Annotated in this window: 88 protein-coding genes (2 of these 88 running past the window's edge); 37 read left to right on the top strand and 51 right to left on the bottom strand. The window is 67.6% G+C overall.

From position 1 onward, the window contains the following. From GGR43_RS09195 to GGR43_RS09180, 5 genes are all read left to right on the top strand, one after another. Nucleotides 1-245: the 3' end of an arabinan endo-1,5-alpha-L-arabinosidase gene (locus GGR43_RS09195; RefSeq protein ID WP_425502177.1), read on the top strand. The gene continues 805 nt to the left of window position 1, outside the view; 245 of the gene's 1,050 nt are visible here — the last part of the coding sequence; its start codon lies off the left edge, out of view; the stop codon is at nucleotides 243-245. 69 nt (nucleotides 246-314) lie between these two features. Further along, nucleotides 315-1,745, top strand: coding sequence for a glycoside hydrolase family 43 protein (locus GGR43_RS09190; protein ID WP_188071670.1), 1,431 nt, complete (start codon nucleotides 315-317; stop codon nucleotides 1,743-1,745). 266 nt (nucleotides 1,746-2,011) lie between these two features. Then, the gene (locus GGR43_RS23870; RefSeq protein WP_343054469.1) at nucleotides 2,012-2,617 is read left to right on the top strand and encodes a TonB-dependent receptor plug domain-containing protein; all 606 of its coding nucleotides are present in this window, start codon (nucleotides 2,012-2,014) and stop codon (nucleotides 2,615-2,617) included. Next, nucleotides 2,560-4,824, top strand: coding sequence for a TonB-dependent receptor (locus GGR43_RS09185; protein ID WP_343054468.1), 2,265 nt, complete (start codon nucleotides 2,560-2,562; stop codon nucleotides 4,822-4,824). The genes GGR43_RS23870 and GGR43_RS09185 overlap by 58 nt, the downstream gene beginning before the upstream one ends. 113 nt (nucleotides 4,825-4,937) lie before the next feature. Beyond that, a complete protein-coding gene (locus GGR43_RS09180; RefSeq protein ID WP_188071669.1) occupies nucleotides 4,938-6,995 on the top strand; it encodes a discoidin domain-containing protein in 2,058 nt (685 codons plus the stop codon). A gap of 13 nt (nucleotides 6,996-7,008) precedes the next feature. On the opposite strand, the gene GGR43_RS09175 is transcribed toward GGR43_RS09180, so the two are convergent. The 14 genes from GGR43_RS09175 to GGR43_RS09110 form a co-directional block, all read right to left on the bottom strand. Continuing rightward, nucleotides 7,009-7,647 (bottom strand): 2-dehydro-3-deoxy-6-phosphogalactonate aldolase, encoded by a 639-nt coding sequence (locus tag GGR43_RS09175; RefSeq protein WP_188071668.1) that lies wholly within the window; start codon nucleotides 7,645-7,647, stop codon nucleotides 7,009-7,011. Further along, nucleotides 7,640-8,521, bottom strand: a complete 882-nt coding sequence (locus GGR43_RS09170; protein ID WP_188071667.1) for a 2-dehydro-3-deoxygalactonokinase — start codon at nucleotides 8,519-8,521, stop codon at nucleotides 7,640-7,642. Before GGR43_RS09170 ends, GGR43_RS09175 begins: the two co-directional genes overlap by 8 nt. 19 nt (nucleotides 8,522-8,540) lie before the next feature. Next, nucleotides 8,541-8,777 (bottom strand): hypothetical protein, encoded by a 237-nt coding sequence (locus GGR43_RS09165; protein ID WP_223177372.1) that lies wholly within the window; start codon nucleotides 8,775-8,777, stop codon nucleotides 8,541-8,543. Between the two features lie 111 nt (nucleotides 8,778-8,888). After that, nucleotides 8,889-12,242 (bottom strand): glycosyl hydrolase, encoded by a 3,354-nt coding sequence (locus GGR43_RS09160; protein ID WP_188071666.1) that lies wholly within the window; start codon nucleotides 12,240-12,242, stop codon nucleotides 8,889-8,891. 205 nt (nucleotides 12,243-12,447) lie between these two features. Further along, complete coding sequence (locus tag GGR43_RS09155; protein ID WP_188071665.1) at nucleotides 12,448-13,752, bottom strand: L,D-transpeptidase scaffold domain-containing protein; 1,305 nt, start codon at nucleotides 13,750-13,752, stop codon at nucleotides 12,448-12,450. Nucleotides 13,753-13,807: 55 nt separating this feature from the next. Then, nucleotides 13,808-14,059 carry a hypothetical protein gene (locus GGR43_RS09150; RefSeq protein WP_188071664.1) on the bottom strand — a complete coding sequence of 84 codons (252 nt, stop codon included), beginning with the start codon at nucleotides 14,057-14,059 and terminating at the stop codon, nucleotides 13,808-13,810. Between the two features lie 165 nt (nucleotides 14,060-14,224). Continuing rightward, complete coding sequence (locus GGR43_RS09145; protein ID WP_223177371.1) at nucleotides 14,225-16,675, bottom strand: 2-hydroxyacyl-CoA dehydratase family protein; 2,451 nt, start codon at nucleotides 16,673-16,675, stop codon at nucleotides 14,225-14,227. Beyond that, entirely contained in the window at nucleotides 16,675-17,943 is a 1,269-nt protein-coding gene (locus GGR43_RS09140; RefSeq protein ID WP_188071663.1) for a CaiB/BaiF CoA transferase family protein, read from the bottom strand. The genes GGR43_RS09145 and GGR43_RS09140 overlap by 1 nt, the downstream gene beginning before the upstream one ends. Then, nucleotides 17,940-19,112: a CaiB/BaiF CoA transferase family protein gene (locus tag GGR43_RS09135; RefSeq protein ID WP_188071662.1), complete on the bottom strand. Its 1,173-nt coding sequence runs from the start codon at nucleotides 19,110-19,112 to the stop codon at nucleotides 17,940-17,942. Before GGR43_RS09135 ends, GGR43_RS09140 begins: the two co-directional genes overlap by 4 nt. Further along, a complete protein-coding gene (locus GGR43_RS09130) occupies nucleotides 19,109-20,146 on the bottom strand; it encodes a CoA transferase (protein WP_188071661.1) in 1,038 nt (345 codons plus the stop codon). Before GGR43_RS09130 ends, GGR43_RS09135 begins: the two co-directional genes overlap by 4 nt. Continuing rightward, the gene (locus GGR43_RS09125) at nucleotides 20,143-21,336 is read right to left on the bottom strand and encodes a CaiB/BaiF CoA transferase family protein (RefSeq protein ID WP_223177370.1); all 1,194 of its coding nucleotides are present in this window, start codon (nucleotides 21,334-21,336) and stop codon (nucleotides 20,143-20,145) included. The genes GGR43_RS09130 and GGR43_RS09125 overlap by 4 nt, the downstream gene beginning before the upstream one ends. After that, a complete protein-coding gene (gene dctP, locus GGR43_RS09120) occupies nucleotides 21,333-22,376 on the bottom strand; it encodes a TRAP transporter substrate-binding protein DctP (RefSeq protein ID WP_188071660.1) in 1,044 nt (347 codons plus the stop codon). Before dctP ends, GGR43_RS09125 begins: the two co-directional genes overlap by 4 nt. Before the next feature lie 4 nt (nucleotides 22,377-22,380). After that, nucleotides 22,381-23,685, bottom strand: coding sequence for a TRAP transporter large permease (locus GGR43_RS09115; protein ID WP_246343452.1), 1,305 nt, complete (start codon nucleotides 23,683-23,685; stop codon nucleotides 22,381-22,383). After that, entirely contained in the window at nucleotides 23,682-24,185 is a 504-nt protein-coding gene (locus GGR43_RS09110) for a TRAP transporter small permease subunit (protein ID WP_188071659.1), read from the bottom strand. The genes GGR43_RS09115 and GGR43_RS09110 overlap by 4 nt, the downstream gene beginning before the upstream one ends. 142 nt (nucleotides 24,186-24,327) lie before the next feature. Here GGR43_RS09110 and GGR43_RS23525 point away from each other — a divergent pair, with 142 nt between their 5' ends. From GGR43_RS23525 to GGR43_RS09080, 6 genes are all read left to right on the top strand, one after another. Then, complete coding sequence (locus GGR43_RS23525) at nucleotides 24,328-24,825, top strand: MarR family winged helix-turn-helix transcriptional regulator (protein WP_188071658.1); 498 nt, start codon at nucleotides 24,328-24,330, stop codon at nucleotides 24,823-24,825. A gap of 239 nt (nucleotides 24,826-25,064) precedes the next feature. After that, nucleotides 25,065-27,737, top strand: a complete 2,673-nt coding sequence (locus tag GGR43_RS09100; RefSeq protein ID WP_188071657.1) for a TonB-dependent receptor domain-containing protein — start codon at nucleotides 25,065-25,067, stop codon at nucleotides 27,735-27,737. Beyond that, nucleotides 27,737-29,284, top strand: coding sequence for an alpha/beta hydrolase domain-containing protein (locus GGR43_RS09095; protein WP_246343451.1), 1,548 nt, complete (start codon nucleotides 27,737-27,739; stop codon nucleotides 29,282-29,284). The genes GGR43_RS09100 and GGR43_RS09095 overlap by 1 nt, the downstream gene beginning before the upstream one ends. Nucleotides 29,285-29,293: 9 nt before the next feature. After that, nucleotides 29,294-31,048 carry a CocE/NonD family hydrolase gene (locus tag GGR43_RS09090; RefSeq protein ID WP_246343450.1) on the top strand — a complete coding sequence of 585 codons (1,755 nt, stop codon included), beginning with the start codon at nucleotides 29,294-29,296 and terminating at the stop codon, nucleotides 31,046-31,048. Beyond that, a complete protein-coding gene (locus tag GGR43_RS09085; RefSeq protein ID WP_188071656.1) occupies nucleotides 31,048-32,562 on the top strand; it encodes a tannase/feruloyl esterase family alpha/beta hydrolase in 1,515 nt (504 codons plus the stop codon). The genes GGR43_RS09090 and GGR43_RS09085 overlap by 1 nt, the downstream gene beginning before the upstream one ends. 81 nt (nucleotides 32,563-32,643) lie before the next feature. Continuing rightward, the gene (locus GGR43_RS09080; RefSeq protein ID WP_188071655.1) at nucleotides 32,644-33,393 is read left to right on the top strand and encodes an HpcH/HpaI aldolase family protein; all 750 of its coding nucleotides are present in this window, start codon (nucleotides 32,644-32,646) and stop codon (nucleotides 33,391-33,393) included. A 4-nt stretch (nucleotides 33,394-33,397) separates the two neighbouring features. Here the strand turns inward: GGR43_RS09080 and GGR43_RS09075 are convergent, their stop codons facing one another. From GGR43_RS09075 to GGR43_RS09065, 3 genes are all read right to left on the bottom strand, one after another. Then, a complete protein-coding gene (locus GGR43_RS09075) occupies nucleotides 33,398-34,678 on the bottom strand; it encodes an MFS transporter (protein ID WP_188071654.1) in 1,281 nt (426 codons plus the stop codon). A gap of 84 nt (nucleotides 34,679-34,762) precedes the next feature. Then, nucleotides 34,763-37,081 (bottom strand): TonB-dependent receptor, encoded by a 2,319-nt coding sequence (locus GGR43_RS09070; RefSeq protein WP_188071653.1) that lies wholly within the window; start codon nucleotides 37,079-37,081, stop codon nucleotides 34,763-34,765. A 276-nt stretch (nucleotides 37,082-37,357) separates the two neighbouring features. Next, nucleotides 37,358-38,452 (bottom strand): LacI family DNA-binding transcriptional regulator, encoded by a 1,095-nt coding sequence (locus GGR43_RS09065; RefSeq protein WP_188071652.1) that lies wholly within the window; start codon nucleotides 38,450-38,452, stop codon nucleotides 37,358-37,360. Nucleotides 38,453-38,705: 253 nt separating this feature from the next. Between GGR43_RS09065 and GGR43_RS09060 the strand changes: the two genes are divergently transcribed. After that, the gene (locus GGR43_RS09060) at nucleotides 38,706-39,266 is read left to right on the top strand and encodes a 2,4'-dihydroxyacetophenone dioxygenase family protein (RefSeq protein WP_188071651.1); all 561 of its coding nucleotides are present in this window, start codon (nucleotides 38,706-38,708) and stop codon (nucleotides 39,264-39,266) included. Nucleotides 39,267-39,420: 154 nt separating this feature from the next. On the opposite strand, the gene GGR43_RS09055 is transcribed toward GGR43_RS09060, so the two are convergent. Together GGR43_RS09055 and GGR43_RS09050 are read right to left on the bottom strand one after the other, a co-directional pair. After that, a complete protein-coding gene (locus tag GGR43_RS09055; RefSeq protein ID WP_188071650.1) occupies nucleotides 39,421-40,671 on the bottom strand; it encodes an aminotransferase class III-fold pyridoxal phosphate-dependent enzyme in 1,251 nt (416 codons plus the stop codon). 35 nt (nucleotides 40,672-40,706) lie between these two features. Next, entirely contained in the window at nucleotides 40,707-41,738 is a 1,032-nt protein-coding gene (locus GGR43_RS09050; protein WP_188071649.1) for a cupin domain-containing protein, read from the bottom strand. 94 nt (nucleotides 41,739-41,832) lie between these two features. On the opposite strand from GGR43_RS09050, the gene GGR43_RS23380 reads away from it, so the two are divergent. Beyond that, nucleotides 41,833-43,764, top strand: a complete 1,932-nt coding sequence (locus GGR43_RS23380; protein ID WP_223177368.1) for an alpha/beta fold hydrolase — start codon at nucleotides 41,833-41,835, stop codon at nucleotides 43,762-43,764. Between the two features lie 80 nt (nucleotides 43,765-43,844). Here GGR43_RS23380 and GGR43_RS09035 read toward each other — a convergent pair whose 3' ends face one another. From GGR43_RS09035 to kdgD, 6 genes are all read right to left on the bottom strand, one after another. Then, nucleotides 43,845-44,498, bottom strand: a complete 654-nt coding sequence (locus tag GGR43_RS09035; RefSeq protein ID WP_188071648.1) for an alpha/beta hydrolase — start codon at nucleotides 44,496-44,498, stop codon at nucleotides 43,845-43,847. Then, complete coding sequence (locus GGR43_RS09030) at nucleotides 44,456-44,743, bottom strand: hypothetical protein (RefSeq protein WP_188071647.1); 288 nt, start codon at nucleotides 44,741-44,743, stop codon at nucleotides 44,456-44,458. Before GGR43_RS09030 ends, GGR43_RS09035 begins: the two co-directional genes overlap by 43 nt. A 79-nt stretch (nucleotides 44,744-44,822) precedes the next feature. Beyond that, nucleotides 44,823-46,166 (bottom strand): glucarate dehydratase, encoded by a 1,344-nt coding sequence (gene gudD, locus GGR43_RS09025; RefSeq protein WP_284276904.1) that lies wholly within the window; start codon nucleotides 46,164-46,166, stop codon nucleotides 44,823-44,825. After that, a complete protein-coding gene (locus GGR43_RS09020) occupies nucleotides 46,163-47,524 on the bottom strand; it encodes an MFS transporter (RefSeq protein WP_188071646.1) in 1,362 nt (453 codons plus the stop codon). Before GGR43_RS09020 ends, gudD begins: the two co-directional genes overlap by 4 nt. Nucleotides 47,525-47,548: 24 nt before the next feature. Beyond that, entirely contained in the window at nucleotides 47,549-49,096 is a 1,548-nt protein-coding gene (locus tag GGR43_RS09015) for an aldehyde dehydrogenase (NADP(+)) (protein WP_188071645.1), read from the bottom strand. Further along, complete coding sequence (gene kdgD, locus GGR43_RS09010) at nucleotides 49,093-50,025, bottom strand: 5-dehydro-4-deoxyglucarate dehydratase (RefSeq protein ID WP_188071644.1); 933 nt, start codon at nucleotides 50,023-50,025, stop codon at nucleotides 49,093-49,095. Before kdgD ends, GGR43_RS09015 begins: the two co-directional genes overlap by 4 nt. Before the next feature lie 441 nt (nucleotides 50,026-50,466). Between kdgD and GGR43_RS09005 the strand changes: the two genes are divergently transcribed. From GGR43_RS09005 to GGR43_RS08980, 6 genes are all read left to right on the top strand, one after another. Beyond that, the gene (locus tag GGR43_RS09005) at nucleotides 50,467-51,669 is read left to right on the top strand and encodes a cytochrome P450 (RefSeq protein WP_188071643.1); all 1,203 of its coding nucleotides are present in this window, start codon (nucleotides 50,467-50,469) and stop codon (nucleotides 51,667-51,669) included. An 86-nt stretch (nucleotides 51,670-51,755) separates the two neighbouring features. Beyond that, on the top strand, nucleotides 51,756-52,754 hold the full coding sequence (locus GGR43_RS09000) for a LacI family DNA-binding transcriptional regulator (RefSeq protein ID WP_188071642.1): 999 nt from the start codon (nucleotides 51,756-51,758) through the stop codon (nucleotides 52,752-52,754). Nucleotides 52,755-52,858: 104 nt separating this feature from the next. After that, nucleotides 52,859-54,088, top strand: coding sequence for a Bcr/CflA family efflux MFS transporter (locus GGR43_RS08995; protein ID WP_246343449.1), 1,230 nt, complete (start codon nucleotides 52,859-52,861; stop codon nucleotides 54,086-54,088). A gap of 90 nt (nucleotides 54,089-54,178) precedes the next feature. Then, nucleotides 54,179-56,338, top strand: coding sequence for a TonB-dependent receptor (locus GGR43_RS08990; RefSeq protein WP_188071641.1), 2,160 nt, complete (start codon nucleotides 54,179-54,181; stop codon nucleotides 56,336-56,338). A 108-nt stretch (nucleotides 56,339-56,446) separates the two neighbouring features. Then, nucleotides 56,447-57,970, top strand: a complete 1,524-nt coding sequence (locus GGR43_RS08985) for a hypothetical protein (protein ID WP_246343448.1) — start codon at nucleotides 56,447-56,449, stop codon at nucleotides 57,968-57,970. Next, on the top strand, nucleotides 57,967-58,743 hold the full coding sequence (locus GGR43_RS08980; protein WP_188071640.1) for a hypothetical protein: 777 nt from the start codon (nucleotides 57,967-57,969) through the stop codon (nucleotides 58,741-58,743). The genes GGR43_RS08985 and GGR43_RS08980 overlap by 4 nt, the downstream gene beginning before the upstream one ends. Here GGR43_RS08980 and GGR43_RS08975 read toward each other — a convergent pair. Then, complete coding sequence (locus GGR43_RS08975) at nucleotides 58,735-59,865, bottom strand: CapA family protein (protein ID WP_188071639.1); 1,131 nt, start codon at nucleotides 59,863-59,865, stop codon at nucleotides 58,735-58,737. The genes GGR43_RS08980 and GGR43_RS08975 overlap by 9 nt on opposite strands. 286 nt (nucleotides 59,866-60,151) lie before the next feature. Between GGR43_RS08975 and GGR43_RS08970 the strand changes: the two genes are divergently transcribed. After that, nucleotides 60,152-61,270, top strand: a complete 1,119-nt coding sequence (locus GGR43_RS08970; protein ID WP_188071638.1) for a CapA family protein — start codon at nucleotides 60,152-60,154, stop codon at nucleotides 61,268-61,270. After that, nucleotides 61,267-62,295: a hypothetical protein gene (locus GGR43_RS08965; protein WP_188071637.1), complete on the top strand. Its 1,029-nt coding sequence runs from the start codon at nucleotides 61,267-61,269 to the stop codon at nucleotides 62,293-62,295. The genes GGR43_RS08970 and GGR43_RS08965 overlap by 4 nt, the downstream gene beginning before the upstream one ends. Nucleotides 62,296-62,302: 7 nt before the next feature. On the opposite strand, the gene GGR43_RS08960 is transcribed toward GGR43_RS08965, so the two are convergent. Further along, nucleotides 62,303-63,592 carry an MFS transporter gene (locus GGR43_RS08960; protein ID WP_246343447.1) on the bottom strand — a complete coding sequence of 430 codons (1,290 nt, stop codon included), beginning with the start codon at nucleotides 63,590-63,592 and terminating at the stop codon, nucleotides 62,303-62,305. A gap of 124 nt (nucleotides 63,593-63,716) precedes the next feature. Between GGR43_RS08960 and GGR43_RS08955 the strand changes: the two genes are divergently transcribed. After that, a complete protein-coding gene (locus GGR43_RS08955; protein WP_246343446.1) occupies nucleotides 63,717-65,117 on the top strand; it encodes an MmgE/PrpD family protein in 1,401 nt (466 codons plus the stop codon). Nucleotides 65,118-65,135: 18 nt separating this feature from the next. On the opposite strand, the gene GGR43_RS08950 is transcribed toward GGR43_RS08955, so the two are convergent. Together GGR43_RS08950 and GGR43_RS08945 are read right to left on the bottom strand one after the other, a co-directional pair. Then, nucleotides 65,136-67,124 carry a CocE/NonD family hydrolase gene (locus tag GGR43_RS08950; RefSeq protein ID WP_188071635.1) on the bottom strand — a complete coding sequence of 663 codons (1,989 nt, stop codon included), beginning with the start codon at nucleotides 67,122-67,124 and terminating at the stop codon, nucleotides 65,136-65,138. An 11-nt stretch (nucleotides 67,125-67,135) separates the two neighbouring features. Next, nucleotides 67,136-68,713: a tannase/feruloyl esterase family alpha/beta hydrolase gene (locus GGR43_RS08945; RefSeq protein WP_246343445.1), complete on the bottom strand. Its 1,578-nt coding sequence runs from the start codon at nucleotides 68,711-68,713 to the stop codon at nucleotides 67,136-67,138. A gap of 196 nt (nucleotides 68,714-68,909) precedes the next feature. Here GGR43_RS08945 and GGR43_RS08940 point away from each other — a divergent pair, with 196 nt between their 5' ends. Next, nucleotides 68,910-69,887 carry an alpha/beta hydrolase gene (locus tag GGR43_RS08940; RefSeq protein WP_246343444.1) on the top strand — a complete coding sequence of 326 codons (978 nt, stop codon included), beginning with the start codon at nucleotides 68,910-68,912 and terminating at the stop codon, nucleotides 69,885-69,887. 169 nt (nucleotides 69,888-70,056) lie between these two features. Next, the gene (locus GGR43_RS08935; RefSeq protein WP_188071634.1) at nucleotides 70,057-70,971 is read left to right on the top strand and encodes a LysR family transcriptional regulator; all 915 of its coding nucleotides are present in this window, start codon (nucleotides 70,057-70,059) and stop codon (nucleotides 70,969-70,971) included. A gap of 54 nt (nucleotides 70,972-71,025) precedes the next feature. Here GGR43_RS08935 and GGR43_RS08930 read toward each other — a convergent pair whose 3' ends face one another. Then, complete coding sequence (locus GGR43_RS08930) at nucleotides 71,026-73,215, bottom strand: TonB-dependent receptor (protein ID WP_188071633.1); 2,190 nt, start codon at nucleotides 73,213-73,215, stop codon at nucleotides 71,026-71,028. A gap of 284 nt (nucleotides 73,216-73,499) precedes the next feature. Between GGR43_RS08930 and GGR43_RS08925 the strand changes: the two genes are divergently transcribed. Both GGR43_RS08925 and GGR43_RS08920 read left to right on the top strand, forming a co-directional pair. Further along, nucleotides 73,500-74,510 (top strand): DNA topoisomerase IB, encoded by a 1,011-nt coding sequence (locus GGR43_RS08925; protein ID WP_188071632.1) that lies wholly within the window; start codon nucleotides 73,500-73,502, stop codon nucleotides 74,508-74,510. Between the two features lie 221 nt (nucleotides 74,511-74,731). After that, the gene (locus tag GGR43_RS08920) at nucleotides 74,732-75,703 is read left to right on the top strand and encodes an MBL fold metallo-hydrolase (RefSeq protein ID WP_188071631.1); all 972 of its coding nucleotides are present in this window, start codon (nucleotides 74,732-74,734) and stop codon (nucleotides 75,701-75,703) included. Between the two features lie 81 nt (nucleotides 75,704-75,784). On the opposite strand, the gene GGR43_RS08915 is transcribed toward GGR43_RS08920, so the two are convergent. Further along, on the bottom strand, nucleotides 75,785-76,933 hold the full coding sequence (locus GGR43_RS08915) for an L-talarate/galactarate dehydratase (RefSeq protein WP_188071630.1): 1,149 nt from the start codon (nucleotides 76,931-76,933) through the stop codon (nucleotides 75,785-75,787). A 185-nt stretch (nucleotides 76,934-77,118) separates the two neighbouring features. Between GGR43_RS08915 and GGR43_RS08910 the strand changes: the two genes are divergently transcribed. Continuing rightward, nucleotides 77,119-78,135, top strand: a complete 1,017-nt coding sequence (locus tag GGR43_RS08910; protein WP_246343443.1) for a S66 peptidase family protein — start codon at nucleotides 77,119-77,121, stop codon at nucleotides 78,133-78,135. On the opposite strand, the gene GGR43_RS08905 is transcribed toward GGR43_RS08910, so the two are convergent. From GGR43_RS08905 to GGR43_RS08865, 9 genes are all read right to left on the bottom strand, one after another. Next, a complete protein-coding gene (locus GGR43_RS08905; RefSeq protein ID WP_188071628.1) occupies nucleotides 78,132-79,106 on the bottom strand; it encodes an NAD(P)-dependent oxidoreductase in 975 nt (324 codons plus the stop codon). The genes GGR43_RS08910 and GGR43_RS08905 overlap by 4 nt on opposite strands. A gap of 171 nt (nucleotides 79,107-79,277) precedes the next feature. Next, nucleotides 79,278-79,745, bottom strand: a complete 468-nt coding sequence (locus GGR43_RS08900; RefSeq protein ID WP_188071627.1) for a hypothetical protein — start codon at nucleotides 79,743-79,745, stop codon at nucleotides 79,278-79,280. Nucleotides 79,746-79,804: 59 nt separating this feature from the next. Further along, nucleotides 79,805-81,409, bottom strand: a complete 1,605-nt coding sequence (locus GGR43_RS08895; protein ID WP_188071626.1) for an alkaline phosphatase D family protein — start codon at nucleotides 81,407-81,409, stop codon at nucleotides 79,805-79,807. Nucleotides 81,410-81,496: 87 nt separating this feature from the next. Continuing rightward, on the bottom strand, nucleotides 81,497-82,420 hold the full coding sequence (locus GGR43_RS08890) for a glycerophosphodiester phosphodiesterase family protein (protein ID WP_188071625.1): 924 nt from the start codon (nucleotides 82,418-82,420) through the stop codon (nucleotides 81,497-81,499). A 14-nt stretch (nucleotides 82,421-82,434) separates the two neighbouring features. After that, the gene (locus tag GGR43_RS08885; RefSeq protein WP_188071624.1) at nucleotides 82,435-85,560 is read right to left on the bottom strand and encodes a TonB-dependent receptor; all 3,126 of its coding nucleotides are present in this window, start codon (nucleotides 85,558-85,560) and stop codon (nucleotides 82,435-82,437) included. A gap of 118 nt (nucleotides 85,561-85,678) precedes the next feature. Beyond that, nucleotides 85,679-86,743, bottom strand: coding sequence for a FecR family protein (locus GGR43_RS08880; RefSeq protein ID WP_188071623.1), 1,065 nt, complete (start codon nucleotides 86,741-86,743; stop codon nucleotides 85,679-85,681). Beyond that, nucleotides 86,721-87,314 (bottom strand): RNA polymerase sigma factor, encoded by a 594-nt coding sequence (locus GGR43_RS08875; protein ID WP_188071622.1) that lies wholly within the window; start codon nucleotides 87,312-87,314, stop codon nucleotides 86,721-86,723. Before GGR43_RS08875 ends, GGR43_RS08880 begins: the two co-directional genes overlap by 23 nt. A 125-nt stretch (nucleotides 87,315-87,439) precedes the next feature. Further along, a complete protein-coding gene (locus tag GGR43_RS08870; RefSeq protein ID WP_188071621.1) occupies nucleotides 87,440-88,135 on the bottom strand; it encodes a GntR family transcriptional regulator in 696 nt (231 codons plus the stop codon). A gap of 84 nt (nucleotides 88,136-88,219) precedes the next feature. After that, the gene (locus tag GGR43_RS08865; RefSeq protein WP_188071620.1) at nucleotides 88,220-88,999 is read right to left on the bottom strand and encodes a FecR family protein; all 780 of its coding nucleotides are present in this window, start codon (nucleotides 88,997-88,999) and stop codon (nucleotides 88,220-88,222) included. Nucleotides 89,000-89,028: 29 nt separating this feature from the next. On the opposite strand from GGR43_RS08865, the gene GGR43_RS08860 reads away from it, so the two are divergent. Together GGR43_RS08860 and GGR43_RS08855 are read left to right on the top strand one after the other, a co-directional pair. Continuing rightward, a complete protein-coding gene (locus tag GGR43_RS08860; protein ID WP_188071619.1) occupies nucleotides 89,029-89,175 on the top strand; it encodes a hypothetical protein in 147 nt (48 codons plus the stop codon). 515 nt (nucleotides 89,176-89,690) lie between these two features. Next, on the top strand, nucleotides 89,691-92,027 hold the full coding sequence (locus tag GGR43_RS08855) for a TonB-dependent receptor (RefSeq protein WP_246343442.1): 2,337 nt from the start codon (nucleotides 89,691-89,693) through the stop codon (nucleotides 92,025-92,027). Between the two features lie 277 nt (nucleotides 92,028-92,304). Here GGR43_RS08855 and GGR43_RS08850 read toward each other — a convergent pair whose 3' ends face one another. The 6 genes from GGR43_RS08850 to GGR43_RS08825 form a co-directional block, all read right to left on the bottom strand. After that, complete coding sequence (locus GGR43_RS08850; protein ID WP_188071617.1) at nucleotides 92,305-93,462, bottom strand: LLM class flavin-dependent oxidoreductase; 1,158 nt, start codon at nucleotides 93,460-93,462, stop codon at nucleotides 92,305-92,307. A 13-nt stretch (nucleotides 93,463-93,475) separates the two neighbouring features. Beyond that, nucleotides 93,476-94,438, bottom strand: coding sequence for an LLM class flavin-dependent oxidoreductase (locus GGR43_RS08845; RefSeq protein ID WP_188071616.1), 963 nt, complete (start codon nucleotides 94,436-94,438; stop codon nucleotides 93,476-93,478). 103 nt (nucleotides 94,439-94,541) lie between these two features. Next, entirely contained in the window at nucleotides 94,542-95,417 is an 876-nt protein-coding gene (locus GGR43_RS08840) for an ABC transporter ATP-binding protein (RefSeq protein WP_188071615.1), read from the bottom strand. A gap of 13 nt (nucleotides 95,418-95,430) precedes the next feature. Further along, nucleotides 95,431-96,207 (bottom strand): ABC transporter permease, encoded by a 777-nt coding sequence (locus GGR43_RS08835; protein ID WP_188071614.1) that lies wholly within the window; start codon nucleotides 96,205-96,207, stop codon nucleotides 95,431-95,433. Further along, nucleotides 96,204-96,989 (bottom strand): ABC transporter permease, encoded by a 786-nt coding sequence (locus GGR43_RS08830; protein ID WP_188071613.1) that lies wholly within the window; start codon nucleotides 96,987-96,989, stop codon nucleotides 96,204-96,206. The genes GGR43_RS08835 and GGR43_RS08830 overlap by 4 nt, the downstream gene beginning before the upstream one ends. Further along, nucleotides 96,989-98,143, bottom strand: coding sequence for an ABC transporter substrate-binding protein (locus tag GGR43_RS08825; protein ID WP_284277636.1), 1,155 nt, complete (start codon nucleotides 98,141-98,143; stop codon nucleotides 96,989-96,991). Before GGR43_RS08825 ends, GGR43_RS08830 begins: the two co-directional genes overlap by 1 nt. A 329-nt stretch (nucleotides 98,144-98,472) precedes the next feature. Here GGR43_RS08825 and GGR43_RS08820 point away from each other — a divergent pair, with 329 nt between their 5' ends. From GGR43_RS08820 to GGR43_RS08785, 8 genes are all read left to right on the top strand, one after another. Next, entirely contained in the window at nucleotides 98,473-99,537 is a 1,065-nt protein-coding gene (locus GGR43_RS08820) for an ABC transporter substrate-binding protein (protein WP_188071612.1), read from the top strand. 117 nt (nucleotides 99,538-99,654) lie between these two features. Next, on the top strand, nucleotides 99,655-100,746 hold the full coding sequence (locus tag GGR43_RS08815) for an ABC transporter substrate-binding protein (RefSeq protein ID WP_188071611.1): 1,092 nt from the start codon (nucleotides 99,655-99,657) through the stop codon (nucleotides 100,744-100,746). A 12-nt stretch (nucleotides 100,747-100,758) separates the two neighbouring features. Next, nucleotides 100,759-101,508: a class II aldolase/adducin family protein gene (locus GGR43_RS08810; RefSeq protein ID WP_188071610.1), complete on the top strand. Its 750-nt coding sequence runs from the start codon at nucleotides 100,759-100,761 to the stop codon at nucleotides 101,506-101,508. Between the two features lie 74 nt (nucleotides 101,509-101,582). Beyond that, a complete protein-coding gene (locus GGR43_RS08805; protein ID WP_188071609.1) occupies nucleotides 101,583-102,941 on the top strand; it encodes an LLM class flavin-dependent oxidoreductase in 1,359 nt (452 codons plus the stop codon). A gap of 41 nt (nucleotides 102,942-102,982) precedes the next feature. Continuing rightward, nucleotides 102,983-104,038 carry an ABC transporter substrate-binding protein gene (locus tag GGR43_RS08800; RefSeq protein WP_188071608.1) on the top strand — a complete coding sequence of 352 codons (1,056 nt, stop codon included), beginning with the start codon at nucleotides 102,983-102,985 and terminating at the stop codon, nucleotides 104,036-104,038. Continuing rightward, nucleotides 104,035-105,828: an ABC transporter ATP-binding protein gene (locus GGR43_RS08795; RefSeq protein WP_188071607.1), complete on the top strand. Its 1,794-nt coding sequence runs from the start codon at nucleotides 104,035-104,037 to the stop codon at nucleotides 105,826-105,828. Before GGR43_RS08800 ends, GGR43_RS08795 begins: the two co-directional genes overlap by 4 nt. 2 nt (nucleotides 105,829-105,830) lie before the next feature. Beyond that, nucleotides 105,831-107,678 (top strand): ABC transporter ATP-binding protein, encoded by a 1,848-nt coding sequence (locus GGR43_RS08790; RefSeq protein ID WP_188071606.1) that lies wholly within the window; start codon nucleotides 105,831-105,833, stop codon nucleotides 107,676-107,678. A 152-nt stretch (nucleotides 107,679-107,830) separates the two neighbouring features. Next, entirely contained in the window at nucleotides 107,831-108,931 is a 1,101-nt protein-coding gene (locus GGR43_RS08785; protein ID WP_246343441.1) for a sigma-54 interaction domain-containing protein, read from the top strand. 315 nt (nucleotides 108,932-109,246) lie between these two features. Here the strand turns inward: GGR43_RS08785 and GGR43_RS08780 are convergent, their stop codons facing one another. The 5 genes from GGR43_RS08780 to GGR43_RS08760 form a co-directional block, all read right to left on the bottom strand. Beyond that, nucleotides 109,247-110,392, bottom strand: a complete 1,146-nt coding sequence (locus tag GGR43_RS08780) for a YncE family protein (protein WP_188071605.1) — start codon at nucleotides 110,390-110,392, stop codon at nucleotides 109,247-109,249. Nucleotides 110,393-110,509: 117 nt separating this feature from the next. Then, nucleotides 110,510-112,654 carry a TonB-dependent siderophore receptor gene (locus tag GGR43_RS08775; protein WP_223177367.1) on the bottom strand — a complete coding sequence of 715 codons (2,145 nt, stop codon included), beginning with the start codon at nucleotides 112,652-112,654 and terminating at the stop codon, nucleotides 110,510-110,512. Between the two features lie 303 nt (nucleotides 112,655-112,957). After that, a complete protein-coding gene (locus tag GGR43_RS08770; protein WP_284277642.1) occupies nucleotides 112,958-114,151 on the bottom strand; it encodes an acetyl-CoA C-acyltransferase in 1,194 nt (397 codons plus the stop codon). Continuing rightward, entirely contained in the window at nucleotides 114,148-114,990 is an 843-nt protein-coding gene (locus GGR43_RS08765) for an amidohydrolase family protein (protein WP_188071603.1), read from the bottom strand. The genes GGR43_RS08770 and GGR43_RS08765 overlap by 4 nt, the downstream gene beginning before the upstream one ends. A 68-nt stretch (nucleotides 114,991-115,058) precedes the next feature. Beyond that, a protein-coding gene (locus GGR43_RS08760) for an enoyl-CoA hydratase-related protein (RefSeq protein ID WP_188071602.1) crosses the window boundary here: on the bottom strand, nucleotides 115,059-115,343 show its 3' end. It continues 504 nt past the right edge of the window; the window shows 285 of its 789 coding nt (coding positions 505-789); its start codon lies beyond the right edge, outside the window; its stop codon occupies nucleotides 115,059-115,061.

The following is a 115,343-nucleotide window of genomic DNA, read 5'->3' as shown; positions in this document are numbered from 1 at the left end:
CCGGACCCTATCTGGGCAAGGACGGCAGCGCGCTGATGGAAGGCGGCGGCACGATCTTCCTGCGCGCCGACCTGCGGGAGCAGCAGCGCTTTCGCGGGCCGGGCCATGCGGGCTGGCTGCGCGACAGGGACGGCAAGGACTATGTCGTCTACCACGCCTATGACCGGCAGGCCGACGGCGCGCCGACGCTGCGCATCGCGCCGGTCCGCTGGGGCGCGGACGGCTGGCCGGTCGCCGATTATTGACGGAGCGAACCAAAGCGCCCCTTCCCTTCGCCCGCCGCCTTTCATGAGGAACCAATCGGAGTATCGAGCATGACCCTTTCCCTGTCCCGACGCGGTTTCATCGCCACCACCGCCGCCCTTTCCGCCGCGCCCCGCCTCGCCCGCGCGGCCTCCCCCGCGCAGGCGAATGCGGGCGCGGGCGCGGTCAACCCGCTGGTGAAGCAGCGCGCCGACGCGCAGATCTTCCGCCATGACGACGGCTATTATTACATGACCGGCTCCGTGCCCGAATATGACCGGCTGGTGCTGCGCCGGTCGCGCACGCTGGCGGGCCTCGCCACGGCGGAGGAAGTGGTGCTGTGGCGCCATCAGGCGAGCGGGCCGATGTCCGGCTTTCTCTGGGCGCCGGAACTGCACAATATCGACGGGCGCTGGATCATGTATTTCGCCGCCGGTCCCAGCGGCGGCGGCGAGGATGTGTTCCGCATCCGCACCTATGCCGTCGCCTGCGACGGGGCGGATCCGATGACCGGCACATGGTCGGTGCTCGGCCAGTTCCAGACGCCGTGGGACAGCTTCAACCTCGATTCGACCGTCTTTGTCCATCGCGGCGTCCGCTATGTCGCATGGGCGCAGCGCGAGCCGGGGATCGAGACCAATTCCAACCTCTATCTCGCGCCGCTGGCCACGCCGCTGACGCTGGGCGCCAGGCCGACGCGGCTGACGGTGCCGACGCTCGACTGGGAAATCCGGGGGTTCAAGGTGGCCGAGGCCCCGGCGGTGCTGGAGCGCAACGGACGGCTGTTCATGACCTATTCGGCCAGCGCCACCGACGCGCGCTATTGCCTCGGCCTGCTGACCGCGCCCGCCGACGCCGACATCATGGATCCGGACGTCTGGGTGAAGTCGCCGGAGCCGGTGTTCGTCACCAATCGCGAAACCGGCGTCTACGGCCCCGGCCACAACAGCTTCACCGTGGACGAACAGGGCCGCGACATTCTGGTCTATCACGGCCGCGATTATGAGGCGATCAGCGGCGATCCGCTGTTCGACCCCAATCGCCACACCCGCATCCAGCGGCTCTACTACAAGCCCGACGGCACGCCGGATTTCGGCATACCGGTGGGCAATGGCCCGCTGCCCGAACGCCTGTCGCCTTCGGGCGACGCGGGCAGCTTCCTGTTCCATGACGAGCGCGGCCTGCAGTGCGGCGCGGCGCCGTCGCTGCCCGCGACGCAATTCCGCATGCTGCCCGTCGGCGACGGGACGGAGACCGTCCGCCTCGCCCCGATCACCCGGCCGGACCTCCGCATCGTGGCCAATGCCGACGGCGCGGTTGCGCTGGCGGCCGACGACGGCAGCCCGGCCTTTGCACGGCGCAGCCAATTCCTCCGGGTAAAGGATGACGGGACGGAACGCTTCATCGCCGTCGCCGTGCCGGGCAAGGCGCTGGCGGTGAAAGGGAATCGCATCCTCCTCGCGCCGCGCGGCAGCAAGGCGTCGGGCTGGCGGATCGACTGAGTCCCGGCCTTTAAGTTCGGCAAAATATATTCATCCGGCGGGGGAGGGAGTGCATCCTTCCCCCGTTGCTTTTGCGTGGGCGCCTACTGGATATCATAAATAAACATCTGATATTAAACCTATTTCTTTGACGTGCTGCATTGATGCAACAGTTCGACCCTCGTTCTGCCAGGCGCGATATTCTCTCTTGCACCGGATCTTTCTCAAGAATAAATAGTCCGAGTAATTATGGGCCGGCAAAGGGCCGGTTCATGGGGAGGATGGAAATGAATCTCAAGCCGATTACCCTTTGTTCCGCGTCCATCGCCGCGCTGCTGACGGCGGGCGCAGCCCATGCGCAGGCCGGGGCCAGCCAGCCGCAAAGCGCGGTTTCCCAAAGCGATCAGGCGGATGTGGACGCGGGCGAGATCATCGTCACGGGCGTTCGCGCGTCGATCGTCGGCGCGCTCAACGTGCGCAAGGAATCGACCCAGATCGTCGATTCGATCGTGTCCGAGGATGTCGGCAAGCTGCCGGACAATAATGTGGTGGAGGCGCTCCAGCGCGTCACCGGCATCCAGGTGACGAACCGCACCGGCGGCGAGGCGGCGGCCATCTCCATCCGCGGCCTGCCCGACGCGCTCACCACGCTGAACGGCCGCAACATCTTCACCGCGGCCGGCCAGTCCTTCTCGCTTCAGGATATTTCCGCCAACCTCGTGCGCCAGGTCGACGTCTACAAGACCCGCTCGGCCGACCAGATCGAAACCGGCCTTGCCGGGCAGGTCAACGTCGCCACCCGCTCGATTTCGACGGCTTCGCCATTTCGGGCCTGGTGCGCGGCATCTACAACGAACAGGCCGACAGCTATAATCCCAACGCCGCGCTGCTGATCTCCAACCGCTGGGAAACCGGCATCGGCGACATCGGCATCCTCGTCAACGGCAGCTATACCCGGACCAAATATCGCGACATGACCGTGACGGCGGGCGCCATGGTGCCGTTCGCGACGGAAAATCCGACCGCCGGCTCCGGCCTCTCGCCGCTGGAGCGCATCTTCCCCGGCGCGGACAACGAGAACTGGACCCCCGGCCTCAATTACGGCCTGCCCACCGCGCCGGGCTCGACACTGAACATCAACGGCGTCGACGTGCCCTATTATCTCTCGCGCGATGCGATCTTCAGCTCCGACCTCTACGGCAAGCGCGAGCGGCCCTCGTTCAACGTCGCGCTGCAATGGGCGCCCAACAGCAGCTCGGTCTACACCGCCGAGGTGTTCTATGCGGGTTTCCGGGGCGAGACGTTCAACAGCCTTCAGTTCAGCTTCGTCGACTGGTGGGGCAACCCCGGCACCGTCGAGCTGTATGACGGCACCAACATCGTGAAATCCCGCACCGGCGTGGCCGACGTATACGGCTTCAACAGCGGCGACTTCACGAAGAACAAGACCGACAGCTTCGTCTATGCGCTGAACGGCAAATGGGATCTGGGCGAACAGGGCAGGATCGTCGCCGACCTCGCCTATCAGACCAGCACCTACAAGACCTCGTTCATCGCGCTGCGGACCGATCGCGTCGCCAACTCGATCTCGGCCGATTTCAACGCGGGCGGCGGCATCCCCTCCTATCATTTCGACGACGATTCGCTGCTGACCGACCCCAGTGTCTGGAATCTGGCGCAGTTCTACGACAATGCGTCGAAGGACAAGGGCAGCGCGATCACCTTCACGCTCGACGGCGACTATGGCTGGGACGAGGGCTTCCTGCGCCGGATCAAGGCGGGCTTCCGCTATGACGACCGCAAGGCGGCGACCTCGGTGCGCACGCAGGACGCCGGCGCGCCCGGCCTCGTCAACTTCTCGACGCTGGACGAAGGCGCCTATTTCACCAATTCGGACTTCTTCGAGGGCCGGGGCGACATTCCGACCAGCTGGGTGCTGCCGAACGGATACTGGCTCCACAAGAACGCCGACACCATCCGCTCGCTCTACGGCGTGAGGACATCGGACCAGCTCGCGCTCCAGAAGGTGTTCGACATCGACGAGAACACCATCTCGCTCTATGCGCAGGCCGACGGGGAGCTGTCGATCTTCGGCCGTCCGCTGAAAGTGCAGGGCGGCGTGCGCTTCGTGACGATCGACACCAACTATAATTTCTTCGACCGCTACAACAACGGCGCGCTGACCCGCGTGTCGAGCCAGTCGAAGAAATTCCTGCCGAGCTTCACCGCCCGCTACGAGATCACCGATACCCTGCGCGTGCGGTTCAACTATGGCGAAACGCTGCGACGGCCCAATTTCACCGACATCAACCCCAACTACACGCTGACCGGCGACCTCACCAATGTGGGCTATGGCAGCGGCACGGCGGGCACGGCGACGCTGAAGCCGACCCATTCGAAGAATTACGACCTCGCCCTCGAATGGTATTTCGACCGCGACAGCGCGATCTACGTCACCGGTTTCCGGCGCGAGATCGAGGGGCTGGTGGTGCCGCTCACCATCATGGAATATATCCCCAACAACGGCATCATCGCCGGGGCGACCGACAATTTCGCGATCACCCGTCCGGTCAACGCGTCCAACGGCGTGCTGAAGGGCGTGGAAGTGGGCGTCACCTATTTCCCGCACTATCTGCCGGGGCCGCTGGACGGGCTGGGCTTCGTCGGCAGCCTGACGATCCTCGATTCCAACCAGAACATCCCGGAAAGCGACGGGGCGGGCAACATCATCGGCCAGTCCTCCTCGTCCTTCTTCGGCGTGTCGGACCTCTCCTACAATGCGACGCTGGCCTATGATAACGGACCGATCGGCGCGCGCCTCTCCTACATCTGGCGCAAGGCCTTCCTCGCCAACAACGAGGCGCGGCTGTTCGCCAACCCGATCGGCGTGTGGCGCACCCCGGAAAAGAGCCTCGATTTCCAGCTGACCTGGAACCTCTCGGACAGGCTGGGCCTGACCTTCGACGCGGTGAACATCACCAAGTCGAAGCAGCAGACCTATTACCGGTTCGACAGCGCGGGCGACGCCGAGAAATATAATCTGGGCACCACGCTGCTGGCGCGCACCTTCGCGCTGGGCGTCCGCTACACCTTCGACTGATCCATGCCCAGGGATGCAGGTTCTCCCCCCGCATCCCGTTCCCCGGCGGCCATGGCGGAAGCTTCTCCACTTCCCTCATGGCCGTCGCTTTTTTCCGAAACGGGAGGACAAGCATGCCCCGCCGCCCCTTCGGCCGTCTCGCCGCCACCCTGCTCGCGGCCGCCGCGCTGCTGACCGCCGGGGCCGCAGGCACGGCCGCCCCTCCTTCCCCTCTTCCCCCGTCCGGTCTGGACCGCCACCGCATCGCGGCCGAGCGCTTCGGCAATGACGCCCGCTGGTATGAGGACCGCATCCCCTTCCTCGAAACCGCCGATCCGAAGATCGACGCGGTCTATTATTATCGCTGGGCGCTCTATCGCGCGCATCAGCGCGATCTGGGCGAGGAAGGCTATATTTCGACCGAGTTCCTCGACGATGTGCCGTGGCAGCGCGAACCCTATGCCAGCCTCAACGACGCGACCGGCTTTCACCTCGGCGAAGGGCGCTGGCTGCGCGACCGGCGCCCTGCCGACGACTATGTGAATTTCATGTACCGGGGCGGCAACGACCGCCATTTCACCGACCATATGGCGGACTCCGTCTGGGGCCGCTTTCTCGTCGACGGCGACCGCGAAGCCGCGCTGCGGCACCTGCCGGTGATGCGGCACATCTATCGCCTGTGGGACGAGAAGTTCGACTTCGCCAAGGGCCTCTATTTCGTCGAGCCGCTGCTCGACGCGACCGAATATACGGTGTCCTCCATCGACGCATCGGGCGGCAAGGACGGGTTTCGCGGCGGCGACAGCTTCCGCCCGTCGATCAACAGCTATATGGCCGCCAATGCCCGCGCGCTTGCCCGCCTGGCGGAAATGGCGGGCGATGCGGCGATGGCCCGCGACCATGCCGCCCGCGCCGAGGCGCTGCGCGCCCGCCTGCTCGCCGATCTGTGGAGCGAGCGCCTCACCCATTTCATCGACCGCTATCAGGTCGACAACGAGCATGTGAAATATTGGGCGCCGATCCGCAATCGGGAGCTGGTCGGCTATCTGCCGTGGATGTTCGATCTGGTGCCCGACGATGCCCGTTACGCGGCGGCCTGGACGCATCTGCTCTCCCCCGCCTCGCTCGCGGGCAAGGCGGGCATGCGCACGGTGGAGGCGGGCTATGAGCATTATATGCGCCAGTACCGCTATCTCGGCGATGCGCCCGAATGCCAGTGGAACGGCCCCGTCTGGCCCTATCAGACGACGCAGGTGCTGCACGCGATGGCCAATCTGCTCGATCATTACCGCGAGCGCGGTCCGGTGACGCGCAGCGACTATATGCGCCTGCTGCGCCAATATACGGCGCTGCATTATCAGGGCGACCGGCTGGATCTGGAGGAGGATTATCACCCCGAAACCGGCCGGCCGATCGTCGGCCTCGACCGCAGCCATCATTATTTCCATTCGGGCTATGTCGACCTGATCCTGACCGGGCCGGTCGGCATCCGCCCCCGCGCCGACGACGTGCTGGAGGTGAACCCGCTGCTGCCCCCGGAGGGCGATCCGCAGGCGCTCGACTGGTTCCGGGTCGAGAACGTCCCCTATCACGGCCACCTTATCGCGATCCGCTGGGACAGCGACGGCACGCGCTATCGCCGGGGCAAGGGGCTGGCGATCGAGGTGGACGGGCGCGAGGTCGCCCGGCGGGAAACGCTGGGCCGCCTGACGGTGGACCTGCCCCGCGCCGCACCGCCGGAGCCCGCGCGGCCGATCAACCGCGCGGTGCAGCTGGTGCGCGGGCGCTTCCCGATCGGTTCGGCCTCCAGCGGCACCGAGGCGGAAAATCTGCACGATGCGATCGACGGGCGGCTGTGGTTCTTCCCCGAACTGCCCAATGGCTGGTCGTCCGCCCCCTCGCCCGCCGAGCAATGGTATGCGATCGATTTCGGCAAGCCGATCGACATGGCCCGCGCGGAGTTGGCCTTCTTCGCCGACGCCAAGCGCTTCGCCGCGCCGCTCGACTATCGGATCGAGGCATGGATCGACGGCCGCTGGCAGGCCCTCGCCCGGCCGCAGGGCAGGCCGCTCGCCAACGGGGTGACGCCGGTGCAGTGGCGGCCGGTCAAGGCGAGCCGGATCCGGCTGGCCTTCCGCCAGCCCAGGGGCCGCGCCGTCCGGCTGGTGGAATTCAAGGTCTTCGGTAAATAGGCGGCGGCCGCGCTCAGCGCGGCGCCCGCGCCGCCGCCACGAAGGCCGCCGCGTCCGCCGCCACCTCGGCCGCCGGCTTGCCCGCGCGATAGAGGTTGGAGCCGAGGCCGAAGCCGTCCGCCCCCACCGCGCGCCATGCGGGCATCACCTCCGGCGTGATCCCGCCCACCGCCAGCACCGGCACCTCGGGCGGCAGCACCGCGCGCTGCGCCTTCAGGAAGGCGGGGCTCGCCCCTTCGGCGGGGAAGAGCTTCAGCCCATGCGCGCCCGCCGCCAGCGCCGCGAAACCCTCGGTCGGGGTGAAGAAGCCGGGCAGCGCGACCATGCCCGCGGCGACGCTCGCCGCGATCACCGCGCCATCGGCATTGGGCGACACCATCAGCCGCCCGCCCGCGCCCGCGACCCGCGCGGCCTGATCGGCCGTCAGCACCGTGCCCGCGCCGATCAGCGCGCCGTCACCATGGCGGCGGGCCAGCCGGGCGATGCTGTCATAGGGATCGGGCGAGTTGAGCGGCACCTCGATGATGCGGATGCCCGCCTCGACCAGCGCGTCGCCGATGGCGTCGATCTCGCCCGGCGTCACGCCGCGCAGCACCGCGACCAGCGGGCAGGCGGCAAAGGCGGAACGGAACAGGGCCAGCGCGTCAGACATGGGACAAACCTCTTATGCAATGGATGCCCGCCGCGAAGGCGGCGCGGCTGTCGATGAACAGGCTGACTCCGCCCAGCGCCTCGATGGCAGCGGCATAGAGGCCGCCCAGCTGCCGGTCCGCGAGCAGATGCACGGTCCGCCCGGCAATCGCCCGGCCGCCCGCGTCGGCGCCGATCAGCAGGCCGCTGAGAAAGGCGGCCGCCTGCGTGCGGGGCAAATCGCCCAGCAGCACGGCGGCGCGCACACCGAACAGTTGCTCCAGCAGATTGCCCTGCCCGGCCGCCGCCACCCCGGCGCGAAAGGCCGGACCGTCCTCGATCGGACCATCGAGCATCTCCGCGAGGATGCTGTGGTCGCGCAGCAGGGCGAACAGCTCGCCGGTCATCGCGGTGGCGAAGCCGGTAATGCGCCCCGCGCGCAGCTCGATCCACTTATTGTGCGTGCCCGGCTGGCAGACCAGCGCATCGGCGGGCGCCAGCCCGGCCGCGACCGCGCCCAGCGCCTGCACTTCCTCCCCGCGCATCACGTCGGCATGGCCGCCCGTGCGGCAGGACACGCCCGGCACGATCCACATATCCTCGACGCCCGCCGCCGGGGCCAGCACGGCGGCCAGCGCGGCGATGTCGGCGGGAGCGGGCACATAGGGCACCTCCTGCATGCCGCGCGTGGAGCCGACCATTCCGGCGGCGATCACCGGCAACGGGCCGAAGCGCTCGCGCAGCGCGGCGATCTCCGCGCCGAAGCCGCCCGGCGCGATCGCCCGGATGCCGCGATCGCTCCGCTCGGTCGAAAGCACCGCGCCGCCCGCGTCCAGCAGATGGACGCGCCGATTGGTCGTGCCCCAGTCGATGGCGAGGCAGGGGCCGCCTTTCATCCGCGCCGCCCCATCCGGCTCAGCGCCCCGACAGGATCGGATGGGACAGGCGCAAATCGTCGGCCAGCCGCTCCACCGCCTCCACTTCGGCCGAGGTTCCGGCGGGGGTGATCGCCCAGTTGCAATGCGGATGCGTCGCAAGGCTGTAGAGGCGGACCGGGCCGACGACCCGGCGCCAGCGGAACTTTCCGCCGCCCCGCTCCTTCACCAGGCGGGCGAGCAGCAGGTCCACCATCTGATCGGACGTCACGGTCATTTCCTCTTTCCACCCCGACGATCGTCCGGGATGGCGATCCCCGCAGGGGTGCCGCCGGTCCTAATACAGCTTCGTGCCGTGCGAAAGGCCGGATCGGCAGCGGAACTGCGTTCATCGGTCCCCGGTTTCCGCGATCAGCGTGACCGGCCCGATCAGGCCGGACGGGCGCAGCGGCGCATCGGGGCGATAGGTCGGCGCGGCGGTGAAGGTGATCTTTTCCGCACCGGATTGCTGGTCGCCGATCAGGCGGTTGACCCAGAGATTGGCGACCTTCACCTCCAGCCTGTTGCTGCCCGGCTTCACCCATTTGCCGATATCGAGGCGATGCGGCGCGAACCAGCTTGCCCCGGCGAGCTGCCCGTTCACCCGCACCTCGGCCAGATCCCCGATAGCGCCGAGATCGATCGACAGCGGCGCGCCCGGCTTCACGCCCCTGGGCAGGGCGAAGCTGGTCGTGTAGGTCGCGATGCCCGAAAAATATCGGACGCCCGGATCGGCGGACTCGTTGAGCGGCGCAAGGGTCTTCATCGTGAGGGACGCGGGCGCGCCCCGCCCCTGCTGGAACGTCACCTTCCACGGCGCGGAGAGGGTGGCGACCGGCCGCATGTCGGGCTGCGCGATCGTCAGCGCAGGCGCATCGGCAGGCTTGCGGAACAGGATGAAGAAGGCGTCCTCCGCCCCGACATCCAGCGAAACCACCGTCTGGCTGCCCTCGGTGCGGTAGGAGAGCGGCTGCGCCGTCCCGTCCGTCGCCCGCCACAATTCCGGCTGCCGCCCGGTGACGCGGAACCGCGCCTCGATCTTTTCGGGGCGGAACAGGCCGTTGCGGATGAAATAAAGGTCGCCATCGGCCAGCTTGCGATGGAGAAAGCGCAGGTCGGCATCCGGCCCGGCGCCCGCGAAGCTGAAATCGGGGCCGATGCCGATGCCCGCCAGCGCCTTTTCCACGTCGGTTTCGGCGATCACCCGTCCCTGCCCGACCGGCGTGACCGGCGCGCCGCTCCACAGCCGCGCCACCAGCGCGCGGAAGGCGGTCGGATCGTCCTGAAGCGCGGGCGAGCGTTCGGGCGCCGCGCCGATGACCGTCGCCCCCTGCTCGGCCAGCTGCGCGATGCGGCGCAGCGTCGGCAGCGTCATCACCCGGCTGGACCCGCCCAGATAAAGCGCGCGATAGCGGGCGCCGCCGGGCGCGACCAGCTCGCCCCCTTCCACCTTCAGCACCTTGGCGAGGATGTCGGCATTGACGAAATCATAGCCATGGCGGCGGGGCAGCCCGGCGGGCTCGCCATGCTCGAACAGCGCGGTGACCGGCATGTCCTCGCCATGGAACCACGCGATATCGGCATGGTCGCGCCCCTGTTGCAGCAGGAAGCCGGTGCGCGCCATATAATCGACCCAGGGCCTGGCCATCTCCGCCCAGCTGTCATGCCGGTTGAAATATTGACCGAAGATCGCGAGGCTGAGCCCCGGCAGCTTGTCGTCCACCGGCTGGTGGACGGAGGTGTGGACGATCGGGCGGTTGACGCCGGACACGAATTCCAGATCGATCACGCGCTTCAGGTCGGCAGGCGCGAACGCCCACGGGGCGAAGGCCGCCGTCATCGATTCGGCCGAGACGATGTTCTGGCCGTAGATATGGGCAACCGACGCCGCGCCCTTCATGTCGCCGATCAGCGTCGGACGCGGCGCGGAACCGCGATTATAGGTCCACAGCGCGGCCATCGGCACATCGGCGTGCGCGCGCATCGCCAGATCGTCGCCCAGCACCGGGCGGCCGTTTTCCAGCGCTTCGCCATAGACGATGAGGCCCTGCTCATGCGCGACCTTGGCGATGGTGCCATAATGGGCATCGGCCAGCAGATCGGCGAGCGTCTGGCGGAAATCGTGCAGGAACGCATCGCTGCGCGCCGCCGAGCCGACGACCGCGCCGGTCAGCGCGGGCAGGAACGGCACCGGATCATAACCACGCCGCGCGCGGAATTCCTCGACCATGCGCGGCGTCCAGTTGGATGCGCCGACCTCTATGCTGTCAGTCAGCAGCGCACGGATGCCCTTCTTGCCGATCCATTCCGCGCCCACCGCGTCGCGATAGAGGCCGAGATAGGTTTCGATATAGCGGCGCACGGCAGCGGGATCATATTTGTCGACCTCCAGCCCGGTCGCCTCTGGCGTCGCGGGATGGTTGGTCTTGCCGGTCAGCGAATAGCCCATCCGGACGATGCGCCAGTCGCTGCCCGCGGGCGCGGTCCAGTCGAGCGTGCCGTCGGGGCGCAGCCGATCGGTCAGGTCCACGACTTTCGCCGGATCGATCGCGGGCAGGTCCGCCGCCGATTTTTCGGCCAGCGCGTTATAATCCGAAACGAGGGCGAAACCGGCCTTCGCCTCGAACCGGTCGATCCGCGCCTCGGCCAGCAAGCGGAAATCGCCGATCGCCAGCGTGTCGCTTTGCGGGCGGGCGAACACGTCCATGGTGATCGCGCCGGGCGCGCCCTCGCCGAGGCCGGGCGCCCTGGGCGCGTCATTGGGCGCCAGCACCAGACGGAAGCGGCGGCCGGTCACCGGCGCGAAGCTGATGGTGGTCGCCACCTCGGTCAGCGGGAAGGCGCCAATGCGCCGCCAGCCGCCATCCTGCTCCACCTCCAGCGCGGGCCGATAATCGGGGTCGCCGAAGGGCGGGCGGGCATGGGGCACGAACAGGCTGGCCGATCGCACGGTAACGGGCTTGCCGTAATCGAGCACCATCGTGCCGGGCCGGGCGGCATCGCCCTTGCCGATGCGCGCGACGGTTTCGAGATCGCCGTCCAGCAACGGCGCGGCGTCGACCGGGCTGCCGTCCCCTTCGCTCACCGCCGGACGCGGCAGCGCCTTGGGAACCAGCGGATAGGCGAGCACCCGCGCATCGCGATAGAAGGCGGGCAGCGTCTGCATCTCCGCGCCGCCGGGCAGCGCCTCGTGGAATTGCGCGCTCTGGAATGGGCCGGTGATCGACGGCGGCGCGGGCAGCGCGCCCTTCAGCCGCTGGCCGCCGCGCAGCTCCGCCTCCGCCCAGACCAGCTTCTTCATCGCATCTTCCGGCTTCACCCACGGCCCGCCCGTCTCGCTCCACCCCGGAGAGGCGGCGATGGCGAATTCCAGCCCCCTGGCGTCGGCCTCGCGCACCGCATGGCGGAACGCGTCCTTCCATGGCTCGGTCATGTAGATCAGCCGCTCGGGCACGATCTGCGGCGTGCTCAGATTGGCGTCGAAATTCTGCACGCCGCCGATGCCGACGCGCTGCATCCAGTCGAGATCCTTCGAAATGCCGTCCTTGGTCACATTGCCGTTCATCCAGTGCCACCAGACGCGGGGCCGGGCCGATTGCGGCGGATTGTGGAAGCCGTCCGCCAGTTCATCCGCCCAGGAAGGAACAGCGAAGGAGGCGGCGCAGGCAAGCAGGGCAGCAAGGCGCAGGGGCTTACGGATCATGGTCGGGCAATCCTCCTCGGCATAGTCTGGCGGCTATAGTCTCATAATCTTGAACTATGTATCATATTATGAGATATAGTCCTACAAGCCGAGGCAGGCATTCGTCAAACCAAAAAGAGGCCCCCTCACGGAAGGGTGCACGCGCCCGGTCCTCCGGCAAGCCTTTTGCCGAAAGATGCCGGAAGATGGGAGGGGTGAGGAGGCGCTACTTGTCCCGGCCGTAGATGTCGGGCCGGAAGGCCACGCCCTTCTCGGTCGCGGCGGCGGTCAGATAGGTGAGGTAGACCGGCACCGCCACGGGCAGCGGCGCATATTGCTCCGGCGTTTTCGACGCGGTGCCGATCGGCTTGCGCAACAGCCATTTCGCCAGCGCGGGCGCGTTTTCCAGCCGGATGCAGCCATTGGACAAATGCCGGTCCGGCTTGGCGAGCAGGTCGCGATTGGGCGTGTCGTGCAGATAGATGCCCTCGTCATTGGGGAAGAGGAACTTGACCTTGCCCATCGAATTGGCGCCGCCGGGAAGCTCCCGCAGGCGAACGTCCCGCTTGCCCGCCGCCACCGCCGCCCAGTCGATGCCGTCCGGGTCGAGCGTGCTGGGGTTCTCGCTCCAGTCCGACAGCGCCTCTATCCGCATCGACGCGAGCGAGCGGCCGGACAATATCTTGGGCGCGATGTTCTTCTGCACCAGATAGTCGGGGATGTTCCAATAGGGGTTGAGGATCGCCCATTGCAGCATGCCCGCCATCATCGGCGTCTGCGTTTCCGCCGCGCCCACTACGACCTTCATCGTGCCGAGCTGCTTGCCGCCCTGATAATACCAGAGCCGCGCGGACGAGGCATCGACCACCACATGCATCGTCCATGGCCCCGGCAGCCCGCGCGCCCGGTCCATGTTGAGGCGGATGCGATCCAGCTCCGTCTCGCCCGCCCCCGTCTTGCGCGCATGGGCGAGCAGGTTGCGCAGCCGCACATAATGCGGGCTCATCCACGCCATATTGGCCACATAATCGGCAAAGGGGCCGGACAGCGCGGCGGAGCGCAGCACCGCCTCCACCTTCGGGCGCTTGGGCTTGAGCTTGCGGTCGGCATAGACCATGCCGACATTCACCGGCCGCCGCTGGTCGCGCACGAAGCGGGCGAAGCTTTCCGTCAGCAGCAGTTCGGCCCGCGCGACCGCATCGGGCGCGCCGCCCTTCGCACCGGCGAGGGCGGCGCGCAGCTCGTCCACATCATAGGAAGAGGGCTTGAGCCCATCGAGCGAGGCGGTTTCCAGATAGCCCAAGAAGCGGTCCGCCGCCGGGCCGATCCGCCCGCTCTTCGCCACCCAGAGGGGCTTGAAATCGCGGGTCGCATAGAAACGGCGGAGCGCGCCGCCGGCTTCCTCCCGCAGCGATTGGGCGATCGTCGCGGGCGCTGCCTTTTCCCCGGACGCGGCGCGGGCCGGGGCGGGAACGGCGATAGCTCCCCCAAGGGCGGCGAGCACAACGAACAGAGGGATGCAGCGCCGCATCGGCCACCGCATCCCTCGATTTTGGCCTTTACTTCGACCTTTCACTACTGGGCGCTCAGCCTCGTTCCCCACGCGGCGACGGGGCGGGCGGCGGGGGCGGTGGAGCGGGCGGGGCATAGGGATGGTAGATGCCGTCGGACGTGTAATAGCCGTCCACGATCCCGTCCCCGTCCCGATCGGCCGCCGTGCTGCCCGCTACCGAGCCGGGCGGGGGTGGCGGCACCGCGGCGACATCCTCCTCCGTCTTGGAGCAGGCTGCGAGGGCCAGCGGCACAAGACCGAGCAGGGCGATGGATCGAAATGTCATGGGTCTCTCCCTTGCGAATAGGACGCCCGCCCGGAACAGGAACCCGCCCTTGCGCGAACGCAGGTGAACCAACCCGTTAACGATGGGAAAATATCCGTGTCGTGCGGCAAACGGTGCGCCAGACGCGCCGACCCGGTGCCGACTCGTCAGCATTCCGGCGCGCGGTCAGCGCCTGCGGGCCGCGTGATCGCTCGCCGGTCCTTCGAGGAAGGCGCGGATCTGCCGGTCGATCGCCTCGGCGTCGCTGGCCTCGCGATTATAATTGTCGAGATCGAGCGCCAGCACCGGAATGCCCGCCCGCTCCAGCGCGCGCAGCACGAACGGATCGGCGTCGGACAGGGCGATGGCGGCGTCGATGCCATGGGTATGCGCCTCGCGCACATGCCATGCGCCCGCCCATGTCGGCATGCGCAGTTCGTCCCCCATGGTGATGAACCGCGCCGCCAGCGCGCGCAGCGGATCACGCCCCCCATCGAACCGGCGGATATAGCCGTCGGCGGCGAGCGAGAGATACATCGACCAGATGAAGACCGCGCCATGGCTTTCCTGCCAGCGCTGGTAGAAGCCCATGTCGCTCCACATACCGCGCCCGATCCACATCAGGCGCAGCCGCTCGTCGGGGCAGGCGGCCTCCCCGGCCTCGACCCGCGCCTTCACCTCCTTGTAGAAGGCCTTGGCGGCGTCGCGCGCCCAGCGCGTGCCGCGATGCCATTGCGGCACCATGGTCGCGGGCATGGTGTCGGCGATGCCGACCGGCACCGGGGTGCTGCGGGCGATCAGGTCGCGGGTCTTGAGATAATATTCCTCCTGCTCGTTCACCATATCCATGATGCGGGCGAAAGCCTCCGCGTCGAAGCGGCGGCCGCTCTTCTCCTCCATCGCGGCGATGGCGGCGCGCAGCTCGGCGGTCATCAGGTCGAGCCGCTCGGCCTCCAGCTCCTCGTCCCAATGGTCGGGCAGGCGGTCCCACCAATCCGCGTTGATGTCGAGCCGGGGGTCGACGGTGCGCTCGAACAGGAACAGGTCGGCGCCCGTTTCCTGCGCCCAATGGTCGTAGATGCGCGGCGTCGCATCGGTGCCGAGCACCGCCTGCACGAAATCGGGCCGGGGAAGGCCGCCCCATGGCGCCTGCTCCGCATCCTCGTCGAAGGCGGCGGCGAGGCCCTGCGCGCTATAGGCTTCCACATCGGCGGGATAGCCATGGGCGCGCAGCAGGTCGAAATAGCGGGGCGACTGCTGCTTGGCGGCGGCGATCGACGCCCACCACTGGTTGACGACGAACGGAATGCCGAGCGCGCGCAGCATTTCCTGCGGGCTGTTGGCGTTGACCACCGCGAAGGGCGCGCCCGCCGCGACATCCTGCCGCACCCCGGCGAACCAGTCGCGCTGATAGCTGCCGAACGCCGCCACCGATTGCAGCGCCTTGCGGCTGCGCTGGCCATCGGCGCGGGCGGCGGGCTTGCGCGCGGCCTGGGGCGCGCCGGATCGGGCCGGGGGCGCCTGCGGCGCGGGATCGGCGGGCGCGAAGAGCCGGTCGAGATCGTCCCTGCCGATGCGATGGCGATCGGCAACGATCCCCGCCTCGCGCAGCACCCGAAGCTGAATTTCGGCATCCCAGGCGGCGGCCTCGTCCTCCTGTCCGGTGACGCAGAGCGCATGGGTCGCGCCCAGCGACCGGGCGCGGGCGAGGATCGCGGCGGCGCGATCGCGCGCGGACGTCAGGAAGGCCGGGCGGCGATAGACCGGGTCGGCGGGATCGGCGGGCGGCGGGGCGAGCAACGGGTCGCCCCAATCCTGCTCGTCGGCGACGATGTGGAAGCCCCGGTCCGCCAGCCTGTCGTGCAGCCCGGCGTCGAGACAGGGCGAACCGAACAGCACGAGCCGCTCCCCCGCCTGCGGCGCGCGGGACCTAGCCTCGGCCAGAAAGGCTTCGGCCATTGCCCGCCATTCCGCGCCGGGCAGCATATGGGCGCTGGCGATCAGGCGCAGCAGCTCGCTCCCGCTCACCTGCGGCGCGGCGGCTTCCCGCAGCGCGCGAGCCTCGGCCAGCAGCGCCTGCGCGCACTCCGCCTGCTCCCCGGTGGGCGCGCCGCCCAGCTGCGCCAGCCATGCCTCCAGCCGCGCGAGGCGTTTCGCGTTATAGTCCCGCGACGAGGTACGCGGCAGATGCAGGAAATCGAGGAAATGCACCGGCCTCGGCGCCATCTCCCCCTCCGCCAGCAGCGCACGCAACGCCGCGAATATCTGCGGCAGCTCGCTGTCGGCATGGGTGATGAGCAGCGGGTCGCCGCTGTCGTCGCGCACGATCTGCTCCAGCAGCGACCGCCCGCGCTTGGGCAAGGTCGCCGTGCCGACCAGCGCGTCGGCGCGGGGCGTTTCCATCTCCGGCCGGGCGACGAGGCGGACGGGCGTGAAGCCCGATGCGCGCAGCAGGTCATAGGGCGCATCCTGCCCCAGCACGCGGATCACCCGATGCCTTTCCGCCCGCAGGCGGGATGCGAGCGCATCGGCCGCCCCGGCGCCGATATCGGGCAGCAGCGAATGTCCCTTCTTTCCCGCGTTTTCCGAACCGTCAGAGGATTCCCTCTGGCTTGAAAACGCTCCGGGCACCGGCATCAGATCACCCCGCCGGCGCGCAGCTCGGCGATCCGCTCCGGCGTGTAGCCGAGATGGCCGGACAGGATCGCCTCGCCATGCTCGCCGACGCGGACGGGCAGCACATCGTCGAAGCCGGTGCGCGCGTCGGAAAAGACGATCGGGATGCCCGCCGTGCGCAGGTCGATATGGGTGTCGTAGTTCGGATGCGCCGCTTCCATCGTTTCCTGCCGCGCCACCACGCGGGGGTCGACCAGCGCGTCCTCCGGGTGGCGGACGGGGGCGACGGGCACGCCCTCGGCCTCCAGCTTCTTCACCACCACCTGCGTCGGCAGCGTGCGCGACCAGCCGTTGATCAGCGCCTCCAGCTCCGCCGCATTGGCGACGCGGGCGTCGCGGTTGCAGAAGCGGCGGTCCTGCGACAGCTCCGGCTGCTCCATCGCGCGGAACAGGCCCTGCGCCAGCTTCTCATGCACGGCGACGACCGCGACATAGCCGTCCGCGCATTCGAACACGCCGAACGGGGACAGCCGCTGCACGGTGAGGCCGGTGCGCGCCTGCATGCCCGCCGCCGCCATCGCCGACCAGTTCTCAATCGCGACGAAGCTGGTGAGCGCGCCCAGCATCGACACGTCGATATGCTGGCCGTGGCCGGTGCGGTGGCGCTGTTCCAGCGCGGCGAGGATGCCGATCACCGCGAACACCGGCGCGAGCATGTCGGCGATCGGGATGCCGATGCGCACCGGCGGCTCGTTGGGGCCGCCGCTGGCGTACATCGCGCCCGACAGCGCCTGGATGATGATGTCCATCGCCTTGCCGCCTTCGGGCGCGGTCGCGCCGAAGCCGCTGAGCGAGCAATAGATGATGCCGGGATTCTCCTCCCGCGCCACATCATAGCCGATGCCGAGGCGATCGGCTGTGCCGCTGGTGAAATTCTCCACCACGATGTCGGCGCCGCGCACCAGATCGCGGAACACCTGTTGCGCGCCGGGCTTCTTGAAATCCAGCGCCACGCCATATTTGCCGCGCGCGCGGGTGAGGTGGGAGACGGAGACGTCATCCTCATGGCACCGCTCCACGACGATGCCGTCACGGCCGACATAGGGGCTGTTCTCGCGGGCGAGGTCGCCGCCGCGCGGATCCTCGATCTTGATGACCTCCGCGCCGAGGCCCGCCAGCAGCAGCGTGGCATAGGGCCCGGCCAGCGCGCGGGTCAGGTCGATGACGCGGAGGCCTTCGAGCGGGCGCTCCTTCGCGCCGAACAGGTTGCCCGTTGGATTAGTGGTCATGCTTGTTCCCCTGTCAGCGCGGCGATCCGCGCGTCGTCATAGCCAAGGCCGGCGAGCACCGCTCTGGTGTCGGCCCCGGCCGGGCGGCCGGCGGCCGGCGGGACGGCCGGCGTGTCGGAAAGATGGATGGGCGAGCCGATATGCGTCACCGGGTCGCCGCCGGGCGCGGGCACCTCGCACACCATGCCGCGCGCCCGGTTGTGCGGATCGGCCAGCGCCTCGGCGACCGAATAGACCGGCGCATATTGGGTGCCCGCCGCCTCCAGAAGGACGCACCATTCGGCCTGTGTCCTCGTCGCCATCACCTGCGCGATCCGCTGCTTCATCGCGGGCCAGCTGGCGCGGTCCATCTGGCGGTCGGCCAGATCGGGCAGGCCGATCGCCTCGCAGAACAGCCGCCAGTAGCGCGGCTCCATATCGGTGGTGACGAGATAGAGGCCGTCGCTGGTGCGCCAGATGCCGGAATCGGCGCGGTGCATGCCGCGCGGCGGCGCCCTGGAAAGATCGGGGTTGCGGGACAGCACCGTGGCGATCAGCGCCATCGACGCATCCGACATCGCGATATCGACGCGCTGCCCCCGCCCGGTCGCCGCGCGGGCGATGACGGCGGACAATATGCCGATGACGGCGTTGGAGCCGCTCAGCAGGTCGGCCACCGGCACGCCGGGAAAGCCGGGCCGCTCCGCATCCTCGCCGATGCGCGACAGCGCGCCCGCGATGGCGAGCGCGACCGGATCATGCCCCGGCTTGCGCGCATAGGGGCCGGTCTGGCCGCAGAGCGTGACCGAGCAATAGATGAGACGCGGGTTGAGCGCGGCCATCGCCTCCCAGCCATAGCCCATGCTCTCCATCACGCCGGGACGGTAATCCTCGACCAGTATGTCGGCCTGCGCGATCAGGTCGTGGATGGCGGCGCGGCACGCCTCCGCGCCGGGGTCCAGCAGCACGCTCTTCTTGCCGCGCGTGAAGATGTCATGCGCGCGCAACCGGGCATTCTCCTCCTCGCTCAGCCTGTCCCAGCCGAACACCTTGCGCTGCTTGGCCAGCTCGCGCGGATTTTCGATGCGGATCACCTCCGCGCCGAGGTCCGCCAGCATCCAGGTGCAATAGGGGCCGGGCAGGAATTTCGAGAAATCCACGACCTTCAGGCCGGAAAGCGGCGCGCTCATGCGTCCTCCTCCCCCAAGCCGGGCACATGGCCGGAGGGCGCGGACGCATCGAGCGACGACACCCAGAGGCGGCCGGGCAGCTTCATTCCGTCCACCTCGCGCCACAGGCCCCGCGCGGCGAGATGCGGGCTGGCAAGCACGTCGGCGGGCGCGTCGATCCACGACAGACCGAGGCCGTGCCGCGCGGAAAGCTCGCCCAGCTCGGCGCGCGTCCTCTCAAGGAAGAAGGCCTCGACCCGCGCTTCCCATGCCTCCAGCACCGGGCGCGGCGTATCGGCGACGAGGATCGCGTTCCAGTCCACCTCGGCCAGCGGCCCGGCGGCGTCGCCCATCACCGTCACCATGCCGCGCATCATCGGCGGATTGTCGACCAGCGCCCAGGTGACGAACCCGTCCTTGCAGCGCCACACCTGCCGCACGCCGGACGCCCCGCGCACCAGCAGATTGCCGGTGCGGGCGCCGACGCGGCCGGTCCATTCCCATGTCAGCGGCTCGCGATAATTGGCGAGCACGGCGGCCTGATAGGCGCTCACCTCGACCAGTTGCCCCTTGCCGGTGGCGCGGCGGTGGCGCAGCGCCGTCAGCGCGGCGATAACGGCCTGAATGCCGCCCAGCGCATGGGCCTGCTCGCCCGGCATGGTCAGCGGCGCGCGATCGGGATCGCCGACGATCGCCATCAGGCCGGAACGCGCCATCAGCGTCAGGTCGGTTTCCGGGCGGTCCCGGTTGGGACCGGGCAGGAACGGGGCGAGCACCACATCGATCAGGCGCGGATTGAGGGCGAGCAGCGCCGCATGATCGAGGCCGGGGTTGCGGATCACCATGTCGGCCTGCGGCACCAGCGCCGCCAGATCGGCACCGCTGGATCGCTTGCCATGGTTCCATGCGGCGAAGGCGGGGGCGTCGGCGCGCTGCGGGTCGCCTGCGCCTGCCTCCACCTTGGTGACGGTCGCGCCCAGCTCGGCGAGCATCCGCCCGGCGATCGCGCCGAGGCCGCTCGTCAGGTCGAGGACGGTGAGGGATTGCAGCATCATGCCAGCGCTCCTTCCTGCACGAGGGCGTCGACCTCGGCCGGGTCCATGCCCAGCAGGTCGACGAAGATCGCGCGGTTGTGCTCGCCGAGGCAGGGGGGGTTTTCGACGCGCATCTCCGCCGCCGAAAAGCGCATCGGCGGGCCGGGCAGGTCGCAGCGGCCGAGCTTCGGATGGTCGATCCGGTGATAATGGCCGTTGGTCGCCAGTTCGGGATCGGTGAACACGTCGCGCCCGTCATTGACCGCCTCGGCCGCGATGCCGAGCGCGCTCAGCCGATCGGCCAGCACATGCTTGTCCTGCCCATCGGTCCAGTCGGCGATCAGGCTTTCGAGCGCATCCTCATTCGCCTTGCGACCGGAGAGCGTCGCGAAACGCGCATCGCCGCCCACGCCGACCAGTTCGGCCAGCATCGTCCATTGAGCGTCATCCGCCACCGCGATCGCGCACCACTGGTCCTTGCCGCGACAGGGAAAGGCACCGTGCGGAGCCATGGACGGCGAGCGGTTGCCGGGCTTGGCGAAGCCACCCGCCTGCTCGCGCGCAAGGCAATCGGAGAGGACGTGCACCAGCGGCTCGACCTGCGAGATATCGATATGCTGCCCCTCGCCGGTGCGGTCGCGATGCTCCAGCGCGGCCAGCATGGCGACGGTCGCGAACATCGGCGCGACCACGTCGCCATAGGCGAAGGGCGGCATGTGCGGGTCGCGATCCGGCCAGCCGGACAGCGCCGCGAGGCCGGACAGGGCGGCGGCGGAATTGCCATAGCCGCGCAGCGTCCCCAGCGGCCCTTCCCGCCCGGCGACGCTGACGCTTACCTGAATGATATCCGGCTTGATGCTCTTCAGCGTCTCGAACGACAGGCCGACCCGGTCCATATAGCCATGGCTGAAATTCTCGACCACGATATCGGCCCAGGCGACCAGCTTCTTCGCCACCTCCACCCCGCGCGGGTCGCCGAGGTTGATCGTCACCCCCATCTTGCTGGTGTTGGTGATGGCGAAGAAGGCCGACGCGTCGGGATCGCGCCCCTTGCCCGCGAAGGGTGGCGACAGGCGGCCGAGGTCGAGCCGCTTGCGCGATTCGATCTTGATGACCGTGGCCCCGAAATCGGCCATGTCCTTGGTGGCGCGCGGGCCCGCGCCCACCCATGAGAAATCGGCGATCTTCACGCCTTCAAGCGGCAGGGTCAAAGCTTCCCTCCTCTGGTGCAGCGTCCGGCCGAGCCGGTGGTGATGAGATGCTGGGCGGCCTCGAACACCGGCACGCCGTCGATGCCGATCGAGCGCAGCCGCTCCGCCTGCCGCGCCGCATCGCGATTATAAAGGCCATCGAAGCGCGCCTGCTCCTCAGGCGGCAGCGACGCAAAATCGATGCCGTTCTCCCTGCCGAAGGCGATGCCGTCCGCCTCCGCCTGCAACAGCTCGCGGTTGAGTGCGGCCTCCCATGTCCGGCGCCCGTCGGACAGCAGGTCGCGCAGGTCCTGCGGCAGGCGGCGCCACGCCTTGTCCGATATCGCCCGCGCGGGGTAGGCGCCCCGGCTGAAGCGGATACTGGTGAAATGCTTCGCCACTTCGGAGAAATGCAGGCTCTTGATCGTGTCGGCCGGGGCGATCACGCCGTCGATCACGCCCTTGGCCAGCGCGGAATAGACCTCGCTCATCGGCATGTTGACCGGGTCCGCGCCCAGTTCCTTCAGCACGTCGACCGCATCGCTCTGCGCGCGCAGGCGCAGGCCCTTGAAATCCTCCAGATGGCGGATCGGGCGGGTGCGGGTCAGCACGCCGGGAAAATTGCCGCCCTGCACCGCCAGCACATGCAGGCCGTGCAGCTCCTTCGCGAAGCCGGAAAAGCGCCCGGCGAGGCAGTCATAGACGGCGATCTGCTCGGCTATGTCGCGCACGCCGCCGTAGAAGCCGGACTGCACGCGCAGCAGATGCGCGCCGCCCTTGGCATAGATCGGCGTGATGAGGCCGATGTCGGCGACGCCGTGGCGGATCTCCTCCATGCTCATGTCGCTGGAAAGCAGCGCGCCCGACCAGTAGGGGCGGAAGGCGATGCGGCCGCCGCTGGCGCGCTCCATCTCCGCCATCCATTCCCGGTCGGCGCGGCTGAACGGGTGACCGGGCGGATAGGGGCTGGCATAGGTCAGCACATGCTCGGCCTGCTTCGGCGCCGGCCCGCAGGCGGCCAGGGCCAGCGCGGCGGCGAGGGGGATGAGGAAGCGGCGCATCGGATCAGCCTCCCGTCACGCTGGGCAGCCACAGAGTCAGCGCCGGCACGGCGATGATGAGGGCGAGGTGGAAGAAATCGGCGACGAGGAATGGGACTATGCCCCGGAAGATCGCGCCCAGCGGTATGTCCTTGGCTATGCCCTGTATCACATAGACGTTGAGGCCCAGCGGCGGGTGGACGAAGCCGATCTCCATCGCGCGGGTCAGGAAGATGCCGAACCAGATCGGACTGTAGCCCAGTTCCACCGCGATCGGCAGGAAGATCGGCGTGGTCAGCAGCATCAGCGCCAGCCCGTCGAGGAAGGAGCCGAGGAGGAGGAGCAGCAATGCCATGAAGACGATCGCGAGCACGGGGCTGGCGTGCATGTCGCGGACCCATTGCGACATCACGTCGGCGATGCCGGTGACGCTGATGAAGCTGGCGAACAGGATCGCGCCGATGATCACGACATAGATCATGCCCGCCGTGCGCAGCGTGGAAGCGACCGCGTCGCCGATCGCCCGGCGGTTGAACGCGCCGCGCAGCACGCACAGGCCGAGGGCGGCGACCACGCCCACCGAGGCGGCCTCGGTCGGGGTGAACCAGCCGATCATCAGGCCGCCGATCACGAACACCACCAGCAGCAATATGTCGATGATGCGTCCCAGGCCGATCAGCCGGTCGCGCCAGCCCACCCGCGCGGACTTGGGGCCGAGCGCCGGGCGGAAATAGCACATGATGCCGATCGCCACCATGTAGAACAAAGCCTGGCTGAGGCCGGGGATGATCGCCGCGGCGAACAGCTTGCCGATCGACTGCTCGGCGATGATGCCGAACACGATCAGCGCGCCCGACGGGGGGATGAGCGACCCCAGCGTGCCGCCCGCCGCCAGCGCTCCGGCCGCGAAGCCGGGCTGGTAGTTGGCGCGGCGCATTTCCGGCAGCGCGGCCGAGCCAACCGTCGCGACGGTGGCGAGGCTGGAGCCGCTGATCGCGCCGAAGCCCGCGCAGCCCGCGATCGAGGCGAGCGCGAGCCCGCCCCGGCGATGCCCGACGAAGCGCGCGGCGACATCGAAGAAGTCGCGGCTCGCCCCGGCGGCGAAGCAGAGATGCGCCATCAGCAGGAACAGCGGCAGCACGCCCAGCTCATATTTCATCACCGTTTCGAAGGCGATCACGCCGCCCTTGATGACCGCCGCCTCCGGCGAGATCAGGACGGCAAGGCCCAGCAGGCCGACACCCGCGAGGCCGACGCCGATCGGCACGCCGATCGCGAGCAGCACGAGCAGCGCCGCTATGCCGAGAAGGCCGATAAGCTCAGGGGTCATCGCGTCCCCCGGCGGAACAGCGTGCGCAGGAACAGCGCCGCGATGAACAGCAGTGCGACGATCTGGAGCAGGCGCAACGGCACGATCGGGATATGGAGCAGTTCGGTGCGCTCCGCGCCGGACCAGAGATCGGCCACCAGCCACAGGCATCCGCCGGCGAGGATGAGGAACATGAGCGCCGAGAGGACAGCCGAAAGCCGGGCGAGCCGCGCGACCATCGCCAGATCGAGTCGCTCGGTCAGGATATGCACGGCGGCATGGGCGCCCTTCAGCGTCGCGAACACCATGGCGGAAGAAGCGATCAGCACGATGCAGGCCTGCACCACCTCGATCGACCCCAGCAGGGCAAAGCCGGTATGGCGGCCCAGCACGGCGATGGCGTCGGTCGCCATGGCTAGAAACAGGCCCGTTCCGCCAATCAGAAAGGCGACGCGCGCGGCGACGCTTTCCCCTTCGGGGGTCGATGGCGCCTCTTCGCCAGCATCCAGATCGTTGTGCACTTTCCTCTCCTGCGACACGGGCCGGGGAACAGCCCCTTATTGACAGCCCTGCGGTTCAACCGTCTAATGACCTAGGAAGTCATATATAGTAGATTAATTCAACAATCTGTCAATAAAACTATTTAGATCGATCGGGTATTTTGTGACGCAGAGCGGACGGAAACAGCCGGGCCATCAGGGGCCGGAAACAGGAATACAGCTTGGCCGACTCGATGAGTTCATCGGCTTCCGGCTGAGGCGCATCCAGAATCAGCTCTCACGCGATTTCGCCGCTGCGACGGCGGACCGGAACCTGCGATCGGGCCTTTTCTCCTCGCTCGCGATCATCGCCGCGAATCCGGGCATCTCGCAGAATGAACTGTCCGGCGCGGTCGGGCTGGACAAGTCGATTACCGTGCAGATCGTGGACGAACTGGAAAAAAGGCAGCTGGCCGTCCGCAAGCGGTCGCAGACCGATCGCCGCCGCCATGCGCTGTTCGCGACGGATGCTGGCCAGACCTATCTGGACGAGCTGTTCGACATCATGGCCCGGACCGAGGACATCGTGCTGCACCAGCTTTCCAGGGCCGAACTCGGCCTTCTGCGCGAGCTTCTGGACCGGATGTACCAGGCGTTCGACCAGAAGGGGATACCGTTGTGATGCCCTTCAATTTCGTATATTAAAACGATAGTTGACATTATCCACGATTTAAGTTCATTATCGTCGCGTCCCTGAAAGAGCGCGAGCAATGCGCTCATGGACGGCGAAAACGCCGCCGCGTGACGGAGAGGCCGATACCACGCCCCTGAAAAAGGGGCTGTTGCTGTTCCTTCCCCTTCGCGGCTGGCCCATCGCCAATGATAAGACCCCGGCCCAGCGCCGGGTTGGGAGGTGCATATATGTCACGCAATATCCTTCGTCGTCCGGTTTCCCGCATCGCCATCGCCGCCTGCGCGCTGTCGGCCGTTCCCGCCATCGCGCAGGAGGCCGCGGAGCAAAGCTCGACCTCCGACATCATCGTCACCGGCACCAGCATCCGCGGCGTCGCGCCGGTGGGCTCGTCGCTGGTCGCGGTCGGGCGCGAGGAAATCGACCAGTCCGCCGCCACCACGACCATCCGCATCCTTCAGGAAACCCCGCAGGTGCTGAACTACGGCGTGTCCGACACGTCGCGCAGCGGCACCGGCGGCGCGAGCAACATCGTCTACGGCAACTCCATCAACCTGCGCGGCGTCAGCCCCTATGCGACGCTGACGCTCATCAACGGCCGCCGCGCCGTGCCGCAGGGCACGGTGGGCGCCACCATCGACCCGTCCACCATCCCGACCCTCGCGCTCGAACGCGTCGAGATCATCCCCGACGGCGCCTCGGCCATCTACGGGTCGGATGCGGTCGCGGGCGTGGCCAACCTGATCCTGCGCCGCAACTATCAGGGCGCGCAGATCGAGGTGCAGCACGGCATGGCCGACCATTACAAGGAAAGCCAGATCGGCTTCATCGCCGGCCACAAATGGGCGACCGGCCAGATCACGGCGGCCTTCCAGCACACCTATCGCAGCAATCTGAGCGGCGCCCATCGCGACTTCTACGGCGCGGACCTGACCTCGCGCGGCGGGGCGGACTATCGCGTGACCCAGTGCGCGCCGGGCAATGTCGTGGTCGGCGGCGTCAGCCATGCGATCCCCGCCGGGGGCGCGACGCCGGGCACCTTGATCCCCGGCACGGTCAACAAGTGCGACAACCTCAAGGATATCGACCTCGTTCCGCAGCAGGAACTCAACAGCGCGACGCTGACCTTCGATCAGGAGATCAGCGACGGCATCCGCTTCTATGCCGATGCCTATGCGTCGCGGCGCGACATGCTGCGCCGGTCGCAGGTGGCGGCGGTCAACCTGACCGTGCCGAGAAGCAACGCCTTCTTCGTCGCCCCCGCCGGAACCAATCCGGCGAGCGAGACGGTGCAATATTCCTTCGTCAACGATTATGGCCCCTATTCCACGTCCGACATCGTGTCGAAGTCGATACAGGGCACGGCCGGGATCAACGCCGACCTGTTCGGCGACTGGCAGATCGATCTCTACGGCACCGTCGGCTATAATCACGACCATGTGTACAGCGTGGGCGGCCAGACGGATTCCGCCGCCTTGACCGCCGCGCTGGCGAGCAGCAATCCCGCGACCGCGTTCAACCCCTTCGGCACGTCGGTCAACAGCCGCAGCGTCATCGACGCGATCTTCAACAACGTCACCGACACCGACGGCCGCAGCAAGATGCGCGCGGCCGAGATGAGCATCAACGGCTCGCTGTTTTCCTTGCCCGGCGGCGATGTGAAGCTGGCGGTCGGCGCCGAATATTACAAGCTGAAGCTGCGCACCGGGCAGGTGCGCGGGCGTCGCGGCGAACAGACCGGCACCGATCAGCGCCTGGGCCGCAACGTGAAATCGGCCTATCTTGAAGTGCTGGTGCCGATCTTCGGCGAGGAAAACGCCATTCCGGGCTTCCGCAAGCTGGAACTCGACCTTGCCGGCCGCATCGACGAATATAGCGATGTCGGCACCACCAAGAACCCGAAGATCGGCATCAACTGGGAACCGGTTCGCAACCTGAAGCTGCACGGCAGCTACGGCGAATCCTTCCGCGCGCCGCTGCTGACCAATCTGGTGAGCGCGGGCGGCAGCCAGCTCTACATCCAGAATTATTTCGACCCGACCGCGGGCACGACGGTGCAGGGCGTGGCGCTTTCGGGCGGCAATCTGGACCTGAAGCCGGAAACCGCGCGCACCTGGTCGGTAGGCGCCGAATATACGCCGGATTTCCTGCCCGGCGCGCAATTCAGCCTCAATTATTTCGACCTGGTCTATGAAGGGCAGATCGCGGGCTTCCTGTCGAACCTCAACATCCTGCGTCAGGAAAGCCTCTTCAGCTCCATCATCACCCGCGGCGCGGCCGCGCAGACCCGCATCGCCGATCTCGTCGCATCCGGCCTGCGCGTCAATGGCGGCACGGAAGCGAACGCGCTCGCCTCCACGCTTTTCGTCGATGGACGGTCGACCAATCAGGGCGTCACCATCACGCGCGGTCTGGACTTCGGCCTCGTCGTGCCGGTGCGGACGGACAATGCGGGCGATTTCCGCTTTTCGCTGCGGGGCACGCACTTCTTCGCCTATAAGGTCGGCCTGACCGCAACGGCGCCGGTCATCGATCAGGCCAACAATATCGACTATCCGATGAAATGGCGCGCGCGCGGCACGGTGAACTGGTCGAATGGCGGGTTTGACGCCGGCATCGCGGTGGCGTGGCAAAATGGCTACAACAACACCTATGTGACGCCGGTGGAGAAGATCAAATCCTACACCACCGTCGATCTGCGGCTGGCCTATGACCTCGGCAACACCGGCATTCCGGGCACGGAAGGGGTGAAGATCGGGCTCGACGTGCAGAATCTGTTCGATCGGGATCCGCCCTTCGTCGATCTCGCGCCGACCAGCAATGGCGGCGGCGGCGGGTTCGACCCGCAGGCGTCCAACGCGATCGGCCGCATCATCGCCGTCTCGCTCAGCAAGAGCTTCTGATGCGCATGGGCGGCAAGGCGCGGCGGCTGGCGACAGCCCTGATCGCGTTGACGGCATCGGTTCCCGCTTTCGCGGGCATCGACCGGGTGGACGGGCCGGTGCCGGAAACGGCGACCAGCCACATCTACAACGCCGCGACGGTGCCGGGCGCCCTGCCCGTCATCGACCTTGCCGCCCATGACTATGTCGAGGAGGAATATTTCCTCCACGGCACGGCGGACGCGTTCCGCCACGATCCTTCCGGCCGGCTCGCGGCGCTGGCGAAGGATGTGCATTATGGCACGCGCATCATCGTCCGGCGGCCGCGATCGGCCGCGAAATTCAGCGGGATCGTGCATTTCGAGCCGATCCACCCGTCGCAGGGCGGCACCAGCCACTGGCTGGCGACGGCAGACTATCTGATGGCGCGGGGCGACATCTATGTCGCGGCCGGTCTGGGCGACGACGCGCCGACGCGGGCGACGTCGAAAAAGGGGCCGGTCCCCAATGCGCAGAGCCAGGTGCTGCACTGGTTCGACCCGGAGCGCTATCGCCCGATCGACTGGCCCGAAGAGGACGGCATCCGCTATCAGGTCATGGCCGATCTCGGCGCGCTGTTGCGCAGCGACCGGGCCGACAATCCGCTCAAGGGCCTGAAGGTCCGGCGCATCTTCGTCGGCGGCTGGTCCTTCACCGGCAGCGTGCAGCGCACCTTCATCAACGAAGGCTTTCACGACCGGGCGCGGCTGGCCGACGGCAGGCCGGTGTTCGACGGCTATCTGATCGGCATTTCCTCGCGCTGGAACGGCGGCGGCTATGTGCCGCTCAATTCCGAAGAGGCGCCGGTGAAGAAGGACGATCCGCGCCGCGACCTGCGCGCGATCGACGTGCCGGTGATCGAGTTCCTGACCGAGTTCGAGGTCGCCACCGGGCCGGGGCCGCAAAAACCGGACAGCGATGCGAATCCCGGCGCGCACCGGCTCTACGAACTGGGCGGCGTGATCCACGGATCGAGCCTGGTGGACGGCAATCCACCGCGCGAGCGCCGCGCCAATATGGTGCAGCTGGCGGCGAAGGGTTATCCGGTCGCACAGGTGCGCGGCGAGGAGGCCGGGAACAGCTGCCCGCTGCCGGTCAGCGACGTGCCCCATGGCGCGCTGGCGCGGGCGGCGCTCGACAATCTGCGCCGCTGGGTCGAGCAGGGCACGCCCCCGCCCCATGCGCCGCAGCTGCAATGGACCGCCGACGGCAAAATCGCCCGCGATAGCAGCGGCAATCCGCTGGGCGGCATGCCGGTGGCGGAATTCGCGGCGCCGCTGGCCTCCTACGGCGCCTATGCCGGGACCGACCTGCCCGCCTGCGTCGCGAAAACCGGGCGGCCGATCTTCCTGCGCCAGAATATCGACGCGGCGACGCTCAAGGCCCGCTACGGCTCCGCCGCCGCCTATATCCGGCGCTACGACGCGGCGATCGGTACGATGGTGAAGCAGCGCTGGCTGCTGCCGGAGGATGCCGTGCGTCTGAAGGCGCTGACCCGGCAGCAGGCTGCCGTTCAATTCGGAAAATAAGGAAGAAGCATGATGAAGCCGTTCGCCCTGGCCCTGTGCGCCCTGTCGCTATCCGTGACGATGACGGGCATCGGCGCGGTGGCGAGCGCGGCGGCCGCCCCGGCCGAGGCGGATTTCGCCCGATACCAGCCTGCGGCCACCTATGACGGCATATCTTCCTCCTCGCTCTATGTGCCGATGCGCGACGGCGTGCGGCTGGCGGTGCGGATCGACCGGCCGACGCAGGGCGGCAAACTGGTCGAGGGCCGCTTTCCGGTGATCTGGCACCACACTCTCTCCATCTCGCAGCAGACCTCGGACGGTGCGGGCGGTCGGGTCAGCGATTTCCGCCGGGTGCAGGAACTGGTGCGCCACGGCTATGTCGTGGTGCAGGTCGCACGGCGCGGCAACGGCCAGTCGACCGGCGTGCGGCGCGGCTATCACGACCGCAACGAGGCGCAGGACGCGTTCGACATGACGCAATGGCTCGCCCGCCAGCCCTGGTCCACCGGCAAGGTCGGCGTCTATGGCTGCTCCAACACCGGCGACGCCGCGCTGCATGTGATGACGATGCGCCCGCCCGCGCTCGCCGCCGTGTTCGCGGGCTGCTTTTCCTGGCACAAATATGATGCGTTCCGGCGCGGCGGCATCTTCGCCCAATGGGGCACCGGCCCCACCCGCACGGTCGAGGACGACATGAAGCTCTCGCCCGTCGATGGCGACGAGGGCAAGACGATCCTGCGCGAGGCGGCGGAGGAGCATCAACTGTCCACCCCGCTGTTCGAGATGTGGAAGCAGCTTCCCTACCGGGACAGTTGGTCGTCGCTGGTCGCCAGCCGCTTCTGGGCGGAAGGCAGCGCGGCCAGCTATGCCGAGCAGATCCGCCTCTCCGGCGTGCCGCTCTATATTCAGGGCGGCTGGCGCGACGAGTTGCGCGACCAGGCGTTCATCGCCCATGCCAATGTCCCCGGATCGCGCGTCGTCATCGGCCCGTGGAAGCATTGCGACAGCGACGATTTCACGCTGCTGGAGGAGATGCACCGCTTCTTCGACCGCCATCTGAAGGGCGTGGACACCGGCATCGATAAGGATGCGCCGATCCATTATTATACCGTCAATGCACCGGAGGGCACGCAATGGCGCGCCACCGCGCAATGGCCCCTCCCCCAGGCGCGGATGCAGCCGCTGTTCCTGAACGGCGCGGCGCTCTCCCCGCGCGCCGCCAGGGCCAGGCCCGTCAGCTTCACCGCCCGCTATGACGTCGCCTGCCCCGATGCGGGCAGCGGGTCGCGGGTGCAGCCCTGCCATGTCGCCGGTTCCGGCGCCAGCATGGCAGGACCGGCGCTGGCCGCCGACACCGAGGTCACCGGCAATGCGATCGCCGATCTGTGGATCGCGTCGGACCAGCCGGATGCCAATATCTTCGCCTATCTGGAGGATGTCGCGCCCGACGGCAGCGTCACCGTCGTGACCGAAGGCCGCCTCAAGGCGTCGCTGCGCAAGGAAGCGACCGCGCCCTGGACGATGCCGGAGGGCGTTCCGTGGCACCGCGCCTATGCGCAGGACGCGCAGCCGCTGAAACCCGGCGAGGCTGTCCGCCTGCGCTTCGACATGATGCCGACCTCCTATGTCTTTCGCAAAGGGCATCGGATGCAGATCACGCTGACCGGCTCCGACCATCGCGAGCGGGCGCGCGACATCGCGACGCCGCCGCGCATCACCCTCTATTCCGATCCGGCGCGGCCGTCCTCGGTTGCGATCCCGGTCATTCCCGCGGGCCGCTGATGGGCCTCGTCGCCCTGCTCGCCGCCGCTGCCGCCGCGCTGGCGGGCGGCGGCGATCCTTGCGGAGATGTGAAGCGGCTGGCGGTGGAGGATGTGCGCATCGTCAGCGCGACACCCATCGCGGCGAACAGCGGCTTCGCCTCGCCGGACACGCGCGCGCCGCTGGTGGACGCCGCCTTCTGCCGTGTCGAGGGGGTGATCGAGAAGGAAATCGGCTTCGAGCTGTGGCTGCCGCCCGAAGCGGAATGGAACGGCCGCCTGCTGACCGGCGGGGTCGGCGGACAGGCTGGCAGCTTCAACTATCGCGAACTGGCGCGCGGCGTTGCGCGCGGCTATGCCAGCGCCAGCACCGATACCGGGCACAAGGCGTCCGATCGCAACTGGCTGCTCGGCGACCCGATGCGCGCGGTCAACTATGCCGAGCGCGCCAATCATCTGCTGGCGGTCAAGGTCAAGGCGATGATCGCGGCGCATTACCGCAAGCCGCTGCACCGCGCGCTGTTCGTCGGCTGTTCGGGTGGCGGGCGGCAGGCGATGACCGAGGCGCAGCGCTACCCCGGCGACTATGACGGCATCATCGTGGGCGCGCCTGGCGTCAACACCCCGGAAATGAGCGCGCGGCGGATGTGGGAGATGATCGAGCATCGCAAGCATGCCGGGCTGATGTCGCAGGCCGACTGGGCGCTGGTCGCGCGGCGCGGCGTGGCGGCGTGCGACGGGGATGACGGCATCAAGGATGGGCTGGTCGCCAATCCGGCCGCCTGCCGCTTCGACATCGGCACGCTGCTGTGCAAGCCGGGCGGGAAGGGCGAGTGCCTGAATGCGGATCAGATCGCGCTGGTGCGCCGCCTCTACGGCCCGCTGCATGACGAGAACGGCAAGCGGATCGATGACGGCATATTGCCCGGCGTGCCGGTCAGCGCGACGCCCTTGCCCGAACCGTTCACGCCAGGGCCGGCCTATCTGGCGACGGTGCTGTTCGGTCAGGGCGTGCATCGCGACCCGGACTGGGACGCCTCCACCTTCCGCATCGCCGACGATCTGCCCGCGATCGACAAGGTGATGAACCTGCATGCCGATAATCCGGACCTCGGCGCCTTTCGCCGGCGCGGCGGCAAGCTGATCTTCTATCAGGGCTGGGCCGATCCGCTGGTGCTGGCGCAATCGACCCTCGCCTATTTCGACACGGTGGCGCGGCATATGGGCAGGGACGGTGACGTCTCCGATTTCCTGCGCCTCTACATGGTGCCGGGCATGGAGCATTGCGTCGGCGGGGCCGGGCCGGACCTGTTCGGCGCGACCGGCGGCGAGGGGCTGGACCGGCGACCGGAGCATGACATGCTCTCCGCGCTCGAACTATGGCTGGACAGCGGCGTCGCGCCGGGCCCGATCCTCTCGGTGAAGCGGGAGGAAGGCAAGGTGACGGCAGAACGCCCGCTCTGCCCCTGGCCACAGACCGCCCGGTATCGCGGCAGGGGCGACCCCCGGCGCGGCGAAAGCTATTCCTGCCGATAGGGCCGCATTCGCGCCTTTGCATTGGAATGCAAAAACGATCATGCTAGGGACGCGGCAGAGCTTTCTGCCAAGGAGAAGAGCATGACGCTGAAGCAACGGCTCGCGAAGCGCGACCGGCTGATCGGCACTTTCGTCAAGACGCCGTCCCCGATCATCGTCGAGGTGCTGGGCCTGACCGGGCTCGACTGCCTGTGCATCGATGCCGAGCATGCGCCGTTCGACCGGCTCGCGATCGATGCCTGCGTCGCCGCCGCGCGAGCGGCGGACAAGGATGTCGTCGTGCGCACCCCCGCCCTCTCGCCCGAACATGTGCTCAACGCGCTGGATTGCGGCGCGACCGGCATCGTCGCGCCGCATGTGCGCTCCGCCGAAGAGGCGCGGGAACTGGCGCGGATGAGCCATTATGGCGCGGGGGGGCGCGGCTATGCCGGGTCGTCGCGCGCGGCGGGATACACCACCCGACCGATGGCCGCGCACAGGCAGGCGAGCGCCGAGCGCACCGTCGTCATCGCTCAGATCGAGGACCCGGAGGCGATCGACGCCATTGACGAGATCGCGGCGGTGGACGGCATCGACGCGCTGTTCGTCGGACGGGTCGACCTCACCGTCGCCTATGGCGCGGAAAGCCAGGACGATCCGCGTGTGCTCGCCGGGGTGGAGGCGGTCTGCGCCGCCGGTCTGCGGCATGGCCGCCCGGTCGGCATGTTCCTCGCGCGGATCGAGGACGTGCCCTATTGGGCGTCGAGGGGCGCGTCGCTGTTCCTGCTCGGCTCCGACCACAGCTTCCTGCTCGCGGGCGCGGCGGACCTGCTGGACCGCGGGCGCGCCTGACGGATTACCGCTTCACCCGTCCGCGCCCAAGGAACGGGCGCGGATGGGTTTCCGGCAGGCTCAGCCAGATCAGCCCGGCGATGGCGAACGTCACCGCCGACACGCCCATCGACAGCCCCAGCCCGAACCGGTCGGCCAGCGCGCCGGTGATAAGCGGTGCGAAGAAGCTGACGATCCGGCCCCAGTTGAAGATCGACGCGGCGGTCGACTTGAGGTGCGAGGGGTAAAGCTCGGTCAGCCATGGCCCCCAGATCACGCTCGCCGACAGCATAAAGCCGTAGACGGCGCCGATCACGCCCAGCCACAGCGGGTGGGACGGAACCGCCAGATAGACGCCGATGGCCAGCCCGGCCGCGAGGAAGCCCAGCGCGTTGAAGCGGCGGCCCAGCCTGTCCCCCGCCCAGCCCCAGACGAAGCCGCCGATGATATTGGCCGCGAACTGCCATGCGACGAGATCGCCGATGGTGACCGCCGAAAGCCCGCGAATGTCGCGCAAATAGGTGGTGAGCCAGCCGCTATAGGCCTGATAGGAAAAGAAATTGAGCCCGGTCAATGCGGCCAGCAGCAGCGTCTGCTTCCTGAGGCCCGGCCGGAACAGCTCCAGTATCGGCAGCTTCGTGCCGCTGCGCGTCGGCCCGCCCCCGTCGGAGGAAGCGGGAATCGCGAACCAGGCGATGACCGAAAGCAGCACCGGCGGCACCCCGCCGATCCACAGCAGCAATTGCCAGTCGTGCCCGGCGAGCCAGCCCGACGCCAGCCCCAGCATCACGATCGAGCTGCTGAACACCGCATTGATCAGGCTCGCCAGCCGCCCGCCGACATTGCTGCGAAAAAGGCCCGTGTAGATGCCGACGACGATCGGGAATATCCCGCCCATGAACAGGCCGAGCACGAAGCGCTGCGCCAGATAATGGGCGTAACTCTGCACCGCCACCCCGGCGATCAGCGACAGGCCGTAGCCGATCATCACCACGACCAGCATGTTGCGGCGGCCGAAGCGGTCGGCCAGTTGCCCCATGACGATCGCGCCGATCAGCGCGCCCGCCCCCTGCGCCGAATAGCCCGACCCGGCCTGCGTCAGCGTCAGGTGCAGGCTGTCGCGCAGCCAGGGGCGCAGCACGTCCACCGTGTTCCACGCCCAGCCGTAGAAGAATTCGGCGACCAGCAGGAAGGCGAAGGCGAGGACGGCGCGGATCGTCGGGGGATAGTTCCCGGCGTCAGGCTCCGCCGCCGCCGATGCCCTCGCGATGATCGGTTCCCGCTCCACGGCCGCGCTGCTGCTCATGTCCTCGCTCCTCGAACGGAAACGGCGCCCCTCGCAGGATATGTCCCGCGAGATGACGCCGCTTGCCGCATCCTATCTTGCTTATCAGAATTTCACGCCGGCGCGCAGGCCGTAGGTGCGCGGCGGGCCGAAGGATTGCTGGATGCGCGCCCGGTTGCCGACGGTCGAGCTGTACAGCACCGCCTTGTTGCCGATATTGTTGGCATAGCCTTCGAGGAAGAACTTCTCCGACGCGGTGGTCCAGCGCAGGCTGGCGTCGAACAGGCTGTAGGCCTTCTGCCGGTCCAGCGCGGTGTTGTAGTCCGTCGAATAATAGCTGGTCGAATAGAGCCAGGTCGCGCCCGGCGTTAGCCTGCCATTGTCGCCCAGATCGATGTCGTAATAGACATTGGTCGTGGTCTTCAGCTTCGGCGACATCGGCACCCGCTTGCCCGACAGGTCGACCTGCACCGGATCGCCGTTGGTCGCCGAATAGAAGGGGTTGGGCCGCAGATATTCGGTGAACTTGGCGTTGAGCAGCGAGGCCGTCACATCGATGTGGAAGCCGTCGAACGGCATCGTCTTGACGTCCAGCTCCGCGCCGTAGCTGCGCGCCGCGCCGGCGCTGGCATAATAGGAGATGTTGGTCACCGCATCGAGGATGGTGATCTGCAGATTCTTGAAATCATTGTAGAATAGGCTGAGATCGACCGCGAGACGCCCACCCATGAACCGGTTCTTCGTGCCGATTTCATAGGCCGTCACCGTCTGCGGATCATAGCTTTCCGGTACCAGCGGATTATTGGAATTATTGTTGATGCCACCCGAAGAGAACCCGGTCGATACCGTGGCGTAAACCATGTTGTTGCGCGTCGCCTTATATTCGAGGCCGCCGCGCCACGTGACCTTCTTGAACTTGGGATCGCCGCTCGATTGCGCCGGGGTCTGGGTGGCGAAATCCTCCGTCCCCACCGGCGCGGTGTAGTTGGTGATGTGATAGCCCTTGGTCTCTTCCGAATAGCGGATGCCGCCGATCACCTTCAGCCTGTCGGGCACCAGCGCATAGCTCGCCTGCGCATAGGCGGCATAGGCCTTGGTGTTGATGCGCGTGCGCGAGCGGGTGCTGAGCGCGGTGGCCGACGGCGCGGTGTAGACCTGGCTGTAATTCTCGGCGATCTTGTCGTGGAAATAATAGAGGCCGGCGATCCATTCGAGCGGACTGCTCTTGTCGTTGGACGCGATCTGCAATTCCTGGCTGAAGGTTTCGACGCCGGTGTTCGCCGCCTGATAGCCCGAGCCGGAGAAGCCACCCGAAACGCCCGCCGCCGGGAAGACGACGCTGCTCTGGTCGAGGTCGGCACTGCGGTTGGCGCGGAAATTATTATAGCCGGTGATCGACTTCAGCGCGACCGGACCCGCATCATAGGCGATCTGGCCGGTGAAATAATATTCCTTCAGCGTGAGGAAGGGCGTGTAGTCCCATTCATTCTGCCACGCATTGCCCGCGACCGGAACGCCGACATCGACGCCGTTGACGAAGGCGGTGCCGTTACGCACCGTCGGGTTCACCGCGACCGGAACGCCATTGATCGACTGCTGGCCGGTAACGGGATCGATCAGCGTGCCGCCGATGCGATAGCCATAGGCGCCGCCGCCATTTTCATGGCGATCCCAATAGGCGCCGGTCAGCGTCACTTCCAGCGACTCGGTGGGCAGCAGGCGCAGCGTGGCACGCACCGCATCCTGGTTCTCGTCATTGATGTCGATGGAGGGATTGGTCAGCGAGCGGACATAGCCCTCATGCTCGACATGGATGCCCGACACGCGCAACTGCGCCTTCTCGCCCAGCGGCAGGTTGACGAAGCCGTCGATGCGGCCGAGATTGTAATTGCCGATCTGGCCGTTGAGGCCCGCCGCGAGTTCGTCCGTGGGCTGGGCGGTGACGACGCTGATATTGCCGCCGAAGGTGTTGCGGCCGTAGAGCGTGCCCTGCGGGCCGCGCTGTACCTCGACCCGGCCGATATCGAACAGCGGGAAGCTCTGCTGCTGGGTGCGGCTCTGGTAGATGCCGTCGATATAATAGCCGATGACCGGATCGCTCTGCGCGCTCACCAGCTGGGTGCGCACGCCGCGCACGGCCGGGAAGGCGTCCGCGCCCTGCGAGCCCCAGGTGAGGCCCGGCGCAACGAGTTGGAGGCGACTGGCGTCGGTGATGCGGACGCGGTTCAGATCCTCGGCGGAGGCGGCGGTGATGGCGATCGGCACATCGACCAGGCGTTCGTTGCGGCGCTGGGCCGTCACGATGATCTCCCCGTCGACGACGGCTTCGGCGGCCTGCGGCGCAGCGGCCTGTTGCGCGATCGCGCCCGGCGTCCACAGCGCGATGGCGAGCGCGGACGCGCCAAAGAATCTCAATCCACCCATTCCCTGTTCCCTTCTCTTTTCTGTCGGCCTGCTCCTCGGCCTTGTGACGCAAGGCGTATCAAGACGGCGAGGCGCTGTCCAGAAAATTTTGCATTCGAATTCATTCGTGCACATGGACAGGGGATTGGAGAGAAATTTCATTATATGACTGTATTTACAGGAATTTTCTTCCAGCTAGCCGGGAACGACGAGAAAATATCGCAATATAGTTGGTAACATAACGGTAGTTATCCACCGCTATGGTGATTACGAATGCGCTTACAACGAGGTGCGGCGTCAGCCGAGTCGGGCCGACCGTCCTTCGATCAGTTCCCCGGCGAACAGGCGGCGCTCCACCGTCGCCTTCTCATCCTCGATCCGCTCGACCAACATCGACACCGCCGCTTCGGTCATCCGGCGGACGGGCTGGCGGATCGAGGTGACGCGATAGCTGGACCAGCTTGCCGGGCCTGAGCCGTCGAAGCCGACGATCGAGAGGTCATCCGGAAGGGTGCGGCCGAACCGGTCGCGCGCCGCGTCGATCGCGCCGATCGCCATCATGTCGTTGACGCAGATCACCGCCTCCAGCTTGCCGTCCTGTGCCATGAGCGCCTGCAATCCTTCCGCGCCGCTCTCATAACTGAAATCGCCGCGCACCACCGGCACGCCGGTGATCCCCGCCTCCTCCAGCCGGGCCAGCGCGGCGCGGCGGCGGTCCTCGCCGACATAGCTGTCCTCCGGCCCGGCGACGATGCCGAACCGCCGGTGGCCCGCCGCCAGCAGGCGACCGACCAGTTCGCGTTCCCCGGCGACCGAATCGCAGCTGACCGACGCGGCGGGCATTCCGTCCGCCACGCGGTTGTAGAGGACCAGCGGCACCCGGTGCTGCGCGAACAGGCGAAGCTGGTCGTCGGACAGATGCGCGGCGGAAATCGCGCCATCCACGCTGTGCCGCCACAGCTGGTCCAGCGCGCTGTCGACCTCGCTTTCGGCATTGAGCGTGAACAGCAGCACGCGGATGTCGCGATCCGTCAGCCGCCGCGTCAGCTCGGCCAGCACCTCGGGATAGTTGCGATTGGTCAGGCTGGTGATGAGCAGCGCGACCAGATTGGTGCGCCCGGAAATCAGCCCCTGCGCCAGCGCATTGGGCGCATAGCCCAGCCGCCGCGCCACTTCCAGCACCCGCTCGCGCGTCGCCGGGGCGATGCTCGCGCCGGCGGCGAAGCAGCGCGACACCGCCGACTGCGAAACCCCCGCCTCCCGCGCGACGTCATAGGAGGTGACGCGGCGTCCCGTACGGGGCGTATTGGCCGGGCGCGGCGACGCGGCCGCGCCGGTTGCTCCGGTCTCTTCCGCGCCGGTTTCCTTCCGTGTCCGCCCCTGCCTCGCCATGATCGCCCCAATCCTGTTTCACACATAGTTTTCGCACGGGGGGAGGACGAAAGGCATCGCCCCACCACCCGCTCCTTCCGCCATATCCGATCCGGCACAGGAAGAAAGCCCCTGATCGGCAGATTGACGGATGACATTTGCATTCGAATGCAATAAGACATTGAGGTCATGACGGCTCCCCTTGTTCCTTCGCGGGGATTCATGCCGACATAGGCGCCGGCGAAAAAGCCGGTGAGAAAAGAGGAGAACCAAGATGCTATTTGCCGAAGATGCCGAACGGCATCGCGCCCCGGTATTGCAGCCGGACCGGTCCAAGATCCCCTATCAATATCCGCAGCCCTTCGGCTGCATGCCCGAATTCATCGTCAAGGGCGCGCTCGACCTCGACAATGAGGCGGACTGGGTGCCGCAGGCCGAGGGCGTGGCGTTCAAGCCGCTGCTGTTCAGCGTCAGCAACGGCTATTTCGTCAACATCCTGCGCGTGCGCAAATCGGGCGTGCTGTCGCGCCACCGCCATGTCGGCACCGTTCACGCGTTCACGCTGCGCGGCAAATGGCATTATCTGGAACATGACTGGGTCGCCGAGGCGGGCGATTACGCCACCGAGCCGCCGGGCGAGGTCCACACGCTGGTCGTGCCCGACGGCGTCGAGGAGATGATGACTCTGTTCCACGTCAGCGGCGCCTATATCTATGTCGACCCGTTCGGCACGCCGCTGGGCGTCGAGGACGTGTTCACCAAGGCAGCCGCCGCCAAGGCCCATTATGAGAAGATCGGCCTCGGCGCGGATTATGTGAACAAGTTCATGCGCTGAAGATCTGCGGACGACCCCCGAAACTGAGAAGGGCGACCCCGGTGGGATCGCCCTTTTTTTCCATCCTCGTCATGCCAGCGCAGTTGGCATCTTTAGAGGCTTGGCTGCGCACTATCGAGGAAGATGCCAGCCTGCGCTGGCATGACGAAATGGTTCACGCCGCCGCCAGCCCCTCTGCCGCCAACGCCTCCGCCGCCGCCGTGAATGCGTCGGACAGCACGCCCATCGCCTCCGCGTCATGGACGAAGGTGGTGTAGAGACGGCCATAGGGCGAGGGCATGATCAGCGCGCCGTGGCGGCGGACCGCCAGGTGCAGCGCGGTCGCCCGCGCGCCGTCGGCCAGCCGGTGCGCCTGCGCATAGTCGCGCGGCGCCTCGGCGGCGAACCACAGGCTGAACACCGGGCCGTAGCCGCTGGTCGAAACCGCGATCCCCTGTTCCGCGAACGCCGCGCCGATATGGCGCCGCAGCGCGGCGCCGGTCGCCTCCAGCGCGGCATAATCCTCGCTGTCGAGCTGCGCCATCGTCGCCTCGACCGCCGCGCAGGCGAGCGGATTGCCCGCATAGGTACCGCCGCGCAGCCCCTTGGCCGCATGGAAGTCGTCCATCACCGCCGCCTTGCCGACTACGCCCGCAACCGGAATGCCGCTGCCGATCGCCTTGCCGACCGTCGCGATATCGGGATCGAGCTCGAACAAATGGCTGGTCAGGCCCGCGTGCAGGCGGAAGCCCATCAGCACCTCGTCGGCGATCAGCAGCGCCCCATGGCGGCGCGCGACCTGCTGCACATGCTCCAGATAGCCGGGCGCGGGCATCAGGCAGGCGGCATTGGCCAGCATCGGCTCATAGATGATCGCCGCGATATCGTCCTGCTCGGCGAACAGCCGCTCCACATCCTCGAAATCGTTGAACCGCAGCAGCGTGGTCTTTTCGTTGCCCGGCCGCGCGCCGTCCGCGAAGTCCGCCTCGGCGGTGCCGACATTGCCGAACGCGATCTCGTCCAGCCAGCCGTCGAAGCCAGCCGCCATCTTGGCGACGCGCGCGCGGCCGGTCACGGTGCGGGCGATACGGCAGGCCAGATGCACCGCCTCGCTGCCGGAACTGGTGAAGATCACCTTGTCGAGCGGACGCATATGCTCGACCAGCGCGGCGGCGGCCCGTTCCTCTCCCGCATGGCGGAAGGCGGGCAGCGAGCCGTTGCGGACCGCCGCGACCGACGCCTCGACCACCGCCGGATGCGCATGGCCGAGGATCGACCCGCCATAGCCCATGGCGGTATCGACATAGCGCCTGCCGTCCTCGCCGAAGAGCCACGGCCCGGAGGCGCGCGCGATACCGAGATATTCGCCGTCGAGCGACGGCAGCACCCGCGCGCTGCTCGAAATATGGTCGACCAGATGAGACATGAACGCTTCCCCGGATGGAATGATTGGCCTGCCCGTTACTGCGCCGGAGAGGCGAAGCTGGGCATGGCGGGATCCTCGGTGCCGCGCACGACGAACAGCGTGCAGGGGACCGAGGCCGTGTTGCGGAACGAATGGGCGAGGCCGACCGGCACGGTCAGCGTGTCGCCCGCGCCCATGACGATGCTGCCGTCCTCCCAGCGGACCTCGACCGTGCCTTCCTGCACGAACAGCACCTCGGCCTCGTGCCGGGCATGCATCGGCACATAGGCGCCGGTCTGGAGGACGAGGCGACGCAGGTTGAAGCCGTGCGGCCACCAGCCCTTGATCGGGCCGGGCGCGAAGCCGTCCCGCGTGCGGCGGGGCACGATGACGCCATATTCGGCGACGCCCTCGCCCGCCAGCGGCGATTCGGGATTGGCCTCGCCTTCGCCCGCGGCGAGCACGCATTCGCCCAGCTTTTCGAGCGGAGGGGTGCGCAGATCGGCCAGCGCGGCCTCGTCCAGCCCTTCCTCCAGTTCCACGTCCTTCAGCTCATACTCGCCGGCGGACGTGTCGATGAGGCGCCCGCCCTTCACCAGCTTCAGCCCATGGTCGGCGGCGGCCTCGAACACGGCGGGCGCCCACGTCACCTTGCCGGGGTCGTCCTCACCCAGCACGACGAACAGGAAGCCCTTGCCCTCGTCGATCTTTTCGAAGCCGCGGAACATGTGGATGGGAACCGACGCGACGTCGCCAGGGCCGACTTCCAGCGATCCGTCCTCGCAATTGGGGCCGAACAGCAGGCGCCAATGGCCCGAATGGACGACGAACACCTCGGCCGTTTCGTGGCTGTGCTGCGAATTGACGCATCCGAAGGGCTGGCGCGCCGCGCCGACGTTGAAGCCGTGCTTCTCGGTGATGTGCACGAACTGGTCCGCGCTTTCGGAGACGCCGGGACCGATGATCGTGAAATTTTCCTTCTCGGTCGAACCGGGCGTGCGCGTATCGATGAACGCCGTCCGGCAGGGGACGAGATCGGCATATCGCACGAGGCGCGCGTTCATCGCGTCCTGGGTCCATTCGGTCACGATTGACTCCTGATGTTGCATTCGAATGCAATGCTGCTAAGACAAGCAGCGTCACAACGCAAGCCCAACCTTTTACGGATACAGCGAGTCCTGCATGAAGGCCGATACCCAGCACCGCCCGGAAGGCGGGATTCTTCCGCTGCTGATCCTGCCGGGCACCCTGTGCGACGGACGGATGTTCGCGCCGCTGGCCGAGCGCCTGCCCGGCCGACCGCTGCTGTTCGGCGACATGCTGGGCAGCGACTCGGCCAAGGGGCTGGCGGAAAGGATACTATCCGCCGCGCCGCCCCGCTTCGCGCTGCTCGGCTTTTCGCTGGGCGGGCTGGTGGCGATGGAAATGGCCGCCACCGCGCCCGACCGGGTGATGGGACTGGCGCTGATCGACGCCAATGGCGGCGACATTCCGGCCGAGCAGCATGCCGACCGCCGCGCCGCCGCCGCCAACGCCGCCGCCAACGCCGCCGCATCCATTGCGGATCATGTCGGCGTCACGCTCTGGCCGTCCTATGTGGCCGAGTCGCGGCAAGGGGACGAGGAACTGCGCGCGCTCATCGTCGCCATGGCCCGCGATTGCCCGCCCGGCACGCTCGCCCGCCAGATCGAGGTCGCGCTGACGCGCGGCGACAACCGCCCGCGCCTGCCCCGCATGGCAATGCCCGCGCTGGTGCTGGGCGGCGCGGAGGACCGGGTTTGCACCCCGGACATGCAGCGGGAACTGGCGGCCGGCCTGCCCGACGCGGAGCTGGTGCTGGTGCCCGGCGCCGGCCATTTCGCGCCGCTGGAGGACCCGGACGCCACCGCCGCCGCCGTCGCCCGCTGGCTCAAGCGCGTGGACGGCGGCGTGGACAGAGGCACGCTTTCATCCGATCACATACATCAACGGACAAATCGAGGAGGAACCATGACCGATTCCAATGGCAAGGGCGTGAAGGTCGCGTCCGGCAAGGCCGACAGCGACGTGCTGCACGTCGAGCGGCGCGACTTCACCCAGCTCGTCCCGACCGACCGGCCGCGCGTGCAGAGCATGAAGGGCTTCGACGACTGCTATACCGACATCGTCGATTACATCATCCGCTGCACCCACAAGATCTGGGACGAGCGCGACGTCGGCCTGATCTACACCCACTACACGCATAATTGCGTCGCCTACACGACGCTGGGCACGATGTACGACCGCGAGACGCATATTCGCGACACCATCCAGCGGCTGGTCGAATTCCCCGACCGGCGCGGCATGGCGCAGCAGGTGCTGTGGCGCGGCAATGACGTCGACGGCTTCTACACCAGCCACATGACCCATGGCCTGGGCCGTCACACCGAATTCGGGTCCTGGGGCAAGCCGACGGGCCGCACCTTCTGCACCCGCACCGTCGCGGACTGCATGATCCTGGAGAACAAGATCTACAAGGAGTGGATCGTCCGCGACAATATGGGGCCGCTGATCCAGGTCGGCGTCGATCCCCATGCCTATGCGGAAGGCATTGCCCGCAAGAAGTTCGACAATGGCGAAACCGTGCTCGACCTGTCGGAAAACCGCCGCCTGCTGGGCCAATATCCGCCGGAAAGCGAGGCGGACGTCTCCATCGCCCATAATGACGGCGAGGCGGAGGTGCTGCGCTGGCTGCACCACATCTACAACAAGCGGCTGTTCGGCAAGATCCACGAAATCTACGCGCCCAACTGCCAGTGGCACGGCCCGCTGATGCGCGAGTTGTACGGCATCGCCGCCGTGCTCCAGCAGACGATGCGGCTGGTCGCGCTGATGCCCGACTGCTCTTTCGTGCCGCAGCATATCTGCTCCAACGAGAGCGAGGAAGGCGGCGTCAAATATGCGGTGCGCTGGCTGATGGACGGCCATCATCTCGGCTATGGCTCGCTCGGCGCGCCCACCGGCCACCATCTGTCGGTGATGGGCGTCACCCATTTCCATGTGAAGGACGGCAAGATCGTCGACGAATGGGTCGTCTATGACGAGCTGTCGATGCTGGTCCAGATCAAGCTGGCCGAAATGCAGGCGGCCGCCTGAACCTTCTCCCTTGGAGGCCGCGTTTTCCACGCGTCCTCCTTCCTCCCTGTCCGCGCCCGCACGAAGGCGCGGGTCAGCCGTCAGGGCGTTTCGGCGGCAAAGGCGATGGCGATGCCGTCGCCCATCGCCGCCCCCATGGTGGAGCCATGGCTCTGGCCGACGAGCAGTTCATAGCGCGCCTTCACCCCGCGCGCGGTCAGGTCGGCGGCCAGCGTTTCGGGCGAGGCCGCCGCATTCGCCTCCCCCCTGCCGCCGCGCTCGGCGTCGCCATGGGCGATCAATAGCGACCGCCCTGCGGGCAGATTGGCCTGTTCGAGTTCCTGCCGGATGACGCCGTTGCCGAACCACAGGGACGGGCTGATCGCCACATAGCGGGTCCACGCCTTCCCCCGCGCCAGCGCGTGCAGCGCCAGCAGCCCGCCGAAGCTGTGGCCCATCAGGGTCTGCCGCGCCGGGTCGGTCCGCCAGCGCCGCTCGACCAGCGGGCGCACATCCTTTTCCAGAAAGGTCAGGAAGGCGTCCGCGCCGCCGGTCGGCAGGCCGGTGCCGGGAACGCCGCCCGGAATGGCGTAGCCCGCGACCGACGGCGTATAATCCCGCGACCGCCGCCGCACCGGCCCGGCCTCGATCGCGACGATGATGCCGGCGGGTCGGCTGGCGCCGCCGCGCCCGCGCCCCGTCCGCCGCGCCATCAGCGTCGCCGTCGGGAAATGGGTTTCCCGTCGAGAAGCCACAGCACCGGCCATCCCCCGGCGGGCGGATCGCCTTCGGGCCAGGAAATCATGACGCGATAGTCGTCCCCCTCCGGCCCCGGCACGGTCACCACGTCCGACCGTTCGAGCTGCCATGGGGCCGCCACGGCCGGAGCGGCCGGCGCAAGGGCGGCCACTCCGGGCAGCAGCGTGAACGCGGCGAGCGGGGAGAGCAGACGCCTCATCCTTGCGGCGGCGGTGGCGGTAACGGTGGAAAGCTGGCGCATGCGGTTTCCTTCATCCGGGTTTCCGCCGCGATTAATGCGAATTGTTTTCGTTATCAACTTCTATATGGAACGGCGCGCCTCAGCGCACCATGCAGGGGCGCTTGTTGTCGAAACTCCATCCGTCGATCAGATATTGCATGGCCAGCGCATCGTCGCGCGCGCCCAGCCCATGGTCCCGGTACAGCGCATGCGCCGCCGCCAGCGCGTCCTCGTCTATCGAGACGCCGAGGCCCGCGCGGTCGGGCACCGCCACCTGCCCGTTCACGATGCGCAGCGGGTCGCGCGTCAGATACTGGCCGTCCTGCCAGATCCAGTGGGTGTCGATCGCGGTGATGTCGCCCGGCGCGGCGGCCGCGACATGGGTGAACATCGCCAGCGAGATGTCGAAATGATTGTTCGAATGCGACCCCCAGGTCAGCCCCAGCTCATGGCAGAGCTGCGCGACGCGGACCGAGCCTTGCATCGTCCAGAAATGCGGGTCGGCCAGCGGAATGTCGATCGCGTCGAGCTTGATCGCATGACCCAGCTGGCGCCAGTCGGTCGCGACCATGTTGGTGGCGGTCGGCAAGCCGGTGGCGCGGCGGAACTCCGCCATGATCTCCCGCCCGGAAAAGCCGTTTTCCGCGCCGCACGGGTCCTCGGCATAGGCCAATATACCGTTCTTGCCCTTGCACAGCGCGATCGCCTGGTCCAGCGACCATGCCCCGTTGGGGTCGAGCGTGATGCGCGCGTCGGGGAAGCGGCGGGCAAGCGCGGTCACCGCCTCGATTTCCGCCTCGCCCTCCAGTACGCCGCCCTTCAGTTTGAAGTCGCGAAAGCCGTAGCGCGCCTGCGCCGCCTCCGCCAGGGCGACGATCGCATCGGCATCCATCGCCCTTTCGGTGCGCAGCCGCTCCCACGCATCCGCCCCGCCGGCACCGTCGGCATAGGGCAGGTCGGTGCGGGTACGGTCGCCGATGTAGAAGAGATAGCCCAGCATCGGCACATGGTCGCGCTGCCGCCCCTCGCCCAGCAGCGCCGCCACCGGCAGCCCCAGATGCTGCCCCATCAGGTCCAGCAGCGCGGATTCCACCGCCGTCACCGCATGCACCATGATGCGCAGATCGAAGGTCTGCAATCCCCGCCCGCCCGCGTCGCGATCCGCGAAGGCGGCGCGCATGTGCGTGAGGATGGCGGTCCATTCCACCACCGCGCGCCCGACCACGATCGACCGCGCCTCCTCCAGCGTGCGGCGGATGCCTTCGCCGCCGGGCACCTCGCCAAGGCCGGTGCGCCCTTCCTCGTCGGTGATCAGCACGATGTTGCGGGTGAAGAAGGGCGCATGCGCGCCGCTGAGGTTCAGCAGCATGCTGTCGCGCCCCGCGACGGGGACGACGCGCATCTCCACGATGCGGGGCGAGGAGGCAGGGGAAGGCAGGATCACGGGGCTACTCCGGAAGAAGGGACGGCGGAGGGAAGGGAAAGGCGGCGGATCGGCCCGACCAGCACCGCATAGCTCGCAATCGCGAGCAGCGAATGGAGGGCGACGAACACCAGCGCGAGGTCGAAGCTGCCCGTCGCGGCGACGATCAGGCCGATGCCGATCGGCGTGACGATACCGGCGATATTGCCGATCGCGTTGAAGATGCCGCCGGCAAGGCCGGTGCGTTCCTGCGGCGCGGCGTCGGCGATCACCACCCAGCCGAGCGCGGCGACGCCCTTGCCGAAAAAGGCCAGCGCCATCAGGCCCACCACCAGTATTTCCGATTCGACGAAATTGCAGCCGACGATGGAGACGGACAGCGCCATGCCGCAGAAGATCGGCACCTTGCGGGAAATATTGAGCGAATGCCCGGCGCGCAGCATCCGGTCGGACCAGATGCCGCCCAATATGCCCCCGACCCAGCCGGACAGCGCGGGCACGGCGGCGGAGAAACCGGCCTCGACGATCGACATGCCGCGCTGCTGGACAAGGTAGATCGGGAACCAGGTGGCGAAGAAATAGGTCAGCGCGGTGATCGCATATTGGCCGATATAGATGCCGATCAGCATGCGGCTGGTCAGCAGCGGCCGGATCGATGCCCAGTCGGGCCGCCCGCGCCGGGCGGTGGGCCGGGCCGCGCTGTCCATCTCGACCAGCGCCCCGCCCGCGGCGATATGCTCGCGCTCCGCCACGGAGAGGAACGGGCTCTCCATCGGCGCGTGGACGCGCGCACGGAACAGCACCGCCCCGGCCAGCCCCAGCACACCCATCAGCACGAAAACATGATGCCAGCCATATATATGGGTGATCCACCCCATCAGCGGAGCGAAGACGGCAACGGCGAAATATTGCGCGGAATTGAAGATCGCGGTCGCCGTGCCGCGCTCGGCCGCCGGAAACCAGGCGGCGACGATGCGGGCGTTGGCAGGGAAAGAGGGCGCCTCGGTCAACCCCAGCAGGAAGCGCAGCAGGAACAGCGCGACGATCGCGCCCGCTGCCTCGAACACGCCGACAAAGGCCTGCGCCAGCGTGCAGAGCGACCAGAGCGCGATCGACCAGCAATAGACGCGGCGCGAGCCGAAGCGGTCCAGCAGCAGCCCGCCGGGGATCTGGGCGAGCACATAGGCCCAGCCGAAGGCGGAAAAGACGATGCCCATCGACACCGGCGACAGGCCCAGTTCATGCTGGATGGAATTGCCGGTGATGGACAGCGTCGCCCGGTCCGCATAGTTGATCGTCGTCAGCAGGAACAGGATCAGCGCGATCTGATAGCGCACCCGCCCCGGCGGCCCGCCGGTCTTGCCCTTCGCCTTCTCCATCCTCGTCCTTTCGCTGCGGCCTTTTTATGCCTGTTGGGGGGTGCGGTCGCGCAGCATTTCGGGCAACAGCGCTGGCGGCATGTCCTGATAGCAGACCGGCCGCAGGAACCGCTCGATCGCATAGCTGCCCACCGAGGTGCTGCGCCCGTCCGAGGTCGCGGGGAACGGGCCGCCATGCACCATCGCATCGCACACCTCGACGCCGGTGCCGAAGCCGTTGACGAGCAACCGCCCGGCCTTTTCCTCCAGCACCGGCAGCAGCGTGGCGGCTGCCTCCTCATCCGCCGCGTCGATGTGGAGCGCGATCGTCAGCTGCCCCTCGATCCGCTCCATGATCCCGGCCATCGCGGCGGCATCCGGGCAGCGCACGACAAGGCCGGTGGGGCCGAATATCTCGTCCGACAAATGGGGGATGGCGTCGAACCGGGCGGCATCGACCACGAACGCCGTCGGCCGCGCCTCGCAGGGGCCGCGCGCCTCCGCCCCCGTACCGATGCAGTCCACGCCGGGCGTCGCCGCAAGGGCGGCCTGTCCCGCCTGATGCGCGGCGTGGATCGCGGGGGACAGCAAGGTCGCGGCGGGTTGCGCCGCCAGCGCGCTTTCGACGGCGCGCAGGAACGTCTCCGCCCCCGGCCCTTCGGGCAGCAGCAGCAGGCCGGGATTGGTGCAGAACTGCCCCCCGCCCAGCGTCAGCGAGGCGATATAGGCATTCGCGACCGCCTCGGCCCGGCTCGCAAGGGCGTGGGGGAAGACCAGCACCGGGTTGATGCTGCTCATCTCGGCATAGACGGGGATGGGCCGCGGCCGCGCGGCGGCCAGCGCCATCAGCGCGAGCCCGCCCGCCCGCGATCCGGTGAAGCCCACCGCGCAGATCCGCTCGTCCGTCACCAGCGCCGCGCCGACCGCATGGTTCGCGCCCGCCACCATCGAGAACACGCCCGCGGGCATCGCGCAGCGGGCGACGGCCCGGTCCACCGCTTCGGCGACCAGCGCCGAGGTGCCGGGATGGCCGGGATGCGCCTTCACCACCACCGGACAGCCCGCCGCGAGGGCGGACGCGGTGTCTCCCCCGGCGACCGAGAAGGCGAGCGGGAAATTGCTCGCGCCGAACACCGCGACCGGGCCCAGCCCGATGCGACCCATGCGGATGTCCGGACGCGGTGCGGGCTGGCGATCCGGCAATGCGGGGTCGATCCGCACCTCCTGCCAGTCGCCCTGCCGCACGACCCGCGCGAACAGGCGCAGCTGGCCGACGGTGCGCCCCCGCTCGCCCAGGATGCGGGCGGGCGGCAGCGCGGTTTCCAGCACCGCGCGCTCGATCAGCGTATCGCCCAGCGCCTCGATCTCCTCGGCGATCGCTTCCAGAAAGGCGGCGCGCCGTTCCAGACCGGCCGCGCGATAGGGCCGGAACGCCGCCGCCGCCGCCGCGCAGGCATCCGCCACATCCTCCGCCGTCGCGCCGCCGAAGGCCGGGCCGATCCGCTCGCCGGTCGCGGGCGCGACCGCATGGACGGGATCGCCCCTGCCCGCGCGCCGCGTGCCCGCGATGAACAGGTCGGGCGAAAGGCTCATTCGCCCTTGCCCCAATCGGCATTGGCCTCGATCAGCGCCTTGAGATCGGCGAATTCCCGGTCGTCGAGGTCGGTCAGCGGTGTCCGCACCGGGCCAGCCGGGCGGCCGATCGCGCGCATCCCGGCCTTGACGATGGATACGGCGTAGCCCGCGCGGCGATTGCGGATCGCGATATAGGGCAGCACGAAATTCCGCAGCCCTTCGAGGATGCGATCCGCGTCATGCGCCCGCACCGCCTGATAGAAGCGCACCGCCCAGGCGGGCATGAAGTTGAAGATCGCCGACGAATAGGTGGTGACCCCCATTTCCAGATAGGGACCGGCATAGGTCTCGGCGGTGGGCAGGCCGCCGATATAGGTGAGGCGGTCGCCCATCCGCGCGCGGATGCGGGTCATCAGTTCGACATCGCCCACGCCGTCCTTGAAGCCCACCAGATTGGGGTTGCGCTCGCACAGCCGGGCGAGCGTCTCGTCGTTCACGATCGCATTGTCACGGTTGTAGACGACCACGCCGATATCGGTCGCGCGGCACACCGCCTCGATATGCGCGGCCAGCCCGTCCTGCGGCGCGCCCACCAGATAGGGCGGCAGCAGCAACAGGCCGTCGGCCCCGGCGCGCGTCACCCGGCGGGCGATGTCGGTGGCGATCGCGGTGCCGTAGCCGCAACCTGCAAGCAGCGGGATCCTGCCCCCGACCTCGGTGGCCGCGGCCTTCACCACCGCCCCGACCTCTTCGGGCGCGAGGGAGAAGAATTCGCCCGTACCCCCGGCGGCGAACAGGCCTGCCACCTCATGCTCCATCAGCCAGGCGCAATGCTCGCGATAGGGGCCCTCGGCAAAAGCCTGGTCCCCGTCGAAATGCGTGACAGGAAAAGACAAAAGGCCGCTGCCGATCTGCTTCGCCATTCCGGCCGGATTCATCCCGCTCATATCATTCCACCATGCAAGAGTTTCAGTCGTGCGATGAGATCGCCTGCCGGCTTTGGTAAGAGCGGGATCGATATCCATCAAAGCCGATTACCGCATCGATTGATACGATAAATGCATCGACGTTCCTTGCTGTTGCCCAAGCGCCTGCCAGCCTCCTACGGCACGGCTTGCTCCGTGCGGGCGGTATGATTTATGATGGGCGCACAGGGCCGTTGCAATGGCTTTCATCCGCAGAGCCATGCCTCCGACTCTTCCCGATTTCCGTTTTCCGCGCCGGAATCGTTCGAAATCAGGGCGGCAGGAGGGGAGGCAGCGTCAAAAGACGCAACCGGGCTTGCTCAAATATCTGCAAAATCTGCACTGTAAGCGTTTGCAATATCCCGGCCGGGCCGCTATGCAAGGAACGATTGTTACACCTTTAGGCATCAGGCATCATCATCCATGAACGACCGGCAGGACCATTCGGATTTCGACCCCGAAGTCGAGGAAAGCTTCGACAGCCCCCATGCCGAGTTCGACAGGCTGCGCGCGCAATGCCCGGTCGCCCATACGGACAAATGGGGCGGCTTCTGGGCGCTGACCCGCTATGAGGACGTGAAGCGCGCGGCCAGCGACGCTTCGACCTTCATCACCTCGGTGCAGAATGTGATCCCGAAGGTCGCCTTCACCGGGCGGCGCCCGCCGCTCCACCTCGACCCGCCGGAACACACCCCCTATCGCCGCGCGCTCAACCCGCTGCTGTCGCGGGAAAAGACGCTGGCGCTGGAACCGGCGGTGCGGCGGATCACCGTCGATCTGCTCGCCCCGCTGCTCGCGCGGGGGGAAGGCGATATTTGCGGCGAATTCTCGTCGCACCTGCCGGTGCATGTGTTCGGCGCCTGGATGAACATCCGCGACCGCGCGCTCGAAACCCTGCACGATGCGGGCCGCGCCTTCATCCTGTCGGTCCACCTCAACAATGAGGAGCAGATGAAATCGACCAGCCTGCGCCTCTACGACATGGCGCGGGAACTGATCGCCGAGCGGCGGCGCAACCCGTTGCCGGTGGAGGACGACCCGACCAGTGCGCTGCTGGCGGCGCGCGACGGCGCGGGCAATCCGTTGCCGGACGAGATGATCGTCGGCACCGTGCGCCAATTGCTGGTCGTCGGCATCGTCGCGCCGATGGTGATGATCGGCAATATGGCGGTGCACCTGTCCCGCCACCCCGATCTGCAACAGGCGCTGCGCGCCAATCCGGCCGATATCGAGGATGCGGTCGAGGAATTTCTGCGCCTCTATTCGCCCTATCGCGGCTTTGCGCGCACGGCCAACCGCGACGTGCGGTTCGGTGACCGGACGATAGCGGAAGGGGAGGCGATCGCCCTCGTCTACGCGTCGGCCAACCGCGACGAGGCGGTGTTCGAGGATGCTGGCAGCTTCCGCCTGCGCCGCCCCAATATCGGCGACCATCTCGCCTTCGGGCGCGGGCCCCACAACTGCCCCGGCGCGCAGCTGGGCCGGTTGCAGCTGAAGATCGCGCTGGAGGAATTGCTGACCCGCACCACCGGCTTTTCGCTCAACGGCGAGATCAGGATGACGCGCTGGCCCGAAGTGGGTGCGGTCACCGTGCCGCTGCGCTTCGAGGGGTGCCGGATCGACTGACGCGCCTGTACCACTGACGAGCTTGCAAATCCCCGGCCTTTGCGTATCACAACGCAAAGGGGACCTCCGGGAAACGGAAGCAAAGCTTGGACGATACGCAACGAAAGCCGACTCTTGATGACGTCGCCCAGCGCGCCGGCGTATCCAGCGCGACGGTATCGCGCTTCCTCAACAACCCGGACGTGGTCGCCAAGGCCACGGCGGAACGCATCCGCGCGACGATCCATGAGATCGGCTACATCCCCAATATGCTGGCGGGCGGTCTCGCCTCCAATCGCAGCCGCCTGGTCGCGGTGCTGATCCCGCATCTGTCGGATTCGATCTTCAACGACACGATCGAGAATATGGCCGAGGAACTGGCCGCAGCCGGAACCAACGTGATGCTGGGCCTGACCGGCGTGTCGACCGAGCGCACCGCCAAGCTGATCATGGCCGCGCTCAGCAGGCGGGTGGACGCGATCATCTCGACCGGCCCGATGGACGCGGAAACCGAGGATCTGCTGCGGCGGAGCAAGGTGCGCTTCATCCAGATATGGGAATTGCCGGAAGATCCGATCGACCTCGCCATCGGCTTCTCCCATCGCGCGGTGGGCCGCGACATCGCCCGCTTCCTCGCGACGCGCGGCTATCGCCATCCGCACATCATCACCGCCGAGGGCAAGCGCGCGGCGCTGCGGCGCGACGGCTTTTGCGAGGAATGGATCGCGGGCGGCGGCGCCACGCCGACCCAGGATTCGGTGGCCATCCCGTCCCGCTTCGGCCAGGCCCGGCGCGCCTTCGCGGAGATACGCCGCCTCGACCCGATGCCCGACGTGGTGGTGTGCGGGTCGGACTATCTGGCGCAGGGGATCATCGTCGAGGCGCAGTTCGCCGGGCTGAAGGTGCCCGACGACATCGCGGTGATCGGCTTCGGCAACGCCTCTCTGGCGGGTGAGATGCGGCCGACCATCACCACCGTCGACATTGACGGCGCCCGCATCGCGCGCGAGGCGATCGCCGCCATCGGGCGCGAACGCGACGGATCGGACAACAGGGACAATATCGTCGACGTGGGCTTCCGCCTCATCGCCCGCGAAAGCGCCTGACAGCCCCGCCAGATGGCCAAGACCTCGATCGGGATTGGACATTTGCCCCGGCCCGCTTATGAAAGCGCTGCCATCATCGGCGCGAAGAGGGGATAGGCCGCACCATGCGCGAGGGGAAATCGGATGACGGACGCGGCGAGATGACGGCGCGCTCCTGCCGCCCGCGCGGGCAGGCAACCATCCTGATCCTGGCGGCGATCGCCGCGATGGGATCGATGGCGATCCACATGCTGGTGCCCGCGCTGCCGCTGATGGCATCGGAATTCGCCATCGGGCCGACGCAGGCGCAATGGACGATCAGCATCTATCTCTGGGGGCTGGCCGGGGGTCAGTTGCTGGCGGGGCCGCTGGCGGACCGCTACGGGCGGCGACCGGTCATGCTCGCAGGGCTTGCGGGCTATGCGCTGGCGGGCCTGCTGGGCGCCGCCGCCCATGCACTGCCGATGCTGGTCGCGGCCAGAATGATGCAGGCGGTCGGCGGCGCGGCCGGGGTCGTCGCCGCGCGGGTGATGGTGGGCGACCTCTTCCCGCGCGGCGAAGCGGCCGGAAAGCAGGCGACGCTGATGGCCATCGTGATGATCTCGCCCGCGCTGGCGCCGCTGGCGGGCGGCGCGGTGACGGAATGGATCGGCTGGCGCGCGGTGCTGGCCCTGCTCGGCCTGTGCGGCGCCATCGCCTTTGCCGCCGCCTGGCGCCGCCTGCCCGAAACCGCGCGGAAGCGGCGGTCCATATCGGCGGGCGGCGCGAGCGGTGAGGAACGGTCCCCGTCCCTGCTGCGCAGCTATCGCCGCCTGTTCGCCAATCGCCAGTTCCTGCTGACCACCGCCGCGCTCGCGGGGGCGAGCAGCGGCCTCTACATGTTCCTCGCCAATTCCTCCTTCCTGCTGATCGACCGCTTCGGCCTCTCCCCCGCCGAGGCAGGCGGGTGTCTGCTGGGCATCGCCGTCGCCAGCATCGTCGGCACCCGCTTCGTCGCGCCGATCGAGCGGCGCGGCGACGCGCTGGTCACGGGCACCGCCTTCTGCGCCGGGGGCGCGCTGGTCGCGCTGGCGCTCGCGCTGCTGGGAATCGAGGGGCCGGTCCCGTTCATCGCGCCGATCCTGCTGCTCGGCGTCGGCGCGGGGCTGGCCGGCCCGGCGGCGATCAACAATGTGATCTTCGCCGAGGAAGGGCTGGCCGCCACCGCCGCCAGCCTTGCCGGAGCGGTGCAGATGCTGGCGAGCGGGGCCGGGATGATGGCGCTCGGCGCCTTCTCCCCGATCGATCCGCTGCGCCTCGCCATCGGCCTGGCGCTGGCCACCGGCCTTGCCTTTCTGGGCGCGCTGAAGCGCTGACGGACGCCGCCAATCGGGCTATGCAAGTGCTTGCATATGTGATAAGGGCGCTCCGATACAAAAGCACAGCCGCTTCAGGGAGACGAAGCCATGATTTCCAAGATATTTGTCACACGCTCCACCCTCACCCTCCTCCTTGCAAGCGCATCCATTCCGGCGCTGGCCCAGACCGCCGACGATGCGTCCTCCGGCGGCCTTCAGGATATCGTCGTCACCGCCGAGCGGCGCACGCAGAGCCTCCAGAAGGTACCGATCTCCGCCACCGTCCTCACCGGCGATGATCTTCAGGAAAAGGGCGTCGCCAATCTCGGCGACATCCAGCAGGTGGCGCCCTCGGTCGCGATCAACACCTATAACCGCTCCACCTTCATCAACATCCGCGGCGTCGGCATTGCCCAGTCGGCCCCCACCTCCAGCACCGGCGTCGCCTATTATATCGACGGCGTGTTCATCCCGAACGAGCAGTATATCGGCTTTTCCTTCTTCGACTTTTCCTCGGTCGAGGTGCTGCGCGGCCCGCAGGGCACGCTGACGGGCCAGAATTCCACCGGCGGCGCGCTCTATGTCCGCACCCCCGACCCGGATTTCTCGCGCCTGTCCGGCTATATCGAGGAAACCATCGGCAATTATGAGCAGTTCCGCACCATCGGCGCGGTCAACGTGCCGATTTCCAGCAATGTCGCGCTGCGCGTGGCGGGCATCTACGACAAACGGGACAGCTTCTCGAAGCAGATCGGCACCAGCCCCAGCAATCCGGGCAATGTCGATTTCTACGCCTTCCGCAGCAACCTGCTGATCGAACCTTCGAGCAGCCTCGGCATCAACCTGCGCTGGGAGCATTTCAACAACGACAGCGACAACAACGCCGTCACCAACCGCACGCTGCTGCCGACCGTCGGCCCGCGCGTGGTCAAGGAAGACGCGATTTCCTTCCTGCGCAATGTCGGCAACCGCTATTCGGGCGAAGTGAGGCTCGACCTGTCCGACGCGGTGCGGTGGCGCACCAACATCTCCTACCAGGACGCCTATACCCGCGACCAGGCGGACGGCGACCGCACCGACACCGCGCTGCCGCGTCCCCCTGCGTCCAACACCGGCCGCGTCAGCCTGATCAACACGACGCATGAGATCTTCATCGCCGAAACCAACCTGCTGTCGACCGGCAATGCCCCGCTGCAATGGGTCGTGGGCGCCTTCTACATGCATGGCGACGTCGGGCTCGATCAGCGGCGCGACAACAACAATACGGTGACCTTCGTATCGTCGACCTCGACCATCCTCGCCGATGCGACCAACACCACCAAGGCGGGCTTCGGCCAGATCAACTACAAGCCGTCCGACGCGATCGAGTTCATCGTCGGCGCCCGCTATTCCGAGGATAAGCAGGTCTATACCCGCAACGGTGCGACCGACGTGCAGAAGTCGGACAAGCTGACCGGGCGCATCGCGGTGAATTTCTACCCGACCGAGAATGTGACGCTCTACGCCACCGCCTCGCGCGGGTACAAGGCGGGCGGCGTCAACCTCTCCACCGGCGTCGCGCCGTTCGGGCCGGAAGAGAACACCGTCTATGAGCTGGGCTTCAAGACCTCGCTGCTCGACCGCCATCTGCGCGTGAACGGCGACATCTTCTATTCGGATTACAAGGATATCCAGTTCTCCAGCCTGTTCAACGGCCTACCCGTCACCCAGAACGCGGCGAGCGCCCGTTCCAAGGGCGCGGAACTGGAGGTCACCGGCCAGTTCGACGCGCTCGCCTTCAACATGGGCGTGGGCTATCTGGATGCGAAGTTCGCGCAGTCCATCTGCCTCAACAACACCAACAACCCCGGCGGCGACCGCGTGCGCTGCGCCTCGTCCGCCACGCCGACGACGGCCGACGACTTCGTGCCCGAAGACCGCCGCCTGCCCTTCGCCCCCAAATGGACGATCAACGGCGGCATCCAATATGCGATCCCGCTGGGCAATGCGACGCTGACGCCGCGCGTCCAGTGGTCGCACGTGTCGAGCCAATATGCGACGCCCTTCCCGGCGGTGGCGACCATCGTGCCGGGCCGCGACATCGTCGATCTGCGCGCGACGCTGGAGCCCAATGAGCGCTTCCTGATCGAGGGCTTCGTCACCAACCTGTTCGACAAGCTCTACATCGCGTCGCAGGTGCAGAATGCGTCGAGCGCGGATGGCGGCATCATCTACGGCGCGCCGCGCCAGTTCGGCGCGCGCGTCCGCGTGAAGCTCGGCCCGCTCTGACGCGGGCGAGTATCGCGGCGGCGGAGGCGGCGTGACCGGCAGGGCCGGAACACGCCGCCCCGGCAACACCCCCGGCGGCAGGCCGGAAACAAGGGTCCAGACGAGCAAATGACAGGCAAGAAATCCTTTCGAACGGGTCTGTTCCCGCTGATCGCCGCAACGGGGGCGCTGGGGCTGGCGCTCACCCTCTCCGTCAACGCGCATGGGGAGAAGGAGCCCGATCGCTGGTGGGCGCCGGGGGAAGGGCGGGTCTTCCCTGCCAGCCTCGATTATGACAACGGCCACGGCACGCTGCGCACGCTGCTGGTGGGCGGGCCGATGGAAACCAGGGGGCATCCCTTTTTCGAACCGCTCGGCCCCACCGGCCGGGCCTGCGTCACCTGCCACCAGCCGTCCGACGCGATGAGCCTGTCGGTCGAGAGCGTGCAGCGCCAGTGGCAGCGCACCGGCGGCAAGGACCCGCTGTTCGCCGCCTATGACGGCTCCAACTGCCCCACCCTGCCGCAGGACAAGGCGGAATCGCATTCGCTGCTGCTCCAGCGCGGGCTGATCCGCATCGAGCGGCCCTGGCCGGTGCGCAGCTTCAACGGCAAGCCGGTCACGCCGGATTTCCGCATAGAGGTGCTGCGCGATCCCAATGGCTGCAACAGCGGCCCGCATTACGGCCCCGAAGCGGGCAGGATCTCCGTCTATCGCCGCCCGCGCCCGGTGGCGAACATGAAATATCTGCTGGCCGTCGGCTTCCCGTTCGACCCGAAGCAGGGCTATGCGCTGCCGCTCGACCCCGACAGCGGCCTGCCGCAATCGGGCAATCTGATGGCCGACAACCGCTCCGGCAGCCTCCGCCTCCAGATGGAGGACGCAGCGTCGAGCCACCTCCAGATGCTGAAACGCCTCACGCCCCAACAGCGCAAGCGGCTGGAGGATTTCGAGCTGCGCATCTTCACCGCGCAGCAGTTCAGCAAGACGGGCGGCGCGGTCGACACCGGCGGGGCCAAGGCCGGCCCCGCGCGCCTGCGGGATTCGCAGGCGGGCGCGCTCGGCAGCATCGGCGAGCCGGTGTGGAGCGAGTTCGCCGGGTGGGAGAAGATCTCGCCCGAAGAGGCCGCGAAGCTGACGCCGCAGCAGCTCGCCTTTCGCCAGTCGGTTGCGCGCGGCGCGCGGGTGTTCCGCGAAAAGACCTTCCTCATCACCGATTCGGCGGGGATCAACAGCCGCGTCGGCTTCGGCAATCCGGTGCGCAACAGTTGCGTTTTCTGCCACAACATGACGCAGATGGGCAATGACGTCGCGCCGGGTCAGGTGGACCTCGGCACCACGACCCTGCCCTTCGCCGATCCGTGGAACGACCTGCCGCTGTTCCGCATCACCTGTCTCGGCCGCCCGCATCCGCATTATGGCCGGGTGATCCACACCTATGATCCCGGCTTCGCGCTCACCAGCGGGCGGTGCGAGGATGTCGGCAAGATCACGCTGCAATCGATGCGCGGCCTGTCCGCCCGCGCGCCCTATTTCTCCAACGGACTGGCCAGGGACCTGCGCGGCGTGGTCGATTATTATGAGCGCCGCTATTCCATCGGTTATACCGAGCAGGAAAAGCAGGACCTCGTCAACCTCATGAGCGTGCTATGAAACCGGCCCTTCCCGTCCTGCTGTTCGCCCTCGCCGCCCCGCTTTCCGCGCAGGCGCAACAGACCGGCGACCTCGTCCGCTTCATCTCCTGCCCCATCTACCGCGACACCGATGCGGGGCGGAAATCGGGCTGCTGGCTGGCCGACGACCATGCCACCGGCATCCGCTACGACGTCAGCGAAAGCCCCTATAAGCCGGACTGGAATTATGAGGTGCTGGTCGAGGGCCGGGTTTCGGACGAGCCGGTCACCGCCTGCGGGGCGAAGGTGCTGAACGCCGTGCGCACCTCCCGCCTCGATACGCCCTGCCCGCGCCACCTCATCCCGGCGGAAGGCTATGCGGGGCGGCGCTTCGTGCTGCCGCGCCGGAACATCGACCCGCTGTTCGTGCCGCGCAAAACGCCGCCCGGCCCCTATGCGGAGCGCGTCTTCCCGGTCTATTTCGAGTTCGACCGCGACTTCCTCGTCTATCAATATGACGACTGGCTGATCGACAATGCCGCGACATGGATACGCGCCGCCAGGCCGAAGAAGCTGGTCGTCACCGGCTTTGCCGCGACCGATCCCGTCACCCTGTCGGGCCGCACCATCGCCGAACGGCCGGAAGTGGCGAAGGAAAGGGCCGAGGCGATCGCCGAAACCATGCGGCGCCTGCTGCCCGGCATGCCGGTGGAGACGCGCTGGGAAACCGGCGCGCAGCCGATCGACGATCCCGAAGCGGACGCCATCCCGTCCCAGTCGCAACGCCGGGCCGAGATCCGCGCGCTATTCTAAGGGAAAGGCGCGGATCATGCCGTCCGCCTCCAGCGCATAGCCGGTGGTGAGCCCCGCCTCCCCGGTGATCTGGACAAGATAGTCGAGCAGGTCGCGGACGGCGGGCGCGCCCGGCCCCAGCGCATGGGGCACGGACTCATCGTCGATCCGGCAGGGCACGAGCGTCAGCCCGACCTCGCCGCCATCGCCTTCGCCCAGCGTCAGGCGCGCGATCACGCTATGGCGGGTTTCCTCCGGGTTCATATATTTCCGGCCCGGCTGCCAGCCCTTGTTCAGCCGGCTGATCTCGCGAAAGCCGCGATCTTCGGTCAGCCGTTCCATGAAGGCGGACGGCTGCTCGATCGCGAAATTGCCGAGGCTGTGGAGGATCGGGCGGCCGCGATGGAACTCCACGCCCTTCAGCAAATGGGGATGATGGCCGAAAATGGCGTCGGCCCCGGCGTCGATGATCGCCCGGCCGACCTCGCGCTGATAATCGGCAAGCGCCGCGCGCACGAAATGGATGCCCCAATGCATCGACACGATAACATGGTCGGCCCGCGCCCGCGCCGCCCGCACATCGGCCAGCAGGTCCGCCAGATCGGCGGGCGCGGCAAAGGTGAGGATGCGGGGGTCGGTGCCCGGCTGGTCCGGCTCCACCGCCTCATAATGGGTATGCACGCGCAGCGGCGCGCAGCCCGCGCGGTTGGGCTCGGCCGCATAGCCATGGGGCAGGATCGCATTATAGGCGAGGAAGGCCACGCGCCTGCCTTTCGTTTCGAGCAGCGCGGGCATGCGCGCTTCGGCCAGCGTGGCGCCGCCGCCGCAGGTCGCGATCCCGGCATCGCGCAGATGCGCGACGGTATCGCCCAGCGCCTGCGCGCCATAATCCATCGCATGATTGCCCGCGAGCGACAGCACGTCGAAGCCGGCATCCGCCAGAACGGGGGCGACCCCCGGCGCGGTGCGCATCGGCAGCCGGGCATTGGGCGCGGGCGTGCCGCGATCCGACAGCACGCATTCCATCTGCCCGAACAGCAGATCGGCGCGCAGCGCGTCCCGCACGCCCGCGAACATCCCGGCCGGGTGTTCCCTGCGCGGTCCGATATCCCCCACCCCCGCAATGACGATCCGGTCCGGCATAGGCTGCAATCTCCTTTTCTTACGCGTGTAAGCGCTTTCTGACGAAACCGGAAGGGCACTCCCAGTGATTTTGCCGCAGAGACCGCGTGTCGGCGGCTGCCCAGTCGCGGCAGGGACAAGCTCTCGCTCTATATGTAAGGGCTTGCACGATCCCCCGGATGCTCTAAGATGCGGCCCGCCCCTATCTCAACGACAAGACAGTCATCTTCCGGGAGAAGCCGACCGTGCGCCGCGCACCCATATCCTCATCCATCCCCCGACCGTGCAGGAAAAGGGATCAAGCCCAGTGACAGGCATTCTTCTTGCGGTCGGCGACCTCGCGATGGATCGCGACGATTATGACGAGAATTTCGCCGCCACCCGGCAGATGCTGCGGGAAGCGGACATCAGCTTCGGCCAGCTCGAAACCTCGTTCGCGAGCGGAGGCGTGCGCGCGCCGCAGGCCCGCCATGCGGTAATGGCCCGCCCGGACGGCGCCGACGCCCTCGCCCGCGCCGGGTTCGACGTCATCTCGATGGCGGGCAATCATGTGATGGACTGGGGCAACGACGCCTTTTTCGAGACCAGGGCCAATCTGGAGCGCGTCGGCATCGTCCCGGTGGGCGCGGGCGAGAATATCGCCGCCGCGCGCAAGCCGGCCAGCTTCACGCTGAAGGACGGCAGCCGGATCGCCATCCTCGCCTATTCGAGCATCCTGCCCCAATCCTATTGGGCCGACGAGCGCCGTCCCGGCTGCGCCCCGATGCGCGCCTTCACCCATTATGAGCAGATCGAGCACGACCAGCCCGGCACGCCGCCGCGCATCCGCAGCTGGCCCCATATCGACGACCTCGCGGCGATGGAGGCGGATATCCGCGCGGCCAAGCGCGATCATGACGTCGTTATCGTCTCGCTGCACTGGGGCATCCACTTCGTGCGCGCGGCCATCGCCGAATATCAGCCGGTCGTCGCCCGCGCCGCCGTCGCGGCCGGGGCCGACGCGATATTGGGCGGCCATGCCCATATATTGAAGGGCGTGGAGATGATCGGCAGCGTGCCGGTCTTCTATTCCCTCTGCAATTTCGCCTGCGACCTGCGCATGGACGAGGCCCATGCGCAATCGAAGAGCTTCAACGAGATCCGCGTGCTGGCCGAGGAATGGGAACCGGATTTCGAGGGCCTCTACAATTTCCCCAAGGCATCCCGCCTCGCCATCGCCGCCCGGCTGGAAATCGCCGGGGGCAAGGTGCTTCGCAGCGGGTTCATTCCCCTCTATATCGGCCGCGACGCGGTGCCGCACCCGCAGGCGCCGGGCAGCAGCCATTATGACGAGGTGATCGATTATCTTTCCGCGGTCACGCAGGAGGCCGGTTTCGCCACCCGCTTCCGGCGCGGCGGCGACATGGTAGAGGTAGAGGCCGCATGAAACTCGCATTCCGCTTTCCGCTCGAATTCATCGTCCTCCTCTACCTGCTGTCCTATCTGCCCAACGTGATCCTCACCAAGCTGGTGACGAGCCAGCCCAATGCGGCGCTGGGCCGTCCGATCACCGGGCTGGAGACGCTGCCTGCCTCCCTCATCATCTCGCTGGTCACCACCTATGTGTTCATCTGGCTGTCGGGCTGGCACCGCGACGCCAACAAGATATCGCTGGGCAGGCTGCGCATTCCCTTTCCCACCCGCTACACCTTCCTGTCGGGCATCGGCACCGCGCTGGTTCTCTTCACCGTGCCGCTGTCCTTCACCATCACCAATGTCTCCATTCCGTTCATGCAGCTGCTGATGCGCGGGGACATTTTGCTCATCGCGCCGCTGGTCGACATCGCGTTCGGGCGGCGGGTGCGCTGGTGGAGCTGGCTGGCGCTGGTGATGGTCGCCATCGCCATGGTGCTGACGATATCCGACCGGGGCGGGCTGAACCTGCCGCCGATCGCGATCGCGACGATCCTGCTCTACACCTTCGGCTATTTCCTGCGCCTCGCCATCATGACCAAGGTGTCGAAGACCGGCGACGATGCGTCGGTGCGCAAATATTTCGTCGAAGAGAAGATCGTCGCCCTGCCGCTCGCGATCGTGGCGCTGGCGGCGCTGTCGATGAGCGGCATCGACAGGAACACCAGCGGGCTGGAATGGGGCTTCGTCGAGGTCTGGACCCAGCCGGAAATCCTCCAGATCGCGCTGATCGGCCTGACGCTGACGATCGTGTCGGTGTTCGCGATCATCATCCTGCTCCACCCCAGCGAGAACAGCTATTGCGTCCCGCTGGAACGCGCGGCCAGCCTGGTCGCGGGCGTCGGCGGCGCGGTGCTGCTGGCGTGGATATGGGGGCTGGAGATGCCGAGCCGGTCGGAACTGATCGGTGCGGGCATATTGATCGGCGCGATCGTCCTCCTGTCGGTGGCGCCGCGCACCTTCGCCGCCGTGCGGGAGGCGAAGGCGGAGGAGCGCTGAACCCGGTTCAGCGCCCCGCCAGCACGTCGCGCTCCAGCCTGCGCCCGACGAGGCACAGGCCCGCGAGGATCAGCTGGATCGCCACCAGCAGCAGCGTGGGCGGCAGGAACGACCCCGACACGTCGCGCAAATAGCCCATCGCGGCGGGCACGGTCGCGCCCGCGAGGCTGCCGAGGATGTTGATCGCGACGATGCCCATCGACAGCGCCTCCGGCGGCAGCAACCGCGTCGGGATCGCCCAGAAGGCCGCGACCGTGCAGCCGATGCACGCCCCGCCGACGATCAGCGCGGCAAGGCCGGGCAGGCCGGGGCCGAAGGCATAGGCGGTCAGCAGGCCGAGGCCGCCCACCAGCGCGGGCACCGCGACATGCAGGAACCGCTCCTGCGTCCGGTCGGAATGACGCGCGTTGAGGTAGAGGCCGACCGCGCTTCCCGCCCAGGGCAGCGCGACGATCAGCCCGGTTTCCGTCGCGCTGAGATCGGCAAGGCCGCGCACGATCTGCGGCAGCCAGAACATGATGCCGTAATTGCCGGACAGGATGCAGAACCAGATCAGCGCCGACACCCAGCCCACCGGCAGCCGCAGCACCGCCCAGCGCCCCGGCTGCCGCTCGCCCTTTTTCGGCTTGGTCGCGCCGCGAATATTGGCTTCCATCCATGATTTCTCGGTATCCGACAGCCAGGTCGCCGCGCGCGGGCCATCGGGGTAATAAAACCACGCGAAGAGGCCGAGCAGCACCGCCGGAATGCCCTCCACCAGGAACATCCAGCGCCACCCCTCCCAGCCCAACGGGTTCTGCGTTTCCATCAGCAGGCCGGATATCGGCGCGCCACCGATCTGCGCGATGGAAATCGCCATGATCGGCAGCGCCAGCACCGACGCCCGGTAGCGCTCGCTCGCCCAGTGGCTGAGATAGATCATCAGGCCGGAGGACAGGCCCCCTTCGGTGAAGCCGATGACGACGCGCAGCAGATAGAGGTGCCATTCGGTCTGGATCAGCGACATGGCGGAGGCCGACACGCCCCAGGACAGGGTGATGATCGCCAGCCAGCGCCGCATGCCGATCGCCTCGTAGAGCAGCACGCTGGGATATTTGGCGGCGAGATAGCCGACGAACAATATGCCGGCGGCAAAGCCGTATTTGGACCCGCTCAGCCCCAGCGCCTGATTCATCTGCAACGCGGCGAAGCCGACATTGGCGCGGTCGATCGACCCCATCAGGATGAACAGCGCGCTCGGCAACACCAGACGCCAGAGCACCTTGCGCCCGATCCGGCGTTCCATCGCGTCATCCATTCCCGATCCTTCCCCTTTGTGACGATCGCGCCGCACCGGCCGCGAACGAGCCCTCCTCATGAAAGCGTTTGCATTAAGCGCAAGACCATGGAATGTGGCAAGCAGTTAATTCAAGGATGCCGCCATGACCTTCGCAAGCGCCGCCGCCACACCGGACGATCTGTCGTTGAGCGACAGGCTGTGCCGCCATATCGCCAACACCCCTTATGATGCGCTGCCCGAAGCCTGCCGCGAGATGATGCGGCGCGCGCTGCTCGACGGAACGGGCGTGATCTGGGCGGCGAGCGGAATGAGCGCGGACGCCGCCCCCTTCCTCGCCATCGCCGCAGGGCAGGCCGCGGGGCCCGCCCGCATATTGGGAACGGAGATGCAGGTTTCGGCGGAAAACGCGGCCTTCGCCAACGGGGCGATGGCCCATGCGCTCGATTATGAGGATGCGTTCGACGCCGCGCCCAGCCACCCCAATGCCTCGATGATCCCCGCCGCGCTGGCGCTGGCGCAGGAGGTCGGCGCCGACGGGCGCACGCTGCTGACCGCGCTCGCCATCGGCTGCGACCTGGTGTGCCGGCTGGGCCTTTCGCTGCGGCGGCCGATGGAGGCGGGCGGCTGGTATCCGCCGCCGATCATCGGCGCCTATGGCGCGGCGGCGGCCTGCGCGCGGATATTGGGGCTGGACGAGCGCCGGACCCGCGACGCCCTCTCGCTCATGCTCTGCCAGGCGACGATGCCGGGCGCGATCAAGCATTCGCGCGACACCAATATTCGCGCGATCCGCGAGGCGTTCCCGGCGCAGGCGGCGATCCACTGCGCCCGGCTGGCGGCGGGCGGCGTCACCGGCTTCGACGCGCCGATCGAGGGCAGGGACGGCTTTTTCGACCTCTATGCCGGGGGTGAGTATGACGGCGGCGTGATGCTCGACCGGCTGGGGGACTGGTTCCACGGCCAGATGCTCAGCTTCAAGCCCTGGCCCTCCTGCCGGGGCACCCATGCCTATATCGAGCTGGCGATCGGCCTCATCCACCGCGCCGGGATCGACGCCTCACAGATCGCCCGCATCCACGCCGGGATCGACGCGGTGACGCGCATGCTGATCGACCCGCTGCCGCGCAAGCAGGCGCCCGCCGTGGCGATCGACGCCAAGTTCAGCATTCCCTTCACCATCGCGCTGGCCGCGGTGCGCGGCAAGGTGACGCTCGACGATTTCGACGCGGCCTCGCTGGCCGATCCCGATGTGCTGGCGATGGCCGCGCTGGTCGCGCCGGTCGAGGCCGACGCGCCGGGCTGGCCCGCCGGATCGGGTGGTTTCCTGGCGGTGGAGCTGAAGAATGGCGAGATGCTGCGCGGTGAATTCGCGACCCCGCTCGGCTCGCCGGAGCGGCCGCTGGCGCGCGAGCAGCTCGTCGCGAAATTCGTCGATTGCACCGGCCGTGCCCGCGTGCCCCTCGCCCCGGATCGGGCGCGCCAGCTGGCGGAGCGGATTCTGGCGATCGACACCGTGGACGATGTGAGGCAGGTCTTCGCCTGAAGGCGGATAGCGCGCCGGTCAGTCCGCTATCACCGGCAGCACGACCGACGATCCGTCCGCCCCCCGGCGCAGCGTCCAGACCGGCGCCTCGCCCTTGCGCGCGGTGTCGGCGAGGCCCGGATGGATCGCGAAGCTGGGGTTGTCCGCACCGGCGATGGAGATGCGGATGCGGTGCCCCTTGCGGAAGACCCAGCTCGTCGGCATCAGGTCGAAGCGCAGGCGCAGCTCTCGCCCGTCGGCGAAGGGCGCCGGGTCGTAATCCGCCTGGTCGAACCCCTGCCACGGCAACAGCGGCTTGACGCCGAAGCCGCGCGCGGGCGCCGCCAGCATGGTCTCGATCGGGCGCGGCCGGTGATAATTGGCCCGCAACTGGCCCTCGCTGACGAGCAGGCTCGACCCGTCCGGGGCCACATCCTCCAGATAGACGAACACATCGCCCTCCGCCGCCGTCGAGGAAAGCCGCAGGTCGACAAGCGGGTGGCCCGTCACCTCGACATCGCCCGCCAGCGGCTCGCCGACATAGGCGAGGCGACGGGCCGCGTCGCCGTCGAGCGTCATCGGCTGCCGGGCGCGGGATATGCCGTAGTTCCAGCGATTGGCCCCGCCGGAAAGCGAGCTTGCGGCGAAGTCCACGCGATAGCTGTCGGCCCCGCCCGCGTCCGGCCGGGGAAGCAGCCTATGCCCGCTGCCGAAATGCAGCCGGGTCGGCCGCGCGCGCTCCAGCGGCCATGTCTTTTCCCGCCGCCAGCCCTTGCCCATCACATAGAGCAGCACCGGATCCTCGCGGTCGAAGCCGTTGTCGATGCCCCGCACATGGCGATCGAAAAAGCGCAGCTTTTCGCGGTTCATCAGCTCATTCGTGGTGGGGTCCGCGAAATGGCGGAAATAGGGCCCGGCGCGATAAAGATCCTCCGTCCCGCTGGACGGCAGGCCGCCATGGCCGGTCGGCGCCATCATCATACGCACCGGCGTCCGCCCCTCCAGCGTCGCATACCAGAGCGCGGTGTCGCGCGCATGATAATCGAACCAGCCGCCGCGATTATAGACCGCGATCCCCGCCTTCGCGATATCGACCGGCTTCGTCCCCGGATCGACATCATGATAGCTGTAGGGCGTCGTCCCCAGCCTGCTGTCGCGGAAGGGCGCGGCGGCGATCGCATCGACGGTCAGGTTGAAATTGCCCGCATGCTCGACGGTCGCCCGGTAATAGAGGTGCCGGCGCGGCTGGCCGTCGGCATAGGTTGGCTCGCCTTCGTCCAGAAAGGAGCCGTCGCCGTTGCGGTCGAGCGGGATCTCGTCGGCCAGCTCACCATCGCCGTCCTCGTCCACGACGGGCGGCGACGGGAATTCCTTGCGCGCCGGATCGAAACGGTTCTGCGCCATGCGCGCGATGCTGCCCGAGGCATAATCCGATAGCGCGACATTGAGGATGCCGCCGGGGTGGAACATCGAGCCGTAATCGTCGAACCCGGCGATTTCGGGGAAGATCGCCTTCAGCGCGACCGGGCGGTTGGCGGCGGTCGCATATTGGGCAAAGCCCTGATAGGAGGCGCCGATCATCCCCACCGTGCCGTCCGACCAGCGCTGCGCGGCGATCCAGTCGACCAGATCCTTGCCGTCGCGCCCGATCTGCGGTCCCCGGTCGATCTCGCGCCCGCCGAAGGAGGCGCCGCCGCCGCGCATCTCGGCCAGCGCGATCGCATAGCCGTGTGCAGTAAAGAAGGCGATGTCGGCGCGCGGCATCTTCGGTTCGATCGCGCCGGTGCGCGGATCAATCGTCTCGCGCCGGTCGGGCAACAGCCAGAGCAGCACCGGATGGCGATCGGCTGCCTTGCCCGCCGGAGCATAGATGCTGACAGCCAGCAGCGTGCCGTCGCGCATCGGCACATAATGGGCCTGCCGGGTGTAACCCGCCGCCTCGGCGCGGGCGTGGACTTGCTCCGGCGCCAGCGCCGCCGCCGTGGAGAGGAACCCCAGCGGCAGGAGGGCCAGCGCCAGCCTGCTCACCCCCCAACCCGTCACCGGGCGCACTCGAACGCGCCGGGCGAGGCCGGATCGGCACCGCCACCCTTGTAGACCGCGCGCGCCGGATAGGGGCAGAGCGGCCGGACGAAAGACTTGCCGTCCGCCGACTTGCCGGTGGCGTTCAGCTGCTCCGGCGCCTGCCCCTGCTCGACCCAGCGGATCATCGCCCAGAGGATATCGCGATCCGGCTGGCCCGGCCATGTCGGGTGGCCCGATCCGCCGAACGCCTCCGGCCCCGGCCCGCCCCGGCAATGATACATGCCCGGCACCATGAACAGCCGCACATTGTCCGAAATCCGGTCGAAGCCGCCATATCTCTCGGCCAGCGCGCTGTAATAGTCGATCGTCGGTCCGGCATTGGTCGAGGGGTCGGCCCAGCCCTGATAGATGATCGCCTTGCGGTCTCCGGCAAGGAAGGGATCGATCGCGGTGCTGTCCGCGCGCAGCTGCGGCATTTTCGCATGGACGGCGGCGAGGTCGGCGGTGCGGCGGAAGCTGTCCTCGTCCCAGTCCGGGTCGTCATAAATGCCGTCCGCCCACATCGCGCGCAGCAGCGGCGAAGGCGGGCCGGGCCGCGTGCGCACCCCGGCGACGAGGCCGCCGTCCATCGGCTTGCCCGCCTCGTCGCGCAGCGGCGCGATGATCTCCCGCATCAGCGCGACCTTTTCGGGCGCGAGGCAGGCTTTCGCCTCGCCCGGCTTGCAGGCCAGCGCCGCTATGTCGAAGCGGCAGGCGGGGGGATGGGAGATGATGCCGTCCTTCACCCCGTCGAGCGTATCGCAGGCATTGGTCGCGGCCTTTTCATAGAGGTCCCAGTCGGCGTCGGTCGGCGCGGCGGCGGGGTTCTGCTTGGCGCGCAGCGAAAACCACATCATCCGCACCGACTGGAGCGGCATGTTCGGTCCCGGCGCGCCGGCGATGACGCCGTCGAAATCGGCCGGATAGACCTGCATTTCCTTCAACGCCTGCCGCCCGCCGCCCGAACAGCCGAGGAAATAGCTGCGCCGGGCGGGCGCGCCGTAGAAGCGCTCGACCAGCGCCTTGGCCGCGACGGCGGAAAGATGGGTCGCGCGATGCTCATAATCCTCCCGCGCCTTGGCGTCGGCCATCCAGCGCGTCTGCGTCTTCTTGTGGCCGCTGTCGGTGGAGAAGGTCGCGAAGCCCTCTTCCGTCCGGCGCGACATGTCGCGATAGTTGAACTGCCCCGCGGGCCCGCCGACGCCCCCGGCGAGCAGGCGGCCGTTCCAGTCGTGCGGCAGCCAGGCCTCGAAACCGATATTGCCCTCGATCGTGCCTTCCACCCGGCACAGCGGCCGCGTGACCGGCAGCGGCTCATAGCTGCTGTCGGTCTCCACCGTCCAGGCGGGCGCGGGCATCACCGGGGTCGCCGCCGTCACCATGAGGTCGCCGATGCGGCCGGCGAGGGCTGCGCAGGCCGCAGGCGATGCGGCCGCCTCCCTCGGCGGAGCAGCGCCGACCGGAGCATTCGCCACGCCGCCCGCTCCGCCGCTCGCGCAGGACAGCAGCGGCAGGACCATGACCGCCAGCACCGCATATCGCATGGACGCCATATTTCCCTCTCCCCGGATCATGGGCGCGCTCGCCGGGCGCCCTTGTTCATTCTTGCTGGATCGCAACAGATGAAAGCACTTTCAAAGAAGAATCAACGAAAATCCGTCATATGCCCTTATTTTTTTGTGTAAGCACTTGCATAGCTGCGATAACTGCACTTTTATCCGCTTCCCAACAGGAGGAGGAGATAAGAGGATGCGCATAATATCGGGGCTGATTCTCGCCTGCGTCGCCCTGCCGGCGCTGGCCCAACCGGCGGCCCGCCCGACCGGCGCGCTGACGCTGGCCGAGGCACGCGATCTCGACGGCGACCTCATCCGCGAAGCCTATGACAAGATGGTCGACATGCCCGGCACCGGCCCCTATCCGGCAATCAAGGAGGTCGCCGCCACCCTGTCCGATCATGTCGTCTATCGCCCGGCCGATCTGGCCGCGCTGGGCAACCGCAAGATGGGCGTGATGATCTGGGGCAATGGCGGATGCCGCAACAATGGCGCGTCGGCGCGCACCCATCTGCTCGAAATCGCGTCCTATGGCTATCTCGTCATCGCGCCCGGCGGCAATTATACCGGAACCGGCGCGGTCGCCCCGCCCCCGCTGGCGCCGGGCGCGAAGCAGCCGAAAACCACCGTCGATCAGGTCGTGCAGGGCCTCGACTGGGCGCTGGCCGAAAACCGCCGCAAGGGCAGCCCCTATCAGGGCCGGATCGACGAAAAGGCGATCGCGGTGGCGGGCCACAGCTGCGGCGGGCTTCAGGCGCTGAAGATTTCCGAGGATCCGCGCATCGCCACGACGATCGTCCACAACAGCGGCATCTTCGCCAACAATCCCCGGCCGGTGGAGGGCCTCTATATCGACAAGGGCCAGTTGAAGAAGCTGCATGCGCCGATCCTCTACATCATGGGCGGCCCCACCGACGTCGCCTATCCCAACGGCACCGACGATTTCCGGCGCATCGACACGGTGCCGGCGGTGCTGGTCGACATGAACACCGGCCATGGCGGCACGTTCCGCACGCTGCTGGGCGGACGGGCAGCGCAGATTTCCGTCGACTGGCTGGAATGGCAACTGCGCGGCGACAAGAGCGCCGGACGCAGCTTCACCGGCCCGGTCTGCCGCCTGTGCGTGACCGGCGACCTGCGCGTGGAAAAGAAGGGCATCGACCCGGAATGACGTGCAGCGCGGCGGCTGGACGGCCCGCCGCCCTTTCCCGCATCCCCGCACGCGGGCCGCAGACGGGCATCGCAACGATCACCCTCCCCAAATGGGGAGGGTGACGGTGGCGCCTCTCCATCCCGTCGTCCGCCTTGCCCCGGAAGCGACCTGCAACTAGGGATGGAATGTGTTTGAGCTGGTTCATCTCCGCTGTTTCGTCGCCGTCGCCGAGGAACTGCATTTCGGGCGCGCCGCCGCGCGGCTCAACATGTCGCAACCGCCGCTCAGTCGCCATATCCAGGTGCTGGAGCATGTGCTTCAGGTGAAGCTGTTCAACCGTTCCAGCCGCACGGTGAAGCTGACGCCGGGCGGGGTCGCCTTCCTGCCGGAGGCGCGGCGTATCGTCCATATGGCGGACAATGCGCTGGTGACGGCGCGGGCGGCGGCCGAAGGGCGGCAGGGGATGGTCACGATCGGCTTCACCGCCGCGTCGCTCTATCGCTTCGTGCCGCGCCTGGTCGGGCAGTTGGCCGAGCATCTTCCCGATGTGCAATTGCTGCTGAAGGAGTCGGTCAGCGGCGATCTGGCCGAGGGGCTGCAAGCCGGCAGCCTCGACCTCGCGCTGCTGCGCCCGCCGGTGCGTCCGGATTTCCGCCATCGCCGGGTGGCGCATGAACGGCTGGTGATCTGCTCGCCCTCGGCCGTGCCCGCATCGGAGCGGCCGAAAAGGCTGACCGATTTCGACGGCCGGCCGTTCGTCATGTATGCGCCGGACAAGGCGCGCTATTTCCATCAGCTGGTGTCCGGCCTGTTCGCCAGCGTCGGCGCGCAGCCCAAGGTGACGCAGCAGCTGGTGCAGATCCACTCGATCCTGATCATGGTCGCGGCCGGGCACGGCTTTGCGCTGGTGCCCGAAACCGCCAGCCTGCTGCGGCCGGTCGGCGTGGAATTCGATGCGCTGGAAGATGCAGGGCCCGTCGTGGAGCTGTACGCCGCGTGGCGAGAGCAATGCTCCAACCCGGCGCTGGCGCCGGTGCTGGGGATATTGGACGGGCTGCTGGCTCAGGAAGAAGGCGGCGCGCCCGCCCTCACCCGGCCCTGATCGAGCGCGGCCGCGAAAACCAGAGGCTTTCGCGGCCACACCCCAGGGGAGAGGTCAGAAAGTATAGCTCAGCGTGCCGCCGAACTGGCGCGGCGCGCCCAGACCATAGGCGCCGACGCCGTCCACCGCCGTCGAGGCGACGTTGATATAGGTCTTGTCGAACACATTGGTCACAAAGGCGGCAAGCTTCCAGTTGCTGTCCGCCGCATAGGTCAGGCGCAGGTCCACCAGCGTGCGCTTCGGTATCTCGTGATAGGGCAGCTGGAAGAAGGACGCCCATTGCTTGCCGGTATGCGACAGGCGGACGCTGGGCGTCAGTTCGCCGCCGCCGAGCGGAATGTCGTAGGCAAGGCCGCCCGACAGCGAGAATTCGGGCGCATAGTTGATCTGCCGCCCGCCCAGATTGACCGGCAGCGGAGCGGTGTTGTTGAACCCGCCGACCGGCATGAACACGGTGAGCGAGCCATATTTGGCATCCAGCACCGAGAAGGAAAGGTCGCCGTGGAACCCGCCGATATTGGTCGAGATCTGGGCTTCCACGCCCTTGATCCGGGTGTTGTCGATATTGCTCGTCACGCGCGTGGTGGGGTTGTCCGGGTCGGTGGCGATGGAGGCCTGGAACCCGTCATAATCCATGTAGAAGGCGCTGATCGAGGTTTGCAGCGCGCGGCCCAGCCAGTCGGCCTTCCAGCCCAGCTCGTAATTGACGACCGTTTCCGATCCATATTCGTCCCCGCCGGGCGCAGCGCCGCCGGGCTTGTAGCCCTTGCTGACCGTCGCATAGACGAGGGTGGAGCTGTCCGGCTTCCAGTTCACCAGCGCGCGGCCGGTGAAGTTCTTGAACGTCTGTTCGGGCACGATGAAATAGGACGCCGGCGCCGCATCGGGGCCGCCGCTCGTCCGGTAGGATTCGGGGTGGAAGCCGTTCTTTTCATGATTGTAGCGGCCGCCGACCTTCACCTCGATCGTGTCTGTCAGCCTGTAGCCGACCTCGCCGAACACCGCCCAGTTCTTGCGATAGGCGTCGAGGAAGAGATAGGTGCCGGTGCCCGCCGCGATCTGCGGGCCCTTCGGCGTCCACAGATAGGCCTTCTGGCGATAGTCGAGCATCGTCGCGCCGACGGTCCATTCGAACGGCCCCTCGCCGGTCGAGATGAGGTTGAATTCGCCGGTATAATAGCGGTCGCGAATGTCGTAGACCGAATATTCCTGCCGCACCGTCGGCTCCACCAGCACGCTGGTGCGGTCGGAATCGATGCGCTGGTCGTTGCGCGTCTTCTGATAGGCGAAATTGGCGTTGACGCGGAAGGCGTCGGTCGCATCCCATGCGACGATGCCGGTGGTGCGGTTATATTCCACCCGTTGCAGCGTGTCGGTGGAATCATAGTTGATGATGAAAGGCCGCGCCAGATTGGCGGCATTATAGGCGTTGCGCGCCACGCCATCGGATTCGACGTTGCTGAACTGGTGGATCAGCCGCAGTTCGAGACGGTCGGTCGGCTTCGCCAGCACCTGCGCGCGCCCCAGGAAGCGCTCCACATTGCCGGGCTGCGACTGGACGAGATTCGCGTCCGTCTGCCCGGTCGGACCGAAATTGGTGTAGAAGCTGTCGCGGCGCTCATTCTGCAACGCGACGCGGACGGCGACCTTGTCGGACAGCGGCACGCTGATCGCGCCGCTGATCTGCTTGCGGTTATATTCGGCGAGGGTCAGCTCGGCGTAGCCGGTGGTTTCCTGCAGGTCCGGCCGGGCGGAGTTGATGAAGATTGCGCCGCCCGACGCGTTCTGGCCCGAATAGGTGCCCTGCGGCCCGCGCAGCACCTCGATGCCCGCAAGGTCGAAAAAGGCGTCGTTGAAGGTGAATTCGCGGGCGATATAGGCGCCGTCGAGATGGACGGCAACGGCGATCGTCTGGTTGGGCGCCGCCTCGGTCAGGCCAACCCCGCGAATGTTGACGAACTTGCTGTTGCCGTTGTCGACGAAGCTGAGCGAGGGGACCTCGGCCTGCAGATCGTCCAGATCGTCGACGCCGCGCTCGCGCAGCGTGTTGCCGGAAATGGCGACGATCGACACCGGCACGTCCTGCGCGCTCTGGGCGCGGCGTTCGGCGGTGACGATGATCTCGTTTATGCCAGCGCTTTCACCGCTATTGGCGGCTGCCCCCGCCCCGCCGCCCGCGGTCTGTGCGAAGGCGGCGGACGACACCAGCATGAGCGCGGACGTCCCCAGCAAAAGATATTTCATAGTTCCTCCCCTTTTGTTCCTGTTCCGGCCCTTGTTCGGCGCCGGTCGCCTATGGTCGAAACCGCGCCCCTTCAGTGGCGCCGTTCCGCAGCCTCACGACTGTATGCGCTTTCATAAGCGCCATGCAAGCCCTTCCATAACCGATTTTCGCCATTTGGCGAGGGGAGCGGGGCCTTCCTGTCCATAAGAGGATCATTCGATGCGGAATCCGTATCGATTTTCTCCCGCGATGCGACGAAAGCGGGCGACGCGGAACCCTTGACGGGGCGGGGCGCTATAGCGCCATGGCCTGCCAGCTTGTCTTCGTCGATACCGGCCTGCCGGGCATCCGCCGCAAACGGGCGGGGCGGGGATGGGCCTATTATACGCCGGAGGGGCAGCGCATCGTCGAGCGGGAGGAGATAGACCGCCTCAACGCCGTCGGCCTGCCGCCCGCCTATCGCAACGCCTGGTTCTGCACCTGCGCGGACGGGCATATCCTCGCCACCGGCATCGACGCGCGCGGACGCAAGCAATATCGCTATCACCCGCTGTTCCGCACCGAGCGGGATTGCCTGAAGTTCGACGCTCTCGCCCGCTTCGGCACGCTGCTGCCCCGCATCCGGCGGCGGGTGGCGACCGATATCACCGCGCGCGGGCTGACGCGGGAACGGGCGATCGCCTGCGTCGTGCGCCTGCTCGACCAGGCCGCGCTGCGCGTCGGCAACGAAGCCTATACGCGCAGCAACAAGAGCTTCGGCGCGACCACGCTGCGCATGCGGCATGTCGCGGTCGTGGGACGGGCGCTGCGCCTGCGGTTCCGCGCGAAGTCGGGCAAGATGCGCGAGACGCTGCTGACCGACCGCGGCCTGCTGCGCTTCGTGCGGGCGATGCAGGATCTGCGCGGGCAGCATCTGTTCCAGTTCCTGGGCGAGGACGGCCAGCCGGTGCCGGTCGATTCCGGCGACGTGAACGATTATCTCCGCGCGACGCTGGGCGAGGATTTCACCGCCAAGCATTTCCGCACCTGGGCCGCGACCGTGCAGGCGTTCGAGCTGGTCCGCCACGCGCCCGGCACCGTGACGATGAAGGAGATGCTCGCCCATGTCGCCGAACGGCTGGGCAACACCCCGGCGATCGCGCGCAAATCCTATATCCATCCCGCGCTGCTGAGGCTGGCGGGCGACGCCGCCGCGCAGCAGGAACTGCGGCTGACGCCCCTGCCGCGCAGCACCCGCTGGCTTTCCCGCGCGGAACGGGGGCTGATCGCCTTTCTGGAAAAGGCGCCCGATACGGCCACGCTGCTCGCCGCCTGAGGCGCGCCCGGCCGTCGATCCCGTTTCAGCATCGTTCGATTGCCGCAAAAAATTGGCGTTTCCGGCCCGCTTCCCTACTCTCCGACGCCAGTGCCGATGCGCATGCCCGCACGGAACAGGACAGGGAGAGAGGCCGCATGATATATTTTCGCAACCGGACGGCTTTTCGTAACTGGACGGCTTTTCGTAACTGGACAGGGGCTGGGCTCGCGCTCGGCCTGATGTCCACGCCCCTGCCCGCCCGGCCACCGGCGGCGGTCGCCGACTATCCGCCGCAGGCCAGCTTTCCCGATGAGGACAGGGATGCGGTCGCCCGCCATCTGTCGCGCGCGCGGGCGCTGGCGGCAACCGACCTCTGGTCCGAATTCCGCTGGCGCTGCCTCGTCAGCCCGCTCGACCGCCAGCAGGTGACCGGCGTGCAGCATGACGGGCTGGTCCCGCCGACCCGGCTGTTCGACGCGCTCTACTCGATCGGCCAGAACGCCGTGTCGGCCTATGCGCTCGACACCGCGGACGGGATCATCGTCATCGATGCGCTGAACGGCCCGGAGGAGGCGCGCGACATCCTCGTGCCCAACATGGAGCGACTGGAGCTGGACCCCAGGCGCATCCGCTATGTCATCGTCACCCATGGCCATGGCGATCATTATGGCGGCGCGAAATATCTACAGGACCGGTACGGCGCGCGCGTCGTCGCGGCCGAGGCGGACTGGGCGCTGATGAACGGGCCACAGCCCGGCCCCTTCGCCGCCCTGGCGCCGCCCCGGCGGGATATCGTCGCGAAGGACGGGGACGGCGTGACGCTGGGCGGCACGACGGTCAGGCTGCATGTGACGCCGGGCCACACGCCCGGCACGCTGTCCCTGATCTTCCCGGTCACCGACAAGGGCAAGCGGCACTGGGCGGGGCTGATGGGCGGAAGCGGCGGCGGGCGGGACAGCGCCTCGATCCGCCGGCAGATCGCCTCGCTGGAGCGGTGGGAGAAACTGACGGCGGCGGCGGGCGTGGACGTGCTGCTGACCAATCATCCGGCCCATAACGACGCGACCGAAAAGCAGGTCCTGCTGCGCTATGCGATGCCGGGCGACGCCAACCCCTTCGTCATCGGCGCGGACCGATACCGACGCTTCACCCGGATGCTGGGCGAGTGCTCGCGCGTGCAGCTGGCGCGGATGGGCGAAGGCGAGGAGTAGATATTCCTTCCGCGTTTTCCGAGTCATCGGATGTTCCATCTGACTTGAAAACGCTCCAGCCGCCGACGCCGCCCATCCCCCTCAATGGAAGCCGTCGACCACCCCGGACCGGCTGATGACGCAGGACGCCACCGTCCATTGCCGCGCCTGTTCGCTCAGCGTCACGCCCAGCCCCGGCCGGTCGCTGACGACCATGCGCCCGTCCCGCAGCTGCTGCCGCTCATTGAACAGCGGGTCGAGCCAGTCGAAATGCTCGACCCAGCTCGCATGCGGATAGGCGGCGGCGAGGTGGAGGTGGATTTCCATCGCGAAATGCGGGGCCAGCGACAGATGCGATTCCCGCGCCATCGCCGCCACGCGCAGAAACTGGGTGATGCCGCCGACGCGGGCGGCGTCGGGCTGGATGAAATCCACCGAGCGGTTGCGGATCAGCTCGAAATGCTCGGCCGGGCCGACCAGCATCTCGCCCGACGCGATGGGCGTGTCGATCGCCTGCGCCAGCGCCGCATGCCCCTCATAATCATAGGCGTCGAGCGGCTCCTCGATCCACACCAGGCCGAAGGGCTCCATCGCCCGCGCCATGCGCAGCGCGGCCGCCCGGTCCCATTGCTGGTTGGCGTCGACCATCAGCGCGACCCGGCCGTCGATCCGCTTCGCCACCGCCTCCAGCCGCCGCAGGTCCTCGCGCGCGTCGGGGTGGCCGACCTTGATCTTGATGCCGCCCAGTCCCGCCGCGACGGAGCGGTCGACATTCTCCAGCAACTCCTCCAGCGGCGTGGACAGGAACCCGCCCGACGTGTTGTAGCACGGCACCGCATCGCGCGACGCGCCCAGCAGCTTGGCCAGCGGCAGGTCCGCGCGCCGGGCCTTCATGTCCCACAGCGCGATATCGAACGCCGCCACCGCCTGCGTCGAAAGCCCCGACCGGCCGACCGAGGCGCCGGCCCAGACCAGCTTGGTCCACAGCCGCTCTATGTCGTTCGGGTCCTCGCCGATCAGCTCCGGGCCGACCTCGCGGGCATGGGCATAGAGGCCCGGCCCGCCCGCGCGCTTCGAATAGCTGAAGCCGATGCCTTCCCGGCCGCTTTCGGTGCGGATCTCGGCGAACAGCATGGCCACCTGCGTCAGCGGGCGCTGGCGGCCGGTGAAGACCTTGGCGTCGCTGATCGGCTGCGCCAGCGGCAGCCAGGCCAGCGACACTTTCATTTCCGCGATGGGGTCGCGCGTCATCCTTCGATCCTCTACCCTGATTGTCAGCAGGGACAGTGGCCGCTGCCGCGCGAACGATCAACGCGGCCGCCGGTATCGATCGATATTCAATCGGCATCGATAGAGAGGGGGCAGATGGCGGGAGCAGCGGGATTGTGCAACGCCCGGCCGCGCTGCTATTCAGGGCCATGCCCAGCAGACGTTCGATGATCGGCGGCCTTGGCGGCCTGATGGCGGGCCTGATGATGCCCGCCCCCCTCGTCGCCCGCGCGCCCACGCGGCCGCCGCGCCTGCGGCCGGGCGACGTGGTGGGGCTGATCGAGCCCGCCAGCTTCAGCGACGACCTGTTGCAGCTTGAAGGGGTGAAGGCCGTGGTGGCGGGCATGGGGCTGGTGCCCCGGCTCGGCCGCCATGTCGCCACCCGCTACGGCTATCTCGCCGGCACGGACGAACAGCGTGCCGCCGATATCAACGCGATGTTCGGGGACAGCGCGGTCCGCGCGATCTTCGCGGTGAACGGCGGATGGGGCAGCGCGCGGCTGCTGCCCCATCTCGACTGGGACCGCATAAGGGCGAACCCGAAGCTGCTGATCGGCTTCAGCGACGTCACCGCGCTGCACCTCGCCTTCGCCGCACGCGCGGGCTTTCCCACCCTCCATGCGCCCAATGCGGCGAACGGCTGGTACGAAACGAGCTGGGACAGCTTCTGGCGGCTCGCCTTCGCCGGGGAAGCGCCGCTGTTCCAGCCGCCCGAAACGCTCGGCCCCGATGTGGAGGGGGCGGATGGCTCGCCACGGGTCGCGACCATCCGCCCCGGCACGGCGCGGGGGCGGCTGATCGGCGGCAATCTCTCCGTCCTCGCGACGCTGGTGGGCACGCCCTGGCTGCCGGATTTCGAGGGCGCGATCCTGTTCCTGGAGGATGTGAACGAGGCCGAATACCGGATCGACCGGATGCTCAACCAACTCGCGCTGGCAGGCGTTCTGGGGAAGGTGGCGGGGGTGATCTTCGGCCAATGCACGCGCTGCGCCAGCCGCCTGCCCGGCTATATCGGCTTCACCGTGCCGCAGCTGCTGGACCAGTATATCCGCCCGCTCGGCGTTCCGGCCTTCCGCGGCGCGAATATCGGCCATATCGCCGACCAGCTCTGCCTGCCGGTCGGCGCCGAGGTGGAGATGGACGGGCGCGGCAGCATAAGGGTGCTGGAACCCATAACCGCCTAGGACGAACGCCGCGCGCCGCTGGCAAGGATTTCGGGATTGCACAGCGAGTCCGGCACCTTCCCGGCGAGCAGCAGCGCGACATTCTCCGCCGCCTTGGCGGGAATGGCGGCATAGCTCTCGATACTGTGGCCGACGCAATGCGGGGTCAGCAGCACATGGGGCAGGCCGCGCAGCGCGCTGTCGCGCGGCAGCGGCTCGGTTTCGAAGACGTCCAGCGCCGCCCGGCCGATGGCCCCGCTGCGGATCGCATCGGCCAGCGCCGCCTCGTCGATGATCGCCCCGCGCGAGGTGTTGACGAGGATCGCGCCCCGCTTCATCCACGACAGGCGCTCCGCATTCAGCAGATGGCGGCTGTCGGCGTTCAGGCTGGCCAGCACCATCAGCCCGTCGCTTTCGCGCAGCAGGGTTTCCAGCGGCACGAAGGCGACGCCGTCCTCGTCCCGCCGGGCGGTGCGGCTGTGCGCCAGCAGGCGGACGCCCCACGGCGCCAGCCGCCGCGCCACGCCGCGCGCGATCGCGCCATAGCCCAGCAGGCCCAGCGTCTTGCCCGCCAGCATGCGGGCGGTGGGGGCCTGGTCCTGCGGCCGGTCGAGCCGCTCCATGCTCCGTTGCAGGTCGTAAAAGGCCGCGAGCAGCAGCATGACGGTCGCCTCGGCCATGCTTTCGGCATTCTCCCGAACCGCCCCGTTGACGACCATGATGCCGCGCGCGGTCGCATCGTCCAGCGCGATATGGTCAATGCCGATGGTCGGCGAGACGATCGCCCGCAAGCGCGGCGCGCGCTCCAGCAGCGCCCGGTCGCAGCGGGCGTCGAGCGCCACCAGTATCTCGGCCCGGTCCAGCAGCGCGGCGGGAATGGCGTCCCGCTCGGAGAAGAGCAGCGCCTCATGCGCCGGATCGAGCAGCGGCATCACCCGATCCCGCAGGAAAGACAGGACGTCGTCTCTTCCGATAAGCAGAATCGTTGCCATGGTTCGCCTTTCCTCCACGCCCGCCCGTCAGTCAGCCCGCCGCCAGCTCCCGGCCCCGGCGCGGCCCGGCGCGCACCGGCGGCGTATGGCGGTCCACCACCAATATTCCGCCGGCCGCCAACAGCAAAGCCCCTGCGACGAACAGCAGGCCGGGCGGGGCCGCCGGATCGGTCAGGCGGCGGCGGGCAGTGTCAGCGCGGCGCGCAGCCCCGGCGGGGTTATCACGATCGACAGCAGCGCGGCATAGCCGATCTTCAGCAGCAGCGCGGGCAGCGGCTCCAGATGGCCCGCATCCGTGGCCGTCATCAGCAGCGCGACGGCGGTCGCGCCGATGACGGCCGACACCACCGCCAGCAGCAGCGCGCGCAGCAGCAGGTTGCGCGGCAACGGCGAGGGGCGGACGAGGGCTTGCACCGCCCCCGCCCTCAGCCGCTTTGCCGCCAGCGCGCCGGGTATGATCGTGCCCAGCAGCGCGATCATGAAGCTTTGCGGGATGAAATCGAAAACCCAGTTGCCCAGGCCCCAGACCGGGACCCTGTCCTGCCCGCCGAACACGACGAAGAAGAACAGCGCCGCGAAAAAGCAGTTTATGGCGACATTCACCAGCGTTTCCCGCCGGATATAATGATTGGCGGTCACGCGATCCTCCCCGATGCCTCCGGTTGGACCGCTAGCACACGTCCGGTGCGGCCGCTACCCTAGCCCCGATGCAGCCGCGCGGCGTCGGGCGTCACCACATAGCTCGCCAGCGTGCCGATCCGGCCGCCGGGCCGCTCGACCTGATCCATCACCTTCACATCGGTGCGCCATTCCTTGGGCGTGACGTCGAACAGCTGATAGCCGCGCCGGTCGGTGTAGAGGTCGAAATGCGGGTTGTTGCGCATCATATGCTCCAGCCCCGCCTCCCCCTTGCCGTTGCCGTTGGAGCTGATCGAGGCGGCCTGGAATTCGACCGCCACCTTCCTGCCGTCGGGCGCCTCGTCCTTTTCGGGCACGCTGCCGACCAGATGGCGGTGATGGTCGCCGGTGGCGATGACGACATTGGTGAGGCGGTGGCGGCCGATGGTGTCGATCAACCGCGCGCGCGCCGGGCGATATCCGTCCCACAGGTCGGTGGCGAACTTGCCCTCTTCCGCATCGGCGGCGCGGAAATCGACCGGCATGACGATCACCTGCTGGGCGAGCAGGTTCCACGCCGCCGCATTGCCCCTGGCCGCGTCCAGCCCCTCGTCGAGCCATGCCTCCTGCGCGCGGCCGAGCATGTCCGGCGCGGTGAGGGCGCTGCGCGGGCAGGGCTGGACCTTGCCGTCATTGCAGGGCTGGTCGGACCGATAGGAGCGGGTGTCGAGCACATGGGTGCGCAACAGCTGCCCGTAATCGAGGCGGCGATAGGCGGTCAGCCCGCCCAGCGTCGGGAATTGCGCCCGGCGCACCGGCATGTTCTCATACCACGCCTGCAACGCGCCCAAGCGGCGCAGCGCGAATATCTCCGGCGCCGAGCCGTCCTGATCGAAATCGCCCGCGAAATTATTGTCGACCTCATGATCGTCGAAAGAACAGGCGAAGGCGCAGGCCGCATGCGCCGCCTGCAACGCCGGGTCGCTCTTATACTGGGCATAGCGGCGGCGATAATCCTCTATGCTGTAGATTTCGTTGCCGACATGCCGGCGCACCGGCGTCCAGCCATTGGCCTGCGGCCCCGGCGGCGTGGCGCCGCCTTCATAGATATAGTCGCCATAATGGAAGATCAGGTCCAGATCCGGCTCCTTCGCCAAATGGGCCCAGGCGTCATAATAGCCCATCTCGTAATTCTGGCACCCGGCGACGCCGATGCGCACGCGCTGCACCAGCGCGTCGCGCGCGGGCGCAGTGCGCACCATGCCCACCGGGCTGATATCCGATCCGGCGGTGGCGAAGCGGTAGAAATAGCGGCGATGCGGCCTCAAACCGCTCACCTCCACATGCACCGAATGGCCGAGCTCCGGCATCGCCATCGCCTCGCCGCGCTGCACCACGCGCGCAAAGCCTTCATCCTCCGCCACCTCCCAGCGCACCGGCACGCGCGCGGCGGGCATGCCGCCATGCTCGTCCATCGGGCGCGGGACGAGCCGGGTCCAGATCACGAAGCCGTCGGGCCAGGGATCGCCGGACGCGACGCCGAGCGTGAAGGGGTCAGCGCCGAGCGGATCGCGCAACACCGGCCCCGTGAACATCGGCTGGGCCGGGAGCACGCGCGGCGACAGCCCCGCCAGCAGGGTCAGGCCGCCCATGGCCCGGAGGAGAGTGCGACGATCCGAATGCATGACCGGTTTCCTGTTTCCCTGGCTGCCGTTGATCGGGATGCAGCGCGCCGCGACAGCCATAGCCGCGCTCTGTTGCAAATCGGGGACTTACCGCCGCAGGAAGGCGATCGCCCCTTCCGGCTCGTTGGTGAACAACGCATCGAAGCCGAGATCGGCATATTTGCGCCAGTCCGCCTCGGTGTCGGCCACGCCGGAGAACACCAGCACCCCGGCCTGTTGCAGCGCGCGCACGCCCGCCCGGTCCACCTCGTCATGGCTGAGCACGATGCATCCGGCATGGTGCCGGCGCAGCATCGCCAGATAGTCGCGCGTCTGGCGCGGCACGCCCAGCAGGCAGGTGCGGATGCGCGGATTGATCGCGTGCAGCGCATCGATCGTGCGGAAATCGAAGGATTGCAGGATCAGCCGGTCCTCCAGCCCGTGGCGGCGCACCGCATCTTCCAGCAACGTGGCGAACAGCACAGGGTCGATATCCGCGCCCTGCGGTATCTTGGTTTCGGCGAAGAACAGCGCATCGCCGCCCGCGAAGGTCGCCAGCACCTCCTCCAGACCGGGGATGCGCGCGCCCGGCACGGCGAGGAAGCGGCTTCCCGCATAGGCGGGCCGCACGGCGGAGCCGCAGTCGAAGGCCTGCGTCTGCGCGAAACTCAGGTCGCGCACCGGGGCGGGCGCCGTGTCCGTCGCGGACTTGCAGAATTCCGGGTTGATGGCCGTATCGTGATGGACGACCACGCGGTTGTCGCGCGTCATCATCATGTCGAATTCCAGATAGTCGACGCCCATTCCCGCGGCGTGGTGGAAGGCGGCCATGGTGTTTTCCGGCCGGGCCATCGCCCCGCCGCGATGGGCGATGACCTTCATCGCCCGCTTGCCCGCCTGCCCCTCGGCCGCCTTGCCGGCGGCAGGAGTCGCAGGCGCGGCAGCGATGGACGGGGCGGGGAGCATCATGCCCCCCGCCGCCAGCGCCAGAACCGCAGGGCGCAACAGTTTCGATCGCGCGAACCTCTTCATCGCCATGCCTCCCGTCAGAACTTGAAGTTGACGCTGCCGAAGAAATACCGGCCATAAACGTCGTAGACGCCGCCGCCGCCCTGATAATAGGTGCGCGGGCGATAGGGCGGCTGCACGTCGAACAGGTTGTTGACGCCGACGCGCAGGGTCATGTTGTCGTTCATCGCCCAGCCGACGTTCAGGTCGTTATACAGCTTGGCCGGCAACTCATTGGCTTCATAGGCCTCGTCCGACACATTGGTGTAGTTGACGGCGCTGCCCCACAGGCGGGTGTTGAGGCCGATATCCCAGTCCCCCACCCGATAATTGGCGAACAGATTGCCGCGCAGGCGCGGGTTCTGATAGCCGCCGTCATAGATGATGCGGCTGGTCGCCACGCCCGGCAGGGTGGTGGTTTCGAATTTGAGCAGATAGCTCGCCCGCAACGCCAGGCTGAGCTGACCCGGACCGACCATCCTGCGATAGTTCACGCCGATGTCGATGCCCTTCGCCTCGGATTCCGACACGTTCATGTAGCTGGTGTCGACCCCTTCGGCATAGCCGCGGCTGTCGCGGGTTATCCGGTCGCAGAACTGGTTGTCGATGGAAGGCAGGTCCATGCACAGGTTGAGGATGTCCTGCTGCGCGATCGCGGCGATCATGTTGTCGAGCTTGATGCTCCAATAATCGACGGTCAGGTCGAACCCCGGCAGGAAGCGCGGCTGGAACACCGCGCCCAGCGTGAGGCTGTTCGACGTTTCGGGCGTCACATCCGCGCTGCCGCCGGTGATGACGCGGCCGGTGCCGATCTCGCTGGGCAGATAGGGGGTGGGCACGCCCAGCTGCTGCATCAACAGCGCGCAATTGGCCTGGCGCGTCGCATTGGCGCGATAGCTGGTTTCGAGGCAGGCATCGCGCACGCCGATTTCCTGCACCGCGCGCGCCGAATAGCGCTCGCCGAAATTGGGCACGCGCACGCTGCGGGAGCGAACCGCCCGCAACGTCACCTCCGGCATCGGCGACCAGCTGCCGCCGACTTTCCAGGTGCTGGTCGAGTCGAAATCGCTGTAATCGGAATAGCGATAGGCGCCCTCCACCGTCAGCCGATGGGCGAAGGGCAGGTCGCGCAGCACCGGCACCACCAGCTCGCCATAGGCTTCCGACACATGGTTGGACGCGCGCAGTTCCGGCTCATAGGGGGCCCAGGCGCCCAGATGCGACAATTCGCGGTCCGGCGGGGCGGCGCCGTTGTCATCGATATTGTGGATCGATTCGCGGCGGTGCTCGAAGCCCACCACCATCTGCACCGGCCCGCCCGGCAGCGTCAGCGGGCTGCCGCCGATGGTGCCGCCGTAGATGGTCTGCGTCTGCTCGCGATGCTTGCGCCGCGTCGCCATCATCCATTCGCGCTGCTCCGCCGTCAGCGGGGCCTCGCTGAAAATGTCGAACGGCACGCAGCCGATCGCGCGGGCGGCCGGGTCGCGGCAGACGGGGTCGCCGGTGACCGGATCGGCGATGACGTCGCGCGCGGCGATGAAGCGCGAGGCGATCGGCACATTGTCCGCGTGGATATCGTTGGTGCTGCGGCCATATTGCCAGAAGGCATCCCATTCGAAGCCGCCGGGCAGCTTGCCGTTGAAACCGGAACCGACCGTCATGCTCTGGCGGTCGCTATAATCGGTCATCTGCCCGAAATTCTCATAGGACCGGCGCACCGCCGTCGACGTCAGCCCGGCGGCGACCATGATCTGGCGGAAGGAATCCGGCAGATAGGGGTTGTCGAGATAGGCGGTGGCCCCGCCCGCGCCGTTGAGCCAGGTCAGCCGGTCGTCATCGCGATAGGGGCGGCGATAGGCGTCATATTGCGACCGGCCGTAATCGAACCGCGCGGAATAGCTCAGCCAGTCCGACAGCTCGTAATCGAAGCGGGCGATGACGGAATAATTCTCGATCGGCGCGATCAGGAAGTCGCTCCAATACTGGCTCTGCGGGAAGCCGCCGTCGCCGCCGTCGCGCGAGGTGCCGCAGCCGGAAATGCAGCCATTGGCATATTGGCCGACATAGGCCGACCCGTCGGGCGCGAGCAGATAGGTCTTGCCGCCGACATAGATGTTCGCATTGGGCTGGAGATACATGTTGGTCATGTTGTAGCGGATCGTGCGATCCGGAATGCCGTCGTCCGGCCCCTTGCTGGCGGAGTTGATCTGGTAGCTGATATTGGTGTCGCGCGAATAGCGCTGGTGGAAATAGATGGGCTTGTTGCGCATCCAGGTGCCGCCGATGGTGATCGATCCGCGATTGTCGGAAAAGCCGGTGCCCGCGACGAGGGAGACCTGCGACTTGCTGCCCCCGCCCGCCTCGGTGGTGCCGGTGGTGGCGGAGATTTCCAGCCCGTTGAAATTCCTGCGGGTGATGATGTTGGCCGCGCCCGTCACCGCGTCCGCGCCGTAGATGGCCGCCGCGCCGCCGGTGACGATCTCGATCCGCTCGATCATCGCCGTCGGGATCATGTTGATGTCGACCGCCGAGGACGACGCCGCGCCCGATACCCGGCGGCGGCCGTCCACCAGCGTCAACGAGCGGCTGACCCCCATGTTGCGCAGCTCGATCGTCGCCATGCCGCCGTCATATTGGCCTTCGGGCGCGCTGTTATAGGGCCCGTTGCCCGGCCCCACCGCGACGTCGCGCAAGATCGTCTCATAGGCGGAGGTGTTGCCCGCCTTGCGCGCGACCTCCATGTCGACGACGCCGATCGGCATCGCGCTTTCCAGCTCCGGCCGCGCGATGCGCGATCCGGTGACGGTGATGGCGCCCTCGCCGCCCGCCGGTTCGGCCTCCGCCACCGGCGCGGCATCGGCGGCGAGCATCGCCACCTGCCCGTCGAACGACCGCACCAGCAGGCCGGTGCCCGCCAGCAGCCGGTCCAGCGCCTCGCGCACGTCCAGATCGCCGCGCACCGCATTGGTGGAGCGCCCGTCCCCGTCGCGCCCGGCCAGCGTGATCTGGATGCCCGCCTGCCGCGCGAACTCGCGAATGCCGGCCGATGCGGACTGGGCCGGAACGGCGAAGCCGCGCTTTTGCGCGAAAGCGGCGGCGGGCTGGCAGATCGCCACCGCGACCACGGCCAGCGACACGGCCGAACGGAAGAAAGAAGCGTGCATTTTCGGATGACCCCTGTTGTTGATGCTGTTCGATGTTCGTTTCCGAACTTCCGAACCTATCGACGGGGCAGTTCCTGCTTTGGATCAACTTTCCGAATATTAATATTCCATTACATCATTATTTCATGAATATTACTATATCACCGTCGACATGCCGCACCTGTCCGCCCGATATCATTGCGGCGGCCCTGGCGAACTGTTCCGGATCGTTGGACTTGTAATGGCCGATGATCCTGATTTCGCCGATCGCGGGGTCGGCGATGACGATCTTCGTGCTGTTGACCCGGTTGAACCGCTGCGCCGCCTGGGCGATCGGCACATTGTCGAGCGATATGCGCGCCATGTCGGGCGGGGACAGGCGGCGGACGGGCGGCGCGTCGGGGGCGGGCGCGGGCTCCGGCCCCGGATCGAGCGTGACCGTGCCGCCCGCCGCCAGCCGCACCGCCTGATCGCGCTCGTCGCGCGGCCATACCAGCACGCTGCCTTCCAGCACCTTCACCGTGCCGCCGGTGTCGCCGACGCGGCCGACCGAATAGACGGTGCCCGTCGCCTGCGCATAGACGTCGCCCGACCGCACGACGAAAGGCCGCGCCTTGTCCCGCGCGACCTCGAAGGTCGCCTCGCCGCTCAGCAGGGTGATGGTGCGGATATCGTCCGCCAGCACGACCTGGATGCGCGCATCGGGGCCGAGCCGGGCAACCGACCCGTCGCGCAGCCGCACGATCTGCCCCGCGCCCTCCTCGGCCGCGCCGCCGCCGCCGGACAGGGATGGCAGCGGCACGCCGAGCGCCAGCAGCACCGCCAGCGAAGCGGCCAGCGCGCCGCCGCCCGCGACAATCCGCCCGCCCCAGCACGGCAGCGCGCGCCGGAGCGGGCGCGCGGGCGTGGGGGCGGCAAAGGACCGGGACTGATCCCCATGATCCCGTTCATTGTCATTATCCGAAACGAGGGGCGCGGCGGCGACTGGAGGCGAGACGGCAGCCGCGCGCGCCTCCACCACCGCCTCTTCGGCGGCGCGCAGCCAGGCGCGGGCGCGGATATAGGCGCCGCGATGCCGCCTGTCCGCCGCCAGCCAGCGTTCCAGATCGGCGCGGCTTTCGGGCGTCATGTCGCCATGAGCCGCCTCCACCGCCCAGATCGCGGCCTGATCGTCTATGCCGTTAGTGGGGCCGGTGCTTGCCAATCCGTTCCGCCTTCCTGCCGGCATCCGCCTGTTCGTCGCCGTCCATGCGCGCGTCCTGCTCCGCCATCCTTTTCATGACCTTTTGCAGGCCGCGCACGAGATGGTTTTTCACGTCGTTCTCGCTCACGCCCAGCCGCTCGGCCGTTTCCTTGCGCGACAGGCCCTCGACCCGCCGCAATTCGATAACCCGGCGGCAGGTATCGGGAAGGGCGGACATCAGACCCCGCACCCGTTCGAGTTCCTGGCTCGCCTCCATCGCCTGATCGGGCAATGGCTCACCATCCATGACGTCCGACCATTCGATCCGGGTCATCAAAGTGAAATTAATTATGCCCGCGCGGCGCATCAGGTCGCTCGCCGCCGCATGCGCGGTGCGGTGGAAATAGCCCGCCGGATTGTCGATATGATCGATCGAGGCAAGCCCGGCGAGGCGGCAATAGGCCTCCTGGATCACATCCTCCACATCGACGGCATGGCCCCAGCGGCGCGCCAGCCAGCGGCGGATGGCGGCCTCATGCGGCACGATCTCGCGCGCTATCCAGGCCGCAACGGTGTCGCACTGATCGCCCATCTGATCCCGCCGCCCATCGTCCCATGGATGCCGCGCCTCGAATCGGCGACGGCAGATGGCGCTTCAAAGAGGATGCATGTGACGGGTTGATGACGGCGGCGACTTGCCGCGAAGGATCGGCGCGGTCAGGACGCCGCGTCTGCTTGCGTCGCTTCCACGATCAGCTCGGCCGTGCGCTCGAAATGCTTGCGCGCCAGCGCGACGAGCCGGTCGGCATCACGGGCCAGCGCCGCATCGGCCAGCGCCCGATGCTCCACATCCACGTCCCGCTGGCGATCGGCGTTCCAGCCCAGCAGGCGATAGCGTTCCAGCTGCTGGTAGAGCTGCGTATTGAGCGCGATGAACCTTGGGCTGGCCGCACCGTTGACCAGCGCGCGGTGGAAAAGTTCATGGGCGAGCAACCAGTCGGCATTGGGCCGGCCGTCAACCACCCGTGGGGTATGCAGCAGGCGATGCAGATTGGCGATGATCGCGGCTTCCCATGAGGCGTCTCCCTCCACGGTCGAGCGGCGCAGCGCGATCTCCTCGATGTCGCAGCGCAGGCGGGTGAGGTCGAGCAGATCGTCGATGGAAATCGGCGCCACGGTGAACCCGCGCTGGTCCTGCGACACGACGAAGCCTTCGGGCACGAGGCGGCTGAGCGCCTCCCGCACCGCGCCGGGGCTGACTTCCAGCTCGGCGGCGATATCCTTGATCTTCAGCTTCTTGCCGGGGCTGATCTTTCCGGCGAGGATATCCGCCTTTATCCGCGCATAGGTGGCGCTGGTCTGGCTGCGCGGAGCGGCTTGTCCGGTCTGTATCGCTGCGGGCGGCTTGGGCATGCCAATCTATTGCGCCAAAGACGTATCGCAGGCAAGCGCGGCGTTGGAAAGCGAGCCGCGCAGGAACGGCCCCGTCAGGGAAGATCAGCGCCCCGCCGGGCCGATGACGATGCGGCCGGGGCGGGAGCGGTCGACCGCCAGGCCGAGATGCCCGGCGATCGCTTCCGCCGCCGCGGCGGGGCTACGGATATTGATCTGCCCGCTGATCCGCCGGTGTCCCGTCGCGGGGTCGGCCAGTTCGATCTTCTCCGTGCCATAGGCATTGGCCCGGTCGATGATGTCGCGGACGGGAACATCCTTGAAGCCCTGAATCTCATCGACCCATTGCCGGTCCGCGTCCGGCGCCCGCGATCTTGTCGGCGCCGCGTTCGCCGCCGCCGGGATCACGAGCCGCTCGCCGGTCTGAAGCTCCAGCTTCTCCGACCCCTTCCTATGACTCGCATCGCGGATTTCCACGCTGCCGTGAAGCATATGAATGTCGATGCCGTCCCTGTGGCTCACATCGAACATGACGCCCGCCGTCACGATCTCGCGGCCCCCCACCCGGACGATGAAGGGGCGTATCTTGTCCCTGGCGACGACGACCCGGACGCGGCCTTTTTCTAATTCAATCCACCGCTGCTCCCGAGTGAAGGCGGTGAGGACGCGCGTGTCAGTATCCAATATGAGCTGGGAACCGTCCGCCAGCGCGACCTGCCGCACCTCGCCGATCCGGGTGGCGAGCGCGGGCACGGCGGGCGCGGGGGACGAACGGAAGGGCGACAGGGCGGTGACCCACGCCAACGCCATGCCGGCAAGGGCAAGGACGGCAACCGCGAGCAGCACCGCCTTCCACCGGCTTTCCGGCATGGACACCCTAGCCATGCGCTTTCCCCCGCAGCGGAGAGACAGGAATGTCATTTCTGGACATAGGTTTTTCCGTCATCGGCAAGAAGGTCGGCCCGGCCACCGCCTTGCCGTTTACCGCGCCTTTGCGCAAGGGCGACAAGCTGCGCCGTGGCCCTATAGACAGCCTTGCCAGAATGACATATCTGTCATAGTCAGAAAGCTTCAGGCGCAATCCTGACGAAGAAAAGCAGCTCTTCGGGGCAGAAAAAGATCATGGCCGGGAATCGAAACCGCTGCTGCGGAAAGGGGAGGCATGTTCAATGACACGGGATCGGACAGCCTGTCGCCGGACCTGCCCCATGTCGCGCGCCGGTGACGCGTCTGCCTGAAGGACGGGGCGAGCGATATGGCGGGGATCGGAGAGTACAGGCGGAACCGATCCGGTCCTGGGCTATTGGCCTGCCGAAACCGGGTCGACGGCCGAGAAGAACGGCCGCAAAGCGTCCGGCCACCGATAACCACGCCGAACGGCCCATCCCCGACAGTGTTGCAGAACCAACAGCGCGGCTTTTCGGAATGTTGTGTTCGCACCAGCGGCACGGCGGCAGTTTTTCGATAAACCCATGTAAAACAAGGATTTGCAAAAGATGGCACAGCCTTTGCTGTGCCTCCCTCCGGAGAGCGGCGCAACCGGCGCCGCATGCAGACACAAGCCGGGGGAAAATCCTTGTCCAACAATCGCCTTACCCTTTCCGCCTTCACCCTGACCGGGGCGAGCGCGCTCGCGCTGGTTCTGGCCGCCGCCACCAGCCCCGCGCTGGCGGCGGAGGCCGATGCCGACGCGGCCGTCAGCGCGCCTGATAGCGCCGCCGCCGATGCGGAGCGGTCCGCCATCGTCGTCACCGCCCAGCACCGCGAGGAACGCCTTCAGGACGTGCCCACCGCCGTCACCGCGCTGGGCAGCGAGCAGTTCGCGGTCGGCGGCCTCGGCCGTTCCGCCAACGAGGTGCTCAACTATGTGCCCAATGCGTCGGCCGGCACCCAGCAGCACGGCCGCCCGCGCTGGTGGATCCGCGGCGTCGGCGCAGGCCAGCAGCAGATCGACCTCGCCAGCCCGGTCGGCTTCTATCTGGATCAGGTCTATATCAGCAACGCCAGCGCCACCGGCCTGCCGCTGTTCGATCTGGAACGGGTGGAGGTGCTGCGCGGCCCGCAGGGCACGCTCTGGGGCAAGAACACCACCGGCGGCGCGATCAACGTCATCTCGAAGCGTCCCTCGCTCAACGGGCAGAGCGACAATTATGTGAAGCTGGAATATGGCAGCTACGACAACCGCATCGCCGAAGGCGGCGTCGGCGCGACACTGGTCGATGACAAGCTGGCGACGCGCCTCTCCTTCCGCATCGACGATCGCGACGGCCGGTTCGACAATCTCTATACCGGTGAAAAGTCCAACGCCATTTCCGACAGCGTCTTTCGCGGGCAGCTGCTCGCCAGGCCGACCGACAGCCTGGAAGCGCTGCTGAGCGTCCATTACCGCCGCTACAACACAGACGGCAGCTACTGGACGACCGCGAGCTATGCCGCCAATGGCGTGGTGCGCGGCGGCTATGCGCCGTCGACCGACATCAACGACATCAGCACCAACGCGCCGGAATGGAGCGCCAACCGCCAGCTGGGCGGATCGCTGACCCTCGACTGGACGATCGGCGACCTGACGCTGACGTCGATCACCGGCTATGAGCGGTTCAGCACGCGCGGCGCGGGGGATTCGGATTATACGCCGCTGGAGATATCGCGCACCTACACCAAGGCGCGCTCGCGCCAGTGGACGCAGGAACTGCGCCTCACCTCGCCGCAGGAAAACAGGCTCAGCTGGATTCTCGGCCTGTTCTATTTCAACGAGAAAATCCGCTCGGACGCCTGGTCCGCCGCCCTGCCGCAGGGCAGCGTGCCCGCGCTGGCGGGCACGGCGGCGGCCGCCTATTCGCTGACCAGCTTCGATCACAAGGCGGAAAGCGGCGCGGCGTTCGGCAGCGGCACCTTCGCCGTCACCGATGCGGTCAAGCTGACGGTCGGCGCGCGCTGGACGCGGGAGAAGAAGACGCTGGATTTCGATCGCCTCGCCGCGCCCAATGCCGCCGCGGCTTCGTGGAGCAATTATGCGCAGTGGTGGAACAGCTATACCGGTACTTATGGCGGCGCGGGCACGTTCAGCGGCGATCTGTCCAAGACATGGGACGCCTTCACCTATGATGTCACCCCGTCATGGAAGATCGACGACAACAACCTCCTCTACGTGAAATTCTCGCATGGCGTGAAGTCGGGCGGCTTCAATACCGCCGCCACCCTGCCGGTGGCGCTGGTCGACGTGAAGCCCGAAAAGCTCGACGCCTATGAGCTGGGCTACAAGTCGCAATGGTTCGACGGCCGCCTGACCTTCAACGCGACCGCCTTCCGCTACGATTATGACGATGTGCAGGTGAATGTCGTCGGCCCCAATCCGGGCGCGGTGGGCGGCGCGACCGTTTCCTATCTGCAGAATGCGGAAAAGGCGCGGGTGAACGGCGCGGAGTTCGAACTGATCGCCGAGCCGGTGGACGGGCTCAACCTCAATCTGGCGCTCGGCCTGCTGGACGCCAAATACAAGCGGTTCCAGGTGCGCAACGGCGGTGCCAATCTGGCGGGCGCGCGCTTCGTGCGGTCCCCGCGCGTGACGCTCAACGGCGGCATTTCCTACGATCTGCCGCTGGGCGGCGCGGGCACGCTGCAACTGGCGGCGGATGCGCGCTATACCTCGCGGCAATATTATTATGTGACGCCGCAGGATATAGTGAGCCGCTATTATCTGACGCAGAAGCCCTATACGCTGACCAACCTGCGCGCCACCTTCACCACGGCGGACGAGAAGATCAGCGTTTCCGGCTTCGTCAACAACCTGTTCGACGTGCGCTATCTCAACCACGCGCTGCCGGGCGCGAACGCCGCGCTGGGCGTGACGGGCGACACCGTCGCCTGGGCCGACCCGCAGACCTTCGGCGTGTCTGCTCTCTACCGCTTCTGAGGGATGAGCGGGGGAGGAGGACTGGCTCCTCCCCCGCAGAGCGATGGGTTGGAGGGCGGGTTCGGTCAATTCCTGCCATCTCTATCGCGTCATGCCAGCGCAGGCTGGCATCTCAGGAGGCGGCGCGCCACATGGCCTGCGACCCCAGCCTGCGCTGGGGTGACGGTAAAATAGAACTCCGCTCTCCACCCCAACCGGACTGCCCAAAACAAAAGGGGCGCGGGAACGATCTTCCCGCGCCCCTTTTTTTTTGCGCTCGTCGCGCCGTGGCGGCTATCTATTCGGCGGCCTGCAACAGGCTGGAGGCGTTGCGGCCGAGCAGCGGCAGCACTTCCTCGCCGATGCGCCAGGCTTCTTCCAGATGCGGCGTTCCCGCAAGGATGAAGCCGTCCGCGCCGCGCTGGATCAGCTCGTCGAGCCGCGCCGCACATTGCTCATAGCTGCCGACGATGCCCAGCGCCGGGCCGCCGCGCAGCAGGTTGAACCCACCCCAGAGATTGGGCGCGACGATCAGGTCCTCATAACGGCGCGCCTCGGTCGGGCGCAGCGCCGCCTGACGCGCCGCGCCGACCGAATCCGTCGCCTGCCCGCGCCACTGGTTGCGGGTCGCGTCGGTCACGTTCTCGAAGCCGATGCGGATGTCGCGCCATGCCTCTTCCTCGGTCGGGCGGGCGACCAGATCGACGCGCACCGCGCATTTCTGCTCCCCGCCCAGCGCGGCGGTCCGCTCCTTCACCTTGGCGAACTTGTCGGTGAGCTGGTCGAACGGCTCCAGCCAGGAGAGATAATAGTCCGCATGCTTCGACGCGACCTGCAACGCCGCCTCGGACGAGCCGGAAAACCACAGTTCGGGAAACTCCTCCTCGCGCAGCAGCGCAGGCAGGCCCGCCCCGTCGACCTGGTAGAAGCGGCCCCTGTAGGAGAAGCCCTCGCCGGACCAGACGCCCCGGAACACGTCCAGCCATTCGCTGGTGCGGCCGTAGCGATCGTCATGGGCGAAACTGTCGCCCCACCAGAGCTGGGCGGGACCGCCGCCGCCGGTGATGATGTTGAACAGCGTCCGCCCGCCCGTCGCCCGCTGGAGGCTGGCGGTGGCGCGGGCGGTGTGGACCGGATTGCCGAACCCCGGCTGAAAGGCGATCATGAAGCGAAAGCTCTTCGTTTCGCGCGCCAGCAGCGGGGAGATGACCCAGGGATCGTCGGTATTGGGAAAGGACGGGATGAGGCCGCCGAGAAAGCCCACGCTCTCCGCCGCCTTGGCGATTTCCGCCAGATGGTCGATATAGGCGAAGCCGTCCTCTTCCTGATCGCGGCCGAAGCCGGGCGCGATGTTGTGAGGGCCGGGCGGCGACCAGTCGCCCCGATCGTAGGATCCGCGATGGATGCTGCTGTGGCAGCCATGGGTGGGCAGGCGCCAGTAAAAGTCGATGCTCATGCTCGATACTCCTTCAGGCCACGGCGCGGCGCGCGCCGGTCAGCGAATGGAGGCGCGGCAGCAGATGCTGGCCGACGCGATAGCCTTCCTCCAGCGAAGGCGTGGACGACAGGACGAAGTGGCTGATGCCGAGATCCGCCAGCCGGGTAAGATCGGCCGCCACGCCGTCGAAGGATCCGACCAGCGCGCCCTCGCCCGCCGCGCCGCGCGCGGCCTCCTGCCGGGCTTCCTCTTCCGTTTCGCGCACCAGCACGGGCTGGATCAGGCCAAAGGCGACGCGGCGCCCGGCCTGCGCGGCAAGCTCGCCCAGCCACGCGATCGCCGCCGCCAGCCGCTCGGCGGGCGCAGCACGGAACAGGTGGACATCGGCATGACGGGCGGAAAGGGCCAGCGCTTTCTCATCCTCGCCCTGAAGGAACAGCTTCGGGAAGGGCAGGCGGTTGAGCGGCGCGTCAAAGCCGCCGTCCTTCACCTCGAAATGCCTGCCCGCGAAGGTGAAGGGGCGCCGGTCGTGCACGCCGCGCGCGACGGTCAGGAATTCGTCGGTCCGCTCATGGAGCGCATCGTCGCCGATATCGTCCCCCTCAGCCGCGCGGGTGGCGGCGTCCGCATCGGGGGCGATGGCCCAGCCGAAGCGTCCCCCGGTGGAGCGCTGGAAGGTGGTCGCCTGCTTGGCGGCATAGACGGCCGAGCCGACCGAGGCCGGGAATTCCGGCACCACGACGATGCGCGGCGCGGCGCGGGCTACGACCGCCGCGACGATGCGGCTTTCGTCCGCGTCCCGCCGGTAGGGCAGGAACACGCCGTCGAAGCCGGTCTGCGCGGCGGCCTGCGCGAGTTGTGCATAATAATCGAAACGGTTCTGCGACGGTCGCCGCCGGTCCCGCACGAGCGCGGGGAGCCGGGGCCGGAGCGAAGGCTCCGCCCGTCGCGGCTCGGCGGCGGTGTCGATCTGCCAATAGCTGCTGATGGTCATGCTGCATTCCTTTGCTGAATGAAGACAGGTTTCACGGTTTCCCCGGCAGGATCGTCGCCGCCGCGCGTTCGCGGTCGGGTATCGCGGGCGGGCGGGCCGCCCGTCAGCGCTCTTCCCGGTTGGGCAGATGGACGAGGTTGGTCGGCTCCTCCTCCCCCTGCCCCGCGCCCGATGTCAGTTCGGCGAGTATCTCGTCCTTCAGCCGGTGCAGCAGCGGCGAGCGCCGGTCGCGCGGATGCGGCAGATCGACCTCCACGATGCGGCGGATACGGCCGGGATTGGGCGACATCACCACCACCCGGTCGCCGAGATAGAGCGCCTCCTCCACATCATGCGTCACCATCACCATGGTCGAGCGCTGCGTCATCCAGATGCGCTGGATCTCGTTCTGCACATGCACGCGGGTCAGCGCGTCGAGCGCACCCAGCGGCTCGTCGAGCAGCAGCAGCTTGGGCTCCGTCACCAGCGCGCGGGCGATCGCCGCGCGTTGCGCCATACCGCCCGAAAGCTGATGCGGATACGCCTTCTCGAAGCCCTTGAGGTTCACCAGCGCGATATGATCGGCGACGATCTGCGCCCGGCGCTCCTTCGGCGTGTCAGTGTTGAGCAGCGCCAGCTCGATATTCTGCTCCAGCGTCATCCACGGGAACAGCCGGTGGTCCTGGAACACAATGCCGCGGTCGAGGCTGGTGGTGGAGATGCGCTGCCCGTCGAGCCGGACATCCCCGGCATAGTCGGCGTCGAGGCCGACGATCAGGCGCAGCAGCGTCGATTTGCCGCAGCCCGACGCGCCGACGATGCTGACGAATTCCCCCGGCCGCACGGTCAGGTTGATGTCCTCCAGCACGCGGCGGGGCCGCCCGCCGATCACGAAGCTCTTGTTCAGCCCGGCGATGGACAGCGCGCCGCGTTCCTTGCCGGGATGGTTCTGGCCGGGATGGTCCTGTCCGGGTCGGGCGGGGCGTGTATCGGCGCTCATGCGGATGCTCCAGTTACAGCGAAGAGGGTTGCCAGCGCAGCAGCCGGCGGCGCAGGCGCAGGAAGAGATGGTTGATGACGAAACCCAGCAGGGCGGTGGCGGCGATCGTCACCAGCATGATGTCGAGCCGCTGCTGCGTCTGGGCGAGCTGCATGGTGACGCCGAGGCCGCTGCCCGCGCCCGTCAGTATCTCGGTGCCGATCGTCGCGATCCACGCGAAGGCGAGCGACTGGGTGAGGCCGGTCAGCACCAGCGGCATGGCGGCGGGCAGCAGGATGAAGCGGATGCGCTGCACCGTGCCGAAGCCGTAGATGCGGCCGACCTCCTCATAGCGCCTCTCCACCTGCGCGACGCCCGCATGGCTGTTGAGCATCGCCGGGAAGAAGGCGGACATGCTGACGACGATCAGCTCCGTGCCCTCGCCGACGCCGAACCAGAGGCCGATCAGCGGCAGCCAGCCGATCATCGGCACCTGCCGCAGCCCGTGAAGCAGCGGGCCGAGCAGCCGGTCGAGCGGCCGCCATATGCCCATCGCCACCCCGGTCGCCACGCCCAGCGGCGCGCCGATGAAGAGGCCGCCAAAGGCCCGGCCCAGCGTGGCGAGCATGTCGTTCAGCAAGGTGCCGTCGCGGATCAGCGCGGCGGCCGCCTGCCCGACCGCGCCCGGCGGGGCGAAGGTGGAAATATGGGCCGTGGCCTGCCATTGCCACCAGAGCAGCAGCAGCACAGGCGCGGCGAGGCCGATGGCGAACCGCACCGGCGCGCGGGAAAGGGAAAGCAGGCCGGTCATGCGGTCCTCCACCGGGTGGCGCGACGCTCGATGGCGCGGGCGCCCCGGTCGAGCAGGAAGCCGATCAGCCCGCTGACCACCACGCCCGCCAGCACCACGTCGATCCGGAAGAGCTGGCGGCCCATTTCCATCATCTGGCCGATACCGCTGTCGGCGGCGAGCAGCTCGGCCGCGATCAGCACGACCCAGGCGCGGGTCAGCGCGACGCGCAGGCCGGTCAGCACCGCGGGCACCGTCGCGGGCAGCAATATGCGCCGGACCAGATCGGGCAGGCGCGTGCGATAGACGCGCGCGACCTCGAACCATGCCCTGGGCACGCCGCGTATGCCGTCGAAGGTGGCGAGCGCCACCGGGAAGAAGGCGGCGATGGCCACCACCGCGATCTTGAACGGCTCGTCGATGCCGAGGAACAGCACCATCATCGGCACGAAGGCGATCACCGGCACCTGCCACAAGGTCAGGAACAGCGGGGACAGCGCCGTTTCGGCAAGGCGGGACAGGGCGATGAGCGAACCGAAGGCAAGGCCCGCCACGGCGCCGATGGCAAAGCCGATCAGCAGCCGCCAGAGGCTGTCGCCGATATGCGCCTGCAATTCGCCCGATGCGGTCATCGCGGCGAGCGAGCGGGCGACCTCGCTCGGCGGCACCAGCACCTGCGCGGGGAAAAGCCCGGTGAGGCAGGCCGCCTGCCACAGCGCGAGAAGCGCGAGCGGCGGCAGCATCACCCCCGGCGAAAAGCGCCTGCCCGCGCCCGCCGGCGTGGAAAGGGGACGGCTCGCCATCAGCTCTTGCCCCCCGCCTGCGCGGGCGCGGCGGCGGTTGCGGATTGCCCCGCCCAGAAACCCTCCAGCTTCAGGTCGCGCAGCGCCTGCTTCACGAAGCGGTCGTCGAGCAGGGCGTCGGCATCCACTTTAGAGCGGATCAGGCCGCGATCGAACGCATAGTCGGCGACGGAGTGATAATGGGTGCGCACCGCCGGGCTGAACAGCGGCGAGAAGCGCTCCTTCCACGGTATGCCGGAATGGGCGTAATCCTTGTCGACGATCTCTTCCGGCAGCGCGCCGCGCGCCGCATTGCGGACGACCTCGGCGCGGTTGTCCTCGTCCGACGACCAGGCGGCGGCACGGACGAACGCCTCCACGACCAGCTGCGTCAGTTCGGGATTCTCATCGACGAAGCCTTTCCGCGCGAACAGCTCGGCGCGCATCTTCCAGTCGGCGGGGGCCTCCTTGGTCGACCAGATCACGCGGCCGATCCCGCGCTGTTCGACCAGCAGCCCGTCGGACAGCAGCACTGCCGCATCCACGCTGCCCGATTCGAGCGCGGCCGGGGTGGCGGACGGGTTGATGTTGACGATCCTGAAATCGCCCAGCTTCAGGCCGTTGGCGTCGAGCAGCTTGGAAAAGGGCAATTCCCACGGACGGCCGCGATGCAGCGCGATCTTCTTGCCCTTGAGGTCGGCAATGCCCCGCGCCGTCAGCCCCTTGCGGACCACCAGATAGACCTCCTGCCCCTGCCCGACCGGCGCGACGATGCGCAGCGGCACGCCGCCCGCCACCGCGATGATCGCGGGGAAATCGCCATAGGCGGCGAAATCGATGCGCTTGCCGGAAAAGCCCTCGTTGATCAGCGGCCCGCCGACCGCCGTGGGCACCGGCGTGAAGTTCAGCGCGACGCCCTTCTGCGCCAGCTGCTCCTTCAGCCAGCCCTGCTGGATGACCACGCCGGTCAGGCCGTTGAACACCTGCTCGCCCTTGTAGGGATAGGCGATGGAGGCGATGGTGACGCTCCGCGCCGGGCCGGTCTGACCGTCCTCCCCGGCCGGATTGCAGGCGGAAAGCGCGGCGCCCGCGACCAGCGACATGACGAGCGCGACGGCCCGGCGCCAGCGCGCCGCGATGCTGATCCGGGGAGGAAGGGAATACTCAACTGTCACTGTCCGGCTCCGTATCTGTCGCCTGTCTGGCATGAGGCTGGAAACGATCCCTTCCGGCGTTGCATGTCGCGTGCCAAATGGCGCGATCGCCGGAAACGCGCCTCGCCCGCGCCGGGAAAACGGAAAAACTGGTGAAATCTCAGCAGCGCGGCGGCGCGACTGTTCAAAATGAAACGCTTCGGGGCCGGGATGCGACCGCGGACTGCGGGCATGCGGCGCGCACCTCTTCTGGCATGGCCCTTGCTCTGCCGGCGCAAGGACATAATCTCCCTGTCGGACGGCGTCTTTCCATGGCGCAAGGATGGGCAGGACGATCAAGGAGCGACGAGATGCCGGGACATGGTGGGGGGATCGGGCGGCCGCCCCGGCTCGAAAATATCTGGATGATGCGCTGCCCGGTGCCCGCCGCCTCCGGCGTCGCCTATCGGCTGGGCTGGATGGACGAAGCCTTCGGCCGCAACGGCATCGGGGTGAAGCGGGTGATCGAGGACGGCCTCAACCTCGTCGAGCATGACCCGGAGGAACGCGACCGCCATCTGTTCCGCGAGGGCGGCAACATCCAGGCGCTGGCCGGGCGCGCGCTCGGCATACCCACGCGGGTGATCGGGCTGGCCTGGATCGACGAACGGCAGGCGATCATGGTGCGCCCCGACATGCAGGTGCTGGACCCGCGCGACCTCAAGGGCCTGCGCTTCGGCCTGCCCGGCTATGCACGCAGCCGGGGCGAAAGCATCGCGCGCGGCATGTCGCTGCACGGCATACAGAGCGCGCTGGCGCTGGGCGGGCTGACGCTGGAGGATATCGATCTGGTCGAGGTGCCCGCACCCCCGCGCGAGCAACCGAGCCGGGAAGGCATGCGCCGCCTGTGGCTGGGCCTCGAATGGCTGGCCGCCGGCCGGGTGGACGCGGTCTATGTCAAGGGAAGCGCGGCGGCGGAGGCGGCGTCGCGCCTGGGGCTGGCGGTGGCGATCGATCTCGACGCCTATCCCAGCCGCCTCGCGCGGATCAACAACGGCACGCCGCGCCCGATCACCGTGCACCAGCACATGCTGGACGAGCATCGCGATCTCGTGGAATGCTTTCTGGAACAGAGCCTGCGCGCGGCGGACTGGGCGGCGCTCAACCCGGTGGAGCTGAAGCCGATCATCGCGCATGAGACGCTGTCCGGCATAGAGGGCGTGGACGCGGCCTATCGCAACAATTTCCGCCGCTCCCTCCACCCCGACCTGTCCGAGGACCGGATAGAGATGCTGCGCGTGCAGGCCGGCTTCCTGTGGGTGCACGGATTTCTGGAGGCGCCCGTCGACATCGACCGCTGGATCTGCCGCGAACCTCTCGACGCGGTGATGAAGCGGCGGGCCGATGCGGTGAATTCGCAACAGCATTCCTGCTGAATATCGCGCACCCTCTCGCTCCGCTCCATTCGGAAGGCCCGCATATGCGGGCTTTTTCATTCTGGCATGGCTCTTGCGATCCTTTCTCCCGCGAACAATCCCGATGGAGAAGATGGCATGGCCTCACCCACCCGCCCTGATGAAATCTGGTTCACCCGCTGTCCGGTGCCGACCGCGACGGGCATCGCCTACAAGCTGGGCTGGCTGACCGAGGCGTTCGAGGGCGACGGCATCGCGCTGCGCACCTTGCAGGAATCCGGCTCGGAACTGGGCCGCCATCATTACGACCATCGCCTGCCCACGCTGATCCGCGAAGGCGGCAACATGCTCGCCATCGCCGCCCGCGCGCAAGGGGAGCCGACCAGGCTGGTCGGGCTGACCTGGATCGAGGAAAGCCAGCTCATCCTCGCCCGTCCCGACAGCGGGATAGGGTCCGCCGCCGATCTCAAGGGCAAGCGGCTGGCGCTGCCGGGCTGGAGCCATAACGACATCCCCAGCCATGTGCGCGGCACCAGCATCGCGCGCGGCATGGCGCTCGCCGGGTACAAGGGCGCGCTGGCCTCGGCCGGGCTGACCTTCGACGATGTCGAGTTGGTGGAGACCGAGGACCGCCTGCGCAATATCGGCGGTTCGGGCCGCGATCTGCTGCCGCGCGGGGAGAAGCAGCGCAGCGGCGTCGGGCGGCTGTGGCCGATCGAGGCGCTGGTCAATGGCGCTGTCGACGCCATCTATGTGAAGGGGGCCGCCGCGCTCGATCAGGCGCGGGAAAACGGCCTTGTCGTTGCGATCGACCTCGACGCCCTTCCCGACCGGCGCTTCCGCGTCAACAACGGCACGCCGCGCCCGATCACCGTCCATCAAAGCCTGATCGACGATCATTTCGACCTGCTGGTCCGCTTCCTCGCCGTCACGCTGCGCGCAGCGGACTGGGTGGCGCGGCAGCCCAACCGCCTGCGCGAGATACTGGAATATGAAACCGAGGGCAGCGCGGATGCGGTCGATCGCGCCTATGCCCATCTGCACGAGGGGCTGCACCCCACGCTCGACGCCGAACGGCTGGCGCTGTTCGACCAGCAGAAGAAATTCCTGTTCACCCACGGCTTCCTCGATGCCGATTTCGATCTGGCGGACTGGATCGATCCCCGCCCGCTAGAAGCCGCCCGCGCGCTCAATGCGCAGACGGCCCAATCCTCCACCGTTCCAGCCTGAAAGGGAATTGCCATGACTGATATCCCCGGTCTTTCCAAGGACGCCATCCAGTTCGTCGCCAATGCCGAAAAGGACGCCCGCAAGGCGTTCCGCCTGCTGCGCGAAACCCACACCATCTCGGCCAGCGGCACGCTGGGCTTCGCGCTGCGCATTCCGGGCGAGGACAAGATCGTCACGCTCAGCTATGCCGGGCTGTGGGAGGACGACCCCGACCAGCCGCGCACCAGCGTCCTCGATTTCGACGGCCGCCTCTATTGGGGCGAGCAGGCGGGCGGCGAGGCGCGCTATCTGAAGCTGTTCCGCAAATATCCCGATTTCCGCGCGATCAGCCATGTACATACGCCGCATCTGGGCGCCTACTCGCAGGCGCATTCGGAACTGCCCCTGCTCTATGTGCCCAACCGCCGCTTCCGCTTCACCGCGCAGCTGCCGGTCTACATCAACCGCCGCCAGCCGGAGCCGGACTTCATCCTCGACGCGATCGAGGCCGACCGCGAGGTGCCCGGCATCGTCGAGGCGAACGGCGGCGCGACCATCTGGAGCTGGAAGGGGCTGCGCGACCTCGTCAACACCATCGTCCTGCTGGAGGAAGGCGCGCGCTTCCAGGTGCTCGCCGCCGCGCTGGGCGGGTCGAAGCCCTTCGGCCCCGGCGTGCTGGAGCAGCAGTGGAAGATGGGCAAGCTGGTGCCGCCCAATGCCCGCGTGGACGATGACGGCACCATCCACTTGCCCGAAACCGCCGCCGCCGAGGCCGCGGAATAATTGCCGGGGCGGGCGCCGGACCTTCCCGGCGGCCCGCCCGGCATCCCATGGCCTGTTCCACGGAGCGATCCTCGATGACGACGACGAAGCGCCAGCTTGCCCTTGCCGTTTTCCTGACCCGCCACGGCCACCATCCCGGCGCGTGGCGCCAGCCGCAGTCCGCCGACACCGGCCTTCCCGATTTCCGCTATTGGGCCGATCTGGTCCGCACCGCCGAGCGTGGCAAGCTCGACGCAGCCTTCTTCGCGGACTTCGTCGGGCAAAGCGGCGACAGCACCAGGGGCATCGACCGGCGCCACGCCTTTCTCGATTTCGAGCCGCTGACGGTGACGGCCGCATTGGCCGGCATCACCAGCCATATCGGCCTCGTCGCCACGGTGAACACCAATTTCGAGCAGCCCTATGCGCTCGCCCGCCGCTTCGCCTCGCTCGATCATATCAGCGGCGGGCGGATCGGCTGGAACATCGTGTCCTCGCTGGCCGACGGCGCCGCGCGCAGCTTCGGCGTCGATCAACCGCTCACCCATAAGGAACGCTATGCCCGCGCCGACGAGTTCGTCGCGCTGGCCAAGGCGCTGTGGGACAGCTGGGAGGACGATGCGTTCGACCGCGCCGATCGCGCGAACGGCATCTATCTCGATGCCGGCGCGGTGCACCCCGTCCACCATGACGGGCCCTATTATCACCTCGATTCGGTGCTCGACATGCCGCGCCCGATCCAGGGCTATCCGGTGTTCGCGCAGGCGGGCAATTCGGAGGTCGGGCGCGATTTCGCCGCGCGCCATGCCGAGATGATCTACGCAGCCGCGCAATTCATCGAGGATGCGCAGGCCTTCTATGCCGACGTGAAGGCGCGCGCCGCCGCCCATGGGCGCGATCCCGACACGCTCAAGGTGATGCCGGGCCTGTCCTACACCATCGGCTCCAGCCTTCAGGAGGCGCAGGACCGGTTCGGCGCGCTGGAGGAAGCGGTCGATTTTTCCGGCGACCTCAACCTGATGGGGCAGGACGTCAGCGGCTATCCGCTCGACGGCCCGCTGCCCGACCTGCCGGAGCCGGAAAACGGCAAGGGCCGCTGGCGTCAACTGACGGCGCTGGCGCGGCGGGAGAACCTTACCATCCGCCAGCTCTTCCTGCGCTTCAACGCGGTGCGCGGGCATCGGGTGGTGCTGGGCACGGCGGTCGATGTCGCCGACCAGATACAGGACTGGTTCGAGCGCGACGCCGCCGACGGCTTCAACCTCATCCCGCCGCTGCTGCCCGGATCGCTGACCGATTTCGTCGATCAGGTGGTGCCGGAACTGCAACGGCGCGGGATCTTCCGCACCGACTATGAAGGCACGACGCTGCGCGACCATCTACGCCTGCCGCGTCCCGCCAACCCCAACCGGCGGCGGACCACGCCGCAGCCGCTCGAAGAAGCCGCGCTTTAGAAGCGGCCTGCCCCATCCCTTTCCTTGCCGAGGAGATCACCATGTCCGAACCGCTCGACACCCTCTGGTACACACGCTGCCCCGTTCCCACCGGCCTTGGCATCGCCATCCAGCAGGGCTGGCTGGAGGAAGCCTTTCGGCGGCAGGGCACGAAGCTGTCCTCGTTGCTCGAATCCGACGATTTTTCGAAACGCGAATCCCATTTCTCCCACACGGTGCGCAATTCGGTGCGCCATGGCGGCAACATCCCGGCGATCAGCGCCAGGGCGCGCGGGCGCGACACGCGGGTGATCGGCCTGTCCTGGGCGGACGAGACGCAGCTCATCCTCGCCCGCCCGGAGTCCGGCATCGCCAGCGTGCGCGACCTCAAGGGCCGCCGCTTCGGCCTGCCCAACTGGAAGAGCGTCGAGATCGACTTCAGCCGGGCGCAGGCGCTGCGCGGGCTGGAAAACGCGCTGCGGCTCGAAGGACTGGAGGTGTCCGACGTGGAGCTGGTCGATCAGGACATAGAGACGCATTACAGCGAAGGGCAGGCGGTGAATATCGGCGGCACGCTGAGCTGGCAGGGCCGCACCACCAGCCGGGCGCGCGCCAATAACCTCGAACTCATCGCGCTGCTGCGCGGCGAGGTGGACGCGATCTTCCTCAAGGGCGTGCACGGCGCGCAGGCGGCGCATCAATTCGGCCTCACCACGGTGATCGACACCGGCGCGCATCCCGACCCTCTCGTCCGCGCGAACAACGGCACGCCGCGCACGCTGGCGGTGGACGGGCATCTGCTCGACCATCATTTCGACGCCGCCGTCACCATCGTCGAGCAGGTGTTGCGCGCGGAAAGCTGGGCGCAGGATCACCCGTCAGAGGTGCGCCGCTATCTCGCCCGCGAAACCAACAGCAGCGAATATTGGGTCAGCGTCGCCTATGGCGAGGATGCGCAGACGCGGCTGCGCACCGACCTTTCCGAAGCGTCGGTCGTGGGCATTCAGGATTTCGCCGATTTCCTCCACCGCCGGGGCTTCATCCCGCAGCGCGTCGACATCGGCGAGTGGATCGACGCCCGCCCGCTGGAGGCGGCGCGCGCGCTCGTCGCGGCATGACGCAGGCGCGCCTCCCCCCGCTGCGCGGCAGCCCGCTGCTCCGCTGTCTCGCCATCTATGGCGAGATGCCGTGGCGGTTCACGGCGACCGCGCTGATGCTGGCGGGCGTCAATATCGCGCTGGTCGGGCAGCAGGTGCTGGTCGGCCATGCGGTGCAGGAGGCGCAGGCGGGCAAGCTCGTCACCGTCGAGGCGGCGGGCGGGCTGGATTATGGCCGCGTCTGGTTCTGGATCGGCATCCTGCTCGCGCTGTCGCTGGCGCGGGCGGTGGTGCAATATGGCGCGGGGCTGCTGTCCCTCGCCATCGGCCAGCAATTGCTGACGATATTGCGCGAGCGCATATTGGTGCAGGTGCAGCGGCTCGACCTCGCCTATCACTGGCGGCACGGCGTAGGCGAGATGGTGACGCGGATGACGCGCGACGCCGACAAGGTGCGCGACGCGCTCATCAACTTCTGGCGGCAGATCTTCGAAACCGGCCTGATCGTCCTCATCTCGCTGGGCCTGCTGTTCTTCTATTCGCCCTGGCTGGCGGCGGTTCCGCTCGCGCTGCTGCTGCTCGGCATCGCGTTGTTGAGCGCGGAGGCGGACGCGCTGGTCGCGCTCGACCGCCGCATCGGCGACGCCTATGACGCGGTGACGCAGGACCTGTCCGAAGGGGTGAACGGCGTGCGCGTGATCAAGGCGTTCGCGCTGGGCGACGCGCGCACGCGGCGCTTCCGCCACCATGTCGACGTCTTCCGGCGCGAGGCGCGCGCGGCCATCGTCCATGCGTCGCGGCGGGTTCCGCTGCCGCAGACGATCATCGCGCTCGGCCATGCCTGGGTGCTGGGCTTCGGCGCTTGGATGGTCGGCCGGGGCGAGCTGACGCTGGGCGCGCTCGTCGCCGCGCTGCTGGTGGTCAATACGCTGGTGCTGCGCATCGAGGGCATAGGGCGGCTGTTGCAGGTCATCGCCGACGCCCGCGCCTCGGCCGCGCGCATCTGGGAGGTGCTGGACGCCGAACCGGCCATCGTCTCCGGCGGAAAAGTGCCGCCGGAAGGGCCGCTGGGCTTTCGCCTGTCCCATGTCTCCGCCTCCCCGCTGGGCGACGGCGCGGCGGTGCTGCACGACATCGGCCTGACCGTCCAGCCGGGAGAGGTCGTCGCGCTGGTCGGCGCGACCGGATCGGGCAAGAGCATCCTCACCGCGCTGCTGCCGCGCCTCGTCGATGTGGACAAGGGCAGGCTGGAAATCGGCTCGGACGCGGCGGGCTGGCACGACGTGCGCGATCTCAACCTCAGCCAGCTGCGGCGGCAAGTGCATGTGCTGCCGCAGGAAAGCTTCCTCTTTTCCGACAGCCTCGCCGCCAATCTGCGCCTCGCCGCGCCGGACGCGAGCGACGCCGAGCTGGAGCGCGCGCTGGACATGGCCGCCGCCGGGGAAGTGCTGGCCCGGCTGAGCGACGGCCTCGACACGCGGATGGGCGACCGGGGCGTGACCCTGTCCGGCGGCCAGCGCCAGCGCATCTGCCTAGCCCGCGCGCTGCTGGCCGATGCCGACATCCTGGTGCTGGACGACGCGACCAGCGCGCTCGACGCCGCGACGGAGCGGCGCGCGATCGACAATATCCGCCGCCTGCGCCGCGAAAGCGCGCGGCCGCTGACCATGCTGATCGTGTCGAGCCGCCTGTCCACCACGCTCGCCGCCGACCGGGTGCTGGTGCTGTCCGCCGGGCAGATCGTGGCCGAGGGCACCCATGCCACGCTCGCCGCGACCAATCCCGCCTATCGCGCGCTTATGGGTATCTGACGATGAACGCATTCCGGGGGGATACGGCCCTTTCCGACATAGAGCTTGAGGAAAAGCTGGCGAAGAAGGCGCTGAACCGGGGCATGGTCGGCCGCCTGCTGCCGCTGGTCGCGCCGATCCGCGCGCAGATCGCGGCGGTAGTTTCCATCGAGATCGTGCAGGTGCTGGTGATCTTCGCCCGGCCGCTGCTGATCGGCCTCGTCATCGACCGGGGGCTGCGCCATGCGCAGGGCGGGATCGACCTGCCGCTGATCCTCTGGGCCTGTATCGGGCTGGCGGCGACATGGGGCGGGCGCTTCGCGCTCGGCGGTCTGTCGCACTATTTCGCGGGCGTCGCGGCGATCCGCCTGCTCAACGACCTGCGCGCGCGCGTCTTCGCCCATGTCCAGACGCTCAGCGTCGGCTATTTCGACCGCACCCGCGCCGGGCGCATCATCGCCCGCGCCGACCGCGACGTGGACATGCTGGAGCCGCTGCTGATCCAGGGGCCGCCGGAATTCCTTTCGGCGGTGCTGCGCCTGTGCCTGTCGGGCCTGCTGCTCTGGCTGCTCGCGCCCGCGCTGCTGCTGGGGCTGGCGGCCATCGTGCCGGTGCTGATCGTCGCGACCATTCTCTTCAAGCGGATCGCGCAGCGCAGCTGGGCCAGGGTGGCGGAAAACCGCAGCCGCTTCACCGCGCATCTGGTGGAGACGGTGGCCGCCGTGCGGCTGATCAAGCAGGCCGGGCGCGAAAAGGAGAATCTGGCGCGCTACAAGGGGCTGCTCGACGATTTCAACACCTCGCTGATCCGGGGGACGGCGCGGTCGGGCTGGTTCGCGCCGTTCACCGGCCTGCTGACCACCGCCGGCATCGCGCTCATCCTGCTGATCGGCGGGCGCGGCATCGCGCTCGGCACGCTGACGCTGGGCGAGCTGGCGCAGAGCCTGTTCTACGTGTTCCTGTTCCTCGCGCCGTTGCAGGAGTTCAGCGACCTGTTCGAGCGCTTCGCCAACGGCACCGCCTGCGCGCAGCGGATCTTCCTGCTGCTCGATACCGAGCCGGACATTCGCGACCGCCCCGATGCGGTGGCCCTGCCCCGGTTGCGCGGCGAGATAGAGTTTCGCGACGTGCGCTTCGGCTATCTGCCCGGCAAGCCGGTCATCCACGGCCTCGACCTCACCATCGCGCCGGGCGAGGTGCTGGCGATCGTCGGCCCCACCGGCCACGGCAAGAGCACGCTGGTGCAGCTGCTGACGCGTTTCTATGATGTGGATTCGGGCGCGGTGCTGATCGACGGCCACGACATCCGCGCCATTTCCGAGGCCAGCCTGCGGCGGCAGGTGGGCGTGGTGTTGCAGGACAATGTGCTGTTCGGCGGCACGGTGCTCGACAATCTCCGCCTCGCAAGGCCCGAGGCGAGCGACGAAGAGCTGATCGCCGCCGCCCGCGTCATCGGCGCGCATGAGGTGTTGGAGGCGCTGCCGCACGGCTATCACTCGCAGGTCGGCGCGCTGGGCGCGCAGCTGAGCCAGGGGCAGCGGCAGCTCGTCTGCCTGGTGCGCGCCTATCTTGCCGACCCGGCGGTGCTGGTGCTGGACGAGGCGACCTCCGCCGTCGACGTCAGCACGGAGCGGCGCATTCAGGAGGCGCTGCGCGTGGTGTGCGAAGGGCGCACCTCGGTGGTGATCGCCCACCGCCTCGCGACGATCCGGCAGGCGGACAGGATCGCGGTCATCCGCGACGGCGGCATCGTGGAGATCGGTGCCCATGACGCGCTGATGGCGCGGGGCGGCCACTATGCCGCGCTCTACGAAGCCTATCTCTCGTCGAGCGGAACCGGCGAGGACGAGGCGCGGCAACCCGCCCTCTGACGCGGCGGGACAACCCGTCGCAGCCGGACGCGGACAAGCAGGATTATCTGCCGCCCCAATTAATCTACCATTTCAATTGACAATGAAAGGGCGCATAGTCGGGCCGTCGAACCATGGAGGGTAGAATGGCCGTCTCGCGCAAGAGGGAAGAGATGGAAAGGAAGCCGCTGGACCTCGCCCGGACCGTGCTGTCGCTGGATCCGGACGATACCGCCATACCGGCCATCCGCGCGCGCGCGTTCGTCTTTTCCGACCCGCGCTCGCGCGCGCTCGTGCCGCTGGTCGAACGGGCGGCGCCCAGCGACGCGACGGTCCTCGTCATCGGGGAAACGGGCACGGGCAAGGAACTGGTGGCGCGCTATGTGCATGCGCTGAGCGACCGGTCGAAGGGGCCGTTCGTCGCGGTCAATTGCGGCGCCTTTTCCGAAACGATGATCGAGGCGGAGCTGTTCGGCCATGAACGGGGCGCCTTCACCGGCGCGACCGAAAGCCGTGCGGGCTGGTTCGAGGCGGCCAATGGCGGCACCCTGTTCCTCGACGAGATCGGCGACCTGCCGCTGGGCCTTCAGGTCAAGCTGCTGCGCGTGTTGCAGGAACGGGAAGTGGTGCGCGTGGGCGCGCGCAAGCCCATCCCGCTCGATGTGCGGCTGATCGCGGCGACCAATATCGATCTGGCCAAGGCGGTGAGCGCGGGCCGGTTCCGCGAGGACCTCTTCTATCGCCTTCAGGTCGTGCCGATCCCGATCCTGCCGCTGCGCGAACGCCGGGCGGACATATTGCCGCTCGCCCGTCATTTCCTCGAACTCTACGGCTCGCGCATGTCGGCGGCCCGGCTGGACCTGAGCCCGGCGGCCGAAGAGGCGCTGTTCGCCTATGGCTGGCCGGGCAATATCCGCGAGCTGGAAAACGCGATCCACCGCGCGACCCTGACCTGCCATGACGGCCTGATCGAGCCTGCCGATCTGGCGCTGGGGCCGCTCGGCCTGACCGGCGGCGGCCTTGCGGCAGCGTCCGTCGGCCGGGGCGACGGGCCGGGGGAAGCAGCAGGCGCGCCCGGTCTGGAGGAAGAGCTGGCCGCCGTCATGAACCGCCTGCTGGCGGAGGGGCATGACGCCCTGCTCGACCGGACGGTGGAGCATCTGGTACGGCTGGCCTATCAGCGTCACAACGGCAACCAGATCCGCACCGCGGCCGCGCTGGGCATTACCCGCAACGTGCTGCGCACCTATCTCAAGAATTTCGGGATGCTCTGAGCACCACGCCAACGGCGCGCGAAAAGCGGCATGGTCTGCCAGTCGATGAAGCGGGCGGCCGGCGTCCACGGATCATCCAGATACATCAGCCGTTCTGTCCTGACGGCAGCGGTGCAGGCCACCATCATCCCTCCTTCCGGGCGGACATCTCCGCGTCAAGGCAATGCGCGCCAGCGCCGTCGAGCCATTGTTTCATGCGCTTGCGCAACTCCGCACGTCAATGCGTCGACGGAATCCGGTCAACGCCAGGTTCGGTCGAGCCGCCAACGTCGCGGTCTCGAATGCGGCCGCGACGCTGCAAGGCCGGGCCTCGCCTCAGAACTGGATGCGCGCGATGCTTTCCGGGGCGCCCTTGGGATCGGCCTCGCCGTTCTTGATGCTGACATAGAGCGAGTTGCGCTGCGCATCGAGCGCGAAGCTGTTCGGATGCGTGGGCAGCGGGATGGTCTGCAACAAGGCGTAGCTGCGGCTGTCATACACGCCCACATTCCCTGCCGCGCGGTTGGTCACGTAGAGGCGCTGGCGCTGCGCGTCGAGCAAAATGCCCATCGGACCCGCATCGGTGGGAATGCTGTGGAGTTGCTTGCCGCTGTTGGCGTCGAACACGGCGATGCGGTTGCCGGGATGCCGGGACTGGAAGCCGGGGATGCTCCTGGTCTGGAAGTTGCGGATCATCTCCAGCCCCTGATCGGTGACGAACAGGCGCTGCGACGCCGGGTCGAAGGCGATGTTCAGCGGCTGCTCGGCCTCGGTCTTGACGCGACTGGCGATTTCCAGCGTGCGCGTATCGATGGTGATCAGCTCACCCAGCAGGTTGGTGACGAACAGGCGCTGCCCGGCCGGATCGAAGGTCATTCCCGGCGCCTTCGCCTTGCCCAGGCCGGGGATGACCTTGTCCACCTTGAGCGTCTCGGTGTTCACAACATAGAGTACGCTGTCATCCGAATGGCCCTGCAGGAACAGGCGCTTGCCTGCAGGATCGACCGCCAGCTCGCGCAGGTCGCGAGGGTAGCGTTCCTTGCCGTCCTCGCCCTTCACCTTCTCTTCGAGCTGGACCACGCCGACCACGCGGTTGTTCACGATGTCCACCACCGTGACCGAAAGGTCCACCGTATTGCCCACATAGAGGCGGCCGCCGGCATCATCCAGCGTCACGCCGAAGGCCTTGCGCTCCAGCGGGATCTCGCGCTCCACCGCCAGGGTCTGCGGGTTCAGGCGCAGGATCTTCGGCGCATCGGCATCCGCGCCGAAGCCGCCCGAAGAGGCGACGAACACCGCATTCTGGCGCGGGCTGTAGGCCAGCTCATACAGTCCCTTGGCAAGGGCCTTGCGCTCGACCTTGGCGGCCTCGCCAGTGGCGGCAACCGGACGGGCGGGAGCCGCGACCGGCTGCTGCGCGACGCCGGGGGCGGAGACGATCAGCGCCATGACGAGACAGGAGGCGGCGTTCAGGATTTTCATGACGATATTTCCCCTATTGGAGGATGACATAGTGCGTTCGCACCAATCACGACGACGCCTTATTACACATGATTTGCATTAGAAGATAACACATGCGGCGGCTTACCAGCACGGCCGTCAGAACCGGCGCGACAGGCTGATCATGAAGGTGCGCGGTTCGCCCGGCGTGGTGCGGGTCAGCGAGGCGGTCGGGAAATAGCGCTCGTTGAAGATGTTGCGCACATTGGCCTGCACCGACCATGCGCCGATCTTGTAATAGAGCGCCGCGTCCACCAGCACATAGCCGTCGAGCATGAACGGCGGCGCGCTGGCCGTGGCGGTGCTCGACGGGCGGTTGCTTTCATGATGCAGGCCCAGACCCGCGCCCAGATTGGCGAGCGCGCCGCTCTGGATCGTATAGCGCCCCCACAGGTTGACGATATGACGTGGCACGCTGCCCAGGCGCGAGCCCACCAGCAAGCGGCTGTCGGCGGTCACCTCGGCGTCGAGATAGGTATAGGCCGCCGTTAGGTCGAGGCCGGGCACGGGACGCCATGCGCCCTCCAGCTCGATGCCGCGTGTGCGCTGCTCGCCGGTCAGGACATAGGTGTTCGGCGGCGCATTGGGGGACAGGTCCGCCGTGGCGACATTCTCGCGGGTGAGCTGGAAGATCGTCGCCATGCCGGTCAGCGTCCCGTCCGGCCGCGCGACCTTGAGCCCGCCCTCATAGTTCACCCCGCGTTCGGGAGGCAGGGTGGAGCCGTCCGCAGACCGGTAGGAGCCCTGCGGGCTGAACGACTTGGCGAAGTTGAAATAGAGCGACACGGCATTGCTGAGCCCGAAGGTCAGGCCCGCGCGCGGGCTGAAGGCGGTGTCCGTCACCTTGGCGCCGAAAACGCCGCCGCTGCTGTTATGGCTGCTCGCCTTGTCCCAGCGTCCGCCGAGCGTGACGGTCAGCCACTCGCCCAGCTTCACATGGTCCTGAAGATAGAAGCCGCGCTGCTTGTTGATGCCGCCGGAGGTGGTGGAGGCGACGGCGGGGTCCGGGCCGCTGACGGTGCCGTAGACCGGCTCATAAAGGTCGAGATAATAAGGCCCGCCGTCGAACAGGTTGGACTGGTCATATTTCTTGCGGCCATAATCGATGCCCGCCAGCACATAATGGTTGAGCGGCCCGGTGTCGAAGCGCGCGCTCAGATTGCTGTCGGCGCGGAAATAGGTGCCGTTCTCATTGAACGGGCCGTAATAGAAGCGCGCGACCTGGCGATAGTCCGAGGAGATGCTGCTGACGAACAGCCAGTGATCCCAGCTGTTGTGGAAATCCTGATAGCGCACCGACTGGTGGAAGGAGATCGCGTCGCTGAACTTGTGGTCGAGCACATAGCCCAAAGTCCAGTAATCATTCTTCTGGATCGCCGGATATTCGGTGTCGTTGATCGACAGCTTGATCGAGATATCGCCATTGGGGTTGGGCAGGGCAGTGCCATAGGCGGTCGTCGGCGACCAGGGATTGACCTTGTCGTCGACATAGCGGCCGAGCAGAGTCAGGCTGGTGTCGGGCGACGGCTTCCATGTCAGCGAGGGCGCGATGAAGATGCGCCGCTGGCCCGACCCGTGGACGAAGAAATCCTGATCGCGAAACACCGCGCTGATCCGCCCCAGCAAAGTGCCGTCTGCGGTGATCGGCGAATTGGCGTCGATCTGCGCCTCGAACAGATCATAGGAGCCGCCCGCGACCGAGACGTCGACGAAGGCTTCCTCCTGCGGGCGCTTGCTGACGAGATTGACGATGCCGGAAAGGGGGCCTTGGCCGAACAGGCCGGAGGCGGGACCTTTCACCACCTCGACGCGTTCCAGCCCCGCCAGTTCGGTGGTGGCGTAGTTGACGCCGGGATCGTCGAGCAGCCCGTCGAGATAGGTCGCGCCCGCAGAGGCGCTGAAGCCGCGAATGTTGAACCCGTCGAAAAAGCCATAGGTGTTGTTGCGCGACACGCCCGCGACGTTGAACAGCGCATCGCCGAGGCGACGCACGCCCTGAAGATCGAGCGTCTCCTTCGAGATGATCGAGATTGCCTGGCTGTTTTCGAGGATCGGGATGTCGGCCTTGGCGGCCATCGCGGTATCCTTGGCGAGATGGCCGGTGACGATGATGGTGCCGCGCCTGGCCTCTGCCTCCTCCGCCGCACTGTTTTCTGCGGCTTCATTCGCGGCGGCAAGGGCGGCGGTCGGAGCGGAAAACAGGGCGATGCCCATGGCGAAAGATGCAGCTGAAGCGCGGAACATGTCTATCCCCTTATGTGAATAGGGGGCGTCTATCTCTATTGCAATCAAGACGCAATAGCTTTTATTTGGAGGACACTTCAGCAGGAAATAGCGCGCCCTCAGGCATTGTGAGCCAGCGGTTATCGGGGTTTTGATCGCGATTTATCGGCGCTATGGATCACTGGCGGCACCAATGGGGCAGCTTCGCCGCATTTCCGGCGACGACCGCAGCCGATCGGTGCCCGCTCGAAGGGCCCGCAAACTGACAAGCACGCCTGTCGGGGAAAGGCTCCTCTGGCATTCCCAAGGCCGATCTCCGAAGAGCTACGCCCCGCCGAGGATCTCGAACAGGGCCGCCGCGCCCATGCCGCCGCCCACGCACATCGTGACCACCCCCAGCTTCGCCCCCCGTCGCTGCCCCTCGATGAGCAGGTGGCCGGTCATGCGCGCGCCGGACATGCCATAGGGATGGCCTATGGAAATCGCCCCGCCGTCGACATTGAAGATATCGGGATCGATGCCGAGCGTGTCCCGGCAATAGAGCGCCTGGACGGCGAAGGCTTCGTTCAGTTCCCACAGGTCGATATCCCCGACCGTCAGGCCATGGCGGGCAAGCAGCTTCGGCACCGCAAAGACCGGGCCGATGCCCATTTCGTCCGGCTCGCAACCGGCGATCGCGAAGCCGTGGAAGAGGCCCAGCGGCTGCAAGCCCTGGCTTTGCGCCAGCCCGGCCTCCATCAGCACACAGGCGCTCGCCCCGTCGGAAAGCTGGCTGGAATTGCCTGCGGTGATCGATCCCTCCGGCCCGGTGACCGGCTTCAGCGACGCCAGCCCCTCCGCCGTGGTATCGGGCCGATTGCCCTCATCGTGCAGCAGCGTCACCGCCTCATGCGTGGACTCCGGCGCGTCGGTCGCGGGGAGCTCCTTGCTCGACGGGAGAGGCACGATCTCGGCATCGAAACGGCCCGCCGCCTGCGCGGTCGCCGTGCGCTGCTGGCTGGCGAGCGCATAGGCATCCTGCGCCTCGCGCCCGATGCCATAGCGGTCCGCCACATTCTGCGCGGTCTGGAGCATCGGCATATAGACGTTGCTCTGCTGAAGCGCGGGCGCATATTTGCGCCACTCGTTCGTCCGCGCGTTCTGCGCGAGCGAGATGGATTCCAGCCCGCCCGCCACCATGATGTCGGCTTCGCCGCACAGGATGCGCTGGGCCGCGATGGCGATCGCCTGCAAGCCGGATGCGCACATCCTGCTGACGGTGAGGCCGCTCACCGATACCGGCAGCCCGGCCATCAGGGCGGATTGCCGCGCGATATTGGCCCCCGTAGCGCCTTCGGGCCGTCCGCAGCCCAGCACGACATCCTCGATCCGTTCCTTCTCCACACCGGCGCGCAGCACCGCATGGCGGACGACATGCCCCCCAAGCAATGCGCCATGCGTGTCGTTGAAGGCGCCCTTATAGGCGCGCCCGATCGGCGTACGGGCCGTCGAGACGATAGCGACGCTCCGGCCCGTCACAGCCCCAGCACCCGCTCGGCCGTGCCGTGGAAAAAGGCTTCGAGGAATTCGTCCTTGAAGCCCAGTTCATGCCATTCCCTGAGCAGGCGCGGATAGGGAATACTGGGATAGTCGCTGCCGAACATCATCTTGTCCCTCAATCGTCCGCGCATGTCGCGGATGATCTGCTCGGGCAGATATTTGGGGCCCCAGCCCGACATCTCCCAAAAGACATTGGCCTTGTGCAGCGCGACCACGGTCGTCTCGTCGATCCACGGATAGCCTGGATGCGCCATGATGATCGTCAGGTCCGGGAAATCCGCCGCCAGCGCATCGATCGCGGCCGGATGGGCGTGGCGCGTCTTGGCGCCCATTCCGCCCGGCATCCCGGCGCCCATGCCGGTCATCCCGACGTCGATCATCACCGGCACCTTGAGCGCGCTGATTTCTTCGAACAGCGGATAATAGCGCACATCGTCGACGCTGAAATGCTGCATGATCGGATGGAAGTGGAAGCCGATCATGCCCAGATCGCGCACCGCATGCTTCGCCTCGTCGATGGCGGCCTGCCCCATGGCGGGCTCGACCGCGCCCCAGGCGGCGATCATGCAATCCCTGTTGCGGTCGCGCATCCCCGCGACATAGTCGTTCGAGCAGGGCGGCGTGTTGATCGTCGTCGTCAGGTCGAGCGCCACCAGACAGGCCTCGATGCCATTGTCGCGAAACTCCTGCGCGACGTCCTCCTCTTCCTTCCAGGTCCAGTCGCGCTTCCAATATTTGGCGAGCGCATCGACATAGGGGCCCTGGCAGTCGATCCATGTCCTGGTGTTGGGGTAGCAATGCAGATCGATAACGCGCATGACGGTCCTTTCTTAGAGTGATTTCGAAGCAAGTGGGTCACTTGCTGGCTTGGAAATCACGGCAAAAATCAGTGCCCGGTCCAGCGTGGGGGCCGGCGTTCCGCGAAGGCGCGGGGGCCTTCGATCGAATCCTCGCTCGTCCGGCGCAGCGTTTCGGTCGGATAGTCGAGGGCCATGGCGTCGCGCAGCGGCAGAGACAGCCCGCGCGCCACGCATTGCCGGATGGAGGCGATGGCGAGCGGCGCGCAGGCGACGATATCCGCCGCCCATTTCTCCGCCGTGGCGATCAGCTCGGCGGGCGCGACGACCTCGTTGACCAGCCCAAGTTCATAGGCGCGCCGCGCGCTCATCTC

The organism is Sphingobium jiangsuense (assembly GCF_014196495.1).
Taxonomy (GTDB): Bacteria; Pseudomonadota; Alphaproteobacteria; order Sphingomonadales; family Sphingomonadaceae; genus Sphingobium; species Sphingobium jiangsuense.
Note: the sequence above shows the minus strand (reverse complement) of the source record. Positions and strands in the feature narration are given on the sequence as shown.

Coding starts and splice junctions, on each gene's coding strand:
- GGR43_RS09190 (WP_188071670.1), top strand. CDS start 315: ATGACCCTTTCCCTGTCCCGACGCGGTTTCATCGCCACCACCGCCGCC.
- GGR43_RS23870 (WP_343054469.1), top strand. CDS start 2,012: ATGAATCTCAAGCCGATTACCCTTTGTTCCGCGTCCATCGCCGCGCTG.
- GGR43_RS09180 (WP_188071669.1), top strand. CDS start 4,938: ATGCCCCGCCGCCCCTTCGGCCGTCTCGCCGCCACCCTGCTCGCGGCC.
- GGR43_RS09175 (WP_188071668.1), bottom strand. CDS start 7,647: ATGTCTGACGCGCTGGCCCTGTTCCGTTCCGCCTTTGCCGCCTGCCCG.
- GGR43_RS09170 (WP_188071667.1), bottom strand. CDS start 8,521: ATGAAAGGCGGCCCCTGCCTCGCCATCGACTGGGGCACGACCAATCGG.
- GGR43_RS09165 (WP_223177372.1), bottom strand. CDS start 8,777: ATGACCGTGACGTCCGATCAGATGGTGGACCTGCTGCTCGCCCGCCTG.
- GGR43_RS09160 (WP_188071666.1), bottom strand. CDS start 12,242: ATGATCCGTAAGCCCCTGCGCCTTGCTGCCCTGCTTGCCTGCGCCGCC.
- GGR43_RS09155 (WP_188071665.1), bottom strand. CDS start 13,752: ATGCGGCGCTGCATCCCTCTGTTCGTTGTGCTCGCCGCCCTTGGGGGA.
- GGR43_RS09150 (WP_188071664.1), bottom strand. CDS start 14,059: ATGACATTTCGATCCATCGCCCTGCTCGGTCTTGTGCCGCTGGCCCTC.
- GGR43_RS09145 (WP_223177371.1), bottom strand. CDS start 16,675: ATGCCGGTGCCCGGAGCGTTTTCAAGCCAGAGGGAATCCTCTGACGGT.
- GGR43_RS09140 (WP_188071663.1), bottom strand. CDS start 17,943: ATGACCACTAATCCAACGGGCAACCTGTTCGGCGCGAAGGAGCGCCCG.
- GGR43_RS09135 (WP_188071662.1), bottom strand. CDS start 19,112: ATGAGCGCGCCGCTTTCCGGCCTGAAGGTCGTGGATTTCTCGAAATTC.
- GGR43_RS09130 (WP_188071661.1), bottom strand. CDS start 20,146: ATGATGCTGCAATCCCTCACCGTCCTCGACCTGACGAGCGGCCTCGGC.
- dctP (WP_188071660.1), bottom strand. CDS start 22,376: ATGCGCCGCTTCCTCATCCCCCTCGCCGCCGCGCTGGCCCTGGCCGCC.
- GGR43_RS09115 (WP_246343452.1), bottom strand. CDS start 23,685: ATGACCCCTGAGCTTATCGGCCTTCTCGGCATAGCGGCGCTGCTCGTG.
- GGR43_RS09100 (WP_188071657.1), top strand. CDS start 25,065: ATGTCACGCAATATCCTTCGTCGTCCGGTTTCCCGCATCGCCATCGCC.
- GGR43_RS09095 (WP_246343451.1), top strand. CDS start 27,737: ATGCGCATGGGCGGCAAGGCGCGGCGGCTGGCGACAGCCCTGATCGCG.
- GGR43_RS09090 (WP_246343450.1), top strand. CDS start 29,294: ATGATGAAGCCGTTCGCCCTGGCCCTGTGCGCCCTGTCGCTATCCGTG.
- GGR43_RS09085 (WP_188071656.1), top strand. CDS start 31,048: ATGGGCCTCGTCGCCCTGCTCGCCGCCGCTGCCGCCGCGCTGGCGGGC.
- GGR43_RS09080 (WP_188071655.1), top strand. CDS start 32,644: ATGACGCTGAAGCAACGGCTCGCGAAGCGCGACCGGCTGATCGGCACT.
- GGR43_RS09075 (WP_188071654.1), bottom strand. CDS start 34,678: ATGAGCAGCAGCGCGGCCGTGGAGCGGGAACCGATCATCGCGAGGGCA.
- GGR43_RS09070 (WP_188071653.1), bottom strand. CDS start 37,081: ATGGGTGGATTGAGATTCTTTGGCGCGTCCGCGCTCGCCATCGCGCTG.
- GGR43_RS09065 (WP_188071652.1), bottom strand. CDS start 38,452: ATGGCGAGGCAGGGGCGGACACGGAAGGAAACCGGCGCGGAAGAGACC.
- GGR43_RS09060 (WP_188071651.1), top strand. CDS start 38,706: ATGCTATTTGCCGAAGATGCCGAACGGCATCGCGCCCCGGTATTGCAG.
- GGR43_RS09055 (WP_188071650.1), bottom strand. CDS start 40,671: ATGTCTCATCTGGTCGACCATATTTCGAGCAGCGCGCGGGTGCTGCCG.
- GGR43_RS23380 (WP_223177368.1), top strand. CDS start 41,833: ATGAAGGCCGATACCCAGCACCGCCCGGAAGGCGGGATTCTTCCGCTG.
- GGR43_RS09030 (WP_188071647.1), bottom strand. CDS start 44,743: ATGCGCCAGCTTTCCACCGTTACCGCCACCGCCGCCGCAAGGATGAGG.
- GGR43_RS09020 (WP_188071646.1), bottom strand. CDS start 47,524: ATGGAGAAGGCGAAGGGCAAGACCGGCGGGCCGCCGGGGCGGGTGCGC.
- GGR43_RS09015 (WP_188071645.1), bottom strand. CDS start 49,096: ATGAGCCTTTCGCCCGACCTGTTCATCGCGGGCACGCGGCGCGCGGGC.
- kdgD (WP_188071644.1), bottom strand. CDS start 50,025: ATGAGCGGGATGAATCCGGCCGGAATGGCGAAGCAGATCGGCAGCGGC.
- GGR43_RS09005 (WP_188071643.1), top strand. CDS start 50,467: ATGAACGACCGGCAGGACCATTCGGATTTCGACCCCGAAGTCGAGGAA.
- GGR43_RS08995 (WP_246343449.1), top strand. CDS start 52,859: ATGCGCGAGGGGAAATCGGATGACGGACGCGGCGAGATGACGGCGCGC.
- GGR43_RS08990 (WP_188071641.1), top strand. CDS start 54,179: ATGATTTCCAAGATATTTGTCACACGCTCCACCCTCACCCTCCTCCTT.
- GGR43_RS08985 (WP_246343448.1), top strand. CDS start 56,447: ATGACAGGCAAGAAATCCTTTCGAACGGGTCTGTTCCCGCTGATCGCC.
- GGR43_RS08980 (WP_188071640.1), top strand. CDS start 57,967: ATGAAACCGGCCCTTCCCGTCCTGCTGTTCGCCCTCGCCGCCCCGCTT.
- GGR43_RS08975 (WP_188071639.1), bottom strand. CDS start 59,865: ATGCCGGACCGGATCGTCATTGCGGGGGTGGGGGATATCGGACCGCGC.
- GGR43_RS08965 (WP_188071637.1), top strand. CDS start 61,267: ATGAAACTCGCATTCCGCTTTCCGCTCGAATTCATCGTCCTCCTCTAC.
- GGR43_RS08960 (WP_246343447.1), bottom strand. CDS start 63,592: ATGGATGACGCGATGGAACGCCGGATCGGGCGCAAGGTGCTCTGGCGT.
- GGR43_RS08955 (WP_246343446.1), top strand. CDS start 63,717: ATGACCTTCGCAAGCGCCGCCGCCACACCGGACGATCTGTCGTTGAGC.
- GGR43_RS08945 (WP_246343445.1), bottom strand. CDS start 68,713: ATGGCGTCCATGCGATATGCGGTGCTGGCGGTCATGGTCCTGCCGCTG.
- GGR43_RS08940 (WP_246343444.1), top strand. CDS start 68,910: ATGCGCATAATATCGGGGCTGATTCTCGCCTGCGTCGCCCTGCCGGCG.
- GGR43_RS08930 (WP_188071633.1), bottom strand. CDS start 73,215: ATGAAATATCTTTTGCTGGGGACGTCCGCGCTCATGCTGGTGTCGTCC.
- GGR43_RS08925 (WP_188071632.1), top strand. CDS start 73,500: ATGGCCTGCCAGCTTGTCTTCGTCGATACCGGCCTGCCGGGCATCCGC.
- GGR43_RS08920 (WP_188071631.1), top strand. CDS start 74,732: ATGTCCACGCCCCTGCCCGCCCGGCCACCGGCGGCGGTCGCCGACTAT.
- GGR43_RS08915 (WP_188071630.1), bottom strand. CDS start 76,933: ATGACGCGCGACCCCATCGCGGAAATGAAAGTGTCGCTGGCCTGGCTG.
- GGR43_RS08910 (WP_246343443.1), top strand. CDS start 77,119: ATGATCGGCGGCCTTGGCGGCCTGATGGCGGGCCTGATGATGCCCGCC.
- GGR43_RS08905 (WP_188071628.1), bottom strand. CDS start 79,106: ATGGCAACGATTCTGCTTATCGGAAGAGACGACGTCCTGTCTTTCCTG.
- GGR43_RS08895 (WP_188071626.1), bottom strand. CDS start 81,409: ATGCATTCGGATCGTCGCACTCTCCTCCGGGCCATGGGCGGCCTGACC.
- GGR43_RS08890 (WP_188071625.1), bottom strand. CDS start 82,420: ATGAAGAGGTTCGCGCGATCGAAACTGTTGCGCCCTGCGGTTCTGGCG.
- GGR43_RS08885 (WP_188071624.1), bottom strand. CDS start 85,560: ATGCACGCTTCTTTCTTCCGTTCGGCCGTGTCGCTGGCCGTGGTCGCG.
- GGR43_RS08875 (WP_188071622.1), bottom strand. CDS start 87,314: ATGGGCGATCAGTGCGACACCGTTGCGGCCTGGATAGCGCGCGAGATC.
- GGR43_RS08870 (WP_188071621.1), bottom strand. CDS start 88,135: ATGCCCAAGCCGCCCGCAGCGATACAGACCGGACAAGCCGCTCCGCGC.
- GGR43_RS08865 (WP_188071620.1), bottom strand. CDS start 88,999: ATGGCTAGGGTGTCCATGCCGGAAAGCCGGTGGAAGGCGGTGCTGCTC.
- GGR43_RS08860 (WP_188071619.1), top strand. CDS start 89,029: ATGTCATTTCTGGACATAGGTTTTTCCGTCATCGGCAAGAAGGTCGGC.
- GGR43_RS08850 (WP_188071617.1), bottom strand. CDS start 93,462: ATGAGCATCGACTTTTACTGGCGCCTGCCCACCCATGGCTGCCACAGC.
- GGR43_RS08845 (WP_188071616.1), bottom strand. CDS start 94,438: ATGACCATCAGCAGCTATTGGCAGATCGACACCGCCGCCGAGCCGCGA.
- GGR43_RS08840 (WP_188071615.1), bottom strand. CDS start 95,417: ATGAGCGCCGATACACGCCCCGCCCGACCCGGACAGGACCATCCCGGC.
- GGR43_RS08835 (WP_188071614.1), bottom strand. CDS start 96,207: ATGACCGGCCTGCTTTCCCTTTCCCGCGCGCCGGTGCGGTTCGCCATC.
- GGR43_RS08830 (WP_188071613.1), bottom strand. CDS start 96,989: ATGGCGAGCCGTCCCCTTTCCACGCCGGCGGGCGCGGGCAGGCGCTTT.
- GGR43_RS08820 (WP_188071612.1), top strand. CDS start 98,473: ATGCCGGGACATGGTGGGGGGATCGGGCGGCCGCCCCGGCTCGAAAAT.
- GGR43_RS08815 (WP_188071611.1), top strand. CDS start 99,655: ATGGCCTCACCCACCCGCCCTGATGAAATCTGGTTCACCCGCTGTCCG.
- GGR43_RS08810 (WP_188071610.1), top strand. CDS start 100,759: ATGACTGATATCCCCGGTCTTTCCAAGGACGCCATCCAGTTCGTCGCC.
- GGR43_RS08805 (WP_188071609.1), top strand. CDS start 101,583: ATGACGACGACGAAGCGCCAGCTTGCCCTTGCCGTTTTCCTGACCCGC.
- GGR43_RS08800 (WP_188071608.1), top strand. CDS start 102,983: ATGTCCGAACCGCTCGACACCCTCTGGTACACACGCTGCCCCGTTCCC.
- GGR43_RS08795 (WP_188071607.1), top strand. CDS start 104,035: ATGACGCAGGCGCGCCTCCCCCCGCTGCGCGGCAGCCCGCTGCTCCGC.
- GGR43_RS08790 (WP_188071606.1), top strand. CDS start 105,831: ATGAACGCATTCCGGGGGGATACGGCCCTTTCCGACATAGAGCTTGAG.
- GGR43_RS08785 (WP_246343441.1), top strand. CDS start 107,831: ATGGAAAGGAAGCCGCTGGACCTCGCCCGGACCGTGCTGTCGCTGGAT.
- GGR43_RS08780 (WP_188071605.1), bottom strand. CDS start 110,392: ATGAAAATCCTGAACGCCGCCTCCTGTCTCGTCATGGCGCTGATCGTC.
- GGR43_RS08775 (WP_223177367.1), bottom strand. CDS start 112,654: ATGTTCCGCGCTTCAGCTGCATCTTTCGCCATGGGCATCGCCCTGTTT.
- GGR43_RS08765 (WP_188071603.1), bottom strand. CDS start 114,990: ATGCGCGTTATCGATCTGCATTGCTACCCCAACACCAGGACATGGATC.